This is a genomic window from Blautia sp. AF26-2, from assembly GCF_003460955.1.
GTDB classification, from domain to species: domain Bacteria; phylum Bacillota; class Clostridia; order Lachnospirales; family Lachnospiraceae; genus Fusicatenibacter; species Fusicatenibacter saccharivorans.
The window spans coordinates 1-115,343 of record NZ_QTWD01000011.1 but is presented as its reverse complement, the minus strand read 5'-3'; the positions used below and the strand labels follow the sequence as shown (position 1 = coordinate 115,343).

General features: G+C 47.6%; 96 protein-coding genes, 1 tRNA gene and 1 pseudogene (1 of these 98 running past the window's edge). 19 read left to right on the top strand and 79 right to left on the bottom strand.

Going from position 1 to position 115,343, the window contains the following annotated elements; genetic code table 11:
* The 10 genes from DWY63_RS14385 to DWY63_RS14335 all read right to left on the bottom strand — a co-directional run.
* Positions 1 to 356 carry the 5' portion of a virulence RhuM family protein gene (locus DWY63_RS14385; RefSeq protein ID WP_055265578.1) on the bottom strand. It extends 664 nt beyond the left edge of the window, so the window shows 356 of its 1,020 coding nt (coding positions 1-356); its start codon is at positions 354 to 356; its stop codon lies beyond the left edge, outside the window.
* Between the two features lie 53 nt (positions 357 to 409).
* Entirely contained in the window at positions 410 to 3,835 is a 3,426-nt protein-coding gene (locus DWY63_RS14380; protein ID WP_117802491.1) for an AAA domain-containing protein, read from the bottom strand.
* 316 nt (positions 3,836 to 4,151) lie between these two features.
* Complete coding sequence (gene rlmD / locus DWY63_RS14370; RefSeq protein WP_117802489.1) at positions 4,152 to 5,564, bottom strand: 23S rRNA (uracil(1939)-C(5))-methyltransferase RlmD; 1,413 nt, start codon at positions 5,562 to 5,564, stop codon at positions 4,152 to 4,154.
* Positions 5,565 to 5,583: 19 nt separating this feature from the next.
* Complete coding sequence (locus tag DWY63_RS14365) at positions 5,584 to 6,414, bottom strand: deoxyribonuclease IV (RefSeq protein WP_117509937.1); 831 nt, start codon at positions 6,412 to 6,414, stop codon at positions 5,584 to 5,586.
* 60 nt (positions 6,415 to 6,474) lie between these two features.
* A complete protein-coding gene (locus DWY63_RS14360) occupies positions 6,475 to 8,007 on the bottom strand; it encodes an ATP-binding protein (RefSeq protein WP_117802488.1) in 1,533 nt (510 codons plus the stop codon).
* Positions 8,008 to 8,033: 26 nt separating this feature from the next.
* Positions 8,034 to 9,098 (bottom strand): metallophosphoesterase family protein, encoded by a 1,065-nt coding sequence (locus DWY63_RS14355; protein ID WP_117802487.1) that lies wholly within the window; start codon positions 9,096 to 9,098, stop codon positions 8,034 to 8,036.
* A gap of 129 nt (positions 9,099 to 9,227) precedes the next feature.
* A complete protein-coding gene (gene asnS / locus DWY63_RS14350) occupies positions 9,228 to 10,619 on the bottom strand; it encodes an asparagine--tRNA ligase (protein ID WP_055219187.1) in 1,392 nt (463 codons plus the stop codon).
* 76 nt (positions 10,620 to 10,695) lie between these two features.
* Entirely contained in the window at positions 10,696 to 13,164 is a 2,469-nt protein-coding gene (locus tag DWY63_RS14345) for a hypothetical protein (RefSeq protein ID WP_117802486.1), read from the bottom strand.
* A complete protein-coding gene (locus DWY63_RS14340) occupies positions 13,164 to 14,321 on the bottom strand; it encodes a class I SAM-dependent methyltransferase (protein WP_117802485.1) in 1,158 nt (385 codons plus the stop codon). The genes DWY63_RS14345 and DWY63_RS14340 overlap by 1 nt, the downstream gene beginning before the upstream one ends.
* A 147-nt stretch (positions 14,322 to 14,468) precedes the next feature.
* Positions 14,469 to 14,894 carry a hypothetical protein gene (locus DWY63_RS14335; RefSeq protein ID WP_082424871.1) on the bottom strand — a complete coding sequence of 142 codons (426 nt, stop codon included), beginning with the start codon at positions 14,892 to 14,894 and terminating at the stop codon, positions 14,469 to 14,471.
* A 163-nt stretch (positions 14,895 to 15,057) separates the two neighbouring features.
* Here DWY63_RS14335 and DWY63_RS14330 point away from each other — a divergent pair, with 163 nt between their 5' ends.
* The gene (locus tag DWY63_RS14330) at positions 15,058 to 16,149 is read left to right on the top strand and encodes a TM7S3/TM198-like domain-containing protein (protein WP_158568380.1); all 1,092 of its coding nucleotides are present in this window, start codon (positions 15,058 to 15,060) and stop codon (positions 16,147 to 16,149) included.
* A gap of 77 nt (positions 16,150 to 16,226) precedes the next feature.
* Here the strand turns inward: DWY63_RS14330 and DWY63_RS14325 are convergent, their stop codons facing one another.
* The 5 genes from DWY63_RS14325 to DWY63_RS14305 all read right to left on the bottom strand — a co-directional run bounded on the left by DWY63_RS14325 (position 16,227) and on the right by DWY63_RS14305 (position 23,976).
* Complete coding sequence (locus tag DWY63_RS14325) at positions 16,227 to 17,447, bottom strand: ABC transporter substrate-binding protein (RefSeq protein WP_158568379.1); 1,221 nt, start codon at positions 17,445 to 17,447, stop codon at positions 16,227 to 16,229.
* A 159-nt stretch (positions 17,448 to 17,606) separates the two neighbouring features.
* Complete coding sequence (locus tag DWY63_RS14320; RefSeq protein WP_117802482.1) at positions 17,607 to 18,272, bottom strand: RluA family pseudouridine synthase; 666 nt, start codon at positions 18,270 to 18,272, stop codon at positions 17,607 to 17,609.
* Positions 18,273 to 19,167: 895 nt separating this feature from the next.
* Positions 19,168 to 21,456, bottom strand: a complete 2,289-nt coding sequence (locus DWY63_RS14315; RefSeq protein WP_022461535.1) for a hydratase — start codon at positions 21,454 to 21,456, stop codon at positions 19,168 to 19,170.
* A 119-nt stretch (positions 21,457 to 21,575) separates the two neighbouring features.
* A complete protein-coding gene (locus DWY63_RS14310) occupies positions 21,576 to 22,667 on the bottom strand; it encodes a PucR family transcriptional regulator (RefSeq protein ID WP_055226895.1) in 1,092 nt (363 codons plus the stop codon).
* A 196-nt stretch (positions 22,668 to 22,863) separates the two neighbouring features.
* Complete coding sequence (locus DWY63_RS14305; RefSeq protein WP_055219170.1) at positions 22,864 to 23,976, bottom strand: ABC transporter ATP-binding protein; 1,113 nt, start codon at positions 23,974 to 23,976, stop codon at positions 22,864 to 22,866.
* Positions 23,977 to 24,325: 349 nt separating this feature from the next.
* Here DWY63_RS14305 and DWY63_RS14300 point away from each other — a divergent pair, with 349 nt between their 5' ends.
* Positions 24,326 to 25,141 carry a YesL family protein gene (locus DWY63_RS14300; RefSeq protein ID WP_243001894.1) on the top strand — a complete coding sequence of 272 codons (816 nt, stop codon included), beginning with the start codon at positions 24,326 to 24,328 and terminating at the stop codon, positions 25,139 to 25,141.
* 104 nt (positions 25,142 to 25,245) lie between these two features.
* Here the strand turns inward: DWY63_RS14300 and DWY63_RS14295 are convergent, their stop codons facing one another.
* A complete protein-coding gene (locus DWY63_RS14295; RefSeq protein ID WP_117509947.1) occupies positions 25,246 to 27,924 on the bottom strand; it encodes a sensor histidine kinase in 2,679 nt (892 codons plus the stop codon).
* Positions 27,925 to 27,940: 16 nt separating this feature from the next.
* Entirely contained in the window at positions 27,941 to 28,636 is a 696-nt protein-coding gene (locus tag DWY63_RS14290) for a response regulator transcription factor (RefSeq protein WP_022461396.1), read from the bottom strand.
* Between the two features lie 245 nt (positions 28,637 to 28,881).
* Between DWY63_RS14290 and DWY63_RS14285 the strand changes: the two genes are divergently transcribed.
* The 8 genes from DWY63_RS14285 to DWY63_RS14250 all read left to right on the top strand — a co-directional run bounded on the left by DWY63_RS14285 (position 28,882) and on the right by DWY63_RS14250 (position 38,916).
* Positions 28,882 to 29,286 carry a GGDEF domain-containing protein gene (locus DWY63_RS14285; RefSeq protein ID WP_082424534.1) on the top strand — a complete coding sequence of 135 codons (405 nt, stop codon included), beginning with the start codon at positions 28,882 to 28,884 and terminating at the stop codon, positions 29,284 to 29,286.
* Between the two features lie 419 nt (positions 29,287 to 29,705).
* Positions 29,706 to 31,100, top strand: a complete 1,395-nt coding sequence (gene mgtE, locus DWY63_RS14280; RefSeq protein ID WP_022461398.1) for a magnesium transporter — start codon at positions 29,706 to 29,708, stop codon at positions 31,098 to 31,100.
* A gap of 201 nt (positions 31,101 to 31,301) precedes the next feature.
* Positions 31,302 to 32,690 (top strand): alanine/glycine:cation symporter family protein, encoded by a 1,389-nt coding sequence (locus DWY63_RS14275; RefSeq protein WP_055219316.1) that lies wholly within the window; start codon positions 31,302 to 31,304, stop codon positions 32,688 to 32,690.
* Positions 32,691 to 32,750: 60 nt separating this feature from the next.
* A complete protein-coding gene (locus tag DWY63_RS14270) occupies positions 32,751 to 33,656 on the top strand; it encodes an alpha/beta hydrolase (protein ID WP_055219163.1) in 906 nt (301 codons plus the stop codon).
* A 1-nt stretch (position 33,657) separates the two neighbouring features.
* Complete coding sequence (locus tag DWY63_RS14265) at positions 33,658 to 34,398, top strand: LytR/AlgR family response regulator transcription factor (protein WP_055219161.1); 741 nt, start codon at positions 33,658 to 33,660, stop codon at positions 34,396 to 34,398.
* A gap of 51 nt (positions 34,399 to 34,449) precedes the next feature.
* Positions 34,450 to 35,109 carry a sensor histidine kinase gene (locus tag DWY63_RS14260; protein ID WP_055219159.1) on the top strand — a complete coding sequence of 220 codons (660 nt, stop codon included), beginning with the start codon at positions 34,450 to 34,452 and terminating at the stop codon, positions 35,107 to 35,109.
* Positions 35,110 to 35,293: 184 nt separating this feature from the next.
* Positions 35,294 to 37,096, top strand: coding sequence for an ABC transporter ATP-binding protein (locus DWY63_RS14255; protein ID WP_055219157.1), 1,803 nt, complete (start codon positions 35,294 to 35,296; stop codon positions 37,094 to 37,096).
* Positions 37,096 to 38,916, top strand: a complete 1,821-nt coding sequence (locus DWY63_RS14250) for an ABC transporter ATP-binding protein (protein WP_117762045.1) — start codon at positions 37,096 to 37,098, stop codon at positions 38,914 to 38,916. Before DWY63_RS14255 ends, DWY63_RS14250 begins: the two co-directional genes overlap by 1 nt.
* A gap of 109 nt (positions 38,917 to 39,025) precedes the next feature.
* Here the strand turns inward: DWY63_RS14250 and DWY63_RS14245 are convergent, their stop codons facing one another.
* The 4 genes and pseudogenes from DWY63_RS14245 to DWY63_RS14230 all read right to left on the bottom strand — a co-directional run bounded on the left by DWY63_RS14245 (position 39,026) and on the right by DWY63_RS14230 (position 41,073).
* The gene (locus DWY63_RS14245) at positions 39,026 to 39,631 is read right to left on the bottom strand and encodes an NUDIX hydrolase (RefSeq protein ID WP_055219153.1); all 606 of its coding nucleotides are present in this window, start codon (positions 39,629 to 39,631) and stop codon (positions 39,026 to 39,028) included.
* A 26-nt stretch (positions 39,632 to 39,657) separates the two neighbouring features.
* Positions 39,658 to 39,915: a hypothetical protein gene (locus tag DWY63_RS14240; RefSeq protein ID WP_022461406.1), complete on the bottom strand. Its 258-nt coding sequence runs from the start codon at positions 39,913 to 39,915 to the stop codon at positions 39,658 to 39,660.
* Positions 39,916 to 39,996: 81 nt separating this feature from the next.
* A pseudogene (locus DWY63_RS14235) lies at positions 39,997 to 40,404 on the bottom strand (glycoside hydrolase family 3 N-terminal domain-containing protein); the annotation flags it as partial.
* A gap of 30 nt (positions 40,405 to 40,434) precedes the next feature.
* Complete coding sequence (locus DWY63_RS14230) at positions 40,435 to 41,073, bottom strand: bifunctional 4-hydroxy-2-oxoglutarate aldolase/2-dehydro-3-deoxy-phosphogluconate aldolase (RefSeq protein ID WP_055265555.1); 639 nt, start codon at positions 41,071 to 41,073, stop codon at positions 40,435 to 40,437.
* A 204-nt stretch (positions 41,074 to 41,277) separates the two neighbouring features.
* Between DWY63_RS14230 and DWY63_RS14225 the strand changes: the two genes are divergently transcribed.
* Positions 41,278 to 42,153, top strand: coding sequence for an AraC family transcriptional regulator (locus DWY63_RS14225; protein WP_117802480.1), 876 nt, complete (start codon positions 41,278 to 41,280; stop codon positions 42,151 to 42,153).
* Between the two features lie 54 nt (positions 42,154 to 42,207).
* Positions 42,208 to 42,471, top strand: a complete 264-nt coding sequence (locus DWY63_RS14220) for a hypothetical protein (RefSeq protein ID WP_022461360.1) — start codon at positions 42,208 to 42,210, stop codon at positions 42,469 to 42,471.
* A 146-nt stretch (positions 42,472 to 42,617) separates the two neighbouring features.
* Here the strand turns inward: DWY63_RS14220 and DWY63_RS14215 are convergent, their stop codons facing one another.
* From DWY63_RS14215 to DWY63_RS14205, 3 genes are all read right to left on the bottom strand, one after another.
* Entirely contained in the window at positions 42,618 to 43,574 is a 957-nt protein-coding gene (locus DWY63_RS14215; RefSeq protein ID WP_022461361.1) for a D-2-hydroxyacid dehydrogenase, read from the bottom strand.
* 175 nt (positions 43,575 to 43,749) lie between these two features.
* Entirely contained in the window at positions 43,750 to 44,535 is a 786-nt protein-coding gene (locus DWY63_RS14210; protein ID WP_117802479.1) for a hypothetical protein, read from the bottom strand.
* A 490-nt stretch (positions 44,536 to 45,025) separates the two neighbouring features.
* Positions 45,026 to 45,724 (bottom strand): 5'-methylthioadenosine/adenosylhomocysteine nucleosidase, encoded by a 699-nt coding sequence (locus DWY63_RS14205; protein ID WP_022461363.1) that lies wholly within the window; start codon positions 45,722 to 45,724, stop codon positions 45,026 to 45,028.
* Positions 45,725 to 46,028: 304 nt separating this feature from the next.
* Between DWY63_RS14205 and DWY63_RS14200 the strand changes: the two genes are divergently transcribed.
* Positions 46,029 to 46,271 (top strand): TIGR03905 family TSCPD domain-containing protein, encoded by a 243-nt coding sequence (locus DWY63_RS14200; protein WP_022461364.1) that lies wholly within the window; start codon positions 46,029 to 46,031, stop codon positions 46,269 to 46,271.
* 184 nt (positions 46,272 to 46,455) lie between these two features.
* On the opposite strand, the gene DWY63_RS14195 is transcribed toward DWY63_RS14200, so the two are convergent.
* The 3 genes from DWY63_RS14195 to DWY63_RS14185 all read right to left on the bottom strand — a co-directional run bounded on the left by DWY63_RS14195 (position 46,456) and on the right by DWY63_RS14185 (position 50,230).
* Entirely contained in the window at positions 46,456 to 48,078 is a 1,623-nt protein-coding gene (locus DWY63_RS14195) for an MBL fold metallo-hydrolase RNA specificity domain-containing protein (protein ID WP_022461365.1), read from the bottom strand.
* Between the two features lie 663 nt (positions 48,079 to 48,741).
* Positions 48,742 to 49,239 carry a DUF6147 family protein gene (locus tag DWY63_RS14190; protein WP_117802478.1) on the bottom strand — a complete coding sequence of 166 codons (498 nt, stop codon included), beginning with the start codon at positions 49,237 to 49,239 and terminating at the stop codon, positions 48,742 to 48,744.
* 58 nt (positions 49,240 to 49,297) lie between these two features.
* On the bottom strand, positions 49,298 to 50,230 hold the full coding sequence (locus DWY63_RS14185) for a DUF4367 domain-containing protein (RefSeq protein WP_158568378.1): 933 nt from the start codon (positions 50,228 to 50,230) through the stop codon (positions 49,298 to 49,300).
* A gap of 110 nt (positions 50,231 to 50,340) precedes the next feature.
* On the opposite strand from DWY63_RS14185, the gene DWY63_RS14180 reads away from it, so the two are divergent.
* Positions 50,341 to 51,408, top strand: a complete 1,068-nt coding sequence (locus DWY63_RS14180) for an undecaprenyldiphospho-muramoylpentapeptide beta-N-acetylglucosaminyltransferase (RefSeq protein WP_055219136.1) — start codon at positions 50,341 to 50,343, stop codon at positions 51,406 to 51,408.
* Between the two features lie 3 nt (positions 51,409 to 51,411).
* Here the strand turns inward: DWY63_RS14180 and DWY63_RS14175 are convergent, their stop codons facing one another.
* Positions 51,412 to 51,936: an RNA polymerase sigma factor gene (locus DWY63_RS14175; RefSeq protein WP_158568377.1), complete on the bottom strand. Its 525-nt coding sequence runs from the start codon at positions 51,934 to 51,936 to the stop codon at positions 51,412 to 51,414.
* Positions 51,937 to 51,995: 59 nt separating this feature from the next.
* Positions 51,996 to 52,412: an HIT family protein gene (locus DWY63_RS14170; protein ID WP_172680766.1), complete on the bottom strand. Its 417-nt coding sequence runs from the start codon at positions 52,410 to 52,412 to the stop codon at positions 51,996 to 51,998.
* Between the two features lie 203 nt (positions 52,413 to 52,615).
* Between DWY63_RS14170 and DWY63_RS14165 the strand changes: the two genes are divergently transcribed.
* Positions 52,616 to 53,299: a two-component system sensor histidine kinase NtrB gene (locus DWY63_RS14165; protein WP_055219129.1), complete on the top strand. Its 684-nt coding sequence runs from the start codon at positions 52,616 to 52,618 to the stop codon at positions 53,297 to 53,299.
* Here DWY63_RS14165 and DWY63_RS14160 read toward each other — a convergent pair.
* From DWY63_RS14160 to DWY63_RS14085, 16 genes are all read right to left on the bottom strand, one after another.
* On the bottom strand, positions 53,274 to 53,948 hold the full coding sequence (locus DWY63_RS14160) for a rhomboid family intramembrane serine protease (protein ID WP_226906363.1): 675 nt from the start codon (positions 53,946 to 53,948) through the stop codon (positions 53,274 to 53,276). The genes DWY63_RS14165 and DWY63_RS14160 overlap by 26 nt on opposite strands.
* 307 nt (positions 53,949 to 54,255) lie before the next feature.
* Positions 54,256 to 55,749: a DUF6382 domain-containing protein gene (locus tag DWY63_RS14155; protein WP_117802476.1), complete on the bottom strand. Its 1,494-nt coding sequence runs from the start codon at positions 55,747 to 55,749 to the stop codon at positions 54,256 to 54,258.
* Between the two features lie 16 nt (positions 55,750 to 55,765).
* Positions 55,766 to 56,191, bottom strand: a complete 426-nt coding sequence (locus tag DWY63_RS14150; protein ID WP_238061911.1) for a TadE/TadG family type IV pilus assembly protein — start codon at positions 56,189 to 56,191, stop codon at positions 55,766 to 55,768.
* Between the two features lie 2 nt (positions 56,192 to 56,193).
* Positions 56,194 to 56,625 carry a prepilin peptidase gene (locus DWY63_RS14145; RefSeq protein WP_022461943.1) on the bottom strand — a complete coding sequence of 144 codons (432 nt, stop codon included), beginning with the start codon at positions 56,623 to 56,625 and terminating at the stop codon, positions 56,194 to 56,196.
* 100 nt (positions 56,626 to 56,725) lie between these two features.
* Positions 56,726 to 57,463, bottom strand: a complete 738-nt coding sequence (locus DWY63_RS14140; protein ID WP_147343077.1) for a hypothetical protein — start codon at positions 57,461 to 57,463, stop codon at positions 56,726 to 56,728.
* 166 nt (positions 57,464 to 57,629) lie between these two features.
* The gene (locus tag DWY63_RS14135; protein WP_117802474.1) at positions 57,630 to 59,162 is read right to left on the bottom strand and encodes a DUF5702 domain-containing protein; all 1,533 of its coding nucleotides are present in this window, start codon (positions 59,160 to 59,162) and stop codon (positions 57,630 to 57,632) included.
* Between the two features lie 156 nt (positions 59,163 to 59,318).
* Entirely contained in the window at positions 59,319 to 59,486 is a 168-nt protein-coding gene (locus tag DWY63_RS14130; protein WP_022461946.1) for a Flp1 family type IVb pilin, read from the bottom strand.
* A 50-nt stretch (positions 59,487 to 59,536) separates the two neighbouring features.
* Complete coding sequence (locus tag DWY63_RS14125; RefSeq protein ID WP_055226608.1) at positions 59,537 to 60,835, bottom strand: type II secretion system F family protein; 1,299 nt, start codon at positions 60,833 to 60,835, stop codon at positions 59,537 to 59,539.
* Between the two features lie 71 nt (positions 60,836 to 60,906).
* On the bottom strand, positions 60,907 to 61,707 hold the full coding sequence (locus tag DWY63_RS14120) for a type II secretion system F family protein (protein ID WP_117802473.1): 801 nt from the start codon (positions 61,705 to 61,707) through the stop codon (positions 60,907 to 60,909).
* Positions 61,704 to 62,882 (bottom strand): CpaF family protein, encoded by a 1,179-nt coding sequence (locus DWY63_RS14115; protein WP_055226604.1) that lies wholly within the window; start codon positions 62,880 to 62,882, stop codon positions 61,704 to 61,706. Before DWY63_RS14115 ends, DWY63_RS14120 begins: the two co-directional genes overlap by 4 nt.
* Positions 62,879 to 63,916: a hypothetical protein gene (locus tag DWY63_RS14110; protein WP_226906364.1), complete on the bottom strand. Its 1,038-nt coding sequence runs from the start codon at positions 63,914 to 63,916 to the stop codon at positions 62,879 to 62,881. The genes DWY63_RS14115 and DWY63_RS14110 overlap by 4 nt, the downstream gene beginning before the upstream one ends.
* Positions 63,913 to 64,440, bottom strand: coding sequence for an A24 family peptidase (locus DWY63_RS14105; RefSeq protein WP_022461951.1), 528 nt, complete (start codon positions 64,438 to 64,440; stop codon positions 63,913 to 63,915). Before DWY63_RS14105 ends, DWY63_RS14110 begins: the two co-directional genes overlap by 4 nt.
* Positions 64,441 to 64,779: 339 nt before the next feature.
* On the bottom strand, positions 64,780 to 65,262 hold the full coding sequence (gene ybaK / locus DWY63_RS14100) for a Cys-tRNA(Pro) deacylase (protein ID WP_117509964.1): 483 nt from the start codon (positions 65,260 to 65,262) through the stop codon (positions 64,780 to 64,782).
* Complete coding sequence (locus DWY63_RS14095) at positions 65,262 to 66,134, bottom strand: alanyl-tRNA editing protein (RefSeq protein ID WP_055226602.1); 873 nt, start codon at positions 66,132 to 66,134, stop codon at positions 65,262 to 65,264. Before DWY63_RS14095 ends, ybaK begins: the two co-directional genes overlap by 1 nt.
* A 19-nt stretch (positions 66,135 to 66,153) precedes the next feature.
* On the bottom strand, positions 66,154 to 66,681 hold the full coding sequence (locus DWY63_RS14090) for a cysteine hydrolase family protein (protein ID WP_117509965.1): 528 nt from the start codon (positions 66,679 to 66,681) through the stop codon (positions 66,154 to 66,156).
* Between the two features lie 27 nt (positions 66,682 to 66,708).
* Entirely contained in the window at positions 66,709 to 67,530 is an 822-nt protein-coding gene (locus DWY63_RS14085; RefSeq protein ID WP_022461955.1) for an alpha/beta hydrolase, read from the bottom strand.
* Positions 67,531 to 67,737: 207 nt separating this feature from the next.
* On the opposite strand from DWY63_RS14085, the gene DWY63_RS14080 reads away from it, so the two are divergent.
* Positions 67,738 to 67,998 carry a DUF1292 domain-containing protein gene (locus tag DWY63_RS14080; RefSeq protein WP_022461956.1) on the top strand — a complete coding sequence of 87 codons (261 nt, stop codon included), beginning with the start codon at positions 67,738 to 67,740 and terminating at the stop codon, positions 67,996 to 67,998.
* 321 nt (positions 67,999 to 68,319) lie between these two features.
* On the opposite strand, the gene DWY63_RS14075 is transcribed toward DWY63_RS14080, so the two are convergent.
* Complete coding sequence (locus DWY63_RS14075; RefSeq protein ID WP_117761906.1) at positions 68,320 to 68,772, bottom strand: GNAT family N-acetyltransferase; 453 nt, start codon at positions 68,770 to 68,772, stop codon at positions 68,320 to 68,322.
* A 16-nt stretch (positions 68,773 to 68,788) separates the two neighbouring features.
* Positions 68,789 to 70,123: a carboxylesterase/lipase family protein gene (locus tag DWY63_RS14070; RefSeq protein ID WP_117509967.1), complete on the bottom strand. Its 1,335-nt coding sequence runs from the start codon at positions 70,121 to 70,123 to the stop codon at positions 68,789 to 68,791.
* Positions 70,124 to 70,449: 326 nt separating this feature from the next.
* Here DWY63_RS14070 and DWY63_RS14065 point away from each other — a divergent pair, with 326 nt between their 5' ends.
* Both DWY63_RS14065 and DWY63_RS14060 read left to right on the top strand, forming a co-directional pair.
* Positions 70,450 to 71,508, top strand: a complete 1,059-nt coding sequence (locus DWY63_RS14065) for a benzoate/H(+) symporter BenE family transporter (RefSeq protein WP_117509968.1) — start codon at positions 70,450 to 70,452, stop codon at positions 71,506 to 71,508.
* Between the two features lie 26 nt (positions 71,509 to 71,534).
* Positions 71,535 to 72,104: a phosphoribosyltransferase family protein gene (locus tag DWY63_RS14060; protein ID WP_117509969.1), complete on the top strand. Its 570-nt coding sequence runs from the start codon at positions 71,535 to 71,537 to the stop codon at positions 72,102 to 72,104.
* A gap of 87 nt (positions 72,105 to 72,191) precedes the next feature.
* Here the strand turns inward: DWY63_RS14060 and DWY63_RS14055 are convergent, their stop codons facing one another.
* The 28 genes from DWY63_RS14055 to DWY63_RS13920 form a co-directional block, all read right to left on the bottom strand.
* On the bottom strand, positions 72,192 to 72,515 hold the full coding sequence (locus DWY63_RS14055) for a branched-chain amino acid transporter permease (protein ID WP_117509970.1): 324 nt from the start codon (positions 72,513 to 72,515) through the stop codon (positions 72,192 to 72,194).
* Positions 72,470 to 73,048 (bottom strand): AzlC family ABC transporter permease, encoded by a 579-nt coding sequence (locus DWY63_RS14050; protein WP_117509971.1) that lies wholly within the window; start codon positions 73,046 to 73,048, stop codon positions 72,470 to 72,472. Before DWY63_RS14050 ends, DWY63_RS14055 begins: the two co-directional genes overlap by 46 nt.
* 128 nt (positions 73,049 to 73,176) lie before the next feature.
* On the bottom strand, positions 73,177 to 74,871 hold the full coding sequence (locus tag DWY63_RS14045) for an AAA family ATPase (protein ID WP_117802472.1): 1,695 nt from the start codon (positions 74,869 to 74,871) through the stop codon (positions 73,177 to 73,179).
* A gap of 67 nt (positions 74,872 to 74,938) precedes the next feature.
* Complete coding sequence (locus DWY63_RS14040; protein ID WP_117802471.1) at positions 74,939 to 75,457, bottom strand: VanZ family protein; 519 nt, start codon at positions 75,455 to 75,457, stop codon at positions 74,939 to 74,941.
* A gap of 395 nt (positions 75,458 to 75,852) precedes the next feature.
* Positions 75,853 to 77,142 (bottom strand): glycoside hydrolase family 125 protein, encoded by a 1,290-nt coding sequence (locus tag DWY63_RS14035; RefSeq protein ID WP_055219311.1) that lies wholly within the window; start codon positions 77,140 to 77,142, stop codon positions 75,853 to 75,855.
* 111 nt (positions 77,143 to 77,253) lie between these two features.
* On the bottom strand, positions 77,254 to 78,705 hold the full coding sequence (locus DWY63_RS14030) for an ABC transporter substrate-binding protein (protein WP_117509974.1): 1,452 nt from the start codon (positions 78,703 to 78,705) through the stop codon (positions 77,254 to 77,256).
* Between the two features lie 95 nt (positions 78,706 to 78,800).
* Positions 78,801 to 79,733 (bottom strand): carbohydrate ABC transporter permease, encoded by a 933-nt coding sequence (locus DWY63_RS14025; RefSeq protein WP_117509975.1) that lies wholly within the window; start codon positions 79,731 to 79,733, stop codon positions 78,801 to 78,803.
* A 12-nt stretch (positions 79,734 to 79,745) separates the two neighbouring features.
* A complete protein-coding gene (locus DWY63_RS14020; protein WP_055265684.1) occupies positions 79,746 to 80,633 on the bottom strand; it encodes an ABC transporter permease in 888 nt (295 codons plus the stop codon).
* 55 nt (positions 80,634 to 80,688) lie between these two features.
* Positions 80,689 to 81,744, bottom strand: a complete 1,056-nt coding sequence (locus DWY63_RS14015; RefSeq protein WP_117802470.1) for a LacI family DNA-binding transcriptional regulator — start codon at positions 81,742 to 81,744, stop codon at positions 80,689 to 80,691.
* A gap of 390 nt (positions 81,745 to 82,134) precedes the next feature.
* Positions 82,135 to 84,531 (bottom strand): hypothetical protein, encoded by a 2,397-nt coding sequence (locus DWY63_RS14010; protein ID WP_117802469.1) that lies wholly within the window; start codon positions 84,529 to 84,531, stop codon positions 82,135 to 82,137.
* Between the two features lie 50 nt (positions 84,532 to 84,581).
* The gene (locus DWY63_RS14005) at positions 84,582 to 86,363 is read right to left on the bottom strand and encodes a class I mannose-6-phosphate isomerase (RefSeq protein ID WP_117802496.1); all 1,782 of its coding nucleotides are present in this window, start codon (positions 86,361 to 86,363) and stop codon (positions 84,582 to 84,584) included.
* A 145-nt stretch (positions 86,364 to 86,508) separates the two neighbouring features.
* Positions 86,509 to 87,225, bottom strand: a complete 717-nt coding sequence (locus tag DWY63_RS14000; protein WP_117761900.1) for a GntR family transcriptional regulator — start codon at positions 87,223 to 87,225, stop codon at positions 86,509 to 86,511.
* Between the two features lie 68 nt (positions 87,226 to 87,293).
* Complete coding sequence (locus tag DWY63_RS13995) at positions 87,294 to 88,181, bottom strand: ROK family protein (RefSeq protein WP_117802495.1); 888 nt, start codon at positions 88,179 to 88,181, stop codon at positions 87,294 to 87,296.
* 275 nt (positions 88,182 to 88,456) lie between these two features.
* The gene (locus DWY63_RS13990) at positions 88,457 to 89,023 is read right to left on the bottom strand and encodes a hypothetical protein (RefSeq protein WP_117802468.1); all 567 of its coding nucleotides are present in this window, start codon (positions 89,021 to 89,023) and stop codon (positions 88,457 to 88,459) included.
* Positions 89,024 to 89,141: 118 nt separating this feature from the next.
* Entirely contained in the window at positions 89,142 to 89,843 is a 702-nt protein-coding gene (locus tag DWY63_RS13985; RefSeq protein ID WP_117761898.1) for an ATP-binding protein, read from the bottom strand.
* Between the two features lie 107 nt (positions 89,844 to 89,950).
* Complete coding sequence (addA, locus tag DWY63_RS13980) at positions 89,951 to 93,637, bottom strand: helicase-exonuclease AddAB subunit AddA (protein WP_117761926.1); 3,687 nt, start codon at positions 93,635 to 93,637, stop codon at positions 89,951 to 89,953.
* 80 nt (positions 93,638 to 93,717) lie between these two features.
* On the bottom strand, positions 93,718 to 97,284 hold the full coding sequence (locus tag DWY63_RS13975) for a PD-(D/E)XK nuclease family protein (protein ID WP_117761897.1): 3,567 nt from the start codon (positions 97,282 to 97,284) through the stop codon (positions 93,718 to 93,720).
* Between the two features lie 225 nt (positions 97,285 to 97,509).
* Positions 97,510 to 98,892: a citrate lyase holo-[acyl-carrier protein] synthase gene (gene citX, locus DWY63_RS13970; protein ID WP_117761896.1), complete on the bottom strand. Its 1,383-nt coding sequence runs from the start codon at positions 98,890 to 98,892 to the stop codon at positions 97,510 to 97,512.
* Positions 98,876 to 99,913, bottom strand: coding sequence for a [citrate (pro-3S)-lyase] ligase (gene citC, locus DWY63_RS13965; protein WP_082424868.1), 1,038 nt, complete (start codon positions 99,911 to 99,913; stop codon positions 98,876 to 98,878). The genes citX and citC overlap by 17 nt, the downstream gene beginning before the upstream one ends.
* Positions 99,914 to 99,930: 17 nt before the next feature.
* Positions 99,931 to 101,523 (bottom strand): citrate lyase subunit alpha, encoded by a 1,593-nt coding sequence (gene citF, locus DWY63_RS13960; RefSeq protein WP_055226576.1) that lies wholly within the window; start codon positions 101,521 to 101,523, stop codon positions 99,931 to 99,933.
* A gap of 1 nt (position 101,524) precedes the next feature.
* A complete protein-coding gene (locus DWY63_RS13955) occupies positions 101,525 to 102,424 on the bottom strand; it encodes an aldolase/citrate lyase family protein (RefSeq protein WP_055226574.1) in 900 nt (299 codons plus the stop codon).
* The gene (gene citD / locus DWY63_RS13950; protein ID WP_055226572.1) at positions 102,421 to 102,720 is read right to left on the bottom strand and encodes a citrate lyase acyl carrier protein; all 300 of its coding nucleotides are present in this window, start codon (positions 102,718 to 102,720) and stop codon (positions 102,421 to 102,423) included. The genes DWY63_RS13955 and citD overlap by 4 nt, the downstream gene beginning before the upstream one ends.
* Positions 102,721 to 102,802: 82 nt before the next feature.
* Positions 102,803 to 103,618: an alpha/beta hydrolase gene (locus DWY63_RS13945; RefSeq protein ID WP_117509984.1), complete on the bottom strand. Its 816-nt coding sequence runs from the start codon at positions 103,616 to 103,618 to the stop codon at positions 102,803 to 102,805.
* 16 nt (positions 103,619 to 103,634) lie between these two features.
* Entirely contained in the window at positions 103,635 to 104,531 is an 897-nt protein-coding gene (locus DWY63_RS13940) for a carbohydrate ABC transporter permease (protein WP_055226569.1), read from the bottom strand.
* Between the two features lie 10 nt (positions 104,532 to 104,541).
* The gene (locus tag DWY63_RS13935) at positions 104,542 to 105,465 is read right to left on the bottom strand and encodes an ABC transporter permease (protein WP_055226567.1); all 924 of its coding nucleotides are present in this window, start codon (positions 105,463 to 105,465) and stop codon (positions 104,542 to 104,544) included.
* Between the two features lie 71 nt (positions 105,466 to 105,536).
* On the bottom strand, positions 105,537 to 107,081 hold the full coding sequence (locus DWY63_RS13930) for an ABC transporter substrate-binding protein (RefSeq protein WP_055226565.1): 1,545 nt from the start codon (positions 107,079 to 107,081) through the stop codon (positions 105,537 to 105,539).
* A gap of 107 nt (positions 107,082 to 107,188) precedes the next feature.
* Positions 107,189 to 108,772 carry a response regulator transcription factor gene (locus DWY63_RS13925; RefSeq protein ID WP_055226563.1) on the bottom strand — a complete coding sequence of 528 codons (1,584 nt, stop codon included), beginning with the start codon at positions 108,770 to 108,772 and terminating at the stop codon, positions 107,189 to 107,191.
* A complete protein-coding gene (locus DWY63_RS13920) occupies positions 108,769 to 110,484 on the bottom strand; it encodes a sensor histidine kinase (protein WP_117761895.1) in 1,716 nt (571 codons plus the stop codon). Before DWY63_RS13920 ends, DWY63_RS13925 begins: the two co-directional genes overlap by 4 nt.
* Positions 110,485 to 110,718: 234 nt before the next feature.
* Here DWY63_RS13920 and DWY63_RS13915 point away from each other — a divergent pair, with 234 nt between their 5' ends.
* Positions 110,719 to 111,192 (top strand): hypothetical protein, encoded by a 474-nt coding sequence (locus DWY63_RS13915; RefSeq protein WP_055226560.1) that lies wholly within the window; start codon positions 110,719 to 110,721, stop codon positions 111,190 to 111,192.
* A 188-nt stretch (positions 111,193 to 111,380) separates the two neighbouring features.
* On the opposite strand, the gene DWY63_RS13910 is transcribed toward DWY63_RS13915, so the two are convergent.
* The 4 genes from DWY63_RS13910 to DWY63_RS13895 form a co-directional block, all read right to left on the bottom strand.
* Positions 111,381 to 113,291: an NAD(+) synthase gene (locus tag DWY63_RS13910; protein WP_055226558.1), complete on the bottom strand. Its 1,911-nt coding sequence runs from the start codon at positions 113,289 to 113,291 to the stop codon at positions 111,381 to 111,383.
* An 89-nt stretch (positions 113,292 to 113,380) separates the two neighbouring features.
* The gene (gene hslO, locus DWY63_RS13905) at positions 113,381 to 114,256 is read right to left on the bottom strand and encodes an Hsp33 family molecular chaperone HslO (RefSeq protein ID WP_022462421.1); all 876 of its coding nucleotides are present in this window, start codon (positions 114,254 to 114,256) and stop codon (positions 113,381 to 113,383) included.
* A 9-nt stretch (positions 114,257 to 114,265) separates the two neighbouring features.
* Complete coding sequence (locus tag DWY63_RS13900; RefSeq protein ID WP_117509992.1) at positions 114,266 to 115,033, bottom strand: class I SAM-dependent DNA methyltransferase; 768 nt, start codon at positions 115,031 to 115,033, stop codon at positions 114,266 to 114,268.
* Between the two features lie 108 nt (positions 115,034 to 115,141).
* Positions 115,142 to 115,213 (bottom strand) — tRNA-Asn (locus tag DWY63_RS13895).
* Between the last annotated feature and the right edge of the window lie 130 nt (positions 115,214 to 115,343).

Sequence of the window (115,343 nt, the reverse complement as noted above, 5' to 3'; positions counted from 1 at the left end):
AATCGTTCAGCAGCCCACCGACGGAAATTTGTAGCAATCTTGGATTTCACTCTATATCCAAGAGAAATAATCATATCAAGATTATAATGAATTGTATTATAGTTTTTTCCATCAGCTGCAGTTGTTCGGAATTTCCGAACAACTGACTCTTCATCCAATTCTTCCTCTTCAAAAATATGCTTGATATGCTCGCTGATATTAGATTTACTTGTCTGATACAACTCACATAATTGTGCCTGTGTAAGCCAAACGGTCTCGTCTTCAAATTTAACGTCAATTTTTGTATATCCATCTTCCGTTTGATATATGATGATTTCACTCCCAATAATATTAGGATTGTCTCTTTGATCCTCCATCTTTTACCCCTCCCTTTACCGTTCCATTAAATTCCCGATAACCTCTCTCTTAATTAAACATCTATCTTCACCTCTGTAGCAAATAGTTTCTTATTCCCTTCTCCTGGAATAAAAGATATTTTTTTACCCTTTTGAATCACTTCTATTGCACTCTCTGTCTTAGAATAAATACTTTCGGTAATGGAATATTCTTTTCCATCAGCACCAACTACATAGGCATAAAAACTTTCTGTTCCCTTTCCAACATATTTGACCGTTCCTGTAATGCGTCTAAAATCCGCATCAATAATGAGTGTCCGTGTCTCGTCAACCTGCATGCGCAACTCATTCTTGTGTGCATGATCATCCACAAGATACTGATTTTTATATTCTCTGATAATCCGATCCGTATCTGTTGCAACATCACACCCAAGCCCAAGATACAATTTCCTATCACTAATAATATAAAACTCCTCTTTGGCCCTCGTCGCCGCAACATTCATTATGTTCGCTTCGGTTACTGCCCAGCGTGCCGCTCCGCTGCTCTGCCTGTCGGCACCGAGTACAAAAAATACGATTGGAGCCTCTTTCCCCTGAAACGTATGGACAGTTCCGACATTTGTCGGTTTTCCCTGTTCATCATATCGGGTAAAGTGAATTTTCCGTAATTTCTGAGAAAGCTGATATGCCACATTGGAAAACGGTGTAATTACATAAACCACATCTTTTTCTTTTTTATCTAAGATTTTCGGATTTTTATCTATCATCTCCTTGAGCTTATGCAAAAGGAATTCTCCCTGTTCCTCGACATATTTATTGTTCGCCATTCCACCAACATCAAACCAGTCTGCTTTTCCGTACTTTTCCATTCCCTGCACCATAAATCCGTCATAGGAAATCATGTTCGAAATTGTAAACATCGGATACCGACATCTTCTATGCACCCATAGCGGAATTCCAACCCATGAATCCTCCGCCTTGTCCTGTTTTCGATAAAACCCGTACTGACTTGCCGCATCTGCTAAAATCTGTGCGGATGCAGATGCAGATAAATATTTTTCTGTCACTCCAAAATGCTCCCCCAACATATATAGGGTATTAGAATCCAACGTAAGAACCGGTTTAATCTGCAACGGATCACCGACCACCATTACATGCCTGCTGCGATAGATTGCACCGACAGCCGCCTGTGGCAGCGCCTGTCCTGCTTCATCGATAAAAAGATGCCCCAGTGTCTCAGCTCCAAGATTTTTGCACATACGCGAAAAACTGGCAAACGTAGAACTAATCACCGGAATTGTCATATTAATCCAGTTCCATGCCGCCTCAATCACATGCTTTCGATCCAAATACTTCTCCTGCTGATCCCAGACGATAATGGCCGCCTTTACATTTTTTCTGTTCTCATAAAGAAATTGTTTTCGAACACGTAATGCCATAACAAACAATTTTGACTGTGCGACACGATACGCTTCGTCAAACCACGGGTTTGATATCTGTAAATCTTCATACTCCTGATTCATATTCAGCGGTTCTGTCTTACTGTCGTTTTTTATATTTTCATATTCGCGGACTCTTTTCTCCAAATTTGAAATTTTACCTGTTTCCACCGTCTTCCAACTGTTAAACTCCTGCTTAAGCTTCTCCTGTTTTTCATTACTTTTACTCAGCCTTGTTTGCCGCAAATGAATATTTTCATTAATTTTTTTCTCCTGTTCCCTGCATTCTATATCTTCATCATTTAATTTTACTAACTGATCCGTAATCTCATTTAATCTGCTCCTATATTCCTCTTTCTTTTTCTTTCCCGCAAAGAAGCAAGGACGTTGCTCCTTGTGTACTTGAAGGCACTGGTTCATACTGTCCATATTTTTTCGGACAGCTTCTGCCCTGTTTTGTACCTCTTTCAAACTGAGATGTAACTGTTCCAACTGCTGCCCGCATTCCTGTTTATTTTCTGCAAGCTTCTTAAGTTCTACGCACAATTCATGCTCTTTCTTCTCTAATTTTTCTTGATAGCTGCCACGAACCTGTTCCATCTTTTGAGTATATTCCTGATACATCCGAACGCTATCTGCAAATTCCTGCCTTTTTGTTCGAATCGCTTTTACTTCCTCATAATGACTCAGAAATTGTTTATATATACCTTGATTCGGCAGATAATCTTCTTCCAAATATTTGTGGATATGCTTCATATTCGTGAGGATATTGCTCATATTATTCGCTTTTCCACCTTCAAGTGAAAATACTCCCCAAAACTTTTCTTCTCCCGGAACAGATTCTTTTACCAGTTCCTCTCTTTTCTTCCCGTTCTCATCTTCCAACCACTCTACCGACACCTTCGCATTCGATATCTCACAAAAATAGTCCGCTTCTTTCAGTTCATCGATTAGAAAATTGTCAATCTCCTTACTCAACGGAAGTTCGTTCACAATGTTTTGAACCGCACCATTATTCGAACTTGCAACCACGATATTATTTTCGATAATATGTTCCGGGATCTCTCCAATCGATGCATGATTAAAATAAATTGTTTTCTCTGTTCCTTTGATAAAATGGTCCGAAAGTTTCGCAATACTATACGCCTGCTGTACCACTAACTGCGCAAATATGTCCTTCAAAAGCGTCGTTTTTCCGGTTCCAGGCGGACCGTTGACACTTCTCATCTGATTGTTGTCAAAGCCGATGGATAAGTTTACCGCAACTTGCTGCATCAGAGAAAGCGCATATGTCGTATTGCTTGGAAACCTTCCCAGGGGATAATTCTTCGGCTGCAGAATTTGTTCAAACAGATGCGGATGAAAATTCACTGAATCTTTTTTGCTGTCAAGGTTCATGCGTTCCTTTTTATTTCCATACAAATAAGCATTCAAATTAACCGTTTCGATTTTTTTTGCTTTTTCCAGATCATCGATGAAAAAAGAATGCAGATTCGTCGCTTCAGTCTCGATATTTCCCAGAATCTTCATCCGGCAATTTATTATATCAACCTCATGTTGCAGGAGTTCCTTTTGCATCGCAGCATTAAACTTCGCCGAATCCCCTGCTGTCTCATCGAAATCCTGAGCAAGCTGATTTTTAAAATCTTTCTCAAATTCCCGAAACTCTTTCTCATAGGGAACTTTTTTGAATTTCCGTATGTAAGCACTTTCTGTAAAGAATGTCATATCCTCCAGAAAATTAAGATTCTTATCGAAATACAGCGCGAAACTGAACTTGTCTCCGAAACGAATATCCTCATCCGTCGATTCCAAGCCATACTCTGCATGAAGTATGTCCACAACTTCCTGAAATTTAAAAATATCAAAATAGACAACGACTCCTCCTTTTTGCCGTCGATTCCATTTCTTTTTCTCAATTTTATGCAGAAACAGAGAATAGAAATCCTGTTCCTGCAAATCATTCAGAGTGAGAATAGCCTTATCATTCAAACCGATGTCTCCCTCCGATAAATGTTCCACCATTATCCATGATTCTAAAATCTTATTTTTTTCTATCATTTATGAACAAAACTCCTTCGTATCTGTTTGAACTCTCTATCTATCTTCCGATACGTATTCACGTTTCTTCAAATGTAAAATTATATCCCACTAACCAAAACTAACAAAGGGACTTAAAGAACCAAGTCAAAGAAAAAGGATTCTTCTATTTCTACGATATCGTCATATCATCCGAAAATGTTCCAGTGCCTCCCTTATAGCCGCTTCTTTCCCTGGCGGACACTTCGGCTGTCTAGAGTTTTCCAATTTTGACAGGTTATAATTTACCCTCTCAATAATGCCGCATTTCTGCTTCACCTGTGCGATATACAAGTTGCTAACTTTCAATCCGCTTTGCTTCAGAAACATAATCCTTGACTTCCTCATAGATCGCTTTACTCTCCGCCGCCATCAAATCAAGCTCATCCATCTCTAATTCCACATTGATATGCTTCAACTTATTTGATTTAAGTTTGGAAAGCAACACGATACTTTCCACATGCTCCGACCACGCGAACATATCATACCCCCATGCCTCTTCTGCCTTATATCCGTGTTTTGTCAGATACCGCAGGTCTCTCGCCAATGTCTCCGGATTGCAGGAGACGTAGACCACTTTTTTCGGTGAAAGGGTTACGACAGAGGACAGAAAGGCTTCATCACTGCCGGCTCTTGGCGGGTCCATGAAGACGATGTCGGCTTTTTCGCCTTTTTCGGCCATGGAGACCATGAAGGCGCCGGCGTCGTTCTGGTAGAAGGAGACGTTTTTGATTTGGTTTCGTTTGGCGTTTGTTACGGCATCGCGGACGGCGTCCGGGTTCAGTTCGACGCTGATGACTTCTCTGGCATCGCGGGATGCGATGAGGCCGATGGTTCCGATTCCGCAGTAGGCGTCCAGGACGCGTTCGTTTCCGGTGAGGCCGGCCAGGGAGATGGCTTTTTCGTACAGGTTTTTCGTCTGAACCGGGTTGACCTGGTAGAAGGACTGCGGGGAGATGCGGAAGGTGCAGCCGCAGAGTTCATCCTCGATGTAACCGCGTCCGAAGAGGACAATGTCGCGTTTTCCGAGTACCATGCTGTCGGTGCGGTCGTTGACGTTCAGTACGATCGTGGTGATCTCCGGGTGGAGTTTGCGCAGGGCCTTTACGAAGTTGTTTTTTGACGGGAAGACTGGTGATACGCAGACGAGGACGACCATGATCTCGCCGGAAGCAAAGCCGGTGCGCACCATGACGTGGCGCAGGAGGCCGTAGCCGCTGTCCTCGTTGTAGATCATGATTTTGAAGCTCTTCAGCAGACTGCGGATATCGCGGATGATGGCATCGGCACGCTGATCCTCGAGCAGGCACTCATCGACCGGAACCACTTTGTGTGTGCCCTTTTCATAAATGCCGGATATGATCGTTCCGTCTTTTTTGCGTGCAAAGGCGGAATTGACTTTATTCCGGTAATGATAAGGATTTTCCATGCCAACCATGCCTTTGACCGGGACGATGCCCTTCAGAGTCTTCTTCAGGAACTGCTCTTTTTTCGCGAGCTGCTCTTCGTAGGAGAGGTTCAGATATGTGCATCCGCCGCATTTTTTCTGATAAGGACATTTCGACGATGATGAACTCTTTTTCTGCTTTCCTTTTTCCGGTGCCACGCTCTTTGTTTTCTCTGTACGAACGGCTTTCTTTTTATTTTCCCTGTCGAAATACGTCTTTTTTCTTCCGTCAGCTCTTTTATTCTTCTCTCTCGTGTTTTCCACTTTCTCTTACCTTCTTCCTCTATTTCGCAAACCCGCGCAGCAGCGCGATCTCTTTTGCATATCCGTCCAGCTCATTCGGTGTTTCCAGATAGAACGGCAGTCCCGCCAGCGCCGGATGTGTCACAATCCGCTCAAATGCCGCAAGCCCCAGCGATCCCTCGCCGATCTTCTCATGGCGGTCCTTATGGCTCTCAAACGGATTCTTGCTGTCGTTCAGATGAACCGCTTTCAGCTTCGAAAGTCCTACCACGCGGTCGAACCTCTCAAGCACATCATCGAGGTGATCCACAATATCGTATCCCGCATCGTACACATGGCACGTATCTAGGCAGACACCCATGTGGTCTTTTAATTCCACGCGCTCCAGAATCGCCGCCAGCTCCTCAAACGAGCGGCCGACTTCGGTTCCTTTTCCTGCCATCGTCTCGAGCAGCACCGTGGTCGTCTGCTCCGGTTTTAAAATTTCATTCAGCATCTCCGAAATCAGACGGATTCCCTCTTCCGCCCCCTGTCCGGTATGGCTGCCCGGGTGGAAATTGTAGCAGTTTCCCGGCGTATACTCCATCCGTTTCAGATCATCCGCCATCGTCATCCATGCAAACTCTCTCGTGTGCGCATCCTTCGAGCACGGATTCAGCGTGTACGGCGCATGTGCCAAAATGCGCTCGATTCCATGCTCCTTACTGTAAGAAAGAAACGCTGCGACATCCGCCTCGTCGATGGCTTTCGCCTTGCTTCCTCTCGGGTTTCTTGTAAAAAACTGAAAGGTATTCGCCCCGATGGACACCGCCTCTTTTCCCATGGCAAGATATCCTTTGGACGATGATAAATGACATCCTATTGTCAGCATAACTTTTATTCTCCTTTATTTCCAAACCACAACTCACCGATTCTCTGCGAGCCGCATTACTTAAAGCACAATTTTCCGGTACGGAATTCCCATCTCCGAGAGTGCTTCCTCCTCCCGCTTCTGACACGTAAAGAGCAGCACCTGCGTCCGGTTTTCCGCCAGCCATTTCAAAGTTTCTTTCAGCCGGTTTTCATCGTAAAACGCAAACGATTCATCGAGAATCACCGGCAGCTCCTCCTCGCCGCAGAGCACATCCATCGCCGCCATGCGGAGCGCAAAGTACGCCTGCTCGATCGTGCCGCGGCTGACCTGTTCAAGCGGCACATATTCGTCTGCGGTGTGAAGGCCGATCCGCAGATTCTCATCCATATTCACCTGCAGATAGCGGCCATTCGTCAGCGATGACAGCGTTTTTGACATCTGCTGTTTTAAGCGGTCGCCGATCCGGCTCTGCATCTGTACGGAGAGACTCTGGATCGTCTCCCCCGCCATGGAAAGCGCATCGAGTTCTTCCTGCAGATGATCTTTTTCCGTCATGGAAATGCAGAGCTCTTCGTATTCACTCTGCAAGTTCGACAGCACCGTCTGTTTCTGCCCCAGCTCCTGCTTCAGGCGGTCCACATTCCACTGCTGGCGGCGGATCGCCTGCTCCTCCGGCTCCGTCACGACCTGCTCGACCTCCGTTTTCCGGTGACGGAACAGACTGTACGCCAGATACAAGAGCGCCGCAATCGCAAGCCCGAGTCCCGTTCTCGTCAGCAGCGAATCAATATGGAAGAACTGCAGAATGCATAAGAACAAGAGAAATCCAGCCAGCGCCACGCACGCGGCACCCCATTTGCGGCTCTTCCGAGATTCTTTTTTCATCTTCCGCACCCGTTCGATCGGCACATCCTTCTGATAGATATCCCGCTTCATCTGCTCTTTCGCCTGCTGCAGATTCTCCTCGCTCTGACGGCACTCCTCCGTAAAAACGGAAATTTTCGTCTCAAGTTCTTCCTTCCGTTTTTCCAGTCCCGCCAGCGTCTTTTTCTGTTCCTGCTCCAGGCGCTTTCTCTTCTGCTTCAGCAGATCCAGCGCCGCCGCCACATCTAGCTCTCCATCGCTGCTCCCCTGGTAATTTGCCATATAGTTCCGCAGCTCATCCGCAAGCCCTTCCTCGGTTCTGCCTTTTAACTGCCCGATCGAAGCCGTATTATCATACACAATCTCACTGACACCGCCGAGCAGCATGGAAAGATCGCCGTCCTCCACGGAGAGCACCTCGCCGTCCGTCAGGCACACCAGCTTTGCATTGGCGTTCTGCCGCCCGAAATTCCGTGTCAGGCGGAACTGTTTGCCGCCGCTTTCAAGCACCATCTCTCCCGCATAGTATGCCGGATTTTCCCATGGCTCATAACGACTGTAGACATCATTTTTTGCCGCCCGCCCCCGGCCGCGTGTCATGCCGAACAGCATGCTGCGGATGAAGGTATGGACGGTCGATTTTCCGCTCTCATTTTCCCCGCTGATGAGCTGAATCCCATCGGAAAATTCCAGTGTGCGGTTCTGCATTTTTCCAAAATTGCGGATTTCCAGTTTTTCTATTTTCATCTTCTACGCCTCCCGCAATCTTTTTTTCAGCCGTTCCTGCGTGCCGCCAGCAGCGCCTCGAGACCATAGTCGAGCGCCTTCTGTGACTGCGCATCCGTCTTTGTTTCAAATGCTTCAATATAGGCGCTGATCAGACTAGCGCCATACGTTTTCTTCAGCTGTTCCAGATCGTATGCCGGACGTGTTTCATCCTCCACGGAGATGACTCTGCCGCAGTCCAGCAGCCGTTTCGGAGAAAATTCCAGCTCGGCGGCACGGTGTCCCACAAGTTTCAGGCGGATAATTTTTCGAATCTTCCCATCCTCCCGCAGCGCCAGCTCCTGTTTCAGCTTCGTCTCCAGCGCATACTGTGTCAGATCCTCCGTCACGTTCAACACCAGATCTTCGTACTCATATCTGGCAAACGGCACAAACTGAATCCGCATGCCGTGCTCGTCCACCGTTCCGCGGATGTAGCCGTGCGGCCCCAACTGCGTCTCATCCGTCGGTTCGAGTGCGCCTGCGTATGCCATTTTGTCGGGAATAAGAATCCCCGGCTTATGAATGTGCCCGCACGCAATATAATCAAACCCAGCCTGCGCCATGCGGCCCGGATTCCACGGCATGTGGCGGGCATCGCCGCCGTGCGCGAGCAGCAGATGATATTTCATTTTTCCCTCCGGCCGCACGCCGTCCAGCCGGTTTTCCAGGATCTCTTTTTTGTCGTAACTGCATCCGTACACCGCCGTCTTCTTCTCCGGGACTTCAACACACTCCGGCTCCGGCGACAGGAGCATTACCACGTTGTCTGCCCAGTCGAAACCGCGGTAAAAGCTCTCCCGCTTCACATAATCGTGGTTTCCGGCAATCAGCACGACGATCGTCTCCGGGATGGAAGCAAAGAGATCATTAACCTCTTTCAGTTCCCGCAGAAGCGGCTGGCACTGAAACAGATCTCCCGCGATCAGCAGAAAGTCCGTCTTTTCCCGACCGGCCAGGCGGATGATCCGCCGGAAGCTCTCCCAGATGGCCTCCCCGCGCTCCTCGCTCCAGGGAAATCCCGCATCCGGCTGCATGCCGAGATGCACATCCGCAATATGAATAAACCGCATAGGCGCATACCCCTTTCTGGATTCATTTTCTCTATTACTACAATACGGACGTCAGGCACACCAAATCCACATTGGATTCCACTGCACCCGGCATCCGTATTTTTTAAGTTTCTATATCACTTTTCGTAATTACAGCTCGCAGTTGTTTACTGTTCTCGGGAACGGGATGACGTCGCGGATATTGCCCATTCCGGTCAGATACATGACGCATCTTTCAAATCCCAGTCCGAATCCTGCATGGTGGGTAGAACCATATTTTCTGAGGTCCAGATAGAATCCGTAATCTTCCTCAGCAAGTCCCAGCTCTTTCATACGGCCAAGCAGTTTCTCGTAGTCGTCCTCACGCTGACTTCCGCCGATGATCTCTCCGATGCCAGGAACCAGACAGTCCATAGCTGCAACGGTCTTGTTGTCATCGTTCAGCTTCATGTAGAACGCTTTGATCTCCTTCGGATAATCGGTAACGAAAACCGGTCTCTTGAAGATCTGCTCGGTCAGATAACGCTCATGCTCGGTCTGCAGATCGCATCCCCAGTATACTTTGTAATCGAATTTGTCGTTGTTTTTCTCCAGAAGCTCGATAGCCTCGGTGTAGGTTACACGGCCGAACTCAGAATTTACGACATGGTTCAGACGCTCGATCAGTCCCTTGTCCACGAAACTGTTGAAGAACTGCATTTCTTCCGGTGCATGCTCCATAACGTAGCGGATGACATATTTCAGCATTGCCTCAGCAAGCTCCATATCGTCCTCCAGATCAGCGAAAGCGATTTCCGGCTCGATCATCCAGAACTCTGCTGCATGGCGGGTGGTGTTGGAATTTTCTGCACGGAAGGTCGGTCCGAAGGTGTAGATATTGCGGAATGCCTGTGCAAAGGTCTCGCCGTTTAACTGTCCGCTTACGGTAAGGCTTGTCTTCTTTCCGAAGAAGTCCTGTGTGAAATCAACAGCGCCGTCCTCGGTTTTCGGAATATTGTCAAGATCCATGGTGGTTACCTGGAACATCTCGCCGGCTCCCTCGCAGTCGCTTCCGGTGATCAGCGGGGTGTTGACATAAACGAAGTCTCTCTCCTGGAAGAACTGATGGATCGCATAGGCGCAGAGGGAACGAACACGGAATACTGCCTGGAAGGTGTTGGTTCTCGGACGCAGATGGGAAATGGTACGAAGGTATTCCATGGAGTGGCGTTTTTTCTGCAGCGGGTAATCCGGTGCGGAAACGCCCTCTACGGTAACTTCTGCCGCCTGAATCTCAAACGGCTGTTTTGCCTGCGGGGTAGCAACGAGGGTACCTTTTACGATGATGGCTGCGCCGACGTTCATTTTGGAAATCTCAGCGAAGTTTTCCATCTCATCGTGGTATACGATCTGCAGGGTTTCGAAATAGCTTCCGTCGTGCAGAACGATGAAACCAAAGGTTTTGGAATCACGTACGCTGCGCACCCAGCCGCCTACGGTTACTTCTTTGTCCAGGTATACTTCCCGGTTTTTATAAATCTCTCGGATGGTTGTAAGTTTCATTGTCTTTTTTCTCCCTAAATATTCATAGTGCTTTCTTTATTCTAGCACTTTTTGCGTCATTAGAAAACCCCGCAAATCACTCGATCTTTACTTTTTTAATATAACTGATGAAGACATTGCCGTTCTGTGCGAACAATGCATCGCTGTCATCGTCAGAAAGTGCAGTTGTCTCGCCCGTTGCCGGGTTATACAGCCAGGAATTTCCAAAAATATCGTATCCAGTCAGAAGCAGACTCTCGTTCGCGCCGGTCTTTACAACAACGCCGTAGCCGCTGCTGATCATGTAGAGAATTTCTTCTCTTGTGCAGCCCGTCAGGTTCAGCAGTTCGTAATCATCACCGAGTGACTCCTTCAGCACGTTTTCGTCCAGAGATGCACTCTGGAATCCCGACGGCATCGTTGTCTCGTCGAGGCGCATGCCCTGCTGGCGGTTTCCGCGCTCCCACACATAGGACTGGCTGCTGTTCAGCACAACGCCGACATTCTCATCGGCAAGCTGTACGGCCTCGGCCGGGGAGCTTAAAATGGCGATCAGTTTTCCTTTTCCATATACATAGTAAAGATCTGCGCTGCCCGTGTCGTACGACATCGTAAGATCGGTCCGTAAGGTTGAATAGATATATTTCGGTGTCAGTGTCAGAAGCGACTGTGTTTTGCCGCTCGTCGAGAATTCCAGAAGGAACTGCTGCTCTCTTCTGTCGTCCACCGTTGCCAGGCGGCCCGTCACCAGTTCCTGGCTCTGCTGCTCGCCGTTCATGATGTGATCCTCCGGCGCATCCGCATAGCCGTTTTCCTGGCGTACCACGCGGTCCAGCTCCAGAAGGCCGTCCGAAATCGACACACCTGTCACATAATAGCCGTCCTGGTGATACTCTTTTTTCACGTTTCCGTCGATGCTGACAATCCGCACCGTATGCATAGCGAAAACTTCATTGCCGGAAATATCTTTTAAAATATCGCTGTCGTTTGCCATACCATAGACAAAGTCTTCATTGATAAAGCCAAGTGCCCGGATCTTCTGTCCGTCATCCGCCGCAAAGCGCTGCGTTTCCCCGCTCTCCAGATTCATCACGGTGATGTTCATCGCACTGCTTGCATTGTCCGCATCCATCCACGCGATGCTCTCCTGGCTTTCCGATACTACAAAGCAGTCCTCCGGGATACTTTCCCGGACCACCGTCGTCGTGCCGGTTTCAATATCTACCTTACACAGGTTCTCATTCAGATAGAGATACATCTCTCTCTGCTTGTTGACGTAGGAGAGGCGGTCGAGCTGTTTTTTCAGCATCTCGTAGGAAATATCCGCCGGAACGAAAATCTCCTCGGTTGCCACATTCCGCTCGGCGCGATAATAGTAAACGGCTGCTCCCACTTCACCCTCGTGGTTTCCGCGGTTCATATAGCCATAAACAACAAACGTCACATCGCCCGCATCATCCACACGTACAATGTTGACATCATGCTCTCCGTGCTGTTCCCGGTCATCCATGCTGCCGTTCTCACGGAAGCTGAAAACGCGGATCGTCTTGTTGGCGCTGCGGTTGTAGCACCAGAGATCACCGTTTACTACAAATGCGACAATATCACCTGCCGTATTCGTCACATACTTGGTATCCTCGCCGGTCACACCGAGGTTAATGCCGGATTTCGTCAGAACACCAAGCTCCGGATCAAAGATCTGCTGTGCGCTCCGCTCGAAGTCCAGCAGAATAATCTCTCCGTCGGACTCTCGCATCCGGTAGAACTCGCTTACGGTATAATACTCCGTCTGTCCGTTCTCATCCTGCGCACTGATCATGTACTCCTGTTTGATGCTGGTCGTCGTCTCATTCGCTTCTTTGATCTGCTGCACCGGCTGCTGTACGATCGTCGGTGCGAGGCTTCCCCAGGAAATCTGGTCGAGGCTGGAATGAATGTTGACATTGAGGAACGAAGAATTATCCCCCGTCTCATCCGGCTCAAGCTGCGGAACGAGCGCTTCCGCCTGCGTTTTATCCAGGCATGTCTGCGCAAACATCTGCGTGTAGGCCAGATAATCGCCGACCTCCACGCCGTTGCGCTGTACAATGCGGGTGTAATACCAGGCAGACTGGCCGTTTCCGTAGGCAACCTCGAGCTTCAGCGTATATTCCTGATTCATCAGAATCGCGGTCTCTAACTGGAAGTCTGCTTTCAGATAGCTTCCGTCCTCGTCAAACGATTTCAGCACCGAGTTTTCAATCAGCGCTCCGCCGTCTGTGCTTTCCACCGTATAGGTCACGTTTTTAATTTTCTGTCCCTTCGCATCAATTTCCAGCGTAAGCGAACGGTCCATCGGCAGCGGTGTCAGGTTTTCTCTTGTCGTTACGCCGTTCATCTCCTGGCGGTATCCGTACATGCGGTTCACTGTCGTGTCCGCGGTCTTCATGTACAGCACCGGAAGACTCGCTGCGTCAAGATCGGTCGCATTCTCCGTCGTCTCGTGGCTCATCAGGTGTGTGAACACACCGACTGATGCGGCAAAAACAAGAAAAAGGATCAGAATCCTTGCTGCTCTTTTATTCATCACGGCTCCTCCTTTTCTGTGAGGAGGTCTGCCAGTGTCGGCTTCACATGGTACGCTTCCATGCACGCTTTCAGTTCTTCCGGCAGTTTTTTCGAGCCTTCCTGGCGTTTTACCGCGCGGATCAGAAGGTTCTTCGGCGTGTGCTCCATGTCGATGAATTCGAGAATCTGTGTCTCATAACCTGCATTCTCCAGAAGCTTTGCCCGGATTCCGTCGGTCAGAAGCGCCGCCATGCGCTCTTTTAAGATGCCGTAATCCATGATCGGATACAGTTCTTTGTTTGCAATCTGGCGGTTCAGCTCATGCTGGCAGCACGGAACAGAAAGAATAACTTTTGCATTCCATTTGACGGCCTTTTCCAGCGCATAGTCAGTCGCCGTGTCGCACGCGTGCAGCGTCACCACCATATCGACCTCGTCGCGGCCGGTATAAGAAGCGATGTCACCCTGATAGAAATGCAGCTTTTCATAGCCATATTTCTCTGCCAGTCCGTTGCAGATTGCGATGACATCCTCTTTCAAGTCAAGTCCGATGATATTGACATCCAGTTTTTTCAGTTCGCGGAAGTAATAATACATCGCAAACGTCAGATACGATTTTCCGCAGCCGAAATCGAGAATCGTGATCTCGCGGTCCGATGGGAGCTGCGGCAGGATATCTTCGATGAACTCCAGAAAGCGGTTGATCTGGCGGAACTTGTCGTAGCGGGTCCGCACGATTTTGCCTTCTTTTGTCATAACACCAAGATCCTGTAAAAAAGGAACCGGGATTCCTTCTTCCAGAATATACCGTTTCTTCCGGTTGTGCGCCAGATTGACGGGTTTGCCGGTTCCTTTCATATGCGGTTTCTTTTTGATCGTCATCGTTCCCTTTTTGCTGACCAGAACGGATGCTGTGCAGGTGTCGGATTCGAGCTGCATCTGCTTGAAGGTTCCGTTCATCCAGTCGCTGATCCGGGTGATCACATCGTCTTTTGTCATATTTTTATGAAACTCCTTCGTGCCGACGGTCTCCTGGCACTGAAAGAGCAGTTTTCCTTTTATTTCAACCGGGCGTATTCTCACTTTGGACACTTCACTGTCCCCTCTTGGGCCGCTGATCGTGATACGGTACAGCCCTTCCCGGATTTCATCCTGTAATAATTTCTGTAATTCCATTTATACTCTCCAAACTTTCTGAATCGTTTGTAAACATGTGTAATAAAGCCCCTTACAACCCCGCTAATATTGTAATCTGTTTTCCGCAAAACCACAACAGAAAAATTATTAAAAATGTGTTACCCTCTTATTACTTTATGGCGCGGTTTAAAGCCACAGATTGTAATAATGTTTCCTCCTGCTCCGCCTCCGGAACATTTCATTATAAAAAAGAACGCCGATCAAATCGAGCAGTTCCTCTTCTGCCGTTTTCTCATCCTTCCCGCCGTTTTCCCTGCCGTACTGACGTGCGATATTCCGGCAGGTGTGCTCCATCATGAGTCGGTCCGGGAATTCGTCGTACATCATGCTGCCGCGGTAATCCATGCGGTCACACTCTGCCTCCACCAGCCGCTGCAGATCAGATGCCGTCCGGGAATAATACGACTGCATCCGCTGCCGTTCCCGCGCTTCCTGCTGCTCTTCCATACTTCTTCCCCATAAGGGCTGTGCTGCAAAAAACGGCTCTGGCCGCTCCATCGGGTTTCCCTGATAGGAATTTCTTCTATTTTCATACACTCTATCCTGATTCATGCCTGTTTTATTTCCTTTTTGCTCTTCCTTATACCATATGCACACCGCCGCCATTCTGCCGTTTCCCAGATCTCAAACACAATTTCACTTGCCAAAACCGCCGTTCCGTACTAAAATACAACCTGTATCTATTTTTCCGATACATCATATAGGAGTGAATATCATGAATCTGAATATGCAAGCTTTCAACATCAACACGCTGCTTGGCGGTCTCGATAAAGTCCGGGACGTCATGGGTGTTTACCAGCAGCAGCTTCTTCTGATTGTGATTGTTTTTGCCCTGCTGAACTGTTTCTTCGGCTATGCGCTCCGCAAGCTCTGGAGCGTCATTCCCGGATTTTTTCTCGGCGCGGCCGCCGGTTATGCAGCGGGTACCTACACGAATCAGACCACGACGATCACCCTGGCGCTTGCCGTCGGCACCGGTCTTCTGACCGCAATCATTGCCTTCGTCCTCTACCGGATCGGACTTTTTCTTCTGATCTGCGGGCTTGTCGGCTTTTGCCTCTGGCATCTCGTCAATCCAAACGATATCACAGGTTATGGACTCGTCGCCCTCGTTGCTTTCGTGATCGGCCTGATCTGCGTTCCGTTCGAACGCATTTCCGTAATCCTGGTCACCTCCATCTGCGGCGCCCTCACGACGATCCGCATGGCATATTTCTTCAAGGACCTCGATCTGAACATGATGTTCTGGATTGTCTCTGCCATTCTCGCCGCAGCAGGCATGCTCTTCCAGTTTAAACCGTGGAAAGAGGCGGACTACTGGGAGGATGACGACGAAGAAGAACGCGAACACCGTGCAAAAGCGCGCGCCAGACGGAAACGCAGATCCGGTTTCGATCCTCTTCCATCCAGAAAGAAGAAAAAGAAACGCCGCGGCTCCTCTTCCTCTTCTTCCGGCAACGCAAGAGATCCGTACCGCAGCTATCAGAAACCGTCGAACCGTACCCGTGTTTCGCAGAACACCATGTACGATTTCCGTTTTGTTCCGGAAGAACCTGACGATGACGACGATGAGGAAGATCTTCCAAAAATCATCCGCCACAGGCCATCCGCAAAACCGGCCGCTCCGGAGGAGTTTGACGAAGAAGAAACATCCCCAAAAGCTTCCATGGGCGACACGAAGCCGTATACCTCTCCTTCCAAACCGCAGATCACCGAGGACGGCATCCCGGATGTCGATCTCTCCGCGATCCGGCAGCAGATTTCCGAAGAGGTACAGAGAATTTACGAAGACGATCAGAACTCGTAATCCGCACTGCAGCGCAGAAAACCCGGCAGGCAAAGGAACATTCCCTTGTCTGCCGGGTTCATTTTTTATCCTGATTTTCAGTTATAAAGATACTTCTGATTTGTCTCCAGATCGATCGTGTCTTTGTCGATCCACTGATATCCCGTATCGATCTTCTGATCTACCGGAAGTCCCTGAATCGCGCGGACGGCCGCCACGATTGCCGCATAGCCAAGACCGTACGGATTCTGCGTTACGGTACCGTACTCGCGTCCCTCCTGGATCGCTTTCTGCTGTTTTTCACCGGAATCAAAACCGACTATCTGAATCTGCTCAGTATTTTCCATATCCGCCAGCGCATCCAGCGTCTGGTCTGCCATGTCTTCGTTCGTACAGAAGATGCCCTTCAGAGCCGGGTAGGTTTCAAGTGTATTTTTCAGCATGTCCGCGATGGATTCTTCTCCATCTCCGTAATTCACCTGAACCACTTTCACGTCGGTATATTTTTCTTCGATCTCTTTTTTAAATGCTTCCACGCGCTCTACGCTGCTCTCGGTGTTGTACTGATGTGCAACAATCGCAACCTCTCCGCTGTTGCCGATGGCCTCGCAGAGATGATCTGCCGCAAGCTTTGCTGCCGCTGCGTGATCAGTCGCACATGTCGAGGTGATCAGATCACTCTCGATACCGGAATCCGCGATGACGACCGGAATCTGGCTGTCGGAAGCCTCTTCCATCTGTGCCTGTCCCGACTGCTGGTCAATGATGCCAAGGATCAGCGCGTCCGGATTTTCCGAAATGACAGAGTCGATGATATTGATCTGAGAGTTGGTGTCACTTTCATTTTCCGGGCCTTCAAATGTCATATAAACTTTGTCGTTTCCGGTGTAGCCAAGCGAGGCGTTCAGATCGTCAAGTGCCTGCTGCGCACCGGCTTTTACGGCTTTCCAAAAACCGGCACTTAAGTCTTTTGCAACCACGGCGATGTAAGAGCCTTTTTCAACGTTAAGTCCATCCACGGTGTCGTACAATGCTTCCATGCCGTCTTTGTGCGGAACGGTGATTTCTATTCGTTTTTTGTCTGCTTCTTTTCCTTCATCTCCAGAGCTTTCAGAAGATGTGGATGCACTGGCTGACTCTGCTGTAGAATCTGCGCTGGACGATGAGGCCTCCGGGCTTTCTTCTGCCGCCGGAGTTTCTGTCACTTCCTGAGACGACGATGCTGCGGTGCTCTTGTCTGTCACTGCTTCTTTTCCGCATCCAGCTGCCGAGCACAGCAGGATTCCGGAAAGCAGTACTGCAATCATTCTGCGTTTCATAATTCTCCCTTTCTGCTTTGCCTGATGAATCATTTTCCATTACTTTTTACAGTTTTATTACATAACCTTTCTCTATTATACACAAACCGTAAAAATAGTCCAGTCCTGTTTTCTTATGATTTTCTGAACTTTTTTGCAATTTCACATAGCTCTGAATAGTTACACAAAGCTGTGGAAGATTTCACCTTCTGGTTTTACTGTAAACGAAAGCCGTTTGCCTGTCCGCGGATGCTTCAGCTCGAGATGATGCGCGCACAGCGCCAGAGATCCTTTCTCTTTCGCCCCATATTTTGCATCACCCGCCAGCGGATATCCCGCATGGGAAAACTGGACGCGGATCTGGTGGTGGCGGCCCGTTCCGAGGTGGATCTGCACCAGGGTTCGGTTCTCCTGTGTCCTTATCACTTCATATTCCAGCACCGCTTTTTTCGCTCCGGCGGTGCCTGGCTGTACGACGCGGGATGTGTTGCTCCGTCCGTCTTTTACAAGGAAATCCTCAAACTTCTGCACGCCCTGTTTTTCGATTTTTCCCTCACAGACGGCGAGATACTCTTTCTTCATCGTCCCGTCCTTCACCTGCCGTCCCAGTTTTCCTGCGGCGTCTTTGTTTTTCGCAAACACCAGCACGCCCTCAACCGGCTGATCGAGCCGGTGAACGACCGCCAGATATGGAATCTGAGTCCGCGCCTGACCCGGTGTTTCCGCCCTTGTCTGCTTCGCCAAATAATTCAGCAGCGCATGCTCCAGATCCATCTGTCCCATCCGCGCATTCTGCACTGCCATACCCGCGTGCTTGTGAACAACAAGAATATCGTTATCTTCCATTAAAATATCTTCTCTGCAAAATCCAGCCACTTTCTTCTCCTGTTCTGACTTCTTATTTTCGATACACGGATTTCTCCGCTGTTATGCTTTAAGAAGTATGCACCATTTCCGCCGCATCTGTCAAGAAAAACATGCCCGGCGGACGAATTACACAACACAGAAAGCGATCGCCATACCAATCATTTTTTCTGATACAGCGACCGCTTTTTCTTTATTTTCCATATTCAGTTTTTTCTCTACTTTCAAGGATTTTCACTGGTTTTCTTTCTTTACCGATCTGTGATCTTTGTTTTCGCTTTCGTTTGATATTTCAAAGATCGTTTCTCTTCCATTTCCCTGTTGTAGATTTTCTTTTTTTCGGGAAGATGTTCTTTTTCAGAGGCTTTTCCTTTGCGGTTAAGATTTCCACTCCGAAAATCTTTTCCTTAGGATTTCCTAAGATCTGCTCTGATCTCATGTTTATCAAAAGGTTTTCTTTCGAACTTCTTTTGTATGGATCTTTATCTCAGGTTTTCTTTCCTTTCGGAAGTCTCTCATCTTAAGAACATCTTCCTTTTCCCTTTTTTTCCATTCTTCTATAGAAGATTTCTCGTCTCTTTCTATGAAAATGGTTTGTTCTCTTGAAAAGGGGGTCCCAAGTCTTTCTCTTTGTACCTCTTGGTTAGGTTTTTGTTTTCTTGTTTCTTTGTGATTTTAATATAACAGATCCGTCAGCATTTGTCAACACATTTTTAAAATATTTTTACTGTTTTTTTATATCACTTTTCCTTTTCTTAATTATTGTGTTTATTTTCTGAATTTTATATTGTTTTCTGATATTTTATTTCAAATAAGTGCGCAGAAAAAGAGCTATGAAACAGACTTTTCTCCTGCCACACAGCTCTTTCTCAAATACTTATCCTCTATAATAGTTGATCAGGCATCCCTTGCGGATGATTTCTCTCTCATCATCGGTCAGCGCGCCTAACGTCATCTCGAACGGAACAAGTGCTCCGTCTTTTACAACGTACGCTTTGATCACATCGGCTTTCTCTTCCACTGCCTTGCGGATCTCCGGTACAAAGATGTAATCTCCGTTTGTAAACGGCAGATCTCCCTCCGGGATCAGGAATGGAAGCATGCCCCAGTTGATCAGGTTGGAGCGGTAGCGCTTCGTTGCATACTCGTTGGCGATGTTTGCCCAGCCGCCTAATACCTTCTGGCAGGAAGCTGCCTGCTCACGCGCAGAGCCGTCGCCCGGTTTTACAGCGAAGATGGTGGATCCGACACCGACGTTTGTCTTGTCGATATCCGGGTACTGGGTGTGAATTGCTGCAAAGACCGGTTTCAGTTCCGGAAGTGCCTCTGCCGGGCAGTTGCCTTCCTGGATGGCTTTCTCTGCAACCTGTACTTCTTTTGCACGTCCCACATAAGCCGGATCTTTTCTGGACAGGGTAAACTCTGCCAGTCCAAGCGGGTTGGAACGGAAGGACGAAGTCTCGCCGGATGGAATCAGCTCGTCGGTGGTCGTAACCGGATCATGGATCTCAGAGACAACCTTCAGAATCAGGTTCTCAGCAAGCTGCGGCATTGCCGGCCAGTCTTTGATGTTTGGTCCGAACTGAATTTCAACAGATGGATCTGCCACGCCCTTGCTGTCGAAGACACGGTTCTCGTAAATCTTCTTGTCGAAGTGGTATGCCGGTTTGGTATACGTTCCGGTAAACTCATCTGCTGCAGTCAGGAATCCCTTGTTTGCTGCGGTTGCTGCAATGGAACGTGCATCCATCAGGGCAACGGAAGAAATCTGGCCGTTCTGGATCTTGGATCCCTCGCGGTTCGGGAAGTTTCTGGTGGAGTGACGGATTGAGAACGCATTGTTTGCCGGAGTATCGCCTGCGCCGAAGCACGGTCCGCAGAATGCGGTTTTTACGATCGCACCGGTTTCCAAAAGATCTGCCAGTTTTCCGTTTCTTGCCAGCTCCATATAGATCGGGGTACTTGCCGGGTAAACACTTAAGGTGAACGCATCGTCGCCAATGCTGTGGCCTTTCAGGATATCGGCTGCGTCGCAGATGTTCTCAAATCCGCCGCCGGCGCATCCTGCGATGATTCCCTGGTCTACCAGGAGTTTTCCGTCGTGTACTTTATTTTTCAGAGTGAACGGAACTTTTCCGTCGAGGCTGATGGCTGCTTTCTTCTCTACATCGTTCAGGATGTCATCGAGGTTTGCTTTCAGCTCTTCAATGGTATAAACATTGCTCGGATGGAACGGCATCGCGATCATCGGTTTGATCTTGTCGAGTTCTACTTTTACAACGCCGTCATAGTAAGCAACCGCGCCAGGATTCAGCTCTTTGTAATCTGCGCTTCTGCCGTGGATCTGATAGAACTCGCTGATCTTCTCATCGGTTCTCCAGATGGAGGACAGACACGTTGTCTCGGTTGTCATAACGTCCACACCGATCCGGTAATCTGCGCTTAAGGAAGATACGCCAGGTCCTACGAACTCCATAACTTTGTTCTTTACGTAACCATTTGCAAAGACTGCACCGATGATGGCAAGTGCAATATCCTGCGGTCCTACGCCCGGCTGCGGTGCGCCTGTCATGTAAATTGCGATCACTCCCGGCATAGCGATATCATATGTTTTGGAGAGAAGCTGTTTTACCAGTTCCGGTCCGCCCTCGCCCATGGCCATGGTTCCGAGTGCACCGTAACGGGTGTGGGAGTCGGATCCGAGGATCATTTTTCCGCCGCCGGCAAGCATCTCGCGGGCAAACTGATGAATTACTGCCTGATGAGGCGGTACATAGACGCCGCCGTACTTTTTCGCACAGGTAAGACCAAACATGTGGTCATCTTCGTTGATGGTTCCGCCGACTGCGCAAAGGGAGTTGTGGCAGTTGGTCAGCACGTACGGTACCGGGAATTTTTCCAGTCCTGACGCGCGCGCGGTCTGAATGATTCCAACAAAAGTAATGTCATGCGATGTAAGTTTGTCAAATTTGATCTGCAGATTTTCCATGTTGCCGGAAACATTGTGGTCTTTTAAGATTCCATAGGCAATGGTTTCTTTTGCAGCATCCGCCGGACACGGCACAGCGCCGGTACGCGCTTTGAGTTCCGCGCGGCCTTCTTCTGTATCCGGGATGATATCGATTCCGTTGACAAGGTATGCACCTGTGTTCAGTAATTCAATCATGTCGTTCCTCTCCTCTTGTTGTTGATAAAATGTTAGGGTCAAAAAGTCTTTTGACCCCTTCGATACCCGGATTGCTCCGTGCTTTGCACTCCCGCAATCCTGTACGGCTCTGAACGGTTTTACAGATTTTCGCTGTTGTTCATATACGTCATGTAGCTTACGACCATCATGGCAATTTTAAAGGTCAGCGCATCGTCAAATTTACGAATGTCGAGTCCTGTGCTCTTCTCGAGCTTCTCCAGACGGTACACCAGAGTATTTCTGTGTACATAGAGCTGACGGGATGTCTCGGACACATTCAAGTTATTTTCAAAAAATTTATTGATTGTGGTCAGTGTTTCCTCATCGAACGTATCCGGCAGATTTTCGCCGAAGACTTCGGTCATAAACATTTCGCACAGCGGAATCGGGAGCTGATAGATCAGACGGCCGATGCCGAGGTTGTTGTACGGTACCACGTTTTTGTCTGCGTAGAAAATTTTTCCTACTTCGAGTGCCATCTTCGCCTCTTTGTAAGAACGCGATACACTCTTGATCTCGTTGACCGGATTTCCGTAGGAAACGCGCACCTGGGACATGGCCTCCGCATTCAGCATATCCACCAGCATTCTTGCGGTCTGGTTCATATCCTCGAAGGTGTCGGTGTCTTTCAGTTCTTTTACAATAATAATGCTCTTCTCATCGACCGCGGTGATAAAATCCTTCGGTCTCGATGCGAACAGGCTCTTTACGGTTTCCTGCGCGCTGATGTCTTTTTCCATCTTCGTTTCTACCATGAAAACAACGCGGCGCACGTCGGTGTCGATGCGCAGCTTTTTCGCACGGTTATAGACATCCACCAGAAGGAGGTTGTCAAGAAGAAGATTCTGGATAAAATTGTTTTTGTCCAGACGCTCTTTGTATGCAATGATGAGGTTCTGAATCTCGCATACTGCAACTTTTCCGATCATGTAAGCGTCATCGCTGCTGCCTTTGGAGATCAGAATGTACTCTACGTTCTGGTTGTCATATACTTTAAAATAATGATATTCCTGTACAATCTGGCTATCCGCAGCGGATAATACAAAAGAACGGATGCTTTCTGCATCAATCGCGGTTTCCGGGAATGTGGTCACCAGCAGAACACCATCCGTATTCGTCACACATAAATCAATTCTCGTAATATTTCTTAATTCATCAAGGGTTTTCTGTAATACCTGACTTGATACCAAATCTGCCACTTCCTTTCTCCTGGCGTATTTTACTCCAGGGTGCATCTTATCTATAACTATAGCTTATTTTTTTCTCATTGGCAACTATTTTTTGCTTCGCAAAAGGAGGGCGGTGCATATGCAAAAAGGACCGGCATCCGAACGGATGTCGATCCTTTTCTCTATGTTTGCGCATACGCGCTGATGTTCATATGGATTAGTTGGTAATGGTGATCTCTGTCTCTTTGTCGAACAGATGAACTTTCTCCATATCCAGAGCAAATTTAACGGTATCTCCGCTTCTTGCAGTTGTACGAGGATCTACGCGGGCTGTCATTGGGAATCCTTCGCAATCGAAGTACAGGTAAACTTCTGCACCTAACAGCTCGTATACGTTGATCTTGCACTCAACTACGCTGTCTTTGGAAGTTTCGATGAACATCTGAGAATCATGTACGTTCTCAGGACGGATACCCATAACAACGGTCTTTCCGTCATATCCGCCGTCAATAACAGCTTTTGCTTTGGAAGCCGGCAGTTTCATGTTGTATTTACCAACAGTAAGAGTAACGTCGTTTCCGTTAACTTTTACTTTTGCATCCAGGAAGTTCATCTGCGGAGATCCGATGAATCCTGCAACGAACAGGTTGCCCGGTGCGTTGTACAGGTTCTGCGGGGTATCTACCTGCTGAACAACTCCGTCTTTCATAACAACGATTCTGGTACCAAGTGTCATAGCCTCGGTCTGGTCATGTGTTACGTAGATGATGGTAGCGCCCAGTCTCTCATGCAGTTTGGAAATCTCGGTACGCATCTGTACACGAAGTTTTGCATCCAGGTTTGACAGAGGCTCGTCCATAAGGAATACTTTAGGATCACGTACGATTGCACGTCCCATAGCAACACGCTGTCTCTGACCACCGGAAAGAGCTTTCGGTTTACGGTCAAGCAGTTTCTCCAGGTCAAGGATTTTAGCTGCCTCTTTAACCTGTTTGTCGATCTGATCTTTCGGAACTTTTCTCAGTTTCAGGCCGAATGCCATGTTATCATATACGGTCATGTGCGGATACAGAGCGTAGTTCTGGAATACCATTGCGATATCACGGTCTTTCGGCTCTACATCGTTTACTACTTTATCGTCAATTTTCAGAGTACCATCGGAGATCTCCTCAAGACCTGCGATCATACGAAGTGTTGTAGATTTACCACATCCAGATGGTCCTACGAAGATGATAAACTCTTTGTCAGCGATTTCCAGGTTGAAGTCTTTTACTGCTTCAAAACCGTTCGGATATCTTTTTGTAATGTGCTGTAAAGATAAACTTGCCATTTTTGAATCCTCCCTAAATAAACATCATGCGTTTTATTATGAGTTTTGCATTTGCATCTCTCTTGCTTATGGGACTAGTATACCTTTTCTACCCGCATTCGACCATGCCACAATTACACAAACTTTCCTCCGGCAGATTGGCAATTCTGCTTTCGGATTTTCTCGAACCGTTCTCTTCTGTCCACTTTGCACAAACAAAATGTTCACTCTTATACAAAATGACGAAACGAAAAGTTTATATTCTCTTCATTGCATTTTTCTGAAAAATTCGCTATACTTTTCTATGATGTCTGCCAGCCGGAACGTTAATCGGCGGCACACTTAATTCAACAGAAAAGAGGAACAAATTATGAGTTTTTTCAGCCTGGACAGTAAGTTCTCGCAGATTATGGGCCGTGTCTTCGACCTGATGATGCTGAACATTATTTTCCTTATTATGTGTATCCCGATTGTGACAATCGGCGCCAATTTCACAGCAATGTACTACGTCACGCTGAAGATGATCAAAAATGAGGAGACGTATATCTTCCGTACCTACTGGAAATCCTTCCGCGAAAACTTCAGGCAGGCAACTGCCATCTGGCTCATCCTGCTGGCGGTTCTGATTGTTCTGATTCTTGATCTTCTGCTGGTCATGAGAATGCCGGGTACCATCACCTACCTGCGTTTTGTTTTCCTGGTACTGATCTTTTTCGAGGCCATGGTACTTTCCTATGTATTTCCGGTACTGAGCCGCTTTGACAATACTGTAAAAAACACGATCAAGAACTCCATCCTGATGGCAATCCGCCACCTGCCGTGGACCATCATGATCCTGCTCGTCAATCTCTGTCCGCTGCTGATCTATGTATTCTCCACGACAAAGATTGTCAGCTATCTGATTCTTCTGATGTTCCTTCTGGGCTTTTCCACGGTAGCGCTTGGATGCTCCTGGTTCTTCGTAAACAAAATCTTCCCATTCTATATGCCTGAGGAAGAAAACGAGGTTCTGACACCGGAAGAAGAATCCTTACGGGCACTCGAAGCAATGGACAGACCAAGCCCGCTGACTGAACGTTCCGATGACGCTGCTCCGGCTGAAACTACCGATGCTGCAGAAACTGCTTCGGAAGAGGAATCTGCAAGCCCGGCTGAACAGACAGAAACAGACGAAACAAACGAATAAATAAACTGCATTTCATAAACAACTCCCCGCCGGGAACCGCATCTGCTGCGTGTTTCCCGGCGGGGAGTTGTCGTTTTCTATTCTCTTTTATTTTTCAACACTTCTCAGGCATCCTGCTGTGCTTCCTCCTGTACCGCTTCCGGTACGATCATCGGAGGCATCGGTTTTTTCTCCTTTACAGCTTCATCAAACGTAATCGTAACCTTGAACAGGTCGCCGTCCAGATAAATGTTGAAGCTTCCATGCTGCAATACCGTTAGGTTCTTTGCGATTGAAAGACCCAGGCCGCTGCCCTCGGTGCTCCGGCTGACATCGCCGCGGATAAAACGCTCCGTCAGTTCATCTGCCTGGAAGTTCAGCGGGTTCTCGGAAATGTTCTTAATCGAGAGCTGAATCTTTCCGTCTTTTTTGATGGCATCCACATAAACCCGTGTTCCCGGCATGGCATATTTGCAGACATTTACGTACAGGTTCTCAAGCACGCGCCAGATGCGGCGGCTGTCCGCACGGATCAGAAGCGGTTCCGGCTGGAGAATACAGATCAGGTCGAGATTGCGGCCTTCGAACCGCTCCGCAAATTCTCCGTTCACCTGCTGTACCAGTTCATTCAGGTTCAGGTTCATGAATTCCAGTTTAATATTTCCGGAGCTGATCTTCGATGCCTCGACAAGGTCCTCCGTCAGCTGTTTCAGGCGCTGTGATTTTTCGTCGAGTACGCGGATATAATCTTTCGCTTTCTCGTTTTCAATATTTTCCCGTTTCAGCAGATCGACATAATTAATAATAGAAGTAAGCGGTGTCTTGATATCGTGGGATACGTTGGTGATCAGATCCGCTTTTAAGCGCTCGCTCTTCATCTGCTCCTGCACTGCCGCTTTCATTCCCTCTCCGAGCGAATTGACAATTCCGGCAAGCTGAAGGTTGTCTTCCCCCTGCAGCTCCGTCAGGTCAATCTTGTAATCCAGATCGCCCGCAGCAATCTCTTTTAAGCCATGTTCAATCTGTTTTCTTCCGGATGCCTCGCGCAGCAGAAGAAGCAGCACTGCGGCATCCATCACCAGGGTAAGGAATACGCCGAACATTCCGAAGCCGCAGCAGAGAATGATCTGCACGCCGCAGAAAACGCAGAACATAAGGATCGTTCGCTCCGACTCCTGTCTGCCTTCATAGAAGGTTCTTCCGGCAGACACGATCCGGTGGCCGACGCAGTACAAAAACGACTGTTTCCAGACGTTGCGTGCTTTGATCCGGCGCACCAGTGAGCAGTACGGAATCAGTGTGATCAGAAATCCGGCGAGGATGCCCGATGCGGCCACCAGGCTTCGCCATGTATCTGCTTCATTTCCATAGGATCCGCTGTAGATGTAGTTTCCGTCAAAATTCTGGATATAATGAACGCCGCCGTAGGAAAGTTCGATGCAGACAGCAACGATTCCAACTGCTCCCATCACAATCAGGATGGCGGCTGCAGCTGCGATTTCCGTGTACCACTGATCGAAAAAGTAAAGGCGGATTTCTTTGTTTTTTCCATTTCTTCCTGCCTGCAGTGTGAACAGGACCAGGCAGACCAGCGTTCCGATTCCGCCAACTGCAATCATCAGAAGAAGGAGCTGCATTTTCGGAAGCCACTGGCTGTAGATCTCACTGTACTGGGAGAAATAGTCGCTTGCTGCCAGATCCGGATCCAGTGCAACAAAGATCTTCTGATAATTATCTGCAATCTGATTGTTCAGTAGATAGCTTCTCGCTGCTTCCACGGCCGGGCTGTTTTTTCTTGTTGCATAAGAACGGACTTTGTCGGCACCGCCGGTCCGGTCAACAGCAAAGGCGAACGGATAGGGCGATTTCTGCGCAATGGCTGTTGTGTAACCATTTTTCCAGGAATCCACATTCGTATAGATATTTCCTTCTTTATCCTCCAGACAGTACCAGAGATTGGCATCGTCCGCATCGACGCTGATGCCGCTCTCCTGGTTTTTAAAAGCAGCAACTTCTTCCGTGACCCCGGAAAGTGTCATATACAGATCGCGGATGGATACCTTTTTCAGATTTGCCGCCGCGTACTCATAGAGGTACGTTCCCGCTTTCGTTTTCTGCGTTTCCAGGCTCATTCCCTGATCGTATAGATACAAAAACTGGGAGGAAACATCAGCAGGATCAATTTTTTTCTCTTTCAGGCTTTTCACTGCATTATCGGAAGGAAAGTAGACCTCGCCGTCCGGGGAAAAGCTGTCAAACGTCTCTGCATCTGCCGCGCTCACTTCTTCGGTGAGTGCGGCTACATCCGTCTCTTCTGTTTCCTGGCTCACGTCAGTTCCATCTTCGTATGCAAGATAGGCTTCTTTGTCAATTCCGGCATCGTTCGTCGCATAATTGTCCGCAGTATACGCTGCCACCTCATTGAGGTCTGCGCTGCTGCCGTCATCGTACATCTTGACAAGCTGGTCAATGGTGTACGTTGTACTTATCCCGCCGCTTCCCTCTCCATCGGTTGCAAAGGCACGGTAATCAATCTCTTTTGTTCCGTCGTATCGACCGTTTGTGCCGAATTTACTCATATCATTATAGTAGCTCATGACGTTATGAAGCTGCCGCTGCACCAGTGTGCCGCATGCGGTGGTTTCTTCAAACGCATACTTTTTTGCTGCCGCATTCGGCGTCAGGCCGACGCTGGAAAGCATCAGTGTCTGAATGCCCCCGAACAGCGCACTGGCGGCAAAAACGATCAGCAGAAGAAAAACGATCAGCTTCCCCGTCAGGCTGTAGAGTTTTCGTTCTTTCACAATTATTCACTCCTTATTATTGTTTCTCAATCTTATACCCAATTCCCCATACAACTTTCAGATAGCGCGGCTCCTTCGGGTTGATTTCGATTTTCTCACGGATGTGACGAATGTGGACCGCAACGGTGTTGTCCGCACCGATCGCCTCCTCGTTCCAGATGCTCTCGTAGATCTGTTCAATCGAAAATACCTTGCCTGGATTTTTTACCAGCAGCAGGAGAATGTTATATTCGATCGGGGTCAGTTTGACTGGTTCACCCTCGACGCTGACTTCTTTTAAATCGTCATTGACGAGAAGCCCGCCGACCTGATACACATTTTCTCCGTCGTCCGCCGGAAGATTTCCAAGTTTCGTGTAGCGCCGCAGCTGAGATTTCACCCTCGCCACCAGCTCGAGCGGGTTAAACGGCTTCGTCACGTAATCATCCGCGCCGATGTTCAGTCCCAGAATTTTGTCCACATCCTCTGATTTTGCGGACAGAATAATGATCGGAATACTGCTCTTTTCCCTGATTTTCAGCGTCGCACGGATGCCGTCCAGTTTCGGCATCATGACGTCGATAATCAGCAGCTGAATCTCCTCCCTCTCGAGCATCTGGATGGCCTGCATGCCGTCATATGCTTTCAGCACATGATAGCCCTCCTGGGTCAGATAAATCTCAATGGCGTCTACAATCTCTCTATCATCATCACATACTAAAATGTTGTACATTTCTTCTTTCTCCACCTTTCATTTTTTCTTTTCCGGCACTTTTTTTCCGCGCCGGACCTCCCACATGATTCAAAGATGATTGTACCGCAAATTCCCTCAAGTTGCCAGATGTCTTTTGTTTTCATCCTTACTGTACCAAAGGAATCTTTAGGTCCGCAAAGGAAAATCTTAAGTTTCTATAAAGTTTTGTCTGTGAATTCAGAGCTCAAACATTTTTTAGACAATTGCAATTATTTTCTTAGCACATCCTGCTTGCCGTCTATGCGGATCTCAATAATTTAAAGATCATCAACGACCGATACGGGCATGAAGAAAGGGACTTCTCCATCCGCCTTGTCGGACAGTTTCTGCAGGATTCCATCGGCAAACGCGGTGTCTGCGGACGCATCGGCGGCGATGAATTCGCATATCTTGTTCCGTGTTCCGACGAAACAATGTCCAGGGATCTGTACCGGACGCTGCACTCCGCATTCGACATTTTTAATAGAACGAACGAAAAAGCATATAATATTACCGTTTCCACCGGCTTTTATCTGCTTCCGAAAGACATGGATTCCACACTTCCGGAGATGCTCGCGCATGCGGATGCAATGCTTTACGAGGAGAAACAGAAACGAGATAAGAATGTTGCGAAAATTTTACCAAAATAGGAATTGATTTTTTTCTGGAAAGCAGTTAGAATACTTGAGGGATGATTTTTGAATCCCGTATTTCAAGCGAAACAGACCGGCAAAAACGGCTGTTTGATCAAAAAATTTCTAAAAAAAGGCAGGTGAACAGAATGGATAGTTGTGATTCTCATGGGCGAAGTACCAGCATAGGACGGGAACCGGAAAATATGCAGGATGACGGCCATCCTTCTGTCCTGCTTTAATCTTAAATATTTTCCCTTCTTATCCTATGAAAACCCGAAGTAAGACACATGATCCAAACCAGTTTTGAAACGTAATTCTCTGGTTCTTTTTTCGTGTGCTTTTACTGCCCTGTGAGGGTTCCAACATGCTTTTTCGCACCGACAGCACGCATGTTTTTTTCTGCTGTCAAAAAAAGAATGGAGGATAACGAAAAAATGGAAAAACGAGTACAGGATTATACCCAGGAGATCCTGGATACAATCCGCAGTAACTCTTCTCCGGCTGTCATGGGCAGCCGCCTGGAAGATTACCACGAAAATGACCTGGCAGATGTTCTGCCGCTTTTAACGGTTCCGGAGCGATGCAAACTGTACCGCATTCTGGACACGGACATGCTGTCCGATATTTTTGAGTATGCTGAATCCGACAACGTAGCCGAGTACCTCGAAGAGATGGATGTCAAAAAAGCCGCTTCCATCCTCTCCAAAATGGAGACCGATGCACTGGCCGAGGTTCTGCAGAAACTCGACAAAGCAAAGAAAAAACTTCTGATCGAACTGCTCGATCCGGAAGTACGCCACGATATTGAGATGATCGCCTCCTTCGATGAAGATGAAATCGGCAGCCGCATGACGACAAACTGCATCATCATCCGCGAGGATCTGAATGTCAAACAGGCGATGAGCAGCCTGATCGATCAGGCCGCAAAGAACGACAACATCTCTACCATCTTTGTTGTCAATGCGCAGCAGAAATTTTACGGAGCGATCGATCTGAAAAACCTGATCATCGCAAGACGCGACGAGACGCTCGAGGATCTGACCGTAACTTCTTACCCGTACGTATATGCAGAGGAGCCGATCAACGAGTGTATCGAAGAACTGAAGGATTATTCCGAGGATTCTATTCCGGTCCTCGACAATGACAACCGCCTACTCGGTGTCATCACATCATCAAACATCATCGACCTGGTTGATGATGAGATGGGTGAGGACTACGCGATGTTCGCAGGTCTGACCGCAGAGGAGGATTTAAAAGAGCCGTTAAAAGACAGTATGAAAAAACGTCTTCCATGGCTGATCATCCTGCTCGGTCTTGGCATGCTGGTTTCTTCTGTAGTCGGTATTTTCGAACAGGTTGTCACAACCCTTCCGATCATCATGACCTTCCAGTCCCTGATCCTTGACATGGCCGGAAACGTTGGTACCCAGTCCCTGGCTGTTACCATCCGTGTCCTGATGGATGAGTCCCTGACCGGAAAACAGAAATTACAGCTTGTTTTCAAGGAAATGCGCATCGGTTTCTGCAATGGTCTTCTGCTTGGTGTTCTGTCCTTTGCTGTCATCGGACTTTTCATCTTCTTATTCAAGGGAAAGACCATGATGTTCGCATTTTCCGTTTCCGCCTGCATCGGCATCGCACTGCTGCTGGCAATGCTGATTTCCAGTGCCGTCGGCACCTGCATTCCGCTGTTCTTCAAAAAGATCCACATCGATCCGGCGGTTGCTTCCGGTCCGCTCATCACGACGGTCAACGACCTTGTCGCTGTCGTTACATTCTATGGCCTGAGCTGGCTGTTCCTGATCGAGATGCTGCATCTCGCAGGCTGATCTTTTGATACGACTGAAAAATTTTTAAGAGGCAGATATCAACTTTTTCTGGTTTCGGAAAAAGCTGATATTTGCCTCTTATCTTTTCTCTTCCCTTCTTTACATTCCAAACAGAAACCGATATAATAGCAGGTAACGGTGCTTTTATGCTTTGACGTTTCACAGTGCCGCAAATATTTTGAAATGAGGGTTTTTGAAAACATGATTGTCAATCTCATCACCACAGTCTACAACTTTCTCTGGGGCGATCTTTTTACGATTCCGCTCCCGGGCGGCGGCAGTCTCGGAATCTCCCTTTTGATTCTTCTGCTGATCCCAACCGGCATCTATTTTACGATCCGGACACGTTTTCTTCCTATCCGTCTGTTCCCGGACATGATCCGTGCCCTGTCGGAAAAGAAAAATGAAAAAAGCAGCCTTTCTTCTTTTCAGACACTGATCGTTTCCACCGCAACGCGTGTCGGTATGGGAAATCTGGTCGGCGTTGTCGCTGCAGTCTCCGCCGGAGGCGCAGGTGCTGTGTTCTGGATGTGGGTGACGGCTATCATCGGCTCGTCTACCGCGTTTATCGAAGCTACGCTCGCACAGCTTCACAAAGAAGAAGATCCTCTGTACGGCGGCTACCGCGGCGGTCCTGCCTACTACATTCACGATCTGGTTGAAGACCACCTCAAGAAGAAAAAACGATACGTTCTGCCGGCTGTTCTGTTTGCCATTGCCGGTCTGATCTGCTGGTGCGGTATCAGTCAGGTAATCAGCAACTCCGTGGCTTCTTCTTTTAAAAATGCATTTTCCATTCCGCCGCTTTACACCAGTATCATGCTGGTGATTCTTTCTGCAATCATCGTACTGCGGAAAAATGCAACCGTAAAGGTGCTGGATTTTATAGTTCCTGTCATGGCAGTCTGCTATTTCTTTATCACACTGTTTATCATCGCAGTCAACCTCCGTCAGATTCCTTCTGTGTTTGCACGCATTTTTGAGGAAGCCTTCGGACTTCGTCAGATGGCAGCCGGCGGTTTTGGTGCTGTTCTGATGAACGGTGTAAAGCGTGGTCTGTTTTCGAATGAAGCCGGTTCCGGCTCCGCTCCATGCGCCGCTGCCGCCGCAGAATGTGACCGCCCGGCCAAAGCAGGCCTTGTACAGGCGCTCGGCGTTTTTGTTGACACAATCGTCATCTGCAGCTGCACCGCAATGATTATGCTGCTTGCACCAAAGGATCTGATTAATGGCCTTTCCGGCATGGATCTCTTGCAGACCGCCATGCAGTATCATCTGGGAAAATTCGGTGTGATTTTCATTGCACTTACGCTGTTTTTGTTCAGCTTTTCCACGTTCCTCGGCATTTTGTTCTATGCCAGAAGCAACGTTGCCTACCTGTTCGGTGACAAGTGGTGTTTCCAGACCGCTTACAAGGTTCTTGCACTTGTAATGCTGTTTATCGGCGGTATTGCCGCATACACTTTTGTGTGGGATCTTGGTGATGTCGGCATCGGGCTGATGACAATTTTCAACATTATTGCACTGTATCCACTTGCAGGTGAGGCGCTTTCCGAGTTAAAATCATATGAGGAGTCGAAGAAATCGTAAATCCTGTGGATTGCTGTTTCGGACCGAAAAATGGGTTTTTGAAAAAGGAGGTTTTTACACATGATCATTGAACCATCAAACTACACGTATGAGACAATGCCGGACTACACAGACGCGGTAGACGGCGCCGTGGAAATTCCGGTGACCGGAGAGGAAATTGAGATCCGCTATGCGCATGAAGTTGTCTACGACGAGGCGCACAATCTTCATCTGGAAATTTTCACACCATTCCAGATGGCGCACCCGGAGCGCACTTGGCCGTGCATCACATTTATTCAGGGATCCGCCTGGATGAAACAGTATGTCTACCAGAAGGTCGGCATGATCGCCCGTCTGGCGCAGCGCGGCTACGTTGTTGCAATCGTCGAATACCGTCACAGCGGAATCGCACATTTCCCAGCGCAGATCATCGACGCAAAAAATGCGGTACGTTTTCTGCGTGCGCATGCGGAGGAATACAAGCTGAATCCATCGCAGATGTTCCTGATGGGAGATTCTTCCGGCGGACAGGTTTCTTCCGTTGCCGGCATGACCGCAAAGAGCGGAAAACTTGACGAGCCGATCAATGAGGAAAGCTGCGAGGTATGCGGTATTATCGATCTGTACGGAGCTGTTGATGTGACACTGCCGTACGGCTATCCGATAACGCTGAACCATCAGAAACCAGACAGCCCGGAGGGCATGCTGATGGGCTATGACATTACCGAGCATCTTGAGGAGGCTAAGGCAGCCTGCTCCAAAACATACGTGAACGAGGATTTCCCGCCGATGCTGATCGCACACGGCACCAAGGACACGATGGTGTTCTGCCAGCAGAGTGTCGATCTCTACCACGCATTAAAGGATGCCGGAAAAGATGTACAGCTGTATCTTCTTCGCGGCGCAGACCACGGCGGTGCCGCATTCTGGACCGAGGAAATGATTACCGTTTACGATAACTTCTTCAAAAAATGTTTGGGTGAATAACATGAGAATTGCTTACTGCGAAGATGAACCGGCGCAGCGTTCCCGGATGGAACTGCTGCTCCGCACCTTTGCGGAGCGAAAAAGGCTTCCTCTGACCGTGGAAGCCTTTTCAGACTCCGCCGCTTTTCTGTTCCAGTATCCCGGCTCGTATCCGTTTGATCTCATCTTTCTCGATATTGATCTCGGCGGAATGGACGGCATGGCGCTGGCGCGGAAAATCCGTGAAACGGACAGTGAGGTGCCGATTCTCTTTCTGACGAATCATAAAGAATATGTTTTCGAAGGATATGAGGTGCAGGCGTTCCGGTATCTCTTAAAGCCGGTGACAGAGGATACACTGTTTCCGCTGCTCGAGGAGCTGCAGGCGATGCGCGGACAGGAAAAGCCGCATCTGCTGCTTTCACTTGGCGGGGAGACGCAGAAGCTGTTTCTCTCCGACCTGCTTTTTGTGGAATCCGATAATCATTATCTGACGCTGCATACAGCCGCCGGAATGGAAACTTTTAAGAAAAATCTGTCGGAGTTCCGCGAAGAACTTTCTGCCGCATGGCAGGCTTCTGGTGAGACGGGGGAATGTTTTGCGGCCGCACACCGGAGTTATCTTGTGAATCTCGCTCATGTGGAGCGGATCACGCGGACGGAATGTCTCTTGTCGGACGGAACAAAAATTCCGGTCAGCCGCGGATGCTATGCATCACTCAACCATGCGTTCCTGCAGTTTTACCGGCCGAATGCGTTTTAAAGGTTTTGCATTTTTTAATTTCCAATTCCGAACGAACCGAGGTGATGTTTCATGGCGCACATTCCATTTTTATCCCATTATCTGGAACGCAAAAATATCGAATACCAGAACCAGCTTCTCGCCCGCCAGGTCGAGGAAGTGCAGAATATCTATCTGACAATGCGCGGCTGGCGCCATGATTACCACAATCATCTGCAGTCAATGAAGGCATATGTTGAGATGGGACAGTATGATAAGCTGCAGGAATATCTCGGGCTGCTCGAAAATGATCTCGATCAGGTCAACCAGCTCTGCGACTCGGGGAATGTGAATCTCGATGCGATTTTAAATTCCAAAATTTCACTCGCCGAAAAGAACGGCATCCGCGTGGATTACAAGGCAGCCTGCCCGGCCAATCTTACGGTGAGTGATATTGATCTCTGCGCGCTGATCGGAAATCTGATTGACAATGCGGTGGAAGCATGCGAGGGCCTTGCGGATCCCTATATCCGGCTTTATATTGGTGTGCTGAAAAACCAGCTGTATATTTCCGTTACGAATGCAACAAAGGATACTGTGCGGAAGCTGGACAGCGAGTATATCACCACGAAGCGCGGAAATCACGGGCATGGGCTGAAACGGATCAATCTTGTTGTGGAAAAGTACGAAGGATATATCAACCGGCAGAACGAGCCCGGCGTTTTCGTGACGGAGATTATGCTGCCGCTGTAAAAAGCTCTTTCCAGAATTTTTTGATTTTGTCCGATGATTCTACAGAAAAATTTTGCAGAACGTGAACACTTTTTTTGCTGTTCGCGTTCTTTTTTGTTCCATTTACGTACTTTTCCCCCGTGTTTTGCATGAATATGGTAGGATAACTACAGTTCACGAAAGACATGTGACAGAGGAGGTCTTTATGTATTCATTATGGTCTAACTACATTTATATTCATCGGGAGCTGTGGCATTACAGCAAAAAGCCGTTTCTCTTTCAGGCACTCGAAATCGTCTCACAGGTGCTCACCGGCTTTTTCGGGATTCTGCTTCCTGCCGGGATTCTCCTGTTTCTGGAACAGAGCAGCGGCTTTTCCGGATTTGCACTTGGAACGCTCGTTCTCTTTCTTTGCTATGCCGTTGTTTTTGTCAGCCACACCTTTCTGCAATCGCGGAACGCCTGGCAGTATACCGAATTCCGGACCGGCTTTTTTACGCGCCGCCTTCTCTGTCATTTCATGCAGATAGATTATGCGGTTCTGACAGAACCAAAAACGCTGCAGCTCGCCGAAAAAGCCGTCGGAGCCACCTGCAGCAACTGGGTCGGCGTGGAAGGCATGTTCCGATACGATGTCACAATTTATTCTTCGTTTCTTGGGCTGATTCTCTACGCAGGACTGATCGGAACCGTCCATCCGGCTATCATTCTTCTGCTGCTTGTGCTCTCGGTTCTGCAGTTTCTCAGCTACCGCCGCGCGGCTTCTTACGAAGTCCGCCGCAGAGACGATCTGTCTGAAATTGAAGTATCGCAGCGCTATTTCCAGAAACAGTCGTACAACACATCCGCCGGAAAGGATATCCGTCTGTATCAGCTGAACGGATGGCTCGATGGTGTTTATCGCCAGCTCAACAAGCGGTATCAGAAAATTCTGTTCCGCATCCGCAGCGCCTACTTTGCAAATGATCTGCTGACACTTACACTACAGCTTCTGCGCGACGGAATCTGCTATGGCTTTCTGATTTACCGTCTATCCCACGGCACGATGACCGTATCCGGCTTTGTGCTTGCGCTCGGTGCCGTCTCCGGTTTTTCTTCATATTTTAACGAGATCACCGCCGCGCTCTCCAAATCCGTGCTCTGTCTCGAGCAGATCCGCTGGCTGCGGGAATTCTTCGATCTCCCGTTCCCTGCAGGCCACACGCTGCCGTTCCGGCCGGAACTTGCGGAAGAAAAACCGCTGGAAATCTGCTTTTCCCACGTCTCGTTTTCCCATCCGGGCGGCGATAAAAGGATCCTCGATGATGTCAGTTTTACACTCCATGCGGGCGAGCATACGGCACTTGTCGGCATCAACGGCGCCGGAAAATCCACCATTGTCAAGCTGATCTGCGGGCTATATCAGCCAACGGAAGGGAATATCACCATCAACGGCATTCCCCTTGGCAGTCTGAATCCGGCACAGTATTACAAAGCAATCGCGGCGGTCTTTCAGGACCCGTTTGCACTCTCGTTTTCGATTGCAGAAAATGTGAGCTGCTCCCCACTGGAAGAGACCGATCGTAACCGTTGCCGAGAAGCACTCATCCGCGCCGGACTCTGGGAAAAAATTGCAAGTCTGCCGCAGAAAGAAGAAACCTATCTTGGCAAGGATATGGCGGACGACGGCATTACGCTTTCCGGCGGTGAAATGCAAAAACTGATGATGGCGCGGGCACTCTATAAAAATTGCCATCTGCTCCTGCTCGATGAGCCGACGGCTGCGCTCGATGCAATCTCGGAAAATAAAATGTACGAAACCTACAGCACACTGCTGAAAAATAAGACTGCGCTTTTCATCTCGCACCGTCTTGCATCGACACGCTTCTGCGATACGATCCTGTTTCTCGAAAACGGAAAGATCAAAGAATGCGGAACCCACGATGAGCTGATTGCCCTTGGCGGATCGTATGCGCATATGTTTGAGGTGCAGAGCCAGTATTATCAGGAAACGGAGGAAGATATCTGATGAAAATGAAAGAACGGTTTCATGCCATCTGCCGCTTTTTAACTATGGTGAGCCAGGGCAATCACCGCGTGCTGTTCTGGCTTCTCGGAAGCGCTTTTGCAGCTGCAACGCTGCCGTATCTCTCCTTGTTTTTCTCGGCGCGAATTTTGAATTTACTGCTTGCAAAGTCGTACCGCGCCTGTCTGTATACTGTTGTCGTCTTTCTGCTTACGCAGTATGGGCTGGGATTGTTTGAAAAAATCTGCCGCCAGTATCTCAACGGCCAGAAGGAGCTCTGTCTTGCACGCACGGAACAGAAAATCACCGCAAAGGCGCTGGAGCTGGAGTTTGAGAAATTCGAAAAAACAGAGACGATGGATGCCATCCGGCGCACCAACGTCTCCTCCATGGGATCGGGAAATGTGGGTGACCAGCTCATTGTCATTCATACGCTGATCACTTCCCTGCTCTCGGTTCTCTATGCCCTGTTTTTCCTGCTCCGTCTGTTTCTTCTGTCCGACAGCAGCAGGAATAACTTTTTCACCTCGTCGTTTTCGATGCTTGCACTGCTCCTGCTCTGTGGTGTGCAGCTTGCACTTTCCTCCCGCATCAACCGCAGGAGTACGCAGAAAAAGATAGAGCTGAACCAGGGCAACGACCATTCCAACTCGGTTGCCAATTATCTCGTTAATGTGATGCTTGAAGAACGGCGCGCGGACGATATCCGCATCGGTCATCTCGATCATTTTCTCGACGTACAGTTTGGAAAAGCCATGGAACACTTTCTGCCGATGTACCTCGACTTCGCCCGCTTCTCCGCCATCACAGACGGAAAAAACGCGCTGCTTTCGCTCCTTTCCAATTTCGCTGCGTACCTTGTGATCGGCGCCAGGGCTCTGTACGGCGTTCTCCCCATTGGGGATGTTCTTCTGTATGCCGGTTCCGTGACACGCGCCATGAGTGATCTTCAGACATTTCTCGCAACCGGATCGGAGTTCGACTATATCAATTCCTATCTCTCGACCTATGAGGATTTCATTGCGCAGCCGTCTATGGCCTACGACGGTACACTGCCGATTGAGAAACGCGACGACGGCCAGTACGAATTTGCGTTCCACGATGTCTCATTCTCTTATCCCGGTACGAATATTCCGGTACTCGAACATGTGACACTGTCCTTTGCCGTCGGCGGAAAAACCGCCCTCGTTGGCCGTAACGGAGCCGGAAAGACAACACTCATCAAGCTGCTCTGCCGCCTGTATGAGCCAACTTCAGGTTACATCACCCTGAATGGCATTGACATCCGCAAATATAGCTACAAAGAGTACACGCAGGCATTCTCCGTCGTTTTCCAGGATTTCCACCTGTTTTCCCTCCCGCTCGACGAAAACATCGCCGCCGGAACCGAGATTGATGAAGCTGCTTTGCAATCCTCTCTTGCAAAAGTCGGTCTCACCGACCGTGTACAGCAACTCCCGCAGGGCGTCCGCACCCGCCTTTACAACAACAACGGCTCCGGTGTCGACCTTTCCGGCGGCGAGGCCCAGCGCACCGCCATCGCCCGCGCCCTCTACAAGGATGCCCCGTTCGTCATCCTCGACGAGCCGACCGCAGCCCTCGACCCGATCGCTGAGGCTGAAATCTACGAACAGTTCAGCCAGATGACCGCCGGCAAAACCGCTGTCTACATCTCCCACCGCATGAGCAGCTGCAAATTCTGCGACCGCATCATCGTCCTCGACCACGGCCGCATCGCCGAAGACGGAACCCACGACACCCTCCTCGCAAACCACGGCATCTACGCCAATCTTTACGAAACCCAGGCCCAATACTACACCTGAGTCCTCACCATCCCGTCCCCCACAACGTAAATGGGAGTCAGAAAAACACAACCCCTGGCAGTTCGTGCTAAGAACTTCCAGGGGTTGTGTTTTTCTGGCTCCCCTCCACTTATTTCAGGAATGCAAACGGCTCCTCATCATGAATAAAATGCATCAGATGATAAGAACACATAATTGCTACATTTTCTTCCTTTAAGATTCTCTTTGCCTCCTCGCGGTCAGCAAGGACAACTTCGATCACTTCGCTCTCTTCGAGGTATTTGCGGCTGATCTCGCCCTCGCACCAGCCGTAAACGGCAGAGCATGCTTCATCGGTCAGGCCGATTGTGGTGAAGAACGGTTTCTCGTAGCAGGGATCTACTTTCAACGGGTGAAACGTAAGACCGGTCTCCTCATGCATCTCGCGCACGGCAGCCTCATGGAACTCCTCGCCCGGTTCCACCAGGCCTGCCGGGAATTCGTAGATGTAGTCATCAATGGAAACGCGGTACTGGCGCACCAGGACAATTTTGTCGCGTTTTTCCCCGTACAGACTGTACATCAGCACACCGTCCGGCGTATTTTTCCTTGTTTTAATCTTCATCTGCTCGATGGATTTTGCGCGGGAAGCCACGTAATAGCGGAAGTGATGGTTTACTTTGTTTGTCCCTTCCACCAGGTAAAGATTTACGAACGGATTTTCCGTCTGTTTTGTGATTTTTTCAACATTCGGCATAAGTAACAACCTCTTTCTTTTCTCTTTTACTGGTCAAAATCAGCCTCAAACACGCCCTCCGGGGTGCGCATCGTCAGCACGCCGAGGTTGAATTCATCATCCATCACCGTGATGTGGTACTCGAAAATCACATCATCATCAAATTTCGATAATACCACATAGGAACCGTTCTCTTTTCCCTCGATCTGGTCGCAGATGTCATCGTAAACATCGCTTCCCGAAATCGGCCGCGGATAGCCGGATTCTTTGATTTTCTTTTCAATCATTTCATATAATTCGTTCATGTTCTGCCCTCGTTTTTCTTTTTATCGGTTATGTTTCATTGTACCACGAAAAGACCCGCGGGGACAATCCATTGCGGCGATTCACCGTGAACTTTTTTTATTTTCATACATCTTCTGGTCCGCCTGTTTCATGATGACGGATTCCGAGATTTCCATGTTTTCCCGAACCATTCCGCCGACGGTGCCGTTGATTCTGTTGTACGCCGTCATGATGCCCTCTGCGCCGCTCTCCTCAATACATCTGCGGAACGGCTCGAGATACAGCTCATATTTATTCCGCGGGTCAATCGAAGAGTTCTTCCAGCCGCGGCCGACCTCGGTGTTGTTTCCATAGAAGTGTTTCAGGGTTGATGCACAGCGCAGATATTTTGGATCGTCGCCCTGCATTCCCTCGATGTAAGCGCCGGCCATTTTTCCGGTCAGCACAGGGTCCTCGCCGTAGCACTCCTCGTTTCTTCCCCATCTCGGATCACGCTCGAGGTCAACGGTCGGTGCCCAGCGGCTGCGGGAAGGATGTCGTCACGTCCGGCTTTCCTTTACGATCTCAACCGCCTCTTTCACCAGCTCTTCAATGCGGTCGAATTCGTTGTTTTCAATCATCGTATTTTTTACCATCCAGCTTCCGCCGCATGCTGCGATGCGGTCGTATGCCAGGTATTCTCTTACATTCTGCGGGTTGATGCCGCCGGTCGGCATGAATTTCATCATGGTGTACGGTGCTGCGATGGCACGGATGTATTTCAGTCCGCCTGCCGGTTCTGCCGGGAAGAATTTCACCATGGTGAGCCCAAGACCGATCGCCTGCTCCATCTCAGTCGGGGTCACGATGCCCGGGATCACTGGTACTTCGTGTGCCTGACACCATTTTACTACCTCCGGGTTGAGACCCGGGCTGACGATAAATTTTGCTCCGGCTTTTACGGCGCGGTCCGCCTGCTCGGTTGTGAGCACAGTTCCGGCTCCCACCAGCATCTCCGGGAATTTTTCACTCATAATGCGGATGGATTCTTCTGCCGCATCGGTGCGGAAGGTCACCTCGGCGCAGGCAAGTCCGCCCTTGCAGAGAGCTTCGGCAAGCGGCTCTGCTTTTGCTGCATCCTGTAAAACGACAACCGGCACAATGCCGTATGTTCCAAGCTGTTCGAGAATCTGATTCATGATAGCTGTTCCTCCGTTTTGATCTTTATCTGAAATTTATTCTGCATTCTGTTTTTATTTTATTCCCTTGTATCGTAACTGGACAAGTTGTTTTTTTCTATTGTGCGGATTGCCGAATACATTGTAAAACTTGCTGTTTTGTGATATGCTGGGAATTGTTGTTATGGTTCAAAAATATCATTTTTTTGCAAGGATGCTTTTATTATGAAAGAAAAACTGCAGACGAAATTTGCCACCCGGCAGTACATGATTTCGGATACGTTTGAGTTATACTATTACAGCACCGACGATGTGCCCGGCGTAAAAGAACATACGCATACGCATTATGAGTTCTATCTCTTTCTCGAAGGGGCGATCTCACTGGAAATCGACGGAGTGCTCTACACACCGACGCCCGGCGATCTTCTTCTGATTCCGCCCGGCGTACCGCATCATCTGGTGATGCACGACCTGTCTGTGCCGTACCGCCGCTTTGTGTTCTGGGTCAGCACCTCTTTTGCAGAGCAGCTCCGCGCCCGTTCCGCCGACTACGTTTACCTGATGGAATACGCTGCCGAAAATCAGAAATATCTGTTCCCGCTCGATTCCGTCGAGTTCAACACGATCCAGTACCGCACCATCCGCCTGATCGAAGAAATGCGGTCCGATCATTTTGGAAAAGAGACGCAGATTTTTCTCTACGTCAGCGACCTGCTGATGCAGATCAACCGAACGGTGTATGAGCAGCATCACCCGCTCACCCGGAAAGCACAGCTCTCGCTGTATGAACAGCTCTGTTTCTATATTGATGAGCACCTGTCCGAGAATCTGTCGCTCGAACGGCTGGCGGCGGAACTTTTTGTGAGCAAATATCACATTGCACACGTTTTCAAGGATGAAATCGGCATGTCGATCCACCAGTACATTTCCAAAAAGCGGCTGGCAAGGTGCCGTGAAGCGCTGCTCGGCGATGTACCGGTCACAAAGGTGTATCTGCTGTTCGGATTTCACGACTATTCGAGTTTTTACCGCGCGTTTAAAAAAGAGTACGGAATCTCGCCGAAGGATTTTAAAGAACTGCATACCGTTACCAGCGATTAACACGGTCGTTCCAAATGCACTGTTCACTTTGTACTTTTCAGGAGGATTTTTAATATGTTTCAGATGTGGGGAAAATTAGTGGAAAACAATCATGTTCTTCAGGATCTTACCGTCTGCATCGACGATGAGGATACCAGAACGCACAAGGTCTTCCGTGCGCTCGATGAAATCTGTGATGCCTGGAATCTGGCGAAGCCGATCTGGCTCGATACGAATATTTCGGAGTTTAAACGGAGATCGAAAACGCGGTTCACACAGGATAATTTTATTGAATCGCTGGAGTTTGATTATCTGGAAATTCAGATTACAGAGGAATAATGTTCTCTCGTTTTTGCAGCAATAAAGCAAATGCAAAAGCCGGGCATCCGGCGGAACTTGGGAGCGGCTGTTCTTACAGTCCCCTCTGCGGTTCCGTCGAATGTCCGGCTCTTTTTATGTATTTTGTCCCTGGCTTTGTACCCCTTTTATACCACGCGGTTTTCCATGCCGCCTTCCAGGTACGAAGCAATATTTTTCTGCACCAGTCCGATCAGGCGCGTGCGGGCTTCCTTCGATGCCCAGGCGATGTGCGGCGTAATGTACAGGCGGTCATCGTCCGCCATTTTCAGCAACGGACTGTCACTGCGGATCGGCTCGCTGGAAAGTACATCGAGCGCTGCTCCGGCGATCAGGCCCTCGCGCAGGGCACAGCAGAGGTCACGCTCATTCACGATCGAGCCGCGGCCGACGTTGATCAGAATTGCGTTCCGCTTCATGTTGGCAAACGTTTCGATATTCATCAGGTTCTCGGTCGCCTCATTTAACGGGGCGTGGATGGAAACCACATCAGAATCCTTCAGCAGACGATAGAGATCGACCCGCTCGTAGTCCGGATCGTCGTGTGCACCGGAGGTGGAGTAATAGATCACACGGCAGCCGAATGCCTGTGCAATCGAAGCCACTTTTCTGCCGATCGCGCCAAGGCCGATGATGCCCCACGTCTTGCCCTCCAGCTCGGTGAACGGTCTGTCCATGCAGGTGAAAAGACTGCTGGCGGCGTAGCTGCCGTTTTTTACGTAATCATCGTAATAACGGAGTTTTTCTGCCAGATAGAAGTACATCGCAAAGGTGTGCTGGGCCACGCTGACGGTGGAATAGCCGGCGACGTTCGTCACGGCGATGTTGTGGCGCTTCACATAATCGAGATCGATGTTGTTGATGCCGGTCGCGGTGACGCAGATCAGTTTCAGGTTCTCCGCGCCGGACAGGGTGCGGCTGCACATGCGCACCTTGTTGCAGATGACGATATCCGCCTCCCGCACACGCTCCGGGCATTCCTCCTCCGTTGTTTTTTCATATACTGTCACTTCTCCAAAACGGGAAAAGCCGGACAGATCCATGTCCTTTCCCAGTGACTCTGCCTCAAGAATTACAAGTCTCATGTTGGTTCCTCCTTTTGCAGATGATGATTCTGCTTTATCCGGGAAAGCAGTGCCGCCTGTCTGTTTTGAAAGACAGCACTGCCTGAAATATTTTTATCTTAGATACCTGCGGACTGCCGATTCGGAAATATGGTCATGTCGATATGCCATGCTCCCCGGCCTGATCCCCTGGTATTTACACGTATTCGCTGATAATTTCCCTCATCAGCTTCTCTTCCTCGGGCGTCAGCATTCCGGCAAACCTGCTCTCGGCCGCGGCGGTCTGGCGGATGCCCTCCCTGACTTTCGAAATCCTCGCTTCTTTTTCCGGGTCTGCGAACAGTTCATTCCGCTCTTTGGCGGACTCGCTTCCCGCAGTCTGCGGTTTTGCTTTCGCCGCTCCGGTTCCTGCCTGTGCCATGGTTTCCGCCTGCACCGGCTGCCGTTCGGTCTGCTGTACGGTTTCCAGCACCGCACTCTGTTTCGTCGCTGCAAACTCATTTTCCAGATAGTCTGTCCAGCCGTTCAGCAGAATTTCCTCTTTTCCGCCGAAATCCAGACAGAGCCGGAAAAAGACAAGGCCTCCGGCGAGCGCGGTGCCCGTTCCGAGGTAGCGCATCAGCTCCGCCTCTCCATAACGGTATCGGTAGATCGCCCACAGCGAAAGAATCGACAGTGCCAGAACCGTGAGGATCATATTCTGGCTTCCGCGCAGAAGCGTCGGGACTGCCATTCCCGCTGACCTGCCCTGTGCAATCTGGCTGCGCATAAACGCCCCGGCATTCGAAAAGGGATGCGCTTTTCTCTGACACGTTTCCAGCACCGACCTGGTCCATTTCGACTTTGGTTCCTTCAGCCTTCCGAGATCGCGGATGGCCCGGGTGTAGAAACGGTTATTCCAGAACAGGCACCACACACCGGCGATTCCTGCTGCTATCATTGCGTATAAGAACACATTTTGTTTCACACAAAACTCCAGCATTCTTATTCCCCCTGATGATTTTTGAATTTGCCTGTCATGATCATATGCCGGTGCTTCCGTTGCGGTGCATCGGCGGATGCCGCGGCAGAATTTGCGCGCACAGGATTCTTCCGCTGGCATATCGGCAGTGGAGACGTGTTACAGTTCACAGGTACCTGGGAACTGTAACATTCGCAGCCCTCATTGAAAATTTTGCTTCGCAAAAGGAGGGCTGCTCACACCTGAATCACTTTCTTACGCAACAAAACAGCAAGTGTTTTACTGCTGAGCAATCCGTAGTGAGCATCTTCTTGTTCCGATGTGCCACAGTATAGCACTGCCGGAAAAATTTGGAAACAAAAAACGTTCGTCAAATTCTTTGTGATTCTGTGCTTTTTCGCGTGAATTTTTATTTTTCGTTCCTTCAGGGGACTGCTTTCGTGCCGGTTCGCGTGGTTTCGCTGGTTTTCGCCTGCCCGTTTGTCGATTTTTTCTTCTTGCTTTTTTTAGATTACAGGCGTTTTACCATTTCCTGCAGCAGGTTGACACAGTGGCGGGCTGCCTCGCTCTCAAAGGTCGGGTAGTCCATTGTTGCGCTGTCGTCTGCTTTGTCGGAGATGGCGCGGAGTACGACGTATGGAATCTTGTTCAGATAAGCGCCCTGCGCAATCGCAGCGCCCTCCATCTCGGCGCAGGAACCGTTGAATTCCTCGATCAGATGGTTTTTCACTTCTTTGCTGGAAATAAACTGGTCACCGCTGACCACGCGTCCGCGGAATACCTGGATTTCCGGATTGACTTCCTTGCAGACTTCCTCTGCCACCTCTGCGAGGTGCTCGTCTGCCGGGAAGCTTAAAACACCCATCTGCGGAATCTCGCCGAGCGGGTATCCGAAGATGCGCACATCCATGTCGTGCTGAACAGCATCGGTCGAAATGACGATATCGCCGATGTTGATTTCATTCCGCAGGGAGCCTGCGATTCCGGTGTTGATGACACAGTCCACGCCGTAATCATCCACAAGAATCTGCGTGCAGATACCGGCGTTTACTTTACCGATTCCGCTGCGCACAACAACCACTTCTTTTCCGTTCAGGTAACCGTGGTTGAACTCCATGGATGCTTTCGTGCGGATTGTAACATCCGTCATCATTTCCTTTAAGCTTGCAACTTCAACTTCCATTGCACCGATAATTCCGATTAACTTCATGTTTATGATATCCTCCAATAACTTTACATGTACTCCCCGATTCTTTCTGTTCTTGCTTTTATGAAATCATTTTTGTCAGCGGTCAGCCGCTAAAGTAAGAACGGAAAACTCCGGGAGTCCATTTTCTTTTCCTTCTGGTTTCTTTGTAATTCCTGTTACAGTATACAATAAATTTGGGATCTGTGGTATCTTTTTTCTTTGCTGTTTTCGTAATCTATGATATAATAGCAGGAACCGAAGAATTATCGTGGCTGAAGTTCACGATAATGTTCTAATTTTTTATTCACAAAGGAGGATCCTATCGATGGAATATACAACAAAAGGTACCTGTTCCAGAAAAATTCTGTTTGAGGTAGAAGACGGTAAAGTACACAACGTACAGTTCGTAGGCGGATGCAACGGAAACACACAGGGTGTTGCAAGACTCGTTGAGGGCATGGACGTAAACGAAGCCATCTCCCGCATGAAAGGCATCGACTGCAACGGACGCGGAACATCATGTCCAGACCAGCTTGCAAAAGCGCTGGAACAGGCTATCCAGAAATAACTTTTTTTACGCTTGCTCTTTTTTATTATAATAACTCCCCGGGGAATGCTCACCCCGGGGAGTTTGTAATTTATCCACTTCTGTTTTTTCTTTTCTGATGCAGCACAGCTTCCCTGCCGCCTGCTTTCTTCCGGTTTTTCTTCTATATTAATAGCACAGTCTTTCTTCCAGCCACCGGACTGCTTTATCTGTCCCATTTGTCGCAGAGACTGTTGATCTGGTCAGCAAATTTCGAAAGGTCTTTGTTAGCACCGCCTTTGTTTCTTGTAATGACGGTGAGCAGCCGCTGACCAGCCGCAACGAGACGATCGAAGACGGCATTTCCGCTGCTTCTCGTGCGCAGTGTTCCTGCGTTTGCCGTTGTTTCCTTCTGGATCGGAATGCCGACGGTTTTTTCGATGAATTCATTTTCTTTCAGGTCAAATACCGTGCCGGAGAACGGAGCCATCGCCGGGTAGCGGAATTCGTCCCACAGTTTTTCTGCAAAAATTTCCGTCACTTTATCTTCGCCGTGCGTTACGAAAACGCGGTCCGGTTTTGCCTGCAGACTGCCTGCCCATTTGAGCAGTCCTTCCTGATCTGCGTGGCCGCTCATGCCCGGGAACTGGATGATGTGCGCGTTCACATGAACCTCTTCCTGGAACAGTTTCACTTCCTTCGCGCCTCCGATCAGCGCCCGTCCCAGTGTACCGACGGCCTGATAGCCGACGAAAAGAACCGTGCTCTCCTGCCGCCAGAGGTTGTGTTTCAGATGATGCTTGATTCGTCCCGCATCGCACATGCCGCTCGCGGAGATAATGACCTTCGGGGTTTCGTTGAAGTTGATGGCTTTCGATTCATCGGATGTAATCGAGAGCTTTAAGCCCGGAAACAGAATCGGGTTAATGCCCTGCGCAAGGAGCGCTGCAGCATCGGAATCGTAGCACTCTTTCTGGTGATCGCGGAAAATATTGGTTGCCTCAACGGCAAGCGGACTGTCCACGTAAACCGGGAATTCGCCGTGGCCGTGAACCAGATGTTCTGCCTTAATTTCACGAATAAAGTACAGCATCTCCTGCGTTCTTCCAACAGCAAACGACGGGATCACGAGGTTGCCGCCGCGGTCGAGCGTTTCCTGAATGATTTTTGCCAGCTCCGGTACATAATCCGGTTTCGGACCGTGGCTCCGGTCACCGTAGGTGGATTCCATAATCACGTAATCAGCGCTCTCCGGGTACTCCGGGTCGTTGATCAGCGGCTGATGGATATTTCCGATATCGCCGGAGAAGAGCAGTTTTTTCGTCACACCGTCCTCTGTCAGCCACAGCTCAATGGATGCGGAACCGAGCAGATGACCGGCATCGAGGAAACGGATCTGAATGCCGTCCGATAGTGTCACACGCTGATGATACGGAATGCCCTCCAGTAAGCGGATCACGCCGAGGGCATCCTCCATTGTGTACGGCGTGACGTAATCTTCTTTTCCTGCCCGGCGGTTTTTGCGGTTCCGCCACTCGGCCTCGGCGAGCTGAATGTGTGCGCTATCGCGGAGCATGATGTCCGAAAGCGCTACCGTCGCCGGGGTCATATAGATTGGACCGCGGAAGCCGTGTGCATACAGCAGCGGCAGATTTCCGGTGTGATCGATGTGCGCGTGCGTGATCAATACGAAATCCAGCTGGGATGCCGGAACCGGAATCGGCTTGTTTTCATAAATATTCGGTCCCTGCTCCATACCGCAGTCCACTAAAAACTTCTTCCCGGCAGCCTCCAGATAATAACAACTGCCCGTCACTTCATGTGTTGCTCCAAGAAATGTAAGACGCATAAGATGCCTCCTGTTCTCCCGTTTTGTTCGGGGACAAAATGTTGTCACTACGGGTCAAAACACGCGTTATGCGTTTGGCCCGTTATCGCGGCCAGCAGTCATCAAGTTCTCATGCCAGCATGGTCTTTGACGCGTTGTCCGCGAAAATAATCTGAAATTTCTTTTGTGTTTTATGCTTATTCTCTCTTTTTTGATTATTATAGCATAATATCTGGCAGATTCCAACGGAATTTTAAAGCAGATTGCACAACAATCTTGATATTTTTGTTCAATTATGGGCATCGGCTTGTAGAAGCGTACAGAAAAGAGGCACCGGTATTCCTGCAGTAATACCGATGCCTCACTTATCGGGGCCAGCCGATGTTCCGTATGATCACTCACACGCTGAACATAGTAACACATGATGACTCAGATCTGTGTTGTGGTTGGAAAAAGGAATTTCGACGCGTTGAAAATCCTGAAAGATCTGCGTTTTCGTCTTAATATATTCATTGTTATAAGGTTTCTATAGGGGACTGGCCCCGGGATTTTTAAGGGGTGAGGGAGTTGCAAACTACTAGTCTAAAAATTATTTCCGTTCATTTACTCTACTCTCTTGTGCTTGTATGAATTATACTTTTGCTTGTTTTCAATATTGATATCTACATGTTAGGTGAAAAATTATTATCCAATATAGATTCCATTGGTTGAACTTCCACCATTCTCAGTAACACCACTCTTAGTACAGGAATGATAACCTCTTAAACGGTAATAATAACCTTTTTCTACTTTTATCTGTGTACTAAAGTATAATGAGTTAGTGTTATAATCCACTTTTTCCCATTTTTTATAGCTGTAAAAATCTTCTGGGCCGCTCGAACGTTCCAAATATATATTTAATTTTACTGTATTGCAAGTAACATTACATAAGGTAGCTCCTCCTATTCCAATATAACCATTACCGTTATTAGTAATTCTTACATATCCCTCATGTAAATATGTACTTCGCGCCACACTCTGGTACGTTCCAACTGATTCTATTTCATTTGTTAAGACGGATTCATCTATCGTATTTCCTAAATAATCTAATGCATCAGCCTGCACACTTACCGTATTTACAGCCAATGCAAGCACAAGCATTGCACAAAAGAGTAAGCTTTTCAACTTCATAGCCTTTTTCATACTTCCTCTTTTCTCCCGTCTTCATCTACATAATATATACGTTCTGATTCTAATATAATTACAAATTATACTGCATTTCGTTTAAAATTTTTATTAATTCCTCTTTTTCTATTTGACCGCTTAGTTGATAATATGCATCTTTATATTTCCAAGTTGCATAATAATTTTCTTCATCATTCTCTGAGATTGTGCCCATTTCAACTTCTATTACGTTGTCCATCGTTTCTACTTCAAGTTTCTCTTGATCTTTCCAACTTCCTTGTGATAGGTCCTTCTCATTCGAAGCCAAACGAAAATAAACAAACTGCCCATTATATTGATATTCTATAGATGCCATTTGTATCTCAGGCATTATCATAATATCATTATATTCCATTCCCGCAGGAATATAATAAAATTCTGGAACCGCGATATGTATCATATCTTTTATTTTCTTTTGTGCCTCGTCTATATTTCCTCTTGTATATTTTCGCTCCTCTCCATTATCTATCCATGTGGTATCTCCTGTATTCCGAACCCCACTAATCGTCTCCACCAACCGAATCCGATTCGCCTCGCTCGTCATACTGGCTCCAAAAACGCACGCCCCCACAACCAACACAACACCAGCCGCCTTTGCCGTCCGTACCCAGTGTTTTGTTGTTTTCGCTCTCTTCGCAATCTTCTTCTGTCTCTCCGCCTGCTTTTCGCGTTCCACCTTTTTCTCCACGATCTGGCGGCGGATCTCCAGTGTTTTTTCTGTCGGGTTGCCTTCCGCGTCCGCGAGTCCTTCCTTCTGGAGTCGCTGCTGGAAGCGCTCGTACATTGCGTTCAGTTCTTCCTCTGAAAGTGCAGGCGCAGCCTCCGGCTCCTGTTCTGTTGCTGTGTTTCCTTCCTCTGCCTTTACAACTGCCGATTCCCCTTCCACCGTTTTCGAATCCGCAGCCATTTTTTCTTCCATCGTCTGCTCCAGTTTCTTTTTCAGCTGTTCTTCTTTTTCTATCTTTTTCATCTTCTTCCGTTCCTCGGCATTTTCCATGTTGTAACCGCTCTTGACTTTTTTTCTTCTTGAGGGGATAATAAAAGCCAAATGATATTATCAAATTCCAGGGAGGAATTCTCATGAAGCATATTGTTCTGACAGGCGGAGGTACCGCCGGCCATGTTACCCCGAATATTGCCCTGATTCCAAAATTAAAGGAAGCAGGTTATAAAATCTCTTATATCGGTTCCTACGACGGTATGGAGCGCAAGCTGATCGAAGATCTCGGCATTCCGTATTACGGAATTTCATCCGGAAAGCTGCGCCGCTACTTCGATCCGAAAAACTTTTCCGATCCATTCCGCGTCGTAAAAGGCTACTTTGAAGCAAAAAAACTGCTCAAAAAGCTGAAACCAAACGTTGTCTTCTCCAAAGGCGGCTTCGTTTCGGTACCGGTTGTCCTTGCCGCCAAAGCATGTAAAGTCCCGGCGCTCATCCATGAATCGGATATGACGCCTGGCCTGGCAAATAAGCTGTGTATTCCGTCCGCTGCAAAGGTCTGCTGTAATTTCCCGGAAACCGTTAAATGTCTCCCGGAAAACAAAGCCGTTCTGACCGGAACGCCAATCCGCCAGGAACTGCTGTCCGGCGATGCACGGGAAGGCCTGAAGTTCTGCGGATTCAATGCCGCAAAACCGGTTATTCTCGTCATCGGAGGAAGCCTCGGTTCCGTCGCTGTCAATCATGCGGTCCGTTCTATTTTACCAGAACTTCTGAAAGATTTCCAGGTGATTCATCTCTGCGGTAAAGATAAACTGGATGCATCCTTAAATGGTACCGAAGGTTACGTTCAGTTCGAGTACATCAAAGATGAGCTCCCGGATCTCTTCGCCGCAGCAGATCTGATCATCTCCCGCGCCGGCGCAAATGCGATCTGCGAAATCAGTGCTCTGGCAAAACCAAACATTCTGATTCCGCTTTCTGCCAATGCCAGCCGCGGAGACCAGATTTTAAATGCGCGTTCCTTTGAGCGTCAGGGTTACAGTAAAGTTCTGGAAGAAGAATCCGTGAATGCGCAGACTCTTCAGTCCGCAATCCGTGAGGTTTACGAAAACCGTCAGACCTACATCAATGCGATGAAGAAGAGCAGCCACACCGATTCCATCGGCCGCATCCTTTCCCTGATCCAGGAATGCGAACGCAAATAGTAACTACAGAAATCCCCTTTCTCTGGCTTTGTCAGCAAAGTGCTGGCAAAGCCATTTTTTCGTCCGGGTCATTTTCACCCGCAGATTTCCGATGGTGATACCCATTTCGGATGCTACTTCCTTTTCCGAACGCTCATGCACCTTGATTTCACGCGTAATATAATAACCCGATTCATCATGATCTTTCAGTGCATCCATCACTTCCTGAAAAAAATGATTTCTCTCCTGCTTTTCTTCCTCTGCAAGCGTCGGAAGTTCCATCTCTTCCGCCCGAAGATCCTCATCCAGTTCGTTCCAGTCAAAACGTTGTGTTTTTCTTTGATAATCAATTCCCAGATTCTTTGCAGCGACACGGACCCAGCCTTCTACTCTGTCTTCATCCAGCGCATCAATATTCAGGTACAGTTTCACCATCGTTTCCTGTGCGATATCATCCGCATCGGCTTCATTGTGCACCACCTGCATTGCGGCTGAATAGGCTGTCATTACATACTTTTTATATATTTCTGAAAAGTTATTTTTGTCCATTGTTCTCCGCCCCTGTTCGTCTGTCATTGATTCTTTTTCTGGCTGCTGCCAGCCTTTTCTCAGGCCTTCAGCTCTGCCGTCACGCTCTCAATGATCTGCTCTTTTACCGCATCCTCGAGAGTTCCCTGCTTCCATGCAGCAATACCGGCATTGTCACCTTCATATCTTGGAATCAGATGCATATGGAAGTGGAATACCGTCTGTCCTGCTGCCTCACCATTGTTCTGTACCAGATTGAAGCCATCAGAATGAAGCGCTTTCGTCATGGCCGTCGCCATTTTTTTGCCGAGAATCATTGCTTTCGCTGCGGTTTCATCCGGAATTTCATAAATGTTTGCAAAATGCTGTTTTGGAAGAATCAGCGCATGTCCTTTCGTTGCCGGTCCCTGATCCAGAATGACACGGAACTCATCGTCCTCATACAATGTTGCGGTTGGAATTTCTCCGTTTGCTAATTTACAAAAAATACAATCCATGATCTTTTTCTCCTTTACTTTTTTTAATTCTTCTGTTGTTCCGAATCCCGTTCTGCACGGTTCCGAACAACTCTATTTTCTCACTATTTGTCGAAAAATGTCAAATAATGCAGAACGCTTTTTGTTGCGCGCTCCCCCTTTTCAATGCTAAACTTTTGCCTAATCAAAAATCATTACCTACGCATCATAAGGAGGATACGGCTATGTCAAAAGAACCAACAACCAATTCACAGGGCTTATCGGAAGAATGTCACGCTATGATTTCCCGGATTTCACATGAGGTTCGAAATCCTGTTGCGGTTATCCACAGCTTTCATCAGCTTCTTCTTTTAGCGCATCCGGAGCTTTCCAACGATCTCTATTTTCAGAAAATCCAGGAAAATATGGCTTTTCTGAACTCCCTGCTCGATGAGCTCTCCTGCTATAATCATTCATATCGGGCGGTACGCGCTTACGTGAATCCTTATCTTCTGCTCCAGAATCTCTGTGCCGATACCGGCGTTCTCCTCGAAAAACAACAGGTTTCCATTGAACTTGTCAAGGAATCTGCCATTCCGCGCTTTGCCCTTGATACCACGCAATTTCGTCAGCTTTTTCTGAACCTGATCCGAAATGCGGCGGAAGCAATGCCTTCCGGCGGAACGATCAAAATCTCTCTCTGTTTCGACGGTGACTTTCTGACCATCCGTGTGCAGGACACTGGCTGCGGAATCCCCGCCGAGGATCTGCCGACTCTCTTTGACCTTTTTGTCACACATAAGAAAAACGGAACCGGCCTTGGACTTGCCATCTGCAAGGAAATTGTAACCGCACACGACGGCACGATTTCCGTTTCTTCCGTTCCCGGGGAAGGAAGCACCTTTACGGTCGTTTTCCCCTTTTCCTGATCCTTGCCATTCCCGGATAGAGAACCGCCATCAGGACTGCACCTGCCAGAAAACCGCCGATGTGTGCGAAGTTGTCCACATTTGAAGACTGGAATCCGACCAGCAGCGAAAGGACAGCCATGACGGCCATCCTCCGGAAGGTGAGATCCTCCAGCCTTCCTTTCCGAAATGCCAGAAGAACAAGCATCGCTCCGACAGCAGAAAAAATCGCTCCCGAAGCGCCGGCGGAAACTGCCGGTGCTTCCCCTGTTTTCATCAGGGACAGTTCATGCAGATACGAGCACAGATTTCCGACGAGTCCGCCGCCCAGATAGATGACCAGATAACGGATCTTTCCAACTGCGCGTTCTAGGTAATCCCCAAGGAACAAAAGAAGCAGCATGTTGTTGATCAGATGCTGGATGCCAAAGTGAAGAAACATACTCGTAAACAGGCGATAGTATTCTCCGCTCTCAATCAGCGGCGCATACGCCGCACCGCAGTCCATCATATGTCTGGAGCTCTCTGTCCCTCCGGTCAGTGTGACTGCAAGGAATACCAGAATATTGCATACGACGATGACCAGATTGATGCTGTTTTTTGACCTCTTCCACATACGGTCCACGATATCTTCGTTCGGATCGTAACTGTTTTTCCTTTGTTCTTCCATTACATCATTTCCTTATCTGTGCTATTTTTTTATTATAATTTAATTCACTTGTAAATGCAAGAAATCGTCAAATTTTTTTCTTTTTTGATAAACGTTTTTCGACAATTATTGACGCTTCACGACGGCTTTCGACGTTTTATGACATTATTTTTTACATTATTTCTTTTTTTAATTTTATGCATAATTTTCTTTTCTGTAATATTTTTGTTTCATTCGCATAACTTTTTTCTTCGATCATTCTGCCATATTAAAAATAACGCATCCAGCACTTTCTCCAAATCGAAAAAGTGTAATGCGTCATTTTTCTCTAATTTCTGTTTTTCTCTCCCGCCTTATACCGGTATTTCTTCCCGGCAAATGAGATATCGTCTCCATCCTCCAGCTTCTTTTTTGTCTCGCCCATCAATGGAACGCCATTCACCGTTGTTCCGTTCCGCGAATTCAGATCCAGCAGATAATCTCCCTCTTCTGTACTGACCAGCTTTGCGTGAAGGCGGCTTACCGTACGGTATGGCAGAATTACATCTGCCGCCGCTGACAGTTTTCCAATCAATGTGCTTCCGCGTTCAATCGGAATCAGCGGAAGATCAATCGGATCTATCGGAATCAGATATGCCCTTCCCTCATCCTCCGGGCTGGTCAGCAGTTCCGTTTTTCCAAACAGATCCTCTTCATGCCCCTCCAATTCCATCAGGCTGTGCATCTTTCTGTTTTCCTGTTCTTCATTCTTTTCCCATGTTTTCTCTTTTTCGGCTGAGGAATCCCTTTTCCATCCCTGCTGTTCTGTATCGCTTTTCGGATTCCATGTTCCATCTTTCTGTTTTAAGCCCTTCCGATTCTGATATTCCGAAAATACATCTCCTGTTTCTCCTTGTTTCCGGATTCCTGCGGCCTTCCCATAGCTTCCTGTTTCTGTTCCCGACTGCCGCTTTTTCCATCGGCTGGCAAGTTCCAATGCCAGACTTACAATTCCCACAACAGCCGCCGCTCCTCCCAGCACCAGATACCAAACAGTTTCGGCCTGTGTCCACCGCAGTGCCAGCACACCTCCCAGAAATCCGATGCAGATCACTGCTTCCACAATATTTTTCCAGCGTCCTTCATCCTTTTCTTCCTCCGCTTCCACAAAAAAATTTTCCGCCGCTTCCGCTTCTTGTTCTCCCCAAAGTGTTTCCTCCATCTGTACAGGCGGATTTTCTTCCCTAGGACGCTCTTTTCCCTCCTGCTCCGTCGTTTCTTTCTTCTCTTTCCCTGTCTGATATAAGAGTGCCTGAATCATCTCAACCGAAAAGATCTCCGCCGAAATCTCCCGATACAGTCCATACCCGAGTACCACCGCATCCTGCTCCTGGTGATCCAGCTTCGGCAGCAGATATTCCATCAGCTCCCGGATCTGCTTCTGAAAACAGCCTGTGTGTCCCTGCTTTCCCGGCAGATAACAGAAGGAAAAGTTCTCCAGATTTGCATCTGCAAAAACCAGCTCCGGCTGCAGAACGAGACCGTCCGGTGCAAGCAGGTACTGCCCCAGTTCTTCGAGAAGATCCAGCAGCTGTTCAAACAGTTTCCGCAGCGCCTCCGCCCCAATCGAGCGCTGTTCAAACACACTCTGAAGCGACTGCTTTGATGTCACCTCATAGTAAAACAATGTTTTATCATCCATTTTCCCGATTTTGCAGTCCAAAAGCCCTGGGATTGTGTTTGTCAGCAGCATACGGATCTGATACGACGCCGTGTCCGGCTCTTTTTCCTCCTGTAAAATAACATATGTATGATTCAAATCTCTTTTATAATCAATCTGCATTTCTCCGCTTCCGTCCTTACTTCTGGTTCCAGATCTGTTTTACTGCCCGTATCTTCCGGATCGTTTTCACCGGATTGTTTCTCCTGCTTTCACTCAAAACCGAATATTCCCACGCGTTCCGGCTCCAGATTGGCAGAATGTTTCCTTCTGCTTTTATCTGAATCTCTTTTTCTCTGCACACCGTCTGTACGGTCACCGGTTCAGCCGGAAGCGGTATCTGGGAAATCCACCATTCCATCCGGCTTTGGGCGGCTGCCTCTCCTTTTTCCACGGACAGGCGGCCTTCACTGGCGGCAAGCATTGTGCTTTCATATGCCGCAAATGTATACCAGCTCCGTGCGTGCACAAAAAATGTCAGCGACAACAGAAGAAAAATCACCATCAGAACAAGCGGCACGACCAGAACTGCCTCTACCGTAATACTTGCTTTTCTCATTTTCACTTTCAAAGCATTCCGCACCTCCCCACAAATCCAAGCAGCAGAAACGGCACCAGCGGTATAGAATCCTGTTTCCGTATTTTCTTCCGCATCAGAAGGACTCCGCAGAGTACCGAACAGAGAATGAGTCCCAGCGTCAGAACGCCGAATGTCTGCCCAAATCCCAGCCAGATTCCAACCGTCAGAAGCAGAAGGCCGTCCCCGTATCCCACCTGTTCCCGTGATATATAACTGAGCGTCAGAAATCCCGCTCCCGGCAGCAGGGACAGCAGCCATTCCAGCCACGATGTCTGTTCCACCAGAATCTGCCATCCAATGCCTGCAAGGAATAAAACACCGGTCAGGACAAGGCTGATCTGCCGTTTCCTCACATCCATTCCGGCAAGAATCCCCAGATACAGCAATATAATTGCACTCTTTACTTCTTCCTGATACACAGCCGCGGCCTCCTTTCCGCAAACCCGAGTTTCTGTTTACCGTCCTTCTTTCCGGTCTCACCCGGAAAAAAGACATCTGCTCTGCTCATATCCGGCTTTCTTACGCCGCCTTTTTCGCGCATTTCGAGCACTGCGGCAGTCCATCCGTCTGTTCCAGTGCTACAAGTTTTACTTTACGTTTCAGCCCTTTGCAGGAAAGACTGTTATGATACCGGTTTCCGTATTTCGTATAGTAAACTTCTGCCCCCGCAGCGCCATTTCCCACGCACTGTTCGCATTCCTTATATTTTTCTCCATCCTGATTCCGTTTCCACGCAAGCGCACCCGGTGAGGAAACCTGGATCGAAAGATTAATATGACTGCACGACGAATCGGTATGATACACACTGCCGTTCTCAGTCACCCACACCATCTGTTTTGCTTCGCCCTCTTCTTCATCCGCCTCCTCTTCTGTCTTTCCGCAGAACAGATGCACTTTCGCACACGCTGCAATTCCCCGGTTCCGCACCGGAACGAGGCGGTTTCCCATTTTCGGCCAGTAAATCGCTTTCAGTTCCAGCCATCCATTTTTCACACGGCTTCCTACCAGTGTCACCATTCCATTTTCGCGGATTTCTTTTGGAATCTTTGCTTCTGCATAAGCAATGCACGCGGCCGTTTCTGGTATTTCATACGTTTCTTTTCCCGTCTCATCCACCGCGTAGGCACAGACGGAAAGATACCGCGCGGACTCCTGCAGAGATACCGTCAGCATTCCATGCAACCGGTAAAGATCCACGATTTTTAATAACACAAGAACCGCGATCAGAAAAACAGGAAGTGCCAGTGAAGCTTCCACCGTCAGGCTTGCCCTGTTCCATTTTCGTTTTACAAAAGGCTGCTCTCCTGATCCGGATTTATAAAAATTCCCGGAAGAGTGGATAAGTTTTTTGATAAGGTTCCAGAAATAAATGTGCCGTTCAGAAGAACACCCTTTTGTATCCCTGCCGGAGTCATCCCATTTTTCAGGCTGCTCCCTGCATCTCATATCCATAATTTCTCGTAATCTCATACTCTCGTTTCCCAATTACCGCCGTAAAACCGGCTTCCAGTTCATCGACACAGCAATCCAGTCGGAAACCCGGCTGCTGCTGTTCTGTCCGCATATTGTATTCCACCAGATCCATCGCTCCAAACGTTACCGCTTTTCCCGATTTCTGCATCAAAAGCAGCCGCAGATAATCGGAATACTCCATGCCGCCCGGTGCATTTTTTCTGCTCTGATCCCCTGTTTCCAGCAGTTTCGGAAGCTGTTCCAGAGAAAGCTGCCACGATTCTGCCGTTTTGAACAGTGCTACTTTTCCACCATCCAGCAGTTCCCGCAGATCCAGAATGCTTTCTGCAAATGCCCAGCACACGGCAAGTGCCATTTTCACAACCGGCATCGCCGCCGGAACTCCAAACGACGCGGCAATTACCCCCGCCATTGCTTCCATCTCGCCCTGCTTCTGCGCATCTTTCGCCAGATACACCAGATTTGCCGCCTCCCGCAGCGCCAGCAGACGGTTCACGGTTCCCGCCAGATTATCCTGATCACTGTTTTTTCCGCAGAGCACATATTCCACCTGGCACTGCAGCCCTTCCTTCTTCTCCTTGCTGGTATAGCACGGAAATTTCCACAGAATATATTCGGACGAAAGCATCTTATCCACAAAGCTCAGTTCTTTTCCACACTCTGCCATGCCAAACCCGCTCTGCAGCTCCCGTTTTGATGCAAGAAACGATACATCCGTTTCCCCCTGCGACAGTGCCTGCCCTTCCGGGAGGACCAGTCCTAAAATTCCCATTTTCATTACTTTTTGAATGACCTCAATCGGATTCACAAAATCTTCCGGTACCGGCTGCTTCTGATCCGGTTCCGAAGGCGTGCCGTTTCCAGATTCTCCTTCACCTTTTGTTTTTTCTGTTCCCTCTTCTGGCTGTTTGGATTCTTCATACTGTTTTAAAACCTCCTCTTCCTCGTAACCGCTCTGTCCGTCCTCCTGACGTTTCACGGTTTCCTGTTCTCCTCTTAATTTCTGGGAAAGCTGCTGTATTCCATAAGTTCCAAGGCTGGCTTTCATTGCCTCACAGATCTGACGGGAGAAAGCACTTCCCTCCTCGTCTGTCGCAAGACGATAGCCGCCGAGATAAACTTCTGTAACCTGTCCGCCAGATAAACTGCCTGATAGAATTCCCATCCCCGATGCAGTGGGGGACAGAACTTCTCCCGCAGTTTCTGCGACTTTTCTGCTCATGGTTTCAGGTTTCCAGACACCGCTCTTATCCCCGCCGTTATAAAAAAACAGCTCGTACTGTCCCAGCAGTGTTCTGTCATACCCGGCAAACAGAGAATACAGTCCCTGTTCCATTGCGCAGGCCGTCATCACCCGTGCATGGGCATTTCGCACCGACGCAATTGTCCCGGAAATCAGGGAAAGCATCAGTATCAGAACGAGACACAAATATGCTGTTATGCTTCCGGCTGCCCATCTTTTCTGTCTTTCTGTTTCCCTCATGGGATACAGCTCCTTCCACTTTACTTTTACTTTTTCGAACTTTAGATGCCGTGGATCGGATAAAGGATATACCGAGACACAGATATGCAAATGACATATAGGTCCGTACCGGCTTCTAAATTTTTCTTTGGAGTTCCGTATTGGACATTTTCCCGTTTATACGGTGTTGCTCTGGTTTGTGACCTTCTCCATCAGACTGTTGACCAGACTCACAAGCTGCTTTTTAAAGATTAGTACGAGTCCGATCAGCACAACGAGAATCAGAATCACTTCCACAACACCCACCGCATCTTCCTCTTTCCAGAACTCCGATATCAGCTTCATAATTCCCACCTCCCTCTCTTTACCAGCTGTTGTGGGGATAAAAACATCCCCTATGCATAAAAGGACAAAAATGCCGGAACCGTGAGTATGACCAATACAACCGCAAGCATCATGCCCATCGGAAGAAGAAGCTTTGTCGATGCCTTTTCTCCTGTTGTTTTCGCCTGCCTTCTTCTCTCCTCAAAGGCCTCCTGCGATTCCTGTTTCAATAATTCCAGCAGTCCTTTACTGCCTTTTTTCAGGTTCTGCGTCAGCAGAACAGCAAGGGAACGATACGCTCCGGTTCCCATACGCATTCCCATGCGCTGGTACGCTTCCTGCTCGGAAACACCGTTTTCCATCTCCTGGCAGGTAAATACAATCTCTTCATAGGCAAAACGTTTCTGCCCGCCAAGCGCCAGATTTTTCCGGTAATCCACTGCAATCCGCTCGAGTACTTTCCGCATCCCAAGCCCGGCACCCAGAAGAAGAACCATTTTGCTGACAATTTCGGGATAATCCCGCAGCATCTGTTCTTCTCTTTTCTGCCTTGCTTTTTCTTCTTCCCTTCCTTTTGCCGCCCAGCAGACTGCTCCTGCCGCCGCGGCAAGTGCCATCAGCTCCAGACCTGTCAGATCCGGCACTTTTGACCATGTTACAGTTTCTCCGTTCAGTGTCTCCGGCAGATAATAGGCTGTTTCTTCGGGATGTGCTTCGTTTTCTTTTTCCACTGCTTTTTTCAGTGCCCTAAGAACCGCATCCCGCCCTTTTATCTCCGGTGGATAGACCTGAACCTTCCGTATATATTCTGTTGTTTCCCCCTGAAGTTCCAGTTCCGCTTTCAGCGTAACCTCCACTCCTTCTTCGGGAATCTCGTCTGACAGCAAACCCCGGCTGTCAATCAACAACGGCCTGTCTGTTTCCCAGCTAAGCGCCACCGGGCTTCCCGGTATTTCCGTAACCAGATCCATGTTTCTGTTTACCGTATGAAAAGACAGATTCTCACCTAAGATGATTTCATCCAGCGCCTCTATCGCCGCACTGAACGCCTCTTCTATCTCTTCTGCGCTGTAAGCTCTTGCAGGTACAGACAGTGTAATTCTTTCCGGTTTCTGATTTCCAACAGAAACCTCAAGTTTTTCCTCTGTCGGTTGGCTGCCTAAGGCACCCCGTTCCAGTTGAAGTTCCGCTTTTTCATCTCCTGAAACTTTTCGCACTCCGATCGGAAGGCAGAGTGCAGTGCCCGCTATAAACCCTGTCGCTGCAAGGCAGAAAATCCGTCTCACCAATTTGTGATCTTCCGCCTTTTTTCTCATCCGGAAATACCAGATGAACAGCCCCGCCCATGCGGTCAGACAAATCCACAACATTTGATTCCTCCCCTTTTTTGCGGACGAATCGTTATGATTCGCAGTCTTACTTTTTAAACTTCAATTGCTTCTTAAAACTCAATGTCCAGAATCTTCTTTCCAAGCACCCATGCCGCCAGATACACGGCAAGGCATCCGCTCATGAAGAAAACCCCGATTACATTCCCATACATCACACTTAAGAATTCCGGAAAGGAAAGCTGTACATATCCCAGAATTCCAAACGGCACAACACTCATAATATTCTGCTCGAACCGCCGGGAAGAAACGCCCGCACGGATTTCCCGCATCATGTCAATTCTCGTACAGAAAATATCCCACGTATTCTGAAAGATCTCGCAGACATTTCCTCCTGTCCGCTTCGCAATCACCAGTACACTTGCAAACGTCGCAATATCGTCAATGCGGCTTCGCACCGCAAGATCCTGAAACAGTTGTTCCACCGGCACGGAAATCATCATTTTATGACGCATCCGGCGCAGTTCCTGTACCAGAATGTTTTCTTTTCCCAGCGACTGTTCCAGCTGTCCTGCCGCCTCCAGCACTGCATTTTCCATGGAATAGCCGGAACGCAGTGCCGTGTGCATCCACGCAATCAGATCCCGGAAGCTGTCGTACAGCTCCTCTTTCCGTCTCTGAATCCGGTTTTTCCGATACGTGTGAAAACATACGATTCCAACCGGAACCACAGCAATGCATGCCCACCACGCCCGGTAACAGAGCAGGTTCACAGCGGCGGCAATCCCAAGACTGATTCCCGCTATTTCGAGATATTCCCGACCGGTAAATTCCCAGGTCTGATAGTCGATCCCCTTCGTCTCCTTCTCCTCTGCCATGCCCGTCTTTGCCTGGCTTCCCTCACGTATTCTCATCCTGTTTTCCCCTCCAGTTTTTCTCTGTGTACCAGTTCGCCTGTCTTTTGCAGGCCTCTCCCATATTCTCTTCGAAACAAAGAAACCGTTTTGATTTCGTCCTCCTCCATCCCTGTGATCTCTGCGATCTCCTCCACCCGACGGCTTCCATCCTCTCCGCGTCCTAAATGCACGAGAATTTCGATTCCCGATGCAATCTGGCGGCGGATTGCTTCCAACGGGAGCTGCACTCCCATCAGCACCATCGTTTCCAGACGGGAGATCATATCTTTCACGCTGTTTGCATGTGCCGTGCTCAAAGATCCCGCATGCCCGGTATTGAGTGCGGATAATAATTCAAACGTTTCCGCTCCGCGCACTTCACCGATAATTACGCGGTTCGGCCGCATACGCAAAGCTGCGCGGATCAGATCGCGGATCGTAATTTCTGTTCCTGATTCCAGATTTGCCTCTTTTGCTTCCAGCCGCACCAGATTCTCCACACCCTGGATCTGCAGCTCTGCATTGTCTTCGATGGTTATGATGCGCTCGCCCTTTGGAATGTAGGCGGAAAGCACATTCAGAAATGTCGTTTTGCCAGATCCGGTCGCCCCGCCGATCATCATACTGTAGCGGGTCCGGACGAGAGCCTGCAGAAACTCTGCCGCCTCTTTTGTAATACTCCCGATGGAGACCAGAAATTCCATCGTCACCGCCTGCTCCGGAAAGCGGCGGATGGTCAGAATCGGTCCGTTTAATGCGACCGGTTTCATGACAACGTTGACGCGGTCTCCATTTTCCAGCCGTGCATCCACAATCGGATTCTGTTCATTCACCACGCGGTTGCACCGGCCTACAATCTGCTGAATCACATCCTCCAGCTTTTCTGCGGAGGTAAAGCTTTTGCCGTATCTCTCGATTCTGCCGTTCCGTTCCACGAAGATATGCTGATAACCGTTTACCATAATTTCGGTAATTCCCGCATCTTCCAGCAGCTCCTGCAGGACATCGAGCCTCCGCACACTGTAGAACAGCTGTCTGCGCAGCTCCGCCTTCTGTGCCACCGGAAGATACCGTGTTTCTTCTTCCCCTAAAATCAGACCGTCAATCTCTTCGAGAACCTCTCCGTCATCCGGTTCGGATGCGATATCGATCCGCTCCATCAGTTTTCTCCGCAGAATTTCCGGCATTGTCATGTTTCTTCTCCTCTTCTGCCGTCCCGCAGAATCTGACGCACATAGTCGCCCAGCTCGCTCCAGACAAGCTCCTCAAAGTAGGCTTTTCCCGTCCGGTTTGCCGTGTGGAACGGAACGTGGATTTTCCGCATCTTGTCCAGCACCGACTGGCAGTCCCACCGGCGCAGCAAATTTTCAAACTGCTCCATTTTTGCCGCAGAAATCACATCATTCCTTATCGGAACGTAAATTTCATTGCAAAAATCCAGGATCTGATACAAATCCGCCACGCCATCCCCGAGGTCGAGAATCAGCACTTCATAACTGCTGTTCTTCTCAATCTCCTGAAACAGCCATTTCCATTCTTCATATTTTGCAGTCTGAATGTCCATCGGCGATGCGGCGGGCGGCAGATAATCCAGGTTCTGCATCGACTGGACCATTCCGCCCAGTTTGTAGATGATGCCCTGATTTTCCTGTCTCGCATAATACAGAATATCGCTCATCCCCCTGTCGTAACTGCATTCCAGCAGCCGTTCAAATCCGGAATAGCTCTCCATATTGAGATACAGCACTGCCCGCTCTTTTGCCAGAATCTGCCCCATCGTCAGGGCAAACGAGGTCTTCTGCGTCCGTCCGACCGGCGAATAAATGCCGATGATGCGCATTTCCTTTTTCGGCAGCAGTGCAGGCGATGTATCGACACCATTTTCTACGCCGTAGCACGCCATGACCTCGCGGATCACCTTTTCCGACGACTGGTATTTGTAGACCGCCGGATACTGATCCAGCACCGGACTGTGTACGCCCTCAGACAGAATGATAATCTGACGGATCGGATACCGGCGGATCTCTTCTTTCATCGCTTTATCCGAAATCAGAAGAATCTCTGTTTCGTTATTCTTTGCGAACTCCAGGAACATCTCTGCACTGGAAAACGCATGCACTTCGAACGGAATATTTCTCTTCTGGTTCAGATATTCCATAAAATTGCGTGCATATTCCATTTCCGTATCACAGACTGCAAAAACACTCTTTTTCTTTGCAGTATTCAATAAAATCCCCCAATCCAGAGCAGCACTCCCATCAGCACGGGAACGGAAAAATGGATGCACTCCATGCCCCACTTCCCATCGTAATAGGGAACCGGCTCTGTTTTTTTCTGGTATTTTCTTTTGGTAAAATAAGTTTGGAAATAATTGAAAAATTTGGTAAGACGCTGCGGTAAATTTCCGCAGACGAGAATGATTCCGATAGATAAGACCGCTCCAGACAGGAACGACACAATCATACATTTCAGGATCGCCGGTACACCGAGAAAGCCTCCAACAGCGGATAGGAGTTTGATATCTCCCGCGCCCAGCATATGAAAATAGAACAGAATGTAAAGTGCGAGTATCGGGAAAAGCATCCCAAAAAGAAAAATACCCGCTCCCGCGGCGCCATAGCGGATGAGCTGTGTAACCAACCCGGCGATCCATGCGGTGATAATCCATTCATTTGCAATTCTGCGTGTTCTTAAATCCATCCATACCGCCCCTGTCGCAACTGTCAGTACCAGACAGTGCTGCAAAGACATTTTGTCTCTCACCTCCCGTTTCGTTTGGGTCAACTTGATTGTGAGGTCATTATAGTTGCCTCTTTTCGATTTGTCCAGCGGTTTTCGGCAACTTTTTCCGGTTTGTGAATTGCCTCCAAAAACGGGATGAAAATTTCTCACACCAAAAAGAAAAATCGTGTGAAAGGTTTTCCGTTTTTCGCGGATTCGTAGAATCGTATCGCAATTTCGCCGCTGCTTTTTGGCTATTATTTTATGATCCTTTTTTGCAAGAAATTTTCCAGCCGCATCACAGCAAAAAGAAACAGACCAGAACTTTTTTCTTCGTTCTGGTCTGCTTCCATACAGTTTTTTCTGTTTTTACTGAATAAAATCCGCAAACTCCGCTCTGCTGACCTTCTTCAGATCCTCCGGCGCCATGCACAGCGTGGTTCCGATTCTTCCCCCGCTCACGTAAACCTTGTCAAAATTCGCCGCACATTCCTGAATCACGGTCGGATACTGTTTTTTCATTCCGATCGGGCTGCATCCGCCGCGGACGTATCCGCTGACTGCAGTGATATCTTTGACATGGATCATCTCGATGGATTTCTCCCCCACCGCTTTTGCGGCTTTTTTCAGGTCTACTTCCTCTGCAATCGGAAGCACCAGCACGTAATACTGTTTGCTTTTGCCCTGCGCCACAAGCGTTTTAAACGACTGCTCGACCGGCGCGCCGGTTTTCTCTGCTGTGTGAAGCCCGTCGATAAATTCATCGCATTCATATTGAAGAACTTCGTATTTGATTTTCTGGCGGTCCAGAATCCGCATTGCATTTGTTTTGATTTCTTTTTCTTTTGCCATTATTTTCTCTCCGGTGCTCCCTGCAGTGCATACAGTTCTTTTTTGAGCTGTTTGATTTCTTTTTTCATCTCAATATTTTTCTGTTTCAGCCGTACGACAGCATCCCCGGCTTCTTCCGGTTTTACAGAAAGTAAACGTGCAATGCCGAGGGTATTGATGTGTTTTAAGCAGTAATCCGCATACGCTTTTTCACCGGAAAGCATGGTCACGCGGACGCCGCCTTTGTATTTCTGGGCACTTAAGATTTTGATCAGACGGATTTCCCCTGTTTTTGCAACGTGGGTTCCGCAGCACGCACAGCTGTCGCAGCCTTCGATCGTCACAATCCGCACCTGGCCCTCGATCTCTTTTTTGCTCCGGTAATCCATGGTTTCCAGCTCTTCCTTTGACGGATAACTGATCGTAACCGGAACATTTCGAAGCACGGCTTCGTTTGCCTCCTGCTCCACATCGTAGAGCTGCTCCTCGGTCAGAACGCCGTCAAAATCAACGGTAATGACATCACTTCCCATATGGAATCCAACGTTGTTGAAACCGTAAATCCGATGCACGATACCTGACACGATATGCTCTCCGCAGTGATTCTGCATATTGGAAAAACGTTTTTCAAAGTCAAGTTTTCCAACTACCGTTTTGCCCGGCTCGAGCGGCGCTTCCACGGTATGCCAGATTTCGCCGTCGATTTCCTGTACATCCGTTACAAAAATCCCATCCAGTGTTCCCTCATCTGCCGGCTGGCCGCCGCCCTCCGGGAAAAATGCGGTCTGATCCAGCAGCACGCGGTACATGCCGCCCTCGCAGACGCTCCGTTCTACGGTTGCCTCAAATTCACCCAGGTACGCATCCTGATCAAATAATCTTGTTGTGCTCATAATTTTTCCTCTTTTCCGTCTATTCGTTTACAATGTCAATCTGGCACATTTTCATAGCTTCCAATGCATTTTTATGACTCTGCGGCGTTACGCCCGCGCACGCGGATGCATCGACAGAAATCGGCACTTCCGGATAAAATGCTTTCAGCAGCATGGCATTGGAAATCACGCAGATGTCGGTGCAGAGTCCCACGAGTTCAATGAATTCCGGCACGCCGCCTGCCAGTTTTTCGATCTCCTCCGGCAGATTTTTTGCACCGAAGGTGATTTTATTCATCACCACGGCCTGTTTTTTCTCCGCCATTTTCTGAATTGTATCCTGCAGTGCATGACCCTTCGTTCCTTCGATACAATGCTCTACCGGAAGTTTTCTGCCCTCGGACGTTTCCAGATAATCCGCAAAATGGGTATCTCTGGTGCAGATAACAGCTCCGTCAAACGAATCCATCACCTCTGCAACGCGGTCAACAATCCCGACCGCCTCTTTCGTGCCGAGACTTCCGTCGATAAAATCATTCTGCATATCTACTACAATTAATACTTTCATCTTTGTTCTCCCTTCTGGGACATTTTTTTATAAATGCTGCATCCAGCTCAGTGCCAGTGAAATCCAGCTCTGGCACTCTTCGCGTACTGCGTTCTGGTATTCATAGCTCTGTGTCTCCTCGCTTGCAAGGCCAAGGCCGTGGCCGCCGACCGGATAAATATGCATTTCTACCGGAATCTCCAGTGCATGCAGTGCAGTAAAGAACAGAATGGAGTTTTCTACCGGCACGCAGTCGTCCGGCGCGGTATGCCACAGGAAGGTCTTCGGCGTATCGAGGCTGACCTGATTCTCGAGAGACATCTCGTCTACCAGCTCATCGTACCGGTCTCCCAGCAGATTGGTGAAGGATCCGCGGTGCGCTTTCGGACCGGATGTGATAACCGGGTAGGATAACAGCAGACCGTTCGGACGAAGCTGCTCTGCGTCTACGCCAAGTTCTTCTGCAAGGAATGTTTTCTTTTTCCAGAACACACCGTACGATGCTGCCAGATGGCCGCCTGCGGAAAATCCCGCTACTACTACTTTGTTCGGATCAATATGATATTCTGCCGCATGCTCCCGCAGATGTGCAACGGTCCAGGCAAGCTGGCGGAGTGCCGTCGGATAGTGAGCTGCCGGAGCAACACTGTAATGCAGAACAACAGCGTGGTAACCGGCTCCGACAAACTTCAGCGCAATCGGCTCTGCCTCACGCTCGGACACCCATTCATAACCGCCGCCCGGGCAGATCACGATGACCGGACGCACGCGTTCCGGAGCAATCTCACGCGAGTTGTCCAGAAAATACGTATATAATTTTGCAGTTTCTTCTGTATCTTTTACTTTGACATCTAATACCTGATAATTCATAAGTTCTTCCTTTCACCCAATTTTTCCGGGTACGGCCACAGCCGCCAGTTTTTACTCTGTTGTCATTATACCGTATCGGCGCAAAATATCAAGCGTATCGCACCAGACACTTTTTTCTTTTCAAATCCAATTGCTCATAGTATAATAAATTTATATTTGCATGTTTTTGAGCGGCAAAAATAACACACAAAGGAGTATATTGCAATTATGGATTCCAATCTTATTGTCCTTACCGATCAGGACGGAAATTCTGTCCGTTTTGAGCTTCTGGATATCGTAGAATACAAGGAGGATGAGTACGCAGTTCTCTATCCGGCCGACGGCGGCGATGACGAACCGGTACACATTCTGCGCATCATTTCCGAGAATCTCGATGTCAACGAAGCCGAGTTCGAAGGCCTCGATGACGATGAACTGATCGACACCATTTATCAGATCTTCCGCGAGCGCAACGATCTGGACGACTGATTCTGCCACGCAAAAAGAGCAGCATTTTTACCTTTCACACGTCGGTAAAATGCTGCTCTTTCTTTATTCTAATTTTTCCTCTTTCTTTGTTTCAATCCACAGTCGGTAATTTCACAGAGTCTGACATGTCAGCAGAATGCTGACTGTGGTTTGCCTCATGTCAGTGGGGGATACCGATTTCTCTCCGCCCGCCACTGCCGTTAACTTTCTTATTTGCAATTCATCTCACCACCTATAGAGGTGAGAGAATCCTTGCTATTATTTGTTGAATATTTTTCCAATATCGCAGCCAGTGGAGAGAATATCTCTTTCTGAGGGACATTACAATTTATACTGCATAAAATTCCCATTGTGCACAAATCCAAAATCTGTATACAACTTAACGCCCATATCCGATGCCGTAATCTGTATTGTTCCGCATCCATATTCTTTTGCATCTTCTATCACACGGGACAGCAATTCTTTTGCAATACCTCTTCTTCGATACGCCGGATCTGTAAACATACTGGACAGTAATCCAATTCTGCCGCTCGGGCATCCAAAGTATGGCGGTTTTTCTACAAATGACATTCCACTTGTTGCGATGATGCTCTCTCCGTCAACAGCAATCCAGGATACAAAAGTACCATCCGCCATATGACGTTCATAGTAATCTTTTAACGCAGGTGCTAAATCAATTTCTTCTTTTGCCCCCTCTTCGCGAAGCTGATGGATTCTCATCTGAATGAAAAAATCCAGTTCCTTTTGGGTAAGTCTTTTATATTCGATTGCCATTTTTATTTCCTTCTGCTTATTTTCTCACATCCAGCACCTGCACATACGGATCGTCCTTTGTGCATGGTTTCCAGTCGTCTTTTCCCTCTGCGTTCGGGTTTCCGGTTTTCATGAAATTGGTCCAGTCGTCCATCATTTCTTTGCTGAGGGCATAGTCGCCTTCGGTTTTCGGGCGCCAGCTTCGGCCCAGGGTTCCGAACATGTACCAGAGTTCGGAAGAATGGAACGCTCCGGCGTCGTCACCTAACAGGGCACGGGTGAAGTAGTAAACGTAAGCCGGTTTTCTTCCGAGTTTTTCCAGCGCAAGGCTCCAGTTGATGCATCCCTTATAGATGCCGCCGTGCTCGCCTTTTTCTTTCATCTCCGGGAACACGCCGATGTCGTCTGCGGTTGATCCGAGCATGTATGGGATGTCCTTGATTTTTCCTTCGGTTACTGCCTCGTTATAGCCGCAGGTCAGCAGGTGATTGTCGATGTTCGGCACGAAGCTCAGCATTCTCGATGGATTTACGCGGCCAAACTCCTCCTGCAGCTCCACAATTTTCTCAGCCGGAATCGCACGCAGTTCTTCCAGCGATTTTGCTCCGCTAAGCTCTACAAATTCCTGGCCGATGGTTTCCGCCTCAGAAAGCGGCATATCGCGGTTCAGTCCGGTGTCGTAGCCGCCGGCGCTCTGGAAAATGGCTTTGCTGATCCAGTTTTCAGTCAGCGGAGAACTGACGAGTGTCTGTACGCTCATGCATCCCGCGGACTGGCCGAATACGGTGATATTTTCCGGGTCGCCGCCAAATGCTGCGATATTTTCTTTTACCCATTTTAGTGCTGCGATCTGGTCGAGAATCGCGTAGTTTCCGCTTCTTCCGACACCGCTCTCCTCGGACAGCCACGGATGTGCCAAAAATCCGAAAGCACCGAGACGGTAATTGATCGTAACGAGAATCACTCCGCGTTCGCAGTAAGCAGCTCCATCAAATTCGGATTCGTGGCTGAATCCATGCACGAATGCACCACCGTGAATCCAGAAGGCAACCGGCAGTTTTTCATCCGCTGCATTTGCCGGTGTCCAGATGTTTAAGTACAGACAATCCTCACTCTGGTTCATACCAAATTCCGGATCGAGATAAAATTCTTTTCCATAGAAGGAGTCCGGCTCATGCTCGGTCTGCGGGCAGACACATCCGAAATGATCCGCCTTATAAACGCCCTCCCAGCATGCTGGCTCTTCCGGCGGGCAGAATCGTTTTTCGCCTACCGGCGGCTTTGCGTACGGAACGCCGCGGAATACCGTGTAGCCGTCTTTTTGCACACCATGAACCTGTCCATATTTTGTTTTTGTCTCTGTAATTGCCATAAGTAAAAATCCCCTTTCCATTTCTTATAACTGTGATAAAAACCCTCATACAGATTTAGTATAGCAAATCTTTTTCTTCGCTTCTATATGCACAATTCCAAATAATGGCACCCAGTTTTGTAACTATTGATTATTGGTTATGCAGACATTTAAAAATCCTCTTGATTTATTAGCACACAGAAATAATAATATTTTGTATATAAGATTGACTTATTATCACTGACAAAAACCTTTCATGACTGATCTGGTTTACTTTGACCGGTTTTGGTGCTACACTTTTCTTTGCTTCAAAACGACATATTTCATAGTGAGGAGGAGTATTTAGTATGAAAGCCATTTTAACAGATCTTCTGGCAATCATCGGCGTTGTGCTGAATGGTCTGCCGCAGGGTCTTCTTGCTCTGACGTTTGGATTTGCATCGGTTCCGACGGCGCTGGCATTCTTTGTTGGTGCGGTGGGCAATACGATTACGCAGAGTGTCGCACCAATTTCCTTCCAGGCGGAGACGATCACTTACGCCGGAACGGCTGGAAAAGACCGTTCGGAACGCTGTACGATGATTTTTATCGGCGGTGTGATTATGGCTCTGATCGGAGTGTTTGGACTGCTGACAAAAATCGTAAACTTTGTAGGTGAGGATGTTGCCTATGGAATGATGGCCGGTGTCGGTATCATTCTGGTAAAGGCCGCGATCGATATGATCAAGAGTGATGCCATTTCCGGCGGTGTTTCCCTGGCCGCAGCACTGATCACCTATTACTTTACCAAAGACAGTGCCAATACCCTGGTTTATACCATCGTCATTTCCGTTGTAGCATCCTGCATTGCCAATGCATTTTTCAACAAAGAGAAATCCAGCATTGTCGTAGAGGATGATAAATTTGTCCGCCAGAAATTTACAATCAATGCCAACGTAATTCTCGGCGCACTCGGTATGGTCTGCCTGAACATTGGTTCCAACATTTCCTTCGGCGGAATTACCGCAGGAATGGCAACCGGCGGAAATTACAACGTCGATAACCTGACCGTGATTTCTTCCCTGGCCGATATGTTTTCTTCCTTTTTCGGAGGAGCCCCGGTTGAGGCAATCATTTCCGCAACTGCCAATGCACCGCACGCTGTATGGGCTGGTGTCATCATGATGGTTGTGATCGGTGTAATTCTGCTTCTGAAACTGCTTCCGAAAATCGGAAAATTTGTTCCGTCTTCTTCGATCGCAGGTTTCCTGTTTGTACTCGGTATCTTCAAAACCGTTGTACTGGATGCGCCGTCTGCCTTCGCTGTCAATGCAGCCGTCGGCGGAACCACAATGGTTGTCACTGCAGTAACAAACCCGTTCCTCGGAATGCTGGCCGGTGTTGCTGCAAAACTGCTTGGATTATAAATTCAGTAACATAAGAGGAAAATCGTATGAAAGAATACAGCATGGAGCTCTGCGGAGTGAAAAGAACACTTCCATTTATCCCGATCAGTGAGGAGATGGCGTTTGCAAGCTTTGTTGTCCTTGGTGACACCGAGCTGGTAAGTGCATGTGCGCCGGAGCTGGCCGCAAAAATCGGAGAAGTCGATGCCATTGTCACCGCAGAAGCGAAAGGTATTGCCCTAGCGTATGAAGTAAGCAAAGAGCTGGGCCATAAAGAATTTATCGTTGCACGAAAAAGCACAAAATCCTACATGAAAGATGTGGTTTCCGCATCCGTTCATTCGATTACAACAGCGGGTGAGCAGCATCTTTATCTGGATGGAAAAGACGCAGATAAAATCCGCGGCAAACGTGTCTGCCTGCTGGATGATGTCATTTCCACCGGCGAGTCCCTGCACGCACTGGAATGCCTGATGGCGAATGCCAGTGCAGAGGTTGTAAAAAAAGCAGCGATCCTTGCTGAGGGCGATGCTGCTGATCGAAAAGATATTGTATTTCTGCAGAAGCTTCCGTTATTCAAAAAGACGGGCGACGGAGAGTACGAAGTCATCGAATAATTGCCAATCCTTCTAATGCATATAGAGAATAGAAAAACGGTGCAGTTCTGAATTTCTGCCATGAATTCAGAACTGCACCGTTTCTTTTTAAAAGAGACGCAGAAGCATCATATACGAAATGGTTCCAAGAAGGATGGAGACGAGGGTCTGGTGTTTCCATTTGTAGGTGATAAAAACGACCGCTGCTGCGAGCAGTTTCGGTACTGCGGCAGAGATACCGCCGGTGGGAATATCTTTCATACAGTAAATGATCAGTACCGCCATGATGGCAGACGGCAGTGCCTGGCCGAGTCGTTCGAGTGATGCGGGCATTTTACGGCTGCCGGAAAATGCAAGAAACGGGAGTGCACGGAGTCCGAAGGTGATCAGAGCGGAGACAGCGACAGCGTGTGCTTCTCTGCTTTTTCCCATTGGTCAATGAAGATAATGAGAAACAGGGCTGTCATACAGAAATCAAGGCCCGTCAGGTCAAATGGAACGATCTGGCCTAAAATGCCGCCAAGAACCGAACCAACTATCCAATAGCAGCGGCTGAACAGAGCGACGAGGAACATGGTGTCCTCTTTTTCTTTTTTCGGAAGATCTAAGGTACAGTTTACGGCGTATGTCTCATCGGTCATCGTGTGAATCATGTACAGCTTGCGGCGCCCCATCTGTTTGAATTCCTTCAGGAAGGTAATGCTGTAAAAACTCTGGCGGCTGTTCATCAGAAGTGCAGTGAGCGCAATGGTGATGAGGGAAGCGCCGCTAGAAAGAAACGTAATCAGAACGAACTGGAACGCGCCCGTATAGACCGTCAGACTTACCAACAGTGAATCATACCAGGGAAAGCCGGCGGATGCCATCATCATGCCGTAGGCCATGCTGACGAAAACGTAGCTGCAGAAAATCGGGATGGATTTTACGAAAGCAGTTTTTAAGGTAGTGGAAGAAAATCGTTTCATAGATAAAATATCCTCACGTAAAAATAAATTTTAAAAATTAAATTTATCATACTATCTATATCATAGTGAGTCAATAGGAATACCATTTTACGCCAAAAGAAACGGATGACCTTCATCACCCGTTTCTCTCATTCTGCTCCAATCAATACATTCTTCCCCGCAAATGCAAACCCATAATGCCGGATCCTTTCCTGCGGCACGCCAAGGGCCACCAGTTCTGCGTCGTATTTTTTATCCACGATCTGTTTTAAAGCCTCCTGCACCGCATCTTCCAGTGTCTCCTTTTTTACCCGGCTGCAGACTTTAAATTCAATAATAATCGCCGGATCTTTTTCTCTATTCTTCGGAATCATCATCACATCATACCGTCCAAATCCACTTTCCCGATTCGACCGGATCTGATAACACTCCGCACGCTCTGCCATCAGTCCCAGGACGAAGCCATGATAGAATCGTTCCGGCTCCAGACTTTCACTGTTCTCTCCGCCAACGTCAAAATGGCTGAAGGTTGCAAGTGACACTTTATTCATATAATAATTCATCGCTTCCAGATCGCCCTGCATCAGTGCTTTCACAAAGCTGCTGTACCCAGCTTCCGATGCTTCAAACCATCCGCGGAACATATCATCAAACATGCTCACCGTTTCCAGATTGGTGATACGGAGCTGATACCACGGCTTCAAAGTAATTCCACGATACTCCACCTCTTCCGCTTTCAGATAACCGCTCGCGAGCAGCAGACTCCAGATTGCATTTTCATTGTAATCCAGCTGTTCAAACACCATCTGCTCATCAAAGTTCACCGTGACTGCCTGTCCGTTCAGTAGATCTTCCATATACTCTTTGATTTCCGGCGAGGCGGTGCGGATCAGCTTTCCTGCCAGACCGTTCGAACTCGTATCTGCCCAGTACGGGCGCAGTTTCTTTTCTTTTAAATAATTGGTAATCGACCATGGATTGTAGATATCGCGGTGTCCGCCAAAGATAAATCCATCATACCACTGCTTCACAACGTCCTTTTTGTCTCCCATTCCGAACTCGTCCAGAGATGCAAAAACTTCCTTTTCGGTAAATCCAAAACAGTCCGCATACAGATCCGATGTCGTCGTCACCACACGCAGATTATTTAAGTCAGAAAAAATACTTTCTTTCGAAACCCTCGTGATTCCGGTCATCATCGCACGTTCCAGATAAGGATTCGTTTTAAACGTCGCATTAAACAGACTCCGCACAAACGTTGTAAATTCCGCCCAGTAGCCATGGACATACGCTTCCTGCATCGGCGTGTCGTACTCATCCAGCAGAATAATCACTCTTCTGCCGTAATACCGCGCCAGATACATACTCATATTATTGAGTGCCGCTGCGGCCTCCGCATCACCCATATGCAGATTGACCTCGTTGTATGCTTTCTTCTCATTTCCGCTCAGCAGATCCCCATCCAGAAGATAACGGTTTTCTTCATACACTCTCGCAATCTGCTGTTTGATCTGAATTTTTGCTTCCGAAAGCTGATCTGCTTTCACGGCTGCAAAACTCAAAAAGATCACCGGATACTTTCCCTGCAGTTCCCGATATTTTTCTTCTTTCCAAACGCCAAGTCCTTCAAACAGATCGCCCCGGGCGGCATATTTATTAGAGAAAAAGCAGTCCAGCATACTCATATTCAGTGTCTTGCCAAAGCGGCGGGGGCGGGTGATCAAGGTGATTTCATCTCCGTTTTCCCACCAGTCCTTGATGAAGTGAGATTTATCCACAAAGAAATAATGGTTTTCCCTTAAGGATGCAAAATTCTGTTTTCCTATACTGATTACTTTTTCCATCCATCACACCTGCTTTCGGAATTTGTCCTTTTCTCGATTATACACTATCCTTTCCTGAATTCCAATCTTAAAACATCCCATTCGCCGCAAACGTAAAAAACAACAACGCCAGAAACAGCACTTCCAGCACCGCTCCCAGAATGGTAATGATCTTTCCCGTCTTCTCTTTCCAGATTTTTTTCATCCCCAGATACAATAGAATTCCGATCACCGCGCCAAGCGTATTATCGATCACATCCGTAATATCACTCGCGCCGATCGCAAAAATATACTGCGTCACCTCAAAAAACAGGCTCAGTCCCGATGCAAGGAGAATGCGGTTCTGGATTTCGCTGTCCGGATAGAAGGCTGAGATGCAGAGGCCGAACGGCAGAAAGACCAGCATATTTTCGATAATTTCACTAATCTGCACTTTCCCGTTCACCACAACCGACGCCGCATACGGAATCAGATTAATCCCCCGCAGGTGCGGAATTTCTTCCGGGCGCAAGGCGAATTTGAATAAAATGCACCAGGCAAGCAGCGCCAGGTAAATGCCGAATACCACAAGTAATGCTTTTGATTTTTTCTCGTTTTTCCAGGTCATGTTCTTTCCCCTCTCATCTTCACTTGATAAGAGGATTCTACCAAAACATTCTTAGGATTCCGCTTCTTCTTTTCCAAAGAAATCCCTATAGATTTCCTAAGATTTTCTGATGCTCAGATTCTTTTACATTTCTTCATCATGCCAATTTATTATATCTTTCATATCAATTATATCTTTTACATATCGCAAAAAACTGTGTATAATACCCCGTGGGCAGAGAAAAGAAGCGGGATGAAAATCCCATATTCCCCTGGGACAGCAGTATTCTCCCCACTGCTGTCTCTCCTTTCAGTGAAGGCTGTCGCAGACAGTTTTCTGTGGTGTAGGTAAAAGAGGAGGCCGTGCACTGAGCACAGCCTCCTCTTTTCGTGTTTTTCATCTTTATTTTTTCATCTTTATTTCTTAATCTCATATCCGCAATACTGCATCACCAGCTCACAGAACATTGCGTTTGCCCAGGAGAACCACTCTCTGGTGTAAACGGTCGGATCATCTACGAAAACACCCTCGTGCATCAGTCCTGTACCGCCGTCGGTTGCCATCAGTTCGTGGATCATCTGATGTTTCTCCTCTTTTGTCGGTGCGGTCAGTCCCTCGATGGCTTTGGAGATGTGCCATACGTAGCGGACCGGTGTGTGCGGGCTTCCGATACCGGAAAGCTTCGTTCCTGCATAATAGAACGGGTTTGCCTCGCTTAAGATCAGCTTTCTTGTGTTGTCAGCCACTTCCTGGCTTTCCGGCTCGTAGCCGAGATAGCTCATAGCCAGAAGACTCGGTACATTGGCATCGTCCATCAGATTATACTGGCCAAAGCCGTCTACCTCGTAAGCATAAACATCGCCAAGTCCCCAGATATGGGTGGTACCGTAAGTCTCAATGGCCTGTTTTACGGTCTTTGCCATCTCTTCTGCTTTCTTCGCAATCTCCTCTTTTCCGCCGACGAAATCTGCGATCTCCTTCAGATAATTCAGAACGACAACCGCAAACATGTTGGACGGAATCAGATAACCGTAACGGCAGGAATCATCGCTTGGACGGAAGCCGGACCAGATCAGGCCGATGCCGGATTTTACCTGCGCACCTTTTCCATCGCGGGAAAGCGTATCGGTGTAGGAGCAGTTTTTACGGATGAAGCTGTACGGGGATTTCTCCTCGTGGTTCATTTCAGTCTCAAATACAGTCAGGATTTTGTCAACACCTTCCCAGAAAACCTCGTCAAACTGATCCGTTCTTCCGGTGTTCTTCCAGAACAGATAGGAGAACTGCAGCGGATAGCAGAGAGAATCGATCTCATACTTTCTCTCCCAGATCCACGGTCCCATATCGGTCTCGTCCTTCTCCCAGCAGTTGCCGTTCGGTCCTTCGTTGAATGCGTTTGCGTATGGATCAATGTTGATGCACATAAACTGGCGGCGGATCAGGCCTGCGATCAGGTCAGCCAGCTCCGGGTCGTTCTGCGCCGGAACAAGGTACGGGCGCAGCTGTGCTACCGAGTCACGCAGCCACATGGCCGGGATATCTCCGGTGATGACGTAGGTGCTGCCGTCCTCCATTTTCTTTACGGTTGTGTCGAGGGTATTGGAGTAGCATCGTTCAAACATATCAACGATTTCCGGCTCGTCTTTCAGTTTTTCTCTCAGGCTTAAAATCAGCTCCTGAATGGACTTTGGTAAGGTCTCTTTCATTCTTTTTTCATCCTTTCGCTCAATTTTTCTCATTTCCCGTTATTCTACAACAGGGCATCTCCGCAATCGAAAATGCCCTGTTGTAGTTCTTATAAAATTAATGTATCAGACTTATTTCTGTGCGTCAATCTGTTTCTGAGCTTCTTCGCGGATGGTCTCCCAGCCTGCGGTCTCAAGCTCTGCATCGATTGTTTTTACAAGCTCTCTCGGATCCTGTGCGCCGGTGAATAACTCAGAATAGTATTTCTCATATACGGCACGGCAGTTTGCAAGCTCTGTTTCGATGTTGGAGGTATCCAGGTTGAATCCAAGCATCTCAGACGGAGTTGCTTTCTCGTTCAGCTCTTCTACTTCATCCCACTGGTTGAAGTCAACATCGTCTGTCTGAGTTACGTTGAAGAAAGTACCCTGGGTATATCCGGCCATACCCCAGTCAGTGGTCAGGCGGTGTACCTTATTGTCATCGGTGTACTCGAAGTCTTTTCCTTCTGCTCCATAGTAGAACCAGTCACGTACTTTGGAATCCGTATTTACCAGGTTCAGAAGCTGAAGTGCTTTGTCCGGGTGCTTGCATCCGGAGTAAATACCATTGATGGAACCACGTACAGTTGTGTTGGAAACGACTGTGTTGCCATACTGTACTGCTGAACAATTGGCGATACCATTGTTCGGACCCCATGTTGTTTTTGCAGCGCCGCTCCATCCCTGTGCAACAAAGAACATTGCGTATTTGCTGGAATCATCTGCTGTCGGAGCGTCTCCGTTGATGATGCCCTCCTGATACATTTTACGAACGATATCCAGGTTGGAAAGGATTTCTTCGTCATCCAGCGGATTGACAACGGTCTTGCTGTCATCGCCGTATTTAACGCCGATTGCCGGAAGTCCGGAGCTTAAATCATCGTAGTTCAGGTTCAGCAGGAAGTTTGCACCATTTTTGGACATGAAGTACGGAGATCCGCCTTCGCCCTCTTTTACTGTCTTCAGAGCATCGTACAGAGTATTGAAATCTGTTACAGAATTTACATCAATGTTATATTTGTCTGCAATATCCTGATCCCATACAAAGTACTCGGAAAGGGAGCTGTCTTTGTAGGTCGGTACGCCGTAGATTTTTCCATTTACTTCTACTGCTTTCCAGTAATCTTCCGGAATCATGTCATACAGCTCGGAAGCGTTGTCTTTGAGCAGATCTGTAATGTCCATCAGTGCGCCGGTGTTCACCTCAGAAGAGTAACGGTTCTGGTCGGTGAACAGGATATCGAAATACTCGCCGGAGTTTGTGATAACGCTTCTTCTGTTATCCCAGTCACCCCACGGAACGATTTCCATGTCTACATTAACGCCGATTTTCTCCTCCAGATATGGGTTGATCTGTGCAAGCCACTCATCATAATCCTTCGGCATTCCGTTACCAACCTGAATCCATTTCAGTGTAACAACTTCATCTTTTGCATCACTCTTTGAAGAGCTGCTGCTTCCGTTGCTGCTTCCGCAGCCTGCCAGCATGCCACCGGCCATAACAGCAGAAAGTGCAAGAGCTAAAAACTGTTTCTTTTTCATTGTAGCATCCTCCTGATATAAAATATAGAATGTTGAAATTATCCTTAACCGAAGCCTTTTGCTTCAGTATGAGATCCATAAAGGTAAATGGTCGATCAGCCTTTTACCGCACCGACCGTCAGACCGGAAATGAAGTATTTCTGGAAGAACGGATAGCAGCATGCGATCGGGATGATGATGATGATTGCCATCGCCATACGGGCGCCCTCTTTTGGCATCGAGTTCATGTACTGTGCCGTGGTAACGCCAAGAGACGGGTTGTTTGCCATCACCTCAATATTTCTCTGTACGTGATCCAGCAGAGCCTGCAGGGAATACAGCTTGGTATCGCTGATGTACAGGGAAGACTGGAACCAGTCGTTCCAGTAACCGAAGGTGAGGAACAGGGCGATCGTTGCCATCAGCGGTTTCGACAGCGGCAGGGCGATCTTTCCGAAAATCTGGAACTGGGTTGCTCCGTCGATCTGTGCCGACTCAATGATGGATTCCGGAATGTTGGTCTTGAAGAACGTTTTACAGATAACAACGTTGAACGAAGAAACACAAAGCGGAAGGATCAGCGCCCAGATACTGTTTTTCAGGTTGAGGAACTGTGTGTTAACTACATAAGAAGAAATCATACCACCATTGAAGATCATTGGAATAAAAACGACCATGGTGAAGAATCCGTTCAGTTTGTAGGTGCTTCTGGAAAGAACGTAACCCATCAGCATCGTAAGGGCAACTCCGATTACCGTACCGATAACCGTTACCGCAACGGAAACGCCAAGTGCAGTCACAATCATCTGTCCTTCCCGAAGAAGGAATTTGTAGGAATCCAGCGAGTATGCACTCGGGATAAACTGGTAGCCATTCATCTTGATCGAATGCTCGGAAGAAATCGAGATCATGAAGATGAATACCACCGGGATAATGCAGGCCAGGGCAAGGATCACAAAAATAACATTGAAAATTGCATTTGTAGATCCCTGGATCTGATTTAAATGTGAAGAGGAAGCCAGATCAAGATCTTTTTTCTTTTTTGCCATTTTTGTACCTCCTTAAATAATCGCGCTGTCTTCATCAATCTTCTTCACAATGGCATTGGCAAGAAGGATGGTGATGCAGCATGCAACAGACTGGAAGAATGTTGCCGCAGAAGTCATTCCGATCGGAGTGGAAGACTGCAGTGCGTTGTATACATATGTGTCGATAGTTGCTGTCGTTTTGAAGATCGAACCGCTTGCTCCCTGAGAAAGCTGGAAGAACAGTCCGAAGTCGGAGTAGAAGACCTTTCCGACATTCAGGATGAACATCATGATGATGACACTCTTTAAGCAAGGCAGGGTAATGTGCCATACCTGCTGTCTCTTATTGGCGCCGTCCATAACGGCTGCCTCGTACAGTGTGGTATCAATACCGGAAATGCTGGACAGGTAGATAACCATGTTGTATCCGGTAGATTTCCACAGATACATGAAGATCAGGATAAATGGCCATACACCGGCACTCATGTACCACTGAATCGGTTCCTTGCCTGCATTTCTCATTATACTGTTGATCAGACCGTTGTCCTGGTTCAGGAATGCATCCAGGAAGTAGGAAGCTACAACCCATGACATGAAATATGGGAAGAACATCATCGTCTGATATACCTTCGACGCTCTTTTGTTGTGCAGCAGGCTGATCATGATAGCCAGTCCTACGGAAAATACCATACCAAGAACGATAAATGCAAGGTTATACAGGATTGTGTTTCTCAGGATGACGAACAGGTCGTTGGATCTGATCAGGAACGAAAAGTTTTTGAAGCCGGCCCAGTCACTGTGGAGCAGGTTATAAATGAAACTCTTTCCGCCGGTGATTTTGTAATTCTTGAACGCAATGATCAGACCGAACATAGGCAGGAAGCAGAACAGAATATACCAGATGGTGGTCGGCAGCGCCATGACGGTCAGCTCCGTGTCATTCTTGGTCCAGCGTCCTTTTTTCTTTTTGCTTGGTTTACTCAAGATTTTTTCCTCCTTCTCCCGATTGCTCGGGCTTATCACTTGATCCGTTTATCTTACAAACGGAATCCCGGTAAATAATCTTTCCGGGAATGCGGTATACCTCGCCGCTCTTTTTCTGCGGTTCATTCATATGTTTGATCATACGTTTTGCCGCAAGACGTGCAATCGCGTCGGTGTCAACCGCAACCGTGGTGAGCGACGGACTGCACAGTTGTGCATAAATGGAATCATCAAAACCGGTCACGGAAACATCCTCCGGTACGCAGATTCCACGCTCTTTTAATGCCTGCACTAATTTGAATGCGGTGGCATCGCAGTTACAGACAAATGCGGTGGGCAGCTTCTCCGGTAGCAAAAGCGGAATGGCAATGCCTTCATCGCTTCGGTCCGGGATTCTCCACTCATTTTTCGGGGAAATTCCCTCCTCCAGCATTCTCCGCAGATATCCGAGATATCGGTCGGAAATACTGGTTGTACTTCCTACGGTTCCGACAAATCCGATGTCTGTGTGGCCCTGCTGGATCAGGTAATTGGTCAGCTCATAGGAGCTGTAAATATTCTCGGTGATGACGGAATCGGATTTGTGGGTTTGATCGTAGATGTCCACATACACCTTCGGGAGATCAATCTGTGCAATCTGCTCCCGGACACCCTTATCGAGAATACCAAGAAAGATCAGGCCGTCGAACAGCCCTCTGGTCTGTATCGTGTTCATGTCCGACGGGAGTGTTGCTGTTGTCGGAGAAATCATGATACTCGAACAGGATGCTCTCTGCAGCTCGTAGATGATCCGCTCGTACATTGCCATATAAAATTTTCCTTCGTCTCCGGAGCTGAACCGCGGACTCATGATGATACCGACTTTTTTGCTCTTCCGTTTTCCGTAGTCCGGAAGGACATAACCGGATTCTCTCGCAAGCGCAAAAATCTTTTCTTTCAGTTCTTCTCCCACGCCGTCTTTTCCGTTCAGCGCCTTGGAAACTGTTACTTTACTGATGCCCAGCTTATCTGCCAGGTCCTGCATGGATACTGATTTTCTCTCTGCCATGTTACCAACAGCCCCTCTATTTGTTTCTTAACTTGTTTTTATATGTTAACATCCTTTAGAAAGATTGTCAATAGCCTTTTCGTTATTTTGTATATTAAAATTCTTATTTTCCAGTCCTAATTTGTATAGATCGAGGAGTATTCTTCTGTTTCTTTTGATTTTTTAGACAGAAAATCTGTGTTCTTGTGTTAAGTCACATAACATCTTAATATTAACGCAGTACTTTTTCGCCTGTTTTCATTTTTAACGAAAAAGCAGCGGAAAGTCTGATTTTTTCGTCTAATTGTCATACTCCCCGCTGTCTTTTTTCATCTTCTGCTGTTTTTCATACTACCGCCAGACAGCCATGGCCTCATTGCCTGACACCGCCGTAAAACCGCGGAACAATGATTACCCGCAAATAAAGGTAACCACACCCTTGTCATTATCTGACAGGCTTTCCATATCTTTCTCTGCGGTTCCCTGCTCCACAATCTCCACTCCATAACGGAACTCACTGAATCCGGACAGGTCCATCTTGAAGTTTGTTTCCCATGTGTTATTCATAATCCAGCTGTAAATCGGCCGTTTATTATTCTCCTCTTTGTTATCGCACAGAAGGATTGGGTGGGATTCCATCTCCCCCATGTAAAGTAACGGTGTGTCAAAAGTATTAACCATAATCGTCTGATCTTTTGTCCGGTAAACGAGCCCTTCATCCGCAATATAGTATTCCATATTGGTGCCAGGAAGCTGATCAATACCAGGGCGCATGGTAACACCTCCGTTCTGGATCATCACTTCCGCATTCGGAAGATTTAACGATAACGGAAGGTACAGGCTTTCGATATCCTCGCTTAATGTTTTTGCTACCCGGTAAGAAAACTCAATTTTCGGAAGATGACGGTACATTTTGATCACAACACTGCTGTGATACGTTCCCTCTAGGGTAAAGATCAGTTCTACTTTGGTAAACACCGGTCCGTGATCCAGAATTTTCACATCCGTAAGGTCACCCTGATACTGCTCTGCGTGAAGTCCGCGGATATTTCTTCCGATCAGACTGCGTTCCGCATAAACCCCCTTCCGTATTTCGGTGCGTTCATAAACCGGCGTGAAGAACGTTTCCAGACCGGATTTGCACATTTCAACCTCTGCTTTTTTATTGTAAAAGGAGGTAATACCCTCTCCGACTTTCCATTTGATCTGAAAGAAATCGTTTTCCAGACCGTAAGGCAGTTTGTAACTTTCCGGATCGTACGTGTTCACAATATCGCGCACCCGCTCTGCGCCTACCCAGGCAGTTCTGGTGAACAGGGTCTGGGACGGAGCCGGCTGCTCTTCGTACGTGAACGTTTTCTCTTCCATTGGCTCAAATTCTGCCAGAAAACTTATCAGGACTCCGCGCGGATGAGCAGACAGCTGCACCTCCATCTCCTGTTTTGTTTTGTCATCGGTTACTTTAACTGCAGAAAGACTTAAAGTTTCTACGTAAAATTCTACCGGAAATACTCTCTTTTGATGGCTTGTGGAAACAGCTTTCACTTTGCCGGACAGATTGTAATACCGCAGGATATCACCCAGTTTATGGCACTGCTCATTTTTACGCATTGCCGCGGCCTCATGTGCCTTGGAAGCATAGCTGTTTTTTCGCATATCCAGATTTGTTACCATGGTATCATACGGATTGGTTACCGTAGCAGAATGACCCCAGGTGTGCTCTGCATATAAAAGAGAATTATCGCCATATGCCTGAATCAGTTCTTTGTTATGTACCCCTGTTTTTTCTTCCAGTCGGTCGCAGATATGGTTCAGTCGTACGGCTTCTTTGTAATGTTTTACCGCATATGGTGTACTTCCAACGCCATTGCCCCACCAGTCATTGATGGCACCCCGATACACTGGTGCATCCTGCACTTTATCCCGGATTTTGTCATACAATTCCTGAAGCGTCACCATATGCATGGTGACTTCTTCGCCATATTTTTCATTAAACAGCGCAACCGTATCTGCAATGGCCGGGTTGATCGGCGCATTATCCGAAAAAACGCCGGAAACACTGGTGATATAGAAATCGTACGGATAACCGTTTTCTTCATATTCCTTTATGCTCGCAGCCAGATTCGTGTGCAGATTTTCCAGAAGTCCTGTCACATCACCATTCTTTTTGCCGAAGTAGTTTTCCGTCATAAAATTAACATTTTTGTTCAGAACAATGCCGAGGGCATTTCCCAGGTTATAATGCTCACCATTCCATACCAGCAGACGCTGTCCGTTCTCATTTTCCCAGAAATACGGTTTCTGGTTCTGATACAGCGGATACATGCCGTGATGGGTATGGATATTGGTATACAAAAATTCTACTCCGTTTTCGATCAGGGCATCGCGCTGTCCCATGGAGATACCATTAATATCTGCAATCATGGCTGTTTTGATCTGGATTCCTTTTTCGCCGCAGATTTCCTGCATCGTATGGATTTTTTCTTTCAGATATTTGCAGTCGGCAAGATCATTAAAGTTCAGATAATTGGCAGACAGACCGATGTTTCCTTTTTTTACCAGATCGAAAAACTTTTCTTTTTCTTCCTCCGTTGCCATTTTGAAGAACTGCTCCACGCAGTACCATGTCTCACAGTTCCATTTCAGATCTTTCTGGGTTGTGTTGTTTTTGATTCCATTTTCAATCAGTTCGACTGCCCGGCGGATGTTGTTTGCCTGATTGTAGATCACCTGCTCCTGCAGATCGGTGTATCCCACGTCAGTGTGGGAATGATGTACGATGTAGACTTCTCTGATTTTGTGTGTCATGATAATTTCTCCTTTTCCTGTTCTATGTTGCTCAAAATTTTTATCTCTCTTTACCCCACAGATGCCACCAGCATTTTAATCATTTCGCCCTCTTCCGGTACAATCCGGTATGTTCCGACCGCTGCAGGAACGATGGCGGTTTCTGCGTAATGTACCGTGAACGGTGCAAAGCTGCCATCCATGCTCTCGATGCGGGCACTTCGTCCCTCCACAAGATTCATCACATGAACCGTGTCATCCATCGAGATGGTGTGCGGCCCGGAAAGTGTATAGCGGATTGTGTCGATAAACTCGCGGCTGTGCAGTCCGGTGCGCTCTACTTCACAGTTTTCTGTTTTTTCCAGCGTTTTCTGCTGGCCGACGATATTGTCGTACACCCATTTGGTATCGCGGTTCCACTGGATATTTTTCATACCGTGGTCGAGATGGATCGGACGCGGCAGTCCATCCATGCCAAGGCGGCCCCAGTCCCAGAGCTTAAAGGTAAAAATATACGGTGTCGCGCTGATTTCCAGTACCATTGTATTCTTGCCGGAACAGTGCACCGTTCCTGCCGGGATCAGCACATGATCGTGTTTTTTGACCGGAATTTTGTTGACATATTTTTCAGCTGGGAAAAGTTCTTCTCCTTTTTCTGCTGCACGAAGTTCCCGCCCCATCTCTTTTTTATCCACGCCTTCTTTGAGACCGAGGTATACATACGTTTCCTCGTCTTCATCGGCATCCAGAAGATAGTAGCTCTCATCCTGCGTATATGGCATGCCGAATTTTTCATAGATATATTCGGTCAGCGGATGTACCTGCAGGGAAAGGTTCTGACCGCCCATCGTATCCAGCAGGTCAAAACGGATCGGGAATTCTGCGCCGAACCGGCCGTGGACTCTTTCACCCAGCAGTTCATGCGGCGCATAGAAGACAAGATCCTGTGCCGGTACTTTTAAGACTTTTCCGCCGATTTCCAGATTCAGGCTGTTTTCCTCCGGAACTCCGTCAAAGCTCCACGCGAAATTTTCCTTCGATGCATCCAGACCAAAGTTTTCCTTCATCCACTGACCGCCCCATACGCCAGGGTCGAAATACGGCTCCATACGAAATGGCTTTCTGGCAAGCTGCTGCAGTGCGCCTCGGAAGGCATTTCCCGTTGTAAGAACCGGTGCATTTTCTTTCTCCGTATCCAGAAGATACGTGAATTTTTCATACCGCTCTTTTTTATAGCGGTCCGCCAGACGCCATTCAATGAAAAATCCCCGTTTATATTTCGTCAGGATCGGATCATTATAATTGGTACTGTGCCAGTTTGGCATGCCGCTCCGATAGCGGAGCTGAACTTCCCAGCGGGTCAGATCGCAGTAAACAAGTAGATCTGCCTCGGTCAGAAGCTCTGCCGCTGTACCAACGATCACGATCAGACCACCGTTTGTATCTTTTTCTTCCGCACGTTCTGTCTCAATTGCTTTTTTCATGGTTTCCAGCTTTTCGCTCTCAAACCAGGTGTCTATGGTTTTATGACACATAATGCCGAAAACACGGTCATCGGTGATGTAATCTTTAAATTCTCTTAACAGCGTTTCTTCGTCTTTGGCACAGTCTTCGATATCAAAAATCCGGTCTGGCTGCAGCGCATTGGCCAGTTCCATTATTTCTTCTTTTCGTACACCCGGGTACAGATCAAAGGAAAGAATACAGGTTTTCTTTTCTTTCTGTTTTTCCTGAACCGCCCGTTTTAATTCTTCAATGATCTCCTTTTTTTCATCCCAGATTTCATTTTCATATCCTGTGATTTTCATTTGCGGATGTAATTCGTAGTTTCCATATTTCTTTTTTAAATTCATTTGGATTCTTTTCCTTTTCTTAATTTTTCTTCCATCCATTGGGGTGTTTCCTGCGCCGATCAGACCTATCATCTTTGTTTCAACGCTTTCGCATCTGGCGGATTTCGCACTTCTGTCCGGTTTCGTTTTTTTACATGTCATATGTTTACAGTTCCACCGTGTACTTATAACGATTTCCCGGATAATAGCAGATCGAATATTCAAAAACCTCGCCGCCCTTCCGGAATGTCTGCCGTGTCCGGATAAAAATAGGCATCTGCGCATCAATTTTCAGTGCTTTCTGCACCTCTTCCGATGGAAGTGCCGCCTCAAGCGTATCCCGGCCGGATTCAATATAGATTCCATGTTCCTCCCGCAGATACTGATACAGCGATTCCATGTATGGCTCCGGCTCTGTTGGCAGTTCGCAGATTTTTTTCAGATACGTAATGGTATAGACCATGGGTTTTCCCACAGCATTCCTCACACGTTTCAGGCAATAACATGGCTCCGTCAATGGAATCTGCAGACTTCTTGCTACCGTTTCCCCGGGACTTATCAGTTCCATCTTGCAGTATGTTGTCTGCATTTCGATATGATGCTTTTTCATTTCTTCCGTGAAACTGATGACACCTTCCATCTGCTCTTCGACTTTCTCGTAGACAACATCTGTTCCGATGCCACGCCGTGCACGTGCGTAACCGCTCTGTACCAGATTCGCCATCGCCTGGCGTACTGTCACACGCGAAAGCTCGTACTTTTCCATCAGCTCTTTTTCTGTTGGCAGAAAATCTCCTTTTTTGTACGTACCGCATTCGATCTGCTGTTTCAGAATCTGTTCCAGCTGCGCATATAGCGGCGGTGCTCCCGGATTTCTATCCATTTTTGCAGTTTCTCCTTCTTCTTTTCTCTCCATAGCATTATATTTTTGTTTCTGAAAATATTTTTGCTCTATTGTGTTTTTTCAGGAAACTGTGACAACAGGCCTTCCATGGCACGGCCGGATGTTTCCGTTTCTATCTGAATCCGAATCTTTCTTTTCTCGCACTCTCTTTCCAGTTCTTTTCCAAACCAGGAAAAACTTTTTGCAATCTGTCCGCCCAGAAGCAGCAGATCCGGATGATATTTCTCCAGCACAGGAAGAAGGCCAGCCGCCACATCTGCTCCAAATCTTCTCCAGACTTCTTCTGCCTCCATGTTTCCCGCTTTTACCAGACCATACAATTCTTTTCCACTCCACACTTTTCCTGTCACAGCCAGGCTAATCTGCTCCAGACCGCGCACAGAAAGATAATCGTCCAAAATGGAATCTCCAAACGGCTGTTGATAAATCCATCCATTTTCCGGCACACCTTTTCCTGTTTTCACCGTTTTCCCGTTTTCTACAAAAGCCGACCCGGCGCCGGTTCCGATGCAGACGCACAGAATTTTATCCGCATCACGACAGTTTCCGTACCAGCTTTCTCCCAGTGCAAATGCTTCAATGTCATGTAAAAACAAAAATCGTGCTGATCCAAGTTCCGGCACGCGCGCCTTGATTTCTCTTTCCAGTGGAATCCCGTAAATGGCATCGTACTTATTCAGTCCCTGCATCCGGCTGATTCCATTTTCATAATCAAACGGACCCGGAATCGCCATCCCAACTCCGACAACACTTCCGTCTGCTTCTCTCATCAGTTCCCGGCAGATCTTTGCAAAATTGTCCAGAATCTTCTCTGTGCTCTTCTGCGCCTGTGCTGGAAATTTCCGGATTTTTGTTCTTACTCCATTTCTGTCCGACACACTTCCTTTGATTTCCGTTCCGCCAACATCCAGAAGGATATATTTTTTCTTCTCCATCCCGCTTCCGTCCCTTTTCATCTTTTCCCTGTATTCTTTCTGTTTATATGCCACTAGGATCTCATTTCTTTGTATTGGTTCTCCTGCCACCTTGTTATAATGTTATAACCTATTCATTTTTCTGTTGCAAGCGCCTGTCTGCAATTTTGTCTGCTTTTGCAAAACTTTGTGAAAACGCGATAATACGTTTTATGCACTTGGCGCAGAACGCAAAAAATCCCCTGTTTCCGGGGTTTTTTATACACTCCGGACAGAGGATTTTTCTTATTTTCTACTTATTTTAATATATTTTCCAATTTAACAAAAAGGTTATTCATCTCCTGCACCACGCTCTGCAGACTCTTTTCCCCGACATAGTTTCCAATCGCAAACAATGCCTTATACAAAAAATTAACCGCCCCCTGCAATTCTTCGTTTTGCTCTTTTGTTTCTTTCCGAAGCTGCTGCAGTTTTTCTGCCATCGGAAACAATTCCGCAAGAATCTGCTCTTTTCGTGCCCGATCCGACGGTTCATCTGTCTCCATTTCTTCGAGATCATAGTTATCTGTTCTGCCGCATTTTCCCTTGCACACTGCGCAATCCGGATTCAGACGGTTCTTTTCTGCCTCCACGCGTACAATCCAGGATTTCCCCTCTTCTTCCCTCAGCTCTTTTTCCGGATTTGCCGCACAAATTCCGCCAAGCAGAATCTCATGCGTGGCTTTGTCCGGGCGGTGACCATTGCTGTCACCGCTGGAAAACTCCTGCGATTCACCTTTTGCTGCTTCTCCTCTTCCATCTACCGACCGGGCCAGACCGATCAGCGCACCAAGAAGCTCCTTTTGTATCTTCGTCATACTCATTTTTCTAATACCTCTTACCGAGCTTTTCATTTTTTTCGTCTTACATATTCCACAAAGCAGAATGTACCAATTGTAAAAATACTTTTAAGGGCACACGCTAATTACTATATCTGATTTTCTACAAAATTTCCCCCTCCGTAGAAATCACCACGGTTTTCACCGGAATCTTCTTTCCACTCTCTTTCAGTGCCATCTTCACGGCACGCTCCATTCCTGCGCAGCACGGAACCTCCATGCGTGCAACCGTGATACTCTTAATATCATTGCACATAAAAATCCGCGCAAGTTTCTCGGAATAATCGATATCGTCAAGTTTTGTACAGCCTACGAGAACGACATGATCCCGAATAAAATCCTGGTGGAAGTTTCCATACGCATACGCTGTACAATCCGCCGCAACGAGAAGGTCTGCTCCTGCAAACATCGAAGCCCGCTCCTGCACCAGCTTGATCTGCACCGGCCACTGGCGGAGCCGGGACGGAACTGCTGCAGAATTTTCCTGCGCATCTGCACGGTCAATCGCCCAGCTGTTTTCACCTGCTTTTCCTGCTCCGGTATTCTCCTGTCCGGCCGCCTCTTTTGCCTTCCGCTGGTTCTCTTTTACCGCCTCCTCATCATACGGCAGCGCCTCCCGCTCCACAAACGAAATCGCATCTGCCGGACAGACCGGCAGGCAGTCACCGAATCCGTCGCAGTAGTCATCCCGGATCAGCTTTGCCTTCCCGTCAACCATCGCAATCGCACTTTCATGACAGGCATGCGCACAAAGCCCGCATCCTGTACATCTGTCTTCCTCTATCTGAACAATTTTTCGAATCATCGCTGAATCTCCTTTTTTCTCTTTATTTCTCAATACCTGTTTGTTTCTCAACTATGATATCATACTTTATCCCTGTTTTGACAGTTGTTTTTTCTAGTAGTTTTTTCCTACAATACCAACTCTTCATCCAGTGCCAGCGAATAAATAATTTTCTCTTTCACTTTCTTCCCTGTCGTCCGCTCCAGTGCCTGCTGGTAGTAGGCGAGCTGTTTTTCATACCTCTTTTTCAGCTCCCCGGCTTCTCTCACACGATCCGTTTTGTAGTCCACAAGAACAATCTCATCCCCCTCCGGGAACCATGCGTCAATGATTCCCTGCACGAGAATGGTTTCATCTTCCGGATAGGACGGATCTGCCTCACTTGCCGGAACGGACATCACAAACGGCTGCTCCCGCTTCAGGGTTCCATTTAGAAAGGCATTCCGCATCCGCATTCCGACCGGACTCTTTGCGAACGCCAGAACAGATTTGAAATAAATGCATTCCACTGCCTCTTTCGTCATTTTTCCTTCTGCAATCAGTTCCTCCGTCTGTGCCATCAGCTCTTTGATGCTGTACGCCCTGCGGTAATCGAGACATTCCAGCAGGCGGTGGTACGCCGTTCCGCGGTCAGCTCCCGTCAGGGCCTCAGCGTGATCCTTTTTCATAAAGCCCGGCACAATCGGTACGAGTTCTTCCTGCACAAACAGCTCTTTTCCGATCTCCGATTCCTCCATCCCTGCCTTTTTCAGCTGGGAAACCGTTACCTTTACCGGAATCTGTTTCTCATTCTCATAAGGATACTGATATGCAAACCGTTCTTCCACAAGCTCTTTCAGCGTCTCTTTTCTCGACGGCTGTTTCGGAATTTCCATGATTTTCTGTTCATTGACCGCGCGCTCCATCTGATGCAGCACCTCGCCCTCGACAAGTCCCGCCGGTGATACAAGACGGATTGTGACCGGAATTTTCTCCGCATACAGCGGATTTTCCTCATTTCCCGCAAGGCCGAACTGCTCATACAGCCCATCAAAACAGCGATTTCGTGAAAAAGCCGGGAGAATCCAGTCAAGATAGCCGGATGCGCTGCTTAAGGTTTGATACGACAGCAGTTCTTCCTGCCGTCCCGCATGTGCCGCACACTGTTTTACACGGCTCTCCAGCTTCGATGCCATGCCTGTCATGATCAGCTTCTCCTTCGGGCGTGTCATCGCAACGTAGAGCACACGCAGCTCCTCCGCCAGATTTTCCAGTTTCATGCTCTGGCGGATGATCTGCCGCGGCAGTGTCGCCTGGCGCACGCGGTGTTCGGGATCGATCGCATCTGCGCCGATGCCCATCCGGGAATGCAGCACCAGTGCTGCACGGCTGTCCATCTGGTTGAACGATTTTCCCATACCGGAGAGAAATACAATCGGAAACTCCAGTCCTTTACTCTTATGAATACTCATGATGCGCACGGTATCTGCGCTCTCACCGTAAATATTCACCTCTCCGAAGTCCACTTCATACTTCTGCAGCTGTTCGATATAACGAATGAAGTTGAACAATCCACGATAACTCGTCGCTTCAAATTCCACCGCCTTTTCCACCAGCATTTCCAGATTCGCCCGCCGCTGCACACCGCCCGGCATCGCAGATGCATAGCCACCGTAACCCGTCTCCTCGAGAATCTGTGTGATCAGCTCATGAATCGGCGTATACGGCACGCGGCATCGCAGCGTCTCAAGCTGTGCAAGAAACCTCCTAAGTTTCTCCCTGAGCGCTTCATCTTCCCCAGTCACCGCATATTTTCCACATGCCTCGTAAATTTTTACCTCTTTATCCACACAACGCACCGCCGCAAGCTCCGCGTCTGTGCATCCGCAGATGGGGGAACGCAGAATGGCCGTAAATGGAATTTCCTGACAAGGATTGTCACACAGATGCAGGTAATTCAGCACCGTCACAATTTCCTGCGTGGAAAAGTATCCCGTTTTTGATGTACTGTAAGCCGGAATTCCAGCCGCCTGCAGTACGCGCGAAAACGTCTCCGACCAGCCGCTGACCGCACGGAGCAAAATGACGATATCCCGGTACTGGATTTTCCGGTATTCCCCGGTCTCCTTATCCACAACTTCCTCATTTCCAACCATTTCCCGGATGCGCGCCGCAACGGCAGCCGCCTCCGTTTCCATCTTCGTCTCGCGGGATTTATCATCTTCCAGCTCCGGCGCCTGGTCGTCCAGCAGCAGAAGCTCCGTTTCGTATGCCGTCTGCCACGGATCCGTCTTTCCCTCTTCTTTTTTCGGGAACGCCGCACCCGCATGGAGGCTCGCCGCCTCGTCATACGCAATGCCGCCGAGCTCCGGGCTCATGAGTTTCCGGAATACATAATTCGCCGTCGCAAGCACCTCCTGCCGGCTTCGAAAGTTTTTGTCGAGATCAATCCTCTGCTGACTTTCTCCCTCTTTTTGATACGTGTGATATTTTTCCAGAAACAGCTCCGGCCGCGCCAAACGGAAACCATAGATACTCTGCTTGATATCGCCGACCATAAACCGGTTCCATCTGCCGTCCTCCTCGCCGGACACGGCAGAGAGGAGCGCCTCCTGGATAAAGTTACTGTCCTGGTACTCATCGATCATAATTTCCCGGAACTGCTCCGACAGCTCCCGCGCCGCATCGGTCCGCACCAGGCAGCCGTCTTTTTGCTGCACGAGAATTTCAAGCGCAAAGTGTTCCAGATCAGCATAATCGAGAATATTTTTGCTCCGTTTTTTCTCCGCAAACGCTTTTGCAAACTGCTCCGTCAGATCAATCAGCACCCCGATGGGCTCCCGGCAGTCGGCAATCTCCTCCGCAATCGCAGCGCTGTCCTTCTCAAAGAACTGCTCTTTTAACTTCTGCAGCTCCTTTTTGCATGCATCGCGCTCCGCCTTTACCTGATCTTTCAGCGTTTCACTCACATCGTCTGCCTTTTTCCGCGAAAGTGCTTTAAACTTCATTCCGGCCATCGCGCACACCAGTTCATCAAACGATTCTGTTTCCAGCAGTTCTTCCACCATCTGCTGGTCAGAAGCCAGCGCCTCATCATATAAATACGGTCCTCCAGAGCTTGCTGCTGTTTTCCGGTTTTCCTGAATCCCTTCCAGAATACTCGAGAGCCGCTTTTTCGCCTCGCTCATCAGCTCCTGTACCCAGATACTCTCCTGCACTGCTTCCGGTGAATCCATCTGGTACGCCGCCCGGCACTCTTCGAGCCACTGCTCCGGCCATGGATAGCTCATGGAAAACTCATACAGTTTCAGCACAAGTGCATCGAGCCCGTCATCCTGCTTTCCCGCCGCGTAGCTCTCCACAAACCGTGTAAATGCAGACTCCTTTTCCGTAAAGCGTTCTTCCATGACCTTCTGGATCACATCGCTTTTCATCAGACGGATCTCCCCTTCATCCGCCATGCGGTACACCGGATCGAGATCGATCATCTGAAAGTAATTTTTTATCACATAGGAACAGAAACCGTGAATTGTGCTGATCTGCGCATGGTGAAGCAGGGTCTGCTGCCGCTGTAAATGCTCATTTTCCGGGTTTTCCGCAAGGCTCTGCTGCAGAGCGCGGCCGATTCTCTCTTTCATTTCTCCTGCCGCCGCACGCGTAAAGGTTACGACAAGAAGCTGGTCAATGTCGATTGGATGCACAGGGTCTTTCACCATTGCAAGGATCCGCTCTACCAGAACCGCCGTCTTTCCGGAACCCGCCGCCGCGCTGACCAGAAGATTCCGGTCTCTCGCATCAATGACTTTCTGCTGTTCCGCTGTCCATTTTACTGCCATGTTCTTTCCCTCTTCTTTCTGGCTGATTTTCTTTCCCTCACTTGGAAAAAATGCACCATATTTCACTTTTTCAAAAGCAGTCACTCTTTTTGATCTCTTTGTGCTGTCTCCTGCATTACCTTCATCAGCAGTTCTGTATCCATGCCCTTTAATTTACGGTATTCATATCCCTGAATTTTCTGATCGAATCCGCAGATTCCCTGATATTCGCAATATGCGCATGCCGTTGCTCCATCCCGCTGAAACGGCGAAATTTTTACATTTCCCGAGAAAATGCCCTCGCCGATCTCACGTACCTTCTTTCTGGTGTATGTCCGAATCACGTCAAACTGCTCCGACGATGCCACTTTCGAATAGCCTGTGTAGCTTCCGTCCTTCTTCTTTCCAACCGGAATCACATCCGACGTCGTTCCGTCCTCGAGTACACGGTCGAGCAGCTCCACTACCTTCCGATCTGCATTTACAAGGCCATCCATCCGCAGTGCTTTCAGCATCCGTCTGCCCCACGCCTCATCGGTCTCATCTTCTTCCTGGTCGAGGATCGGATCATCAATATGATAATAAAATACCCCTGCAGGCTCCACCAGCTTACCCGGATGCTTTTTCTGCTCCAGCTCCACCGCCGCATCGAGATAAACTGCCAGCTGCAGCTGTAATCCATAGTAGAGTGCCACCAGATCAAGTGACGTATTTCCTGTCTTGTAATCGATGATTTTCACATACACCTTATCGTCCGTTTCGCAGAGATCCACACGGTCAATCCGTCCGCGCAGCCGCATCTTCTCATGCTCCGACAACTCAATGTTGATCGCAGACAGGGAATCCTCCATGGAAAAGGAAACCTCAAACTCCCCTGGCTCAAATTCTCCCTGCCGGATCTGCTGCTGCAGTGCCCAGACAGTTCGTTTCAGAATCCGCTTTACGCGGATGATGCGGTACTGATTCCGGCTTGAACTCTGAAAAATTGTGTTTCCATAGTCCGCCATCGTCTCCTCGACACACTCCTCAATCAGACGGTCACGCGTGTCATCGGTCACCGTCTTCCAGGTCTCACCGTTCTCCTGCAGCTTTTTCGAAAACTTCTCAAGCGCTTCATGCATGACCGTTCCCATATCCGCCGCTTTCAGCTCATACTGATCCCGCTCGCGAATCTGGAGACCAAACTCCATAAAATGGGCAAACGCACATGCCGCATACTTTTCCAGCCGTGTCGCACTGTTTTTTAACGTATCCCCGTACAGCGCCGATGCCGCACTCCTTCCGATCACACCATCCGCACAGCGCAGAAAGGCCGCTTTCCGATACGTCTCCGCCGGAATCCCCGCCTCCGGATGCGCCGCATACCAGCGGTAAAGCTCTTCAAACAGCGGATTTATCTCGCCCTCTGCCGCCTTTCCAAGCTCCTCCAGAAACAGTGCCTCCCCGGAACGCGGCATTTCCAGTTTCTCCTCCGGATTTTCTTCTTTTTCGATATCCCGCACCGGAATTTCCGGGAAGAGTTTCCGGATTTCATTGATCAGATACGACGGATTCTGCGCCTCGCCGGATGCACCTGCCTTTGCAAACGAAAGATACAGCCGCTCCGACGGCTTCGTCAGATTTCGGTAGAGATGGAATTTCTGCTGATACATCGTCTCACGCGCCGTCGGGGACAGCTTTGCATCCGCTCGCTCCAGCTCCTCACGGTCATACTCCGACAGGATACCGCCCCCCGCATCGTGGCGCGGAATCAGTCCATCGTTCACACCGACAAAAAACAGCACGCGGATATCCTTCAGACGTGACCGTTCATTGTCTCCGACCAGCACCTGATCCGCTGTCGGCGGAATAATGCCAACAGAAGCCTCTGCAAAGCCCGCCTCCAGAATCTCCTGATACTCTGCCAGTGTCATTTTTTCCTCGCCCAGCACCTCGACAATCTTATCCAGAAGCTCCATGACAATACCGTAAATCTGGCTGTATTCTTTTGCAAATGCCTCCTGCCCCCGCTCTTCAAACTGCTGCCGCCGCTCCTCAAGTTTTTCCTGCATCCGATTCTGCACCGCCAGTGCGTACAGGGCCTCCGTCCGCTCCCGCACCGTGGCGTCTTTTTTCTTCATCTGTTCTGCAAACGGCTGCACTTCGGCATAGAATTTTTCCCGCAGGAGATTGCGCTGCGGCACTTCATCCGGTTTGATGCCGCGGTATCCCCGCGTCCACGTCTCCCCATACGCTTTCAGCCCGCGGATGCCAAGTGCCAGAACATAGTTTTCCATCGCATCTGTCTCCTCGCGGCTCAGACTCGAAAGGCCGCAGCGCAGATAACGGAAGACGCTCTCGTAGGAAAAGCTCTGTACCACCATCTCGATCGCCGCGCGCAGAAATTCCACGAACGGATTCATCAGCACAGAATGCTTTTCGTCCACAAAGTACGGAATGCCGCATTTTTCAAAAATTTCCCGCGCATATGTGCCATAAATGGAAAGATCTCCGGTCAGAACGGCAAAATCCTGGTACCGCATCTTCTCCTCACGCACCATGCGGCGGATCAGGCGCACCGTTTCCTCGAGCTCCGCACGTGGAGATGGCGCTACACTAATGTAAATACCCTGCTGTTTCAGATTTTGTCCGGACTCCAAATGCTCCTTTTTCGTTTTCTGTGCATTTTCCAGCGTGCTTGGCCCAATTTCTTTTTTGTTCTTTCCATTTGTTCCTGCCCCTGCTTTTGACTCTGCTCTTTTTCCTGCCTCTGTTCCGACAATCCTTCTTATTCCATATCGAAACAGGTTCTGTTCCAACTGATCCATCATGCTTCCCGACTGAAAACGGCCATATCCCGAGCGTCTGACCCAGATTTCCGGCTCCACTGGGCACCCTGCTTCGTCTGCCGCTTTCATAAGCTGTTGAATCAGCTGGCGGCTCATCGCAAAGAGCTGGTGCGGGATTGCCTTTTTATACGGATCCTCCCGCTCATCCATAATAATCGTCACATAGACCTTTTCACAAAGCCGGAACAGTTTTCCAAGCACACCGATCTGTACTGGCGTAAATCCGGTAAATCCGTCCACCAGTACCTCACTGTTTCGAATGAGTGATGATTCTTCCAGCTTTCCCGCCAGAACCTCCAGCACATCCTCCGCCGTCACGTAGCGATTTTCCAGATATTCTTCAAATGCACGGTAGATTACCCCGGTGTCTTTCAGCTTTGCTGCCAGCAGCTTTTTCTCTCCCGTCTCCTCCGCCCACGTATCAAGCTCGGACGGCGCAATCTGATACTGCTTCAGCTCGGAAATCAACGATTTCATCTGCGAAACTGCGCCGGTTCTCTTTAACGTACTTCCAAGAATCGTCAGCTCCTTTTTCTTCTCCTGTGCAACGCGTTTTACCACAAGACTCTTTCCCGTTTCTTCGAGCACCGGGTACAGACTGCCTCCGGTCTCCTCAAAAATACGGTAAGCCAGACGCTGGAAGCTCAAAATATCAACATTTAAAATACCGCCCGCCGGATGCAGTGACACAAGCTCTTTCTGCGTCTGCATTGTAAACTGCTCCGGCACAATGATCAGATAAGTTTTCTCCGGGTGGCGCATCGCTTCCGCCAGAATTTTCTGATACGCATATCTCGACTTTCCAGCCCCCGAATTTCCCATGATAAACTGCAGACTCATGTTTCGCTCCTCCTGTTCTGATCCACTTCTGCTCCAAAGATAAACATATCTACAGTATAGCAGACTCCTTTTTTCGATGCAATCAACCTTCAGGCAAACAGTAACCATTTCCTTCTGAAAATACTGCCATATATTTCTAACGTAAACGGCCGCTCTCAACAGCTAAAAATATTCAGCATTAAGAGCGGCCGTACATTTTAAGAGCAATGACAGCGTCATATATTTTTATTGTATTATACTTTTCAAACGTTCCATCAGTGTTTCCATGCGGCACAAAAAAATCGTTGCTGCAAGTAAATCCGCAGCTCCGCCCGGACTCATATTTTTCCGGATACAAATCTGATTCAGTTCTCGCACTTTTTGCAAACCCTCCGCGCAAAAAGCACCACCTGTCTTAAGAATTGCCTTTGCTTCCGTTTGCAGCCATCGCATTTCTTTCTCACTGGTTCTGCTGATGACATTTGTGTCCGTAAGCTCTGCTATAATTTCAAGAAGAATCTGTACATTGATCTGATTTTGATCCCTGTTATTTGCTATATACTGCTTCATATGAGGAACCGTACGTTCACACAGAATCGGATATCCGCTCATCGCCAGTCCCCGGACTCCTTTCTCGCCCAGATGGCAGTAAATTTTTTCTCCATGCGTGATCCCCGAGCTTTGTTTTAATTTTCTCAGATCCTGTTCCAACTCTTTTTTTGTCATTTCCAGACTGATCCGGCAAACATCCTCCGACTCGATTTTTCCGTAATTTCTCAGGGAAATTCCGGCTGCAGCTGCAAGAATGCCAATCGTAAAAATGATTCCTTTGTGCGTATTGACTCCTCCGGTTGCAACAAACATTTTTTCTTCCGTCTTTTTTCCTCTTTCTCTGAGAAGGGGAAACAATGTCTTCGGATCTGCCTCCCAGGAATACCCGGCTTCAAACATTGCCGCCAGATCTTCGGCGATCGCCTCTGTACTCTTTTGAAATGTCTGACAGTTCATATCTGTATGCGCACCGGTATCCTCCCGGTCTACTAAGCCTGGTTTTGGTGTTGTATACACTTCCTCCATCAGTGCCTGACTGATCTCAGCAGCTACGCCTCTTTGCAGCTGTTCTTCCCATATGATACCATAGATCTTTTTTCTCAATTCTTCGATCGAATGTTTTCTGCTTCTGCCACACTGGCAGGCCGGGTTGTCGCATAACAGACATTTTCTTTCCGGAAATCCAAGATCCTTTCTGCTGATTTTCGTATTTTCTTTTTCCAATACATCAATATCATACAGTCTCCCGATCTTCGTCTCTTCCAAAGCAATCATAAGCTTTTTCACCTGGCAGCCGTCTGCTTTCACAACCAAATATCCTTCATATCCGGTTATGTTTTCTTGTACCAGCCGGACTTCCGTCGAAATTTTTTCCGTTTCCAGCTTATTCTGTATCTTTTCTAGTCCTTCATAAAAGACCTTTTCGAAAAGTTCATTTACCTTTTCCGGACCCGGAATATTGAGCATAAAGCAGATTAAGGTACCCGGATATTTTTCAAGAAGCTCTTTCTGCGTTGCCACCCTTTTTTCTCGGCTCCACAATACCTGCTCTAAGGAAACCTTATTTTCCGTTTTCATTCTTTTTCCTTTCCAGATAGCGCCAGGTACTTTCCGGAAGCATCCCGCAGACGCTTTTTAATTGATTTTCCGCATATCTTTTTCTGACCTCAGATGCACTGATGATCTGGTCTCCATATGTTTTTCGGGGAATTTCATGAAAGCGGATCTGATAGCACGGCAGCTGCTCCCGTAAGCACTGGTTATAGGTATGTGTCACATCGCAGGCCGGTTCACTGCCTACATAGCGATCCGTTATATTAAGTTCCGGTGCAATACGCTCTCCAAATAACTGAATATCCAACTGGCAATTCATCTCATAGGCTTTCGCTTTTTCTTTGATAAAATATGTCGGAAACACAGCCGGCGAAATCATGTATTCTGAGGTCTGGTGAAGAATCACATTTGGAATTTCCTGTATTCCTTCTTTTACCAACTGATACCGTTCTCTCGTTGTCAGAAAGCTCTGTTCTTCTGAGAGGATAAAAATGTGCAGCCATTTGTTTTTTTTTGCCGCCTCCCGGATCAGGTATTCATGTCCCCTGGTAAAGGGATTACAATTCATAACCACTGCCCCAATACCGTTTTCATGCCTGTTTTCCACTTTGCACTTCTGTTGTTCCTGTGTTTCTTTTTTTAATCGTTTCAGGAATTTTTCCAGTCCGTTTTTGTCATTTTCCAGAAGAAGAATTTTTTCTGTCTGTGTCACCGGATACATTCCCATACTGCAAAACAGTTCTTTGTTCTGAGGCTTGGTAAATCCAAAAAAATGAGAAATTCCCATTCCATAAAAATATTCAATCAGAGATGTCATAAGATGTGCCAGCAGATTCTGTCCTTGATACTCTTCTGATACCGCAACACATTTTATGATATTTTTCTGGCAGGAAGCAGTTGCTATGATTTCTTTCTCTTTTCGCAATACAATGGAATGCGTAATCTGCTCATCATAAGTAAGTCCCATGTATTCCAGAAATTTTTTGAGTTCCTCTTTCTTTTTCCCGGTAAAAGGATCCCCTGTTTCTTCCATATAGTCCCCCACTGCCTGCCCTCCTTCTCTTATTTATGTACTGACTCCGGGAGTACCTTCTTTTCCTCTTTAAATTGGAATGGTTTAATCTGACGAACTACATCCATGATGGTTCCGTCTCTGCTTTCAATAATTCCTACAATACGTTCGCCAAATTCTACTTTCTCCGGTTCTCCTGCAATCCGGTAAGCCAAATCCCGAAGTTCTTCTATCGTTTTCAGCGGAAGTCCACTGTTTTTTACCGCTTCCAGCAGATCTTTTCGCAGTGGATTAACTGCAACTCCATATTCCGTGATGACTACATCTACAGATTCTCCCGGTGTTGTCACTGTTGTTACTTCCGTACAGATTGCCGGAATTCTTCCTTGCAATAATGGAGTCAGTACAATGGTGCATTTTGCGCCTGCCGCCGTATCCGGATGACCTCCCTGCGCGCCTGTTATAACGCCATCGGAACCTACTACAACATTGCAATTGAAATTTACATCAACTTCCAATGCTGCCAGAATCACAAAATCCAGTTTGTTGACTACTGCGCCCTTGTTAAAAGGATCTGCATATTCACCGGCACTGATTCTGAAATGCCTGATATCTTTTACTGATTCTACCGCATCCAGATCAAAATCCTGCGTATCCAGAAGTACATCAACCTGATTGTTATCCAGAAGATCACACATCGGTTTCGTCAATCCTCCGACGCCGAAACGCATACGGATTCCACGTTCCTTCATGATTTTTGCCAACGAAATGGTGGAAGCGATAGATGCGCCTCCCACACCGGTCTGATAAGAAAATCCATCTTTAAAGTACGGGGTAGAAGTGACAAATCGTGTACAGTAATCCGCCATCATCAGTTTTCTCATATCTTTCGTCGGTTTCGCTGCACCTGTTGCAATTTTCTTGGGATCTCCGATTGCATCTACCACTACTACATAATCTACCTTTGTCATGGAAATATGTGTCGGAAAATTAGGAAACGGCACCAGACAGTCCGTAATTGCTACGACCCGGTCCGCATAATCAGCATCTACCATCGCATAGGACAATACTCCGCAATCTGCTTTTCCACCGATACCACGACAGTTTCCATAATCATCACACGTCGGTGCTCCGATAAATGCAATATCCAGGTGTACTTCCCCTGTTTCGATTGCCCGAACTCTGCCGCCGTGGGAGCGCATCACTGCAAGCCCTTTCAGTTTTCCCTCAGAAATCGCTTTTCCAATCTCACCGCGCACACCAGAAGACTGGATTCCTGTAATCGTTCCATCTTCCATGTACGGTACCAGTCCTGCATGCGCTTTCCCCAGAGAACTGGCACAAATGGTAATATTTTTAATACCCATTTTATGGATTTCTTCCATCACCATATTTACAACCAGATCACCATCCCGGAAATGATGATGAAATCCAATTGTCATGCCATCCCGGATTTCACATTTCACCAGTGCCTCATGAATTGTTTTCACCAATTTGCTGCCATCGGAATTCACCACGCAGCGGGTTTTCGGACCATCTTTCTGATATTCATAACCATCATAATAATGCACTCCGTGAAATACTTCTTTTCCTGTTGCCTTCAATATTTCCTCGGGAATTTCTCTCCCTACTGCATTTTTCATCTTACAGTTCCCCCTCGTACACACCGGAAGCCTTGGCCAGTTCGATTATTCGCTTTGCACCATCATAAAATGCAATATCAATCATCTTTCCGTCCACAGTAAATACACCGATTCCCTGTGCCTTTTTGCTATCAATCTCACGGACTACTTTTTCCGCAAAAATAATCTCTTTTTCTTTCGGTGTAAAAATTTCATGTACAATATGAATCTGTCTTGGATTGATAATTGATTTCCCGTCAAATCCCATCAGGTGAATCGTATTGACATCTTCTCGAAAACCATCTTCGTTCTCCAGATCTGTATAAACGGTATCAAAACATTGCACACCTGCTGCCCGCGCAGCAATGACAAGCTGCTGTCTTGCTCCCATCAGTTCTATTCCGGTTCCCGTAATGTGGGTATGCAGATCTTTCGTGTAATCTCCACCGGACAGTGCGATACCAAACAGCCTTTTCGAAGCCTCGCAAATTTCTAATGCCTTCACCACACCTCTTGCCGATTCTATCGCTGCCATAATTAAGGTACTGTTCTCCGGTCTGCCAAATTCATTCTCCGCCTTTAAAATTTGCTGCTCCACTATTTTTACATCCTGCGCTGTCTCTGTCTTAGGAATACGGATGCCATCACATCCACCGGCTACTGCGCAGCGGATATCTTCCTTCCAGAAAGGCGTGTCCAGACCATTAATACGTACAATCCGTTCTGCTCCATGATAATCAATCGTGCGCAGTGCATGAAACAGGGAAAATCTGGCTGCATCCTTCTGATTTTCTGCCACTGCATCTTCCAGGTCCAACATCAGAGAATCTGCCCCATAAATATACGGATCCTTAATCAGTCCCGGCTTCTGTGCATTTAAAAACATCATGGTACGGCGTAATCGCTTTTTTGCGTCTCTCATCTGATTGCACCTCCCCATGGCAGCTGCTCCGACTGTCCGGCGGAACGGTATACCGCAGCTTCCACCCTCGCACGGATGGTGCAGTCCAGAGCTCCTTTATCTACAATCTTAATTTTTACGTTCTGAACTCCCAGACTTTTCAGAGTATCCAGAACCACATGACGGATCTGATTTCCATACTGATGAATCACTGTGCTTTCCAGTACCAGATCTATGTTTCCATCTCCATCTTCTACCGTAACCATACAATCGCTGGATTCCAGTGTTCCGGCTACGGCTGCTTTTTCTATCTCCATTTTCCTCTTCTCCCTGTATTTCCCGTGGGGCTGTCGCACTAAAAAAATCTGGCGAGACAACCCCCTTTATACTCTGCAGATTTTACTCTTCTACTGATTTTCCCGCAAAGTTCATCCAGTCCAGAATCTTCTGAATATACTCATCAAAGAAAATATCATCATGCCTTCCCGGTCCCTCTTCAAACAGCAGCGGAACGCCCAGCTGATCCGCAAACTCCTTCAGATCGACCGAATCCTGGTGACGTCTGTCCTCTGTACCGCAGCAGGTATACAATCTCGGAATATCTCTTCCTTCTTCTTTCCGGTTTTTCAACAGTGTAAAAACATCATGAACCTCCGGTGTAATCGCAGGCGGATCACCATATAACGCTTCACAAAGGGTGGATACCGTGTTAACCTTTCCCTGATAACGATATTCGGCATGGTAAGATCCCGCAACGCCTCCGATTGCCGCAAATTTTTCCGGACAGGTAAGTCCCCATTTATAGGCACCGTAACCTCCCATCGACATTCCTGCAATAAAACGGTTTTCCCGCTTTGTTGCTGCCGGGAAATTTCTCTCCACAAAATCTGTCAGTTCTTCTGTCAGATAAGAAAAATAATCCAGTCCGTATTTCATGTCCGTATAGGCGCTGTTATATACGCTTGGCATAACCACCATGATCTGATGCTCATCTGCATAACGCTCAATTTTGGAGGTCCGCAGATACGTAAGGTGGTCACCTGTAAATCCATGCAGCAGATACAGGGTCTGATATTTTTTGTTTTTTCCGAAAGTCTCTCCCTTTTTTCCCTGCTCCACATCTTCCATCCGCTCCTTTTCCGGAAGCAGAATCGAAACATCTACCTGCATCCGCAGGATACAGGAATGAAAATTACAATGTACATATGCTGCCATCTGTTTCTCCTTTCTGTCAGCCTTTTACAGCGCCGACAACCACACCTTTGATAAAATATTTCTGAAGCATCGGATAAATAATAATGATTGGTAAAATTCCGACAAATGCCAGTGCCATTCGGATGGAGTTGCCCGGAAGCGAAACTGCCTGTCCTTCCGCTGCCAGCTCTGATGCTCCGCTTCGCAGATATTCAATGTTTTTCATGATACGCATCAGCAGATTCTGAATACCAAAATATTTTGGATCCTGTACGTAATATAAAGCATTGGTCCAGCTGTTCCAGTAGGAAAGACCTGTAAACAGTCCAATGGTGGCAACTACCGGCTTCGACAACGGAAATACAATTTTGGTGAAAATTCCAATTTCTGACGCTCCGTCCAGCTGCGCAGCTTCGTATAATGCTTCCGGCAGACTGTTGCTGTAATAGTTTCTTACCAGGAAAATATTGAATGCTGTCATCAGAAGATTCGGAAAAATCAGTGCTGCATACGTATCTTTAATGTGAAAAAATGTTGTCCACATAATATACTGTGGCACCAGTCCTCCATTAAACAGCATGGTAAAATACACAAAAAAGGATAATGCATTTCTATATTTGAATGTTTTTCGTGCCATCGGATATGCGATCGAAGTTGTCAGTAGCACGCTTAATCCGGTTCCGACAACGGTTGTTCCAATCGTAACAAGATACGATCTTACAATTGTTGCTGCCTGTTTTACCATGTAGGTATATGCTTCCAAGCTGAGTTTCTTCGGCAAAATCTGATATCCGTTTGTAATCAGTTCATTTTCATCGGTAAAGGACGCAACCACCAGAAGAATCATCGGAAACAACGCCACAATACTGATTACCACTAAAATAACTGTTGCTATTGCAATAAATCGTTTTTCATCGCTGACTGTCTTTTTCATATCCTGCCTCCTAGAACAATGCGTTTTCCGGATCTTTTTTCCGCACAATAAAGTTTGCAATCATTACCAGTGCAAAACCAACTAATGACTGATATACACCTGCTGCCGAAGACATTCCTACATTACCCTGTTCCATCAAACCGCGATATACATACGTATCTATCGTCTGTGTCGTAGAAAACAGGGTTCCCGCATTCATCGGTACCTGATAGAACAAACCAAAGTCCGAATAGAATACACGGCCGATTGCCATTAATGTCATAATAATAATGGTTGGTCTCAGAAGCGGAAGTGTAATGGCAGTAATCTGTTTCAATTTAGAAGCGCCATCAATCTTTGCTGCTTCATAAATTTCCTTATCAATGCCTGCAATACCTGCCATATAAACGATCGCATTATATCCGGCATTCTTCCAAAGATATACAATAACCAGGATAAACGGCCATGCCGTTTTTGCGGTATACCAGTCTACGCCCTTTTTCCCCAGCGCATTTAAGATTGTATTGTTCACAAAACCGGTTGTACTTCCCAATAACGCATATACCAGATACGCCGTTACAACCCAGGACAGTAAGTGCGGAAATAACAGCACGGACTGGAAAAACTTTCCGCGTAACAGTTCTCCCAGCTCATGCAGCAGGATTGCAAAAATCACAGAAACTACTGTTCCGATCACAATAAACGCCAGATTATATAACAACGTGTTTCTCGTAATGACCCATGCATCATCTGTCAGAAACAAAAATTTAAAGTTATTCAGTCCACACCATGGGCTTCCCCAGATTCCTTTTGCATAACTGAACTTTTTAAACGCAATAAAGGTTCCCACAATCGGGATATAGTTATTAATAATCAGATATGTAATACCTGGCAGTGCAATGAAAAGCAATGCTAATGTATTTTTACTGGCATATTTCTTCTTACTCTTTGGCATAATTCGAGCTCCCTTTTATAAATAAGGCTGCGGTGATATTCCGCAGCCCTTTCCTTTTTTCAAAGTCTTTTCTACTTACTACTCATCCATGCATCCAGCTGCTCCTGCTTTGCCTGAATCAGGTCATCCATACCAGCTGCTTTCAGTCGTTTTGTCATCTCGGCAAGTGTTGTATCTACATCTGCTGCACCAACCCACAGAGATTTTTTATACTCTTCTACAATGTTCTGGCATGCGGTGTATTCTGCTTCTTTATCACTGTAGTCGTAAAGGAAACCATAATAATTTGAATGATCTCCATCATAATTCTGCTGTTTATTTGTCTCTTTTTCTTCTCCATACAGACCGCCTGCAACCGGATAGGTCAGCCATTTATTTCCCCAGAAATAGTAGTTCATATTATTGGTATATGCTACACTGTTCAGATCCGTATATCCATCCGGTGCTACTGCACAACCATTTTCATCCAATTTGTAATCCACTCCTTCTTCTCCATAGACCAGAAGGTTGTCTACATATGCATCCGTGTACAGCAGGTTCATAAATTTGCAGGCTGCTGAAGGATCTTTACAACCGGAATTTACCATCCATGCTCCGCCGTTTCCAGACCAGATCATAGAATCACTGATCTGTACGTTTTCAAAAGGATGACCATAGTTGTTTGTATACTGCTGCGCAATCTTTGGATTACCCAGTCCACAGAATGTACCAAAGCAGTTGCCGGACATCAGTAATTCTGCGGTAGTTGCCGTTGTGGTAGCTGCATCACTTGCATAATAACCAGCTTCAAACCAGCTTCTGGTCAGTTCGCACAGTTCTTTGAAATCTGTCGTTTCATACATATCCACTACAGTTGCATTGTCCTGATAAGCCACACCGGAAACTGGTGAGGCAATATTGTCGCCTAATGGATCGATTTTATCAATCTTGCCCAGGTAACTTTCAAATAATGCATTCGCTCTGTTCGGATCAATGATTGTCATATCCGGATAAGCTTCTTTTACCTTTGCAAACACTGCAGTCAGATCTTCCGGTTTGGTAACCTGGCTCATATCAATTCCAAGTTTCTCTGTAATATCTTCACGATAGGTAAATCCACCCGGTACATAGTTAGAACCCATATTCAGAATTCCATATGTTTTTCCCTCTACCGTTGTCGGCGCCAGAAAACCATCGTAAAGAGTTTCTGTTGTCTCTTTCAGATCATTGTCCAGATACTCTGTAATATCCAGCGCTGTTCCATCCTGGATATATTTCAGATGAGATGTATTATATGCCTGAAATAAATCCAGCTGTTCTCCGGATGCCAGCATCAGATTCACCTGATTCATATAATCAGAATTGGAAAACAGTACCAGTTTGACCTTCGTATTGATCTTATCTACTGTATAATCGTTGATCAGGTTCTGAATTCTTTCCAGTTCTGATGACTCCGGGATATTGTTCTGCGTCATGTACGCAAATACAACCTCTGCCGGTTCTTCGCTGTCGCTGCTTTCCTGTTTGCCGCTCTCCTGCTTTCCGGCTGCATCACCGCTCTGTGCTCCACCACATCCGCTCAGCAGAGATCCTACTGTCAAAGTAGCCATCAAAATCGCCAAAATCTTTTTCTTCATTTGTTTCTCCTTTCTTCTTTCCGGTTCCTTTTGATAGACTTATCATAACGCAAAAAAAACGAAAGTTCTTACACAAAAAAGTACAAAAACTTTCGTTTTTAAGATATCTATTCTCTTTTCCGAAACTCTGCCGGTGAAACTCCCGTATATTTTTTAAATACAGATGAGAAATACGGAAGCGTATCAAATCCGACTTCCAGCGCAATATCAATCACCTTTGTATTGGTGTTTTCCAGCAAATGTTTCGCTTTTTCCACGCGCAGAGAATTAATATAATCATTCAACGACGTTCCGATATCCTTCCGGAACATTTTTCCAATGTATTCCGGTGAAAAATGAAACCTCTCCGAAAGCGTATTTCTGTTAATATCTTCCGTATAATGTTCTCTGATATAATCAATTACCTGATCTGTGATCCTTTTTTCTGTTTTTTCTTTCCGTTCCTCCTGTGTCAGATCAAATACCTTATTCATCAGCCAGGTCATCCACTGCACCATAGAAAATTCCGATTTAACCGCATTCATATCCAGTCGCAGATAGATCGGATCACGAATCACGCTGTTCATATTTTCCTTTTTATCATGGAGATATTTGCTTACAAGCTGTGTCAGTTCCACCTGAAAATTGCGAAATCCTTCTACGGAATGCATCGTTTGCTTTACATGCTGCAGCGTTTTTTGTAAATATTCCATTGTACTTACCCTGAATCCCTTGTTCAGACACTGCAGGATATAATCTTCGTCCAGAATATGTCCGGACGCCTCCTTTTCTCGAAGCAATACCATAAATTCCTTTATTTCCCCTTCGTCATAAATATGCGTTTTGTCATATTCCATTATTTTTTCTTTTTCCAGACCCACTTCATAAAAAGGAACACTCGGGGAAATGTATCCGATCTGCAATGTCTCCGGAAAATATTTTTCAAATATGTTTCTGACCTGCTCTGCTCTCTCTTTCGTCTCCTTTTCCGAAAATTCCGACAGAATTCCAAGATAGGTTCCCTTATTTTCTTCCCAGCAGATCACATTTTCCATTTTGATTTTTTCTGTGAATGCTTCTGCCAGAATGTTTTCCATTGCAAATTTATAAATGGATTCCTGTCCCTTTTCTTTACCCAAGTCCAGTTTTCCACTGGCAAAATGAAGAATCACAACACAATATTTTTCCTGAATCTCTTCCTCTATCCCCTGCTGCTTTATTTCCTCCTCGAGTCCCTGTTTCTGCACACCGGGTTCCAGCAATACTCTTGTCCAGAAATATCGCACCATCTTTCTTATTCCGCTCTCCCAATATTCCCGGATTTCCTCCGTTTTTTGTTTCCAGACTATTTTTTCTGTCACACGAAGCAATGTCTGATTGATTTTATTCATGTCAATCGGCTTCAGCAGATAGTTTGCCGCACCATTCTGTACAGCTCCATAGGCATATTCAAATTTTTCATGGCTGGTCAGAAAGATAACCTCTGTCTGGATTTTCTGTTCTCGTACCCATTTCAGAAAATGAATTCCATTCTCCTTTGGCATTTCAATATCACATAAAATCAGTTCCACTTTATTTTTTTGCAAAATATCTCTGGCCATAGAAGTATTGTAGGCCACATAGATCTGGTCAATAGAAAGTAACTCGCGATCCAGCTGTTCTTCCAATACCTGCGTTGTCACAATTTCATCATCTACAATCAGCAAATTCATCTCTCTTCGTCTTTCTCCTCATCTGTACATTTCAGTGTTTTCGGAATCCATATGGTTATTTTAGTTCCTTCCGGTTCCAGATTCTCAAAATACAGAAGATGATCCTGCTGGTACATCATCTTCAGAACCTCTTTTACATTTTTTATTCCAATTCCACTTCCATCTTCTTTTTCTGTTATTTCCATATCTTTATTCACAAAGTCCAGTATTTCCTGCGAAAATTGACCCTGCGATATATATAGTTCCAGTTTTAAGTAAACTTCCTTCCCCGAAAAGCTCAACAATGCCTGAATCAGAACCGTAGTGAACGAATCAATACTGATCACGTGCTTAAATATATTTTCCAAAAATGTATGCAGGATCATCTGCGGCACCGGATACTGCTGCGTTTCTTCCGGTATATCCATATAGACATAAAAGCAATCCCGGTACATAAGTCGCTGCATTTCCAGATATCCACTGGCATTCTTTATTTCATCCTGCAGCGGAACGGTATGCAGACCGGTTCGAAACATATAGCGGATATTCTGTGAAAATGCCTGAATAAAGGTATGGACATTCTCTTCCTCGTGCTGATAAACCATGCTGTTGATTGTTGATAAAGCATTCAGGAAATAGTGTGGTTTTAATTGCATATGGATATACTTCAGTTGTACATCCTTCATTCGAAGTTCCTGTTCGTACTTTTCTACCCTCATTTCAAGAATCGTCTGTACCATATCATTATATGCCTGTTTTACTTCTTCCATTTCGTAGCTGTTCGTATTATATTCCGCTCTTGCCCTGAAATCCCCACTGTGAATTTTTCTGGAAACCCAGGACAGGTCTGCAATCGGCTGAAAAATTTCTTTTTGCATATACCAGACAATTGTTCCAAAGAAAAGTAAAGACAGTACTAAAAATCCAAAAATAACGATACCGGATGTAGAATATGCGGCATACTCGGAGGATTTTACGCTGTAATACATCTGATATGCATCTTCCAGAACAGATCCCCGATAGATACTGATGGATGGATCCTGTTTCTGCAGATTCTCTATCGCTTCTCCATATGTCCAATCCTCTCCTGAACCGCACAGAATTTTCCCTTTTTTGTCTGTAAGATAGAACGCTGCCTCTTTGATGGACATATCATTATAGTTTAACAAAGAGTCCAGTCTTTTTTCTGATATCAATACAGCGATCGTATTTGCACCATAATTATAATATTTTACCAGATACACCTGCTCCCCCATGACAGTAGAAGTCCAGCCGGATGTAGGAGTTTTATCAAACGTATTACGCTTTTGAAGATACTTTTTGATATCTTTTATTGTATCATATGTTATATTTCCATTTCTCTGAATCAAAATACTGTTGTCTTTGCAATTAACAATCGCATAGGCATCCGCTTCTTTGGTATCTTTACATCTTTCCTTAAGAATCTGCAGCATTTGATGCTGCGCTTTCACTTTCTCCAGATTATTTTCTCCATTCAGCTGTGTCAAAAGCAGCCGACATCCCAGTAAAAGATCCAGGTTATCGTCAAGTCGCTCCAATACACTTTCCATCGTATTATGATAAATTTGCAGTGTATTTTCCACCAGGTTTTTCTCGTTTTTTTTAGCAATATCAACAATAAATGATTTGTACAGAAACAGTAATATAATCTGCAGAAGCAAAAAAGTAGTTAAAAAAACACTCATAGTACTTCTGATTTTTCTTTTTTTCATCTTTCCCCTCTTCTTTTCCCAACTCTTCTCTGAAATCTGTTATCGTGACCGATTACATTATATACTAATTCTCGGGCAGAAGAAAGACTGTCCAAAGATTATATTCGGAATTTGCATGTTACGAAACTTTCTTTCATAAACGATTTCTCTTTTACATACATTATAATAAAAACGCCCGTCCGTTTGCCCCTCGTCCGCTCACAGACGGTTTTTCAAAAAGGAGTGTGCCCGCCCATGAGTTCCAAAACGAAAATCATTGTACTACATATGAAAGAAGTGGTTTACACCACTGTTTTTCTCGCTCTCGCGATCCTTCTGCTCGTGGTTTTTCTGATTATGTTCGGTTCCGGAAAAAAGGAGTCTGCGAAGAAACCTGCGGCCTCATCCACCGGTTCTGCCGAGAGTGCACGCTACATTCCCGGCATCTATACCTCCACAATTTCTCTCGGTGACCAGACCTTCGATATACAGGTCGATGTCGAGCAGGACCGCATTACCGCAATCTCAATGAATAACCTAAGCGAGACCACGGCCGCTATGTACCCGCTTATGGAGCCTGCACTCGATTCCATTGCAAGTCAGATCTACGTAAACCAGACAACCGAAGGCCTCATTTACGGCGAGGATAACCGCTACACCTCCGAACTGCTTGTCATGGCAATCGACCAGGCTCTCGATCAGGCCCGCAATCCTTCTGCAACCAAATAAAGTTAAAAATGGCTCCTGAGTGTTCTCACTCCGAAGCCATTTTTCTGTTGTTTTTCTATTGCTTTTCTGTTGTCTTATCTGTCAATCCTTGATTCTGTGAACCAGACACACTCTAATGCTTATCGTCCGAACAGTTTACCGCGTCAATCGCAAGCACCAGAAGAAGCGCCGGAATCTCATGCGATGGATTACAGCCGGTCAAGCTGTTCTCTCCAGAGTTTCACGCTTGCATCACTTGGCATGCGCAGATCGCCTCGCGGGGAAACCGCAACGCTTCCGACCTTCGGTCCGTCCGGCAGGCAGGAACGCTTAAACTGCTGTGCAAAAAATCTCCAGTAGAAGGTTTTCAGCCACTTCAGGATTGTTGTATCATCGTAAACACCGGCAAACGCAAGTTTCGCCACACGGTAAATTTTCAGCGGCTCGTACGTCACACGCAGCATATAGTACAAAAAGAAATCGTGGAGTTCGTACGGTCCGACAAGATCCTCTGTCTTCTGGGAAATGACACCGTCTTTCGGCGGAAGCAGCTCCGGGCTGACCGGCGTATCAAGCACATCCAGGAGAATATCAGAAAGTGCTTTCTCTCCGCAGGTATCCGCATAATACTGCACCAGATGGCGCACCAGTGTCTTTGGCACAGATGCATTGACTGCATACATTGACATATGATCGCCATTGTACGTTGCCCAGCCAAGTGCCAGCTCGGAAAGATCACCCGTTCCGATAACCATACCGCCGGACTGGTTGGCAAGATCCATCAGAATCTGCGTTCTCTCACGCGCCTGTCCGTTTTCATACGTCACATCGTGTTTCTCCGGATTCTGTCCGATATCACGGAAATGAAGATTGACAGCCTCCTTGATATCGATCTCTTTTAAGGTTGCGCCAAGGCATCTCGTCAGCTCACATGCATTCTGATACGTACGGTCTGTCGTTCCAAAACACGGCATCGTTACAGACAGGATCTGCTTTCTCGGAATCCCGAGCAGATCAAATGCTCTTGCCGTTACAAGCAATGCCAGCGTCGAGTCAAGTCCACCGGAAATACCGATAACTGCGCTCTGGCAATGGGTATGCGCCAGACGTTTTTTCAGTCCCATAGCCTGAATATTTAAAATTTCGTCGCATCGCTGATCGCGGTTATGCTTATCCGACGGTACGAATGGCCGTGGATCGAAGTAACGGGTCAGCTTTGTCTCTTCTATTGACAAGGAGAATCGAACGACCTGATACCCATCGGTTCTCTGCTCCGGATACGTGGTCATCCTTCTGCGCTCACTTGTGAGACGATCCACATCGAGATCTGCACAAATGATCTGATTCTCAAATCGTTTTGCCTCGGCAAGAATGGTTCCGTTTTCAGCAATCAGATGCTGTCCGCCAAAGACAAGATCTGTCGTCGACTCGCCCTCACCTGCTGTCGCATAAATATAGCCGCAGATCAGACGCGCCGACTGTGCGCTCACAAGGCTTCTCCGGTAACTGTCTTTTCCAACCATTTCATCACTGGCAGAAAGGTTTACGACCACTGTCGCACCTGCAAGCGCATGCGCCACACTCGGCGGATTTGGGGTCCAGAGATCCTCACAGAGCTCTGCCGCAACCTTAAGACGCGGCATTTTTTCACACTGGAAGAGCAGATTCATGCCAAACGGAACCTCTTTTCCAAAAAATTCCGTTGTTGTCACCGCTTCTTTTCCCGGCGTAAAATGACGCAGCTCATAAAATTCATTGTAGTTCGGCAGATACTTTTTCGGCACAATGCCGAGAAGCTCTCCGTGACAGAGCACAGCGGCTACATTGAACAGCTTTCCGCCCTGTTCCCACGGCAGTCCGACAAAAATCAGCGCATCGGTCTCTTTCGTACCATCGGCAATTTCCTTTAATCCTTCTTTCGCCGCATCAATCATCTGACTCTGCCAGAATAAGTCACTACAGGTGTAGCCGGTAAGAGCCAGCTCCGGGAGCACCATCACCTTTGCTCCCTCGCCCTCCATTTTATGAATCGTTTCCAGAATGACTCTCGTATTTTCTCTGACATCCGCTACCACTACCGCACAGGAAGCGGCGGCAACTTTTACGAATCCCTGTTTCATCTCTTTCTTCCTCCACTATCTGGTTCCCTGTTACAGATTTTCTGCAAACAGAAGCTCTCACAGCCTCCGTTTCGCCTGAAACAGTACTGTTATTTGCTCTTACGCAATAATTCTTTCAGATCCTCGGTAGAAAATTCATAGGCGCTGTTGCAGAAATGGCATTTCAGCTCCACCGGTTTTGCTTCCTGAATCATCTCGTTCAGTTCTTTTCTTCCGACCGCTATCAGCGCTTTCGATACACGCTCACGGCTGCAGTTGCAGTAAAACTGGGTCGGCACGGTATCGTTGATCACAAGGTCCATGTCTCCAAGCAGTTTTTCAAGAATCTGCTCCGGAGTCAGGCCCTCGTCAAGGAATGCGGTAACGGAATTGACTTCTGCCAGACGCTGCTCCAGTTTTTCAATGACTTTCTCATCGCAGAACGGCATCAGCTGAATGATAAAGCCGCCGGCCTGACGGACGGTATTGTCTTTGTTCATCAGCACACCGAGTCCGACGCTGGACGGAACCTGCTCACTCGTTGCAAAATAGTAGGTCAGATCCTCTGCGATCTCACTCGTCTGCAGAACGCACTGTCCGACGTACGGCTCTTTCAGTCCCAGGTCTTTGATGACATCCATGAATCCGACGCCGACAGCACCTGCCACGTCAAGTTTTCCTTTTTTGTTGGCCGGAATCACGACGTCCGGGTTTCCGACGTAACCTTTTACATTTCCTTTGGAATCTGCTGTTACGGTAATGCCGTTCAGCGGTCCGCCGGCATGGATGCGCAGGGTCAGAAGGTCTTTATCTCCCTTCATCATAACGCCCATCATTGCACCTGCCGTCAGAAGGCGGCCCAGCGCTGCGGTTGCAACCGGGCTCGTGTTGTGATCCTGGCGTGCTGTCTCTACGGTTTCTCTTGTTGTCGCTGCAAACGCACGAATCTGTCCGTCTGCCGCTGTTGCTCTTACAATATAATCCATGTTTCTCTCCTATTTCTCACTTTTTCCTTTTTCTCTTGCTACGACATAAATACGTTCGCTCTCCGGTCTCGGCGCATCCTTTGTGAATGCATCGTAGGCCGTTACAAACTCCATGCCTGCCTCTTCCAATAAGCGGCAGATCGTCGCAAGATCGTACGCTCTCTGATAATGTACCTCCTCAAATTTACGGTACAGATCGGAATCTTCTCCCTCCGGGATGAAAATGGCGAGCTCATATTCGTTGATCTCTTCCTCCGGGTCATAGTAATTGTCCCAGATAAAGCTTGCCTCCTCGCGGTTTTCCGCAATCGTAGTCTCACCCATCTGTTCATATTTATACTTGGTATTCAGATCAAAGATAAACATGCCCTTCGGGTCCAGATAATTGTTGACGAGCGAGAAGACTTCCCGCAGATCGTCTTCCTCCAGAATATAGTTGATGGAATCACAGATGCTCACAACCGCCTTCACGGTTCCGTAGAGCTCAAATTCCCGCATATCCTGAAGCAGATATAAAATGTTTAAGCCGGACTCGGCGCGTTTTTCACTGGCAATCTCGAGCATATCCTCAGAATTGTCCACGCCGATCATATCGTAGCCCTCTTTGGCGAGCAGCTCGGTCATATTCCCCGTTCCACATCCAAGATCGAGCACCAGTCCGTCTTCCACCTGATATTCTTTTAAAAGCTGAATCAGATATTTGCTCCAGGCAGGATAGTCCACGTTGTCCATGAACATGTCATATACCTGGGCAAAACTGGTATAACTTTCATTCATCTTTCTTTTCTCCTTCATCGTTTACAGTAGCTACGCCTTATTGTATCACATCACACAGGGCAACTCAATATACGAAAAGACCTGCAGGATCCCTGCAGGTCTCATTCACTCCCCGAGTTGGGCTCGAACCAACAACCCTTCGGTTAACAGCCGAATGCTCTACCATTGAGCTATCGAGGATTATTTAATTGAAGATATTTGATATACCTTCAAAACCGCATACACTACACATCTATCATTCCATCTTGTGAACACAACCAATTAGGTCAAGCCCTCGACCGATTAGTAACAGTCAGCTCCATGCCTTACG

Bases quoted from the DNA above. Each gene is read 5' to 3' on its own strand.
- DWY63_RS14180 (WP_055219136.1), top strand. From the start codon at position 50,341: ATGAAGCATATTGTTCTGACAGGCGGAGGTACCGCCGGCCATGTTACC.
- DWY63_RS14330 (WP_158568380.1), top strand. From the start codon at position 15,058: ATGAATCTGAATATGCAAGCTTTCAACATCAACACGCTGCTTGGCGGT.
- DWY63_RS14355 (WP_117802487.1), bottom strand. From the start codon at position 9,098: ATGCGGTTTATTCATATTGCGGATGTGCATCTCGGCATGCAGCCGGAT.
- addA (WP_117761926.1), bottom strand. From the start codon at position 93,637: ATGGCAGTAAAATGGACAGCGGAACAGCAGAAAGTCATTGATGCGAGA.
- DWY63_RS14000 (WP_117761900.1), bottom strand. From the start codon at position 87,225: ATGGATAGAAATCCGGGAGCACCGCCGCTATATGCGCAGCTGGAACAG.
- DWY63_RS14335 (WP_082424871.1), bottom strand. From the start codon at position 14,894: ATGAATCAGGATAGAGTGTATGAAAATAGAAGAAATTCCTATCAGGGA.
- DWY63_RS13975 (WP_117761897.1), bottom strand. From the start codon at position 97,284: ATGAGTCTGCAGTTTATCATGGGAAATTCGGGGGCTGGAAAGTCGAGA.
- DWY63_RS14290 (WP_022461396.1), bottom strand. From the start codon at position 28,636: ATGTACAACATTTTAGTATGTGATGATGATAGAGAGATTGTAGACGCC.
- DWY63_RS14215 (WP_022461361.1), bottom strand. From the start codon at position 43,574: ATGAGACTTGTAATTCTTGAGGCAGAGTCACTGGGAAAGGACATGGAT.
- DWY63_RS14105 (WP_022461951.1), bottom strand. From the start codon at position 64,440: ATGTCTTTGCAGCACTGTCTGGTACTGACAGTTGCGACAGGGGCGGTA.
- DWY63_RS14115 (WP_055226604.1), bottom strand. From the start codon at position 62,882: ATGACAATGCCGGAAATTCTGCGGAGAAAACTGATGGAGCGGATCGAT.
- DWY63_RS14185 (WP_158568378.1), bottom strand. From the start codon at position 50,230: ATGAAAAAGATAGAAAAAGAAGAACAGCTGAAAAAGAAACTGGAGCAG.
- DWY63_RS14255 (WP_055219157.1), top strand. From the start codon at position 35,294: ATGTATTCATTATGGTCTAACTACATTTATATTCATCGGGAGCTGTGG.
- DWY63_RS13930 (WP_055226565.1), bottom strand. From the start codon at position 107,081: ATGAAGAAAAAGATTTTGGCGATTTTGATGGCTACTTTGACAGTAGGA.
- DWY63_RS14175 (WP_158568377.1), bottom strand. From the start codon at position 51,936: ATGGACAAAAATAACTTTTCAGAAATATATAAAAAGTATGTAATGACA.
- DWY63_RS14260 (WP_055219159.1), top strand. From the start codon at position 34,450: ATGGCGCACATTCCATTTTTATCCCATTATCTGGAACGCAAAAATATC.
- DWY63_RS14245 (WP_055219153.1), bottom strand. From the start codon at position 39,631: ATGCCGAATGTTGAAAAAATCACAAAACAGACGGAAAATCCGTTCGTA.
- DWY63_RS13985 (WP_117761898.1), bottom strand. From the start codon at position 89,843: ATGATTCGAAAAATTGTTCAGATAGAGGAAGACAGATGTACAGGATGC.
- DWY63_RS14250 (WP_117762045.1), top strand. From the start codon at position 37,096: ATGAAAATGAAAGAACGGTTTCATGCCATCTGCCGCTTTTTAACTATG.
- DWY63_RS14030 (WP_117509974.1), bottom strand. From the start codon at position 78,705: ATGAAAAAGAAACAGTTTTTAGCTCTTGCACTTTCTGCTGTTATGGCC.
- DWY63_RS14190 (WP_117802478.1), bottom strand. From the start codon at position 49,239: ATGAAAAAGGCTATGAAGTTGAAAAGCTTACTCTTTTGTGCAATGCTT.
- citF (WP_055226576.1), bottom strand. From the start codon at position 101,523: ATGAAAAATGCAGTAGGGAGAGAAATTCCCGAGGAAATATTGAAGGCA.
- DWY63_RS14265 (WP_055219161.1), top strand. From the start codon at position 33,658: ATGAGAATTGCTTACTGCGAAGATGAACCGGCGCAGCGTTCCCGGATG.
- DWY63_RS14210 (WP_117802479.1), bottom strand. From the start codon at position 44,535: ATGCTGGAGTTTTGTGTGAAACAAAATGTGTTCTTATACGCAATGATA.
- DWY63_RS14015 (WP_117802470.1), bottom strand. From the start codon at position 81,744: ATGGCAGAGAGAAAATCAGTATCCATGCAGGACCTGGCAGATAAGCTG.
- DWY63_RS14220 (WP_022461360.1), top strand. From the start codon at position 42,208: ATGTTTCAGATGTGGGGAAAATTAGTGGAAAACAATCATGTTCTTCAG.
- DWY63_RS14095 (WP_055226602.1), bottom strand. From the start codon at position 66,134: ATGAGCACAACAAGATTATTTGATCAGGATGCGTACCTGGGTGAATTT.
- DWY63_RS13940 (WP_055226569.1), bottom strand. From the start codon at position 104,531: ATGAAAAAGACAGTCAGCGATGAAAAACGATTTATTGCAATAGCAACA.
- DWY63_RS14005 (WP_117802496.1), bottom strand. From the start codon at position 86,363: ATGAATTTAAAAAAGAAATATGGAAACTACGAATTACATCCGCAAATG.
- DWY63_RS13915 (WP_055226560.1), top strand. From the start codon at position 110,719: ATGAGTTCCAAAACGAAAATCATTGTACTACATATGAAAGAAGTGGTT.
- DWY63_RS14025 (WP_117509975.1), bottom strand. From the start codon at position 79,733: ATGGCAAAAAAGAAAAAAGATCTTGATCTGGCTTCCTCTTCACATTTA.
- DWY63_RS14155 (WP_117802476.1), bottom strand. From the start codon at position 55,749: ATGCAGATTGATTATAAAAGAGATTTGAATCATACATATGTTATTTTA.
- DWY63_RS13990 (WP_117802468.1), bottom strand. From the start codon at position 89,023: ATGAGTATGACGAAGATACAAAAGGAGCTTCTTGGTGCGCTGATCGGT.
- DWY63_RS14340 (WP_117802485.1), bottom strand. From the start codon at position 14,321: ATGGAATTACAGAAATTATTACAGGATGAAATCCGGGAAGGGCTGTAC.
- DWY63_RS14380 (WP_117802491.1), bottom strand. From the start codon at position 3,835: ATGATAGAAAAAAATAAGATTTTAGAATCATGGATAATGGTGGAACAT.
- DWY63_RS14270 (WP_055219163.1), top strand. From the start codon at position 32,751: ATGATCATTGAACCATCAAACTACACGTATGAGACAATGCCGGACTAC.
- DWY63_RS14240 (WP_022461406.1), bottom strand. From the start codon at position 39,915: ATGAACGAATTATATGAAATGATTGAAAAGAAAATCAAAGAATCCGGC.
- DWY63_RS14360 (WP_117802488.1), bottom strand. From the start codon at position 8,007: ATGAAAATAGAAAAACTGGAAATCCGCAATTTTGGAAAAATGCAGAAC.
- DWY63_RS14275 (WP_055219316.1), top strand. From the start codon at position 31,302: ATGATTGTCAATCTCATCACCACAGTCTACAACTTTCTCTGGGGCGAT.
- DWY63_RS14130 (WP_022461946.1), bottom strand. From the start codon at position 59,486: ATGAAGCTGATATCGGAGTTCTGGAAAGAGGAAGATGCGGTGGGTGTT.
- DWY63_RS14090 (WP_117509965.1), bottom strand. From the start codon at position 66,681: ATGAAAGTATTAATTGTAGTAGATATGCAGAATGATTTTATCGACGGA.
- DWY63_RS14080 (WP_022461956.1), top strand. From the start codon at position 67,738: ATGGATTCCAATCTTATTGTCCTTACCGATCAGGACGGAAATTCTGTC.
- DWY63_RS14060 (WP_117509969.1), top strand. From the start codon at position 71,535: ATGAAAGAATACAGCATGGAGCTCTGCGGAGTGAAAAGAACACTTCCA.
- DWY63_RS14205 (WP_022461363.1), bottom strand. From the start codon at position 45,724: ATGAAGTTAATCGGAATTATCGGTGCAATGGAAGTTGAAGTTGCAAGC.
- DWY63_RS13910 (WP_055226558.1), bottom strand. From the start codon at position 113,291: ATGAAACAGGGATTCGTAAAAGTTGCCGCCGCTTCCTGTGCGGTAGTG.
- DWY63_RS14365 (WP_117509937.1), bottom strand. From the start codon at position 6,414: ATGCTGACAATAGGATGTCATTTATCATCGTCCAAAGGATATCTTGCC.
- DWY63_RS14305 (WP_055219170.1), bottom strand. From the start codon at position 23,976: ATGGCAAGTTTATCTTTACAGCACATTACAAAAAGATATCCGAACGGT.
- DWY63_RS14200 (WP_022461364.1), top strand. From the start codon at position 46,029: ATGGAATATACAACAAAAGGTACCTGTTCCAGAAAAATTCTGTTTGAG.
- ybaK (WP_117509964.1), bottom strand. From the start codon at position 65,262: ATGGCAAAAGAAAAAGAAATCAAAACAAATGCAATGCGGATTCTGGAC.
- DWY63_RS13935 (WP_055226567.1), bottom strand. From the start codon at position 105,465: ATGCCAAAGAGTAAGAAGAAATATGCCAGTAAAAATACATTAGCATTG.
- DWY63_RS13945 (WP_117509984.1), bottom strand. From the start codon at position 103,618: ATGGCAGCATATGTACATTGTAATTTTCATTCCTGTATCCTGCGGATG.
- mgtE (WP_022461398.1), top strand. From the start codon at position 29,706: ATGGAAAAACGAGTACAGGATTATACCCAGGAGATCCTGGATACAATC.
- DWY63_RS14070 (WP_117509967.1), bottom strand. From the start codon at position 70,123: ATGGCAATTACAGAGACAAAAACAAAATATGGACAGGTTCATGGTGTG.
- DWY63_RS14325 (WP_158568379.1), bottom strand. From the start codon at position 17,447: ATGAAACGCAGAATGATTGCAGTACTGCTTTCCGGAATCCTGCTGTGC.
- DWY63_RS14120 (WP_117802473.1), bottom strand. From the start codon at position 61,707: ATGAGAATACGTGAGGGAAGCCAGGCAAAGACGGGCATGGCAGAGGAG.
- DWY63_RS13955 (WP_055226574.1), bottom strand. From the start codon at position 102,424: ATGAGAGACGCAAAAAAGCGATTACGCCGTACCATGATGTTTTTAAAT.
- DWY63_RS14055 (WP_117509970.1), bottom strand. From the start codon at position 72,515: ATGGGAAAAAGCAGAGAAGCACACGCTGTCGCTGTCTCCGCTCTGATC.
- DWY63_RS14050 (WP_117509971.1), bottom strand. From the start codon at position 73,048: ATGAAACGATTTTCTTCCACTACCTTAAAAACTGCTTTCGTAAAATCC.
- DWY63_RS14230 (WP_055265555.1), bottom strand. From the start codon at position 41,073: ATGAATCAGATTCTCGAACAGCTTGGAACATACGGCATTGTGCCGGTT.
- citD (WP_055226572.1), bottom strand. From the start codon at position 102,720: ATGGAGATAGAAAAAGCAGCCGTAGCCGGAACACTGGAATCCAGCGAT.
- DWY63_RS14010 (WP_117802469.1), bottom strand. From the start codon at position 84,531: ATGACACACAAAATCAGAGAAGTCTACATCGTACATCATTCCCACACT.
- DWY63_RS14065 (WP_117509968.1), top strand. From the start codon at position 70,450: ATGAAAGCCATTTTAACAGATCTTCTGGCAATCATCGGCGTTGTGCTG.
- citX (WP_117761896.1), bottom strand. From the start codon at position 98,892: ATGAAAACGGAAAATAAGGTTTCCTTAGAGCAGGTATTGTGGAGCCGA.
- DWY63_RS14040 (WP_117802471.1), bottom strand. From the start codon at position 75,457: ATGACCTGGAAAAACGAGAAAAAATCAAAAGCATTACTTGTGGTATTC.
- DWY63_RS14300 (WP_243001894.1), top strand. From the start codon at position 24,326: ATGAGTTTTTTCAGCCTGGACAGTAAGTTCTCGCAGATTATGGGCCGT.
- DWY63_RS14195 (WP_022461365.1), bottom strand. From the start codon at position 48,078: ATGCGTCTTACATTTCTTGGAGCAACACATGAAGTGACGGGCAGTTGT.
- DWY63_RS14165 (WP_055219129.1), top strand. From the start codon at position 52,616: ATGTCAAAAGAACCAACAACCAATTCACAGGGCTTATCGGAAGAATGT.
- asnS (WP_055219187.1), bottom strand. From the start codon at position 10,619: ATGAAACTTACAACCATCCGAGAGATTTATAAAAACCGGGAAGTATAC.
- DWY63_RS14315 (WP_022461535.1), bottom strand. From the start codon at position 21,456: ATGATTGAATTACTGAACACAGGTGCATACCTTGTCAACGGAATCGAT.
- DWY63_RS13925 (WP_055226563.1), bottom strand. From the start codon at position 108,772: ATGAATTTGCTGATTGTAGATGATGAAATTGTGACAACGCAGGTATTG.
- DWY63_RS14020 (WP_055265684.1), bottom strand. From the start codon at position 80,633: ATGGCGCTGCCGACCACCATCTGGTATATTCTGTTCTGCTTCCTGCCT.
- DWY63_RS14170 (WP_172680766.1), bottom strand. From the start codon at position 52,412: ATGGATTGTATTTTTTGTAAATTAGCAAACGGAGAAATTCCAACCGCA.
- DWY63_RS14045 (WP_117802472.1), bottom strand. From the start codon at position 74,871: ATGGAAAAAGTAATCAGTATAGGAAAACAGAATTTTGCATCCTTAAGG.
- DWY63_RS13995 (WP_117802495.1), bottom strand. From the start codon at position 88,181: ATGGAGAAGAAAAAATATATCCTTCTGGATGTTGGCGGAACGGAAATC.
- DWY63_RS14345 (WP_117802486.1), bottom strand. From the start codon at position 13,164: ATGAATAAAAGAGCAGCAAGGATTCTGATCCTTTTTCTTGTTTTTGCC.
- DWY63_RS14320 (WP_117802482.1), bottom strand. From the start codon at position 18,272: ATGGAAGATAACGATATTCTTGTTGTTCACAAGCACGCGGGTATGGCA.
- DWY63_RS13920 (WP_117761895.1), bottom strand. From the start codon at position 110,484: ATGAAAAAAAGAAAAATCAGAAGTACTATGAGTGTTTTTTTAACTACT.
- DWY63_RS14035 (WP_055219311.1), bottom strand. From the start codon at position 77,142: ATGAAAGAGACCTTACCAAAGTCCATTCAGGAGCTGATTTTAAGCCTG.
- hslO (WP_022462421.1), bottom strand. From the start codon at position 114,256: ATGGATTATATTGTAAGAGCAACAGCGGCAGACGGACAGATTCGTGCG.
- DWY63_RS14135 (WP_117802474.1), bottom strand. From the start codon at position 59,162: ATGAGGGAAACAGAAAGACAGAAAAGATGGGCAGCCGGAAGCATAACA.
- DWY63_RS14160 (WP_226906363.1), bottom strand. From the start codon at position 53,948: ATGGAAGAACAAAGGAAAAACAGTTACGATCCGAACGAAGATATCGTG.
- DWY63_RS13900 (WP_117509992.1), bottom strand. From the start codon at position 115,033: ATGAATGAAAGTTATACCAGTTTTGCCCAGGTATATGACATGTTCATG.
- DWY63_RS14125 (WP_055226608.1), bottom strand. From the start codon at position 60,835: ATGTTGTGGATTTGTCTGACCGCATGGGCGGGGCTGTTCATCTGGTAT.
- DWY63_RS14075 (WP_117761906.1), bottom strand. From the start codon at position 68,772: ATGGCAATCGAATATAAAAGACTTACCCAAAAGGAACTGGATTTTTTC.
- DWY63_RS14085 (WP_022461955.1), bottom strand. From the start codon at position 67,530: ATGAATTATCAGGTATTAGATGTCAAAGTAAAAGATACAGAAGAAACT.
- DWY63_RS14225 (WP_117802480.1), top strand. From the start codon at position 41,278: ATGAAAGAAAAACTGCAGACGAAATTTGCCACCCGGCAGTACATGATT.